Source organism: Streptomyces sp. NPDC006193 (assembly GCF_040613915.1).
GTDB lineage: Bacteria > Actinomycetota > Actinomycetes > Streptomycetales > Streptomycetaceae > Streptomyces.
In genome coordinates, this window is the sequence record NZ_JBEXTB010000001.1 from 73,404 (window position 1) to 187,244 (window position 113,841).

General features: G+C 74.4%; 97 protein-coding genes, 1 pseudogene and 2 CRISPR repeat arrays (2 of these 100 running past the window's edge). Of the genes and pseudogenes, 40 read left to right on the forward strand and 58 right to left on the reverse strand.

Annotation, left to right across the window (positions count from 1 at the left end; translation table 11 throughout):
* The 3 genes from ABZ261_RS00305 to ABZ261_RS00315 all read right to left on the reverse strand — a co-directional run.
* On the reverse strand, positions 1-313 hold the 5' end (the start) of the coding sequence (locus ABZ261_RS00305; RefSeq protein WP_356854310.1) for a nitrilase-related carbon-nitrogen hydrolase. The gene continues 530 nt to the left of window position 1, outside the view; only the first 313 of its 843 coding nucleotides appear in the window; the start codon lies at positions 311-313; its stop codon lies off the left edge, out of view.
* 300 nt (positions 314-613) lie between these two features.
* On the reverse strand, positions 614-865 hold the full coding sequence (locus ABZ261_RS00310) for a helix-turn-helix transcriptional regulator (protein WP_356854311.1): 252 nt from the start codon (positions 863-865) through the stop codon (positions 614-616).
* A 116-nt stretch (positions 866-981) separates the two neighbouring features.
* Entirely contained in the window at positions 982-1,464 is a 483-nt protein-coding gene (locus ABZ261_RS00315; RefSeq protein ID WP_356854312.1) for a MarR family transcriptional regulator, read from the reverse strand.
* A gap of 310 nt (positions 1,465-1,774) precedes the next feature.
* Between ABZ261_RS00315 and ABZ261_RS00320 the strand changes: the two genes are divergently transcribed.
* The gene (locus ABZ261_RS00320; RefSeq protein ID WP_356854313.1) at positions 1,775-2,095 is read left to right on the forward strand and encodes an SMR family transporter; all 321 of its coding nucleotides are present in this window, start codon (positions 1,775-1,777) and stop codon (positions 2,093-2,095) included.
* 46 nt (positions 2,096-2,141) lie between these two features.
* Complete coding sequence (locus ABZ261_RS00325) at positions 2,142-2,573, forward strand: multidrug efflux SMR transporter (RefSeq protein WP_356854314.1); 432 nt, start codon at positions 2,142-2,144, stop codon at positions 2,571-2,573.
* 392 nt (positions 2,574-2,965) lie between these two features.
* Here ABZ261_RS00325 and ggt read toward each other — a convergent pair whose 3' ends face one another.
* A complete protein-coding gene (gene ggt, locus ABZ261_RS00330) occupies positions 2,966-4,774 on the reverse strand; it encodes a gamma-glutamyltransferase (protein ID WP_356854315.1) in 1,809 nt (602 codons plus the stop codon).
* A 144-nt stretch (positions 4,775-4,918) separates the two neighbouring features.
* On the opposite strand from ggt, the gene ABZ261_RS00335 reads away from it, so the two are divergent.
* Positions 4,919-5,665, forward strand: a complete 747-nt coding sequence (locus ABZ261_RS00335) for a hypothetical protein (RefSeq protein ID WP_356854316.1) — start codon at positions 4,919-4,921, stop codon at positions 5,663-5,665.
* Positions 5,666-5,787: 122 nt separating this feature from the next.
* Positions 5,788-7,353, forward strand: a complete 1,566-nt coding sequence (locus ABZ261_RS00340) for an alpha/beta fold hydrolase (RefSeq protein WP_356854317.1) — start codon at positions 5,788-5,790, stop codon at positions 7,351-7,353.
* Between the two features lie 469 nt (positions 7,354-7,822).
* Here the strand turns inward: ABZ261_RS00340 and ABZ261_RS00345 are convergent, their stop codons facing one another.
* The 12 genes from ABZ261_RS00345 to cas3 form a co-directional block, all read right to left on the reverse strand.
* A complete protein-coding gene (locus ABZ261_RS00345; RefSeq protein WP_356854318.1) occupies positions 7,823-8,275 on the reverse strand; it encodes a DUF6278 family protein in 453 nt (150 codons plus the stop codon).
* A 15-nt stretch (positions 8,276-8,290) separates the two neighbouring features.
* The gene (locus tag ABZ261_RS00350; protein ID WP_356854319.1) at positions 8,291-9,070 is read right to left on the reverse strand and encodes an exodeoxyribonuclease III; all 780 of its coding nucleotides are present in this window, start codon (positions 9,068-9,070) and stop codon (positions 8,291-8,293) included.
* Between the two features lie 41 nt (positions 9,071-9,111).
* A complete protein-coding gene (locus tag ABZ261_RS00355; RefSeq protein WP_356854320.1) occupies positions 9,112-9,747 on the reverse strand; it encodes an MBL fold metallo-hydrolase in 636 nt (211 codons plus the stop codon).
* Positions 9,748-9,782: 35 nt separating this feature from the next.
* Positions 9,783-11,072, reverse strand: coding sequence for an alpha/beta fold hydrolase (locus ABZ261_RS00360; RefSeq protein WP_356854321.1), 1,290 nt, complete (start codon positions 11,070-11,072; stop codon positions 9,783-9,785).
* 470 nt (positions 11,073-11,542) lie between these two features.
* Positions 11,543-13,401: direct repeats of the CRISPR family, unit length 29 nt; unit sequence GGGACCATCCCCGCGGGTGCGGGGAGCAG.
* 92 nt (positions 13,402-13,493) lie between these two features.
* Positions 13,494-13,856 (reverse strand): type I-E CRISPR-associated endoribonuclease Cas2e, encoded by a 363-nt coding sequence (gene cas2e, locus ABZ261_RS00365; protein ID WP_356854322.1) that lies wholly within the window; start codon positions 13,854-13,856, stop codon positions 13,494-13,496.
* Positions 13,853-14,818 (reverse strand): type I-E CRISPR-associated endonuclease Cas1e, encoded by a 966-nt coding sequence (gene cas1e, locus ABZ261_RS00370; RefSeq protein WP_356854323.1) that lies wholly within the window; start codon positions 14,816-14,818, stop codon positions 13,853-13,855. The genes cas2e and cas1e overlap by 4 nt, the downstream gene beginning before the upstream one ends.
* Positions 14,815-15,603 (reverse strand): type I-E CRISPR-associated protein Cas6/Cse3/CasE, encoded by a 789-nt coding sequence (gene cas6e, locus ABZ261_RS00375; RefSeq protein WP_356854324.1) that lies wholly within the window; start codon positions 15,601-15,603, stop codon positions 14,815-14,817. Before cas6e ends, cas1e begins: the two co-directional genes overlap by 4 nt.
* Complete coding sequence (cas5e, locus tag ABZ261_RS00380; protein ID WP_356854325.1) at positions 15,603-16,346, reverse strand: type I-E CRISPR-associated protein Cas5/CasD; 744 nt, start codon at positions 16,344-16,346, stop codon at positions 15,603-15,605. The genes cas6e and cas5e overlap by 1 nt, the downstream gene beginning before the upstream one ends.
* Complete coding sequence (gene cas7e / locus ABZ261_RS00385) at positions 16,343-17,539, reverse strand: type I-E CRISPR-associated protein Cas7/Cse4/CasC (RefSeq protein ID WP_356854326.1); 1,197 nt, start codon at positions 17,537-17,539, stop codon at positions 16,343-16,345. Before cas7e ends, cas5e begins: the two co-directional genes overlap by 4 nt.
* Complete coding sequence (casB, locus tag ABZ261_RS00390) at positions 17,536-18,225, reverse strand: type I-E CRISPR-associated protein Cse2/CasB (RefSeq protein WP_356854327.1); 690 nt, start codon at positions 18,223-18,225, stop codon at positions 17,536-17,538. Before casB ends, cas7e begins: the two co-directional genes overlap by 4 nt.
* A 35-nt stretch (positions 18,226-18,260) precedes the next feature.
* On the reverse strand, positions 18,261-19,982 hold the full coding sequence (gene casA, locus ABZ261_RS00395) for a type I-E CRISPR-associated protein Cse1/CasA (RefSeq protein ID WP_356854328.1): 1,722 nt from the start codon (positions 19,980-19,982) through the stop codon (positions 18,261-18,263).
* Positions 19,969-22,884: a CRISPR-associated helicase Cas3' gene (gene cas3 / locus ABZ261_RS00400; RefSeq protein ID WP_356854329.1), complete on the reverse strand. Its 2,916-nt coding sequence runs from the start codon at positions 22,882-22,884 to the stop codon at positions 19,969-19,971. Before cas3 ends, casA begins: the two co-directional genes overlap by 14 nt.
* 219 nt (positions 22,885-23,103) lie before the next feature.
* A CRISPR array of direct repeats spans positions 23,104-23,499; the repeat unit is 29 nt; unit sequence CTGCTCCCCGCACCCGCGGGGATGGTCCC.
* 389 nt (positions 23,500-23,888) lie between these two features.
* Between cas3 and ABZ261_RS00405 the strand changes: the two genes are divergently transcribed.
* The 3 genes from ABZ261_RS00405 (at position 23,889) to ABZ261_RS00415 (ending at position 25,857) form a co-directional block, all read left to right on the forward strand.
* Complete coding sequence (locus tag ABZ261_RS00405; protein WP_356854330.1) at positions 23,889-25,103, forward strand: helix-turn-helix transcriptional regulator; 1,215 nt, start codon at positions 23,889-23,891, stop codon at positions 25,101-25,103.
* Between the two features lie 125 nt (positions 25,104-25,228).
* The gene (locus ABZ261_RS00410; RefSeq protein WP_356854331.1) at positions 25,229-25,651 is read left to right on the forward strand and encodes an ATP-binding protein; all 423 of its coding nucleotides are present in this window, start codon (positions 25,229-25,231) and stop codon (positions 25,649-25,651) included.
* Positions 25,648-25,857, forward strand: coding sequence for a hypothetical protein (locus ABZ261_RS00415; protein WP_356854332.1), 210 nt, complete (start codon positions 25,648-25,650; stop codon positions 25,855-25,857). Before ABZ261_RS00410 ends, ABZ261_RS00415 begins: the two co-directional genes overlap by 4 nt.
* A gap of 408 nt (positions 25,858-26,265) precedes the next feature.
* Here the strand turns inward: ABZ261_RS00415 and ABZ261_RS00420 are convergent, their stop codons facing one another.
* Positions 26,266-27,243, reverse strand: a complete 978-nt coding sequence (locus ABZ261_RS00420) for a chloride channel protein (RefSeq protein ID WP_356854578.1) — start codon at positions 27,241-27,243, stop codon at positions 26,266-26,268.
* A 754-nt stretch (positions 27,244-27,997) separates the two neighbouring features.
* Between ABZ261_RS00420 and ABZ261_RS00425 the strand changes: the two are divergent.
* Positions 27,998-28,647, forward strand: a pseudogene (locus tag ABZ261_RS00425) (MFS transporter); the annotation flags it as partial.
* A gap of 288 nt (positions 28,648-28,935) precedes the next feature.
* On the opposite strand, the gene ABZ261_RS00430 reads toward ABZ261_RS00425, so the two are convergent.
* A complete protein-coding gene (locus ABZ261_RS00430) occupies positions 28,936-29,427 on the reverse strand; it encodes a GNAT family N-acetyltransferase (protein WP_356854333.1) in 492 nt (163 codons plus the stop codon).
* A 142-nt stretch (positions 29,428-29,569) separates the two neighbouring features.
* Positions 29,570-30,436 (reverse strand): helix-turn-helix transcriptional regulator, encoded by an 867-nt coding sequence (locus ABZ261_RS00435; protein ID WP_356854334.1) that lies wholly within the window; start codon positions 30,434-30,436, stop codon positions 29,570-29,572.
* A gap of 114 nt (positions 30,437-30,550) precedes the next feature.
* Between ABZ261_RS00435 and ABZ261_RS00440 the strand changes: the two genes are divergently transcribed.
* Positions 30,551-31,249, forward strand: coding sequence for an SDR family NAD(P)-dependent oxidoreductase (locus tag ABZ261_RS00440; protein ID WP_356854335.1), 699 nt, complete (start codon positions 30,551-30,553; stop codon positions 31,247-31,249).
* A 513-nt stretch (positions 31,250-31,762) separates the two neighbouring features.
* On the opposite strand, the gene ABZ261_RS00445 is transcribed toward ABZ261_RS00440, so the two are convergent.
* Complete coding sequence (locus ABZ261_RS00445; protein WP_356854336.1) at positions 31,763-32,077, reverse strand: hypothetical protein; 315 nt, start codon at positions 32,075-32,077, stop codon at positions 31,763-31,765.
* Between the two features lie 220 nt (positions 32,078-32,297).
* Here ABZ261_RS00445 and ABZ261_RS00450 point away from each other — a divergent pair, with 220 nt between their 5' ends.
* Both ABZ261_RS00450 and ABZ261_RS00455 read left to right on the forward strand, forming a co-directional pair.
* The gene (locus ABZ261_RS00450) at positions 32,298-32,792 is read left to right on the forward strand and encodes a hemerythrin domain-containing protein (protein WP_356854337.1); all 495 of its coding nucleotides are present in this window, start codon (positions 32,298-32,300) and stop codon (positions 32,790-32,792) included.
* A 452-nt stretch (positions 32,793-33,244) separates the two neighbouring features.
* Positions 33,245-34,513: an MFS transporter gene (locus tag ABZ261_RS00455; protein ID WP_356854338.1), complete on the forward strand. Its 1,269-nt coding sequence runs from the start codon at positions 33,245-33,247 to the stop codon at positions 34,511-34,513.
* Positions 34,514-34,779: 266 nt separating this feature from the next.
* Here the strand turns inward: ABZ261_RS00455 and ABZ261_RS00460 are convergent, their stop codons facing one another.
* The 8 genes from ABZ261_RS00460 to ABZ261_RS00495 all read right to left on the reverse strand — a co-directional run bounded on the left by ABZ261_RS00460 (position 34,780) and on the right by ABZ261_RS00495 (position 45,902).
* The gene (locus tag ABZ261_RS00460) at positions 34,780-36,678 is read right to left on the reverse strand and encodes an SWIM zinc finger family protein (protein ID WP_356854579.1); all 1,899 of its coding nucleotides are present in this window, start codon (positions 36,676-36,678) and stop codon (positions 34,780-34,782) included.
* A gap of 608 nt (positions 36,679-37,286) precedes the next feature.
* Entirely contained in the window at positions 37,287-40,160 is a 2,874-nt protein-coding gene (locus ABZ261_RS00465) for a DEAD/DEAH box helicase (protein ID WP_356854339.1), read from the reverse strand.
* Between the two features lie 166 nt (positions 40,161-40,326).
* On the reverse strand, positions 40,327-40,908 hold the full coding sequence (locus tag ABZ261_RS00470) for a sugar kinase (protein ID WP_356854340.1): 582 nt from the start codon (positions 40,906-40,908) through the stop codon (positions 40,327-40,329).
* A complete protein-coding gene (locus ABZ261_RS00475) occupies positions 40,905-42,044 on the reverse strand; it encodes an ROK family glucokinase (protein ID WP_356854341.1) in 1,140 nt (379 codons plus the stop codon). Before ABZ261_RS00475 ends, ABZ261_RS00470 begins: the two co-directional genes overlap by 4 nt.
* Entirely contained in the window at positions 42,041-42,901 is an 861-nt protein-coding gene (locus ABZ261_RS00480) for an ATP-binding cassette domain-containing protein (RefSeq protein ID WP_356854342.1), read from the reverse strand. The genes ABZ261_RS00475 and ABZ261_RS00480 overlap by 4 nt, the downstream gene beginning before the upstream one ends.
* Positions 42,898-43,956, reverse strand: a complete 1,059-nt coding sequence (locus ABZ261_RS00485) for an ABC transporter permease (protein WP_356854343.1) — start codon at positions 43,954-43,956, stop codon at positions 42,898-42,900. The genes ABZ261_RS00480 and ABZ261_RS00485 overlap by 4 nt, the downstream gene beginning before the upstream one ends.
* Entirely contained in the window at positions 43,953-44,957 is a 1,005-nt protein-coding gene (locus tag ABZ261_RS00490) for a sugar ABC transporter substrate-binding protein (RefSeq protein ID WP_356854344.1), read from the reverse strand. Before ABZ261_RS00490 ends, ABZ261_RS00485 begins: the two co-directional genes overlap by 4 nt.
* 207 nt (positions 44,958-45,164) lie before the next feature.
* Positions 45,165-45,902 (reverse strand): GntR family transcriptional regulator, encoded by a 738-nt coding sequence (locus ABZ261_RS00495; RefSeq protein WP_356854580.1) that lies wholly within the window; start codon positions 45,900-45,902, stop codon positions 45,165-45,167.
* Positions 45,903-46,032: 130 nt separating this feature from the next.
* On the opposite strand from ABZ261_RS00495, the gene ABZ261_RS00500 reads away from it, so the two are divergent.
* Positions 46,033-47,055 (forward strand): Gfo/Idh/MocA family oxidoreductase, encoded by a 1,023-nt coding sequence (locus ABZ261_RS00500; RefSeq protein WP_356854345.1) that lies wholly within the window; start codon positions 46,033-46,035, stop codon positions 47,053-47,055.
* Positions 47,056-47,213: 158 nt separating this feature from the next.
* Here ABZ261_RS00500 and ABZ261_RS00505 read toward each other — a convergent pair whose 3' ends face one another.
* Together ABZ261_RS00505 and ABZ261_RS00510 are read right to left on the reverse strand one after the other, a co-directional pair.
* A complete protein-coding gene (locus tag ABZ261_RS00505) occupies positions 47,214-47,840 on the reverse strand; it encodes a dihydrofolate reductase family protein (protein WP_356854346.1) in 627 nt (208 codons plus the stop codon).
* A gap of 66 nt (positions 47,841-47,906) precedes the next feature.
* A complete protein-coding gene (locus ABZ261_RS00510; protein WP_356854347.1) occupies positions 47,907-48,281 on the reverse strand; it encodes a DUF5955 family protein in 375 nt (124 codons plus the stop codon).
* Positions 48,282-48,424: 143 nt separating this feature from the next.
* Between ABZ261_RS00510 and ABZ261_RS00515 the strand changes: the two genes are divergently transcribed.
* A complete protein-coding gene (locus tag ABZ261_RS00515) occupies positions 48,425-49,033 on the forward strand; it encodes a nucleotidyltransferase family protein (protein WP_356854348.1) in 609 nt (202 codons plus the stop codon).
* Positions 49,034-49,415: 382 nt separating this feature from the next.
* On the opposite strand, the gene ABZ261_RS00520 is transcribed toward ABZ261_RS00515, so the two are convergent.
* The 3 genes from ABZ261_RS00520 to ABZ261_RS00530 all read right to left on the reverse strand — a co-directional run bounded on the left by ABZ261_RS00520 (position 49,416) and on the right by ABZ261_RS00530 (position 52,042).
* Entirely contained in the window at positions 49,416-50,339 is a 924-nt protein-coding gene (locus ABZ261_RS00520; protein ID WP_356854349.1) for a HipA family kinase, read from the reverse strand.
* Positions 50,340-50,520: 181 nt separating this feature from the next.
* Positions 50,521-51,090, reverse strand: coding sequence for a DoxX family membrane protein (locus ABZ261_RS00525; protein WP_356854350.1), 570 nt, complete (start codon positions 51,088-51,090; stop codon positions 50,521-50,523).
* Positions 51,091-51,280: 190 nt separating this feature from the next.
* The gene (locus ABZ261_RS00530) at positions 51,281-52,042 is read right to left on the reverse strand and encodes a transcriptional regulator (RefSeq protein WP_356854351.1); all 762 of its coding nucleotides are present in this window, start codon (positions 52,040-52,042) and stop codon (positions 51,281-51,283) included.
* 122 nt (positions 52,043-52,164) lie between these two features.
* Here ABZ261_RS00530 and ABZ261_RS00535 point away from each other — a divergent pair, with 122 nt between their 5' ends.
* The 7 genes from ABZ261_RS00535 to ABZ261_RS00565 all read left to right on the forward strand — a co-directional run bounded on the left by ABZ261_RS00535 (position 52,165) and on the right by ABZ261_RS00565 (position 58,517).
* Positions 52,165-52,713: a DUF2231 domain-containing protein gene (locus ABZ261_RS00535; RefSeq protein ID WP_356854352.1), complete on the forward strand. Its 549-nt coding sequence runs from the start codon at positions 52,165-52,167 to the stop codon at positions 52,711-52,713.
* A 115-nt stretch (positions 52,714-52,828) separates the two neighbouring features.
* The gene (locus tag ABZ261_RS00540; RefSeq protein WP_356854353.1) at positions 52,829-53,275 is read left to right on the forward strand and encodes a hypothetical protein; all 447 of its coding nucleotides are present in this window, start codon (positions 52,829-52,831) and stop codon (positions 53,273-53,275) included.
* 764 nt (positions 53,276-54,039) lie between these two features.
* Positions 54,040-55,758 carry an ATP-binding protein gene (locus ABZ261_RS00545; protein WP_356854354.1) on the forward strand — a complete coding sequence of 573 codons (1,719 nt, stop codon included), beginning with the start codon at positions 54,040-54,042 and terminating at the stop codon, positions 55,756-55,758.
* A 126-nt stretch (positions 55,759-55,884) separates the two neighbouring features.
* On the forward strand, positions 55,885-56,304 hold the full coding sequence (locus tag ABZ261_RS00550) for a roadblock/LC7 domain-containing protein (RefSeq protein ID WP_356854355.1): 420 nt from the start codon (positions 55,885-55,887) through the stop codon (positions 56,302-56,304).
* Positions 56,301-56,657, forward strand: coding sequence for a DUF742 domain-containing protein (locus ABZ261_RS00555; RefSeq protein ID WP_356854356.1), 357 nt, complete (start codon positions 56,301-56,303; stop codon positions 56,655-56,657). The genes ABZ261_RS00550 and ABZ261_RS00555 overlap by 4 nt, the downstream gene beginning before the upstream one ends.
* Entirely contained in the window at positions 56,638-57,255 is a 618-nt protein-coding gene (locus tag ABZ261_RS00560; protein ID WP_356854357.1) for an ATP/GTP-binding protein, read from the forward strand. The genes ABZ261_RS00555 and ABZ261_RS00560 overlap by 20 nt, the downstream gene beginning before the upstream one ends.
* Complete coding sequence (locus ABZ261_RS00565) at positions 57,252-58,517, forward strand: cytochrome P450 (protein WP_356854358.1); 1,266 nt, start codon at positions 57,252-57,254, stop codon at positions 58,515-58,517. Before ABZ261_RS00560 ends, ABZ261_RS00565 begins: the two co-directional genes overlap by 4 nt.
* Before the next feature lie 131 nt (positions 58,518-58,648).
* Here ABZ261_RS00565 and ABZ261_RS00570 read toward each other — a convergent pair whose 3' ends face one another.
* Together ABZ261_RS00570 and ABZ261_RS00575 are read right to left on the reverse strand one after the other, a co-directional pair.
* Complete coding sequence (locus ABZ261_RS00570) at positions 58,649-59,875, reverse strand: cytochrome P450 (RefSeq protein ID WP_356854359.1); 1,227 nt, start codon at positions 59,873-59,875, stop codon at positions 58,649-58,651.
* A gap of 281 nt (positions 59,876-60,156) precedes the next feature.
* Positions 60,157-60,522 carry a peptidase inhibitor family I36 protein gene (locus tag ABZ261_RS00575; RefSeq protein WP_356854360.1) on the reverse strand — a complete coding sequence of 122 codons (366 nt, stop codon included), beginning with the start codon at positions 60,520-60,522 and terminating at the stop codon, positions 60,157-60,159.
* 575 nt (positions 60,523-61,097) lie between these two features.
* Here ABZ261_RS00575 and ABZ261_RS00580 point away from each other — a divergent pair.
* Positions 61,098-62,327, forward strand: a complete 1,230-nt coding sequence (locus ABZ261_RS00580) for a glycosyltransferase (protein ID WP_356854361.1) — start codon at positions 61,098-61,100, stop codon at positions 62,325-62,327.
* A gap of 293 nt (positions 62,328-62,620) precedes the next feature.
* Positions 62,621-63,817 (forward strand): YbdK family carboxylate-amine ligase, encoded by a 1,197-nt coding sequence (locus ABZ261_RS00585; RefSeq protein WP_356854362.1) that lies wholly within the window; start codon positions 62,621-62,623, stop codon positions 63,815-63,817.
* A 232-nt stretch (positions 63,818-64,049) separates the two neighbouring features.
* On the opposite strand, the gene ABZ261_RS00590 is transcribed toward ABZ261_RS00585, so the two are convergent.
* The gene (locus ABZ261_RS00590; protein ID WP_356854363.1) at positions 64,050-65,612 is read right to left on the reverse strand and encodes an IucA/IucC family protein; all 1,563 of its coding nucleotides are present in this window, start codon (positions 65,610-65,612) and stop codon (positions 64,050-64,052) included.
* A 123-nt stretch (positions 65,613-65,735) separates the two neighbouring features.
* Here ABZ261_RS00590 and ABZ261_RS00595 point away from each other — a divergent pair, with 123 nt between their 5' ends.
* From ABZ261_RS00595 to ABZ261_RS00605, 3 genes are read left to right on the forward strand one after another with little or no spacing between them, the layout of a single operon-like run.
* The gene (locus tag ABZ261_RS00595) at positions 65,736-67,280 is read left to right on the forward strand and encodes an IucA/IucC family siderophore biosynthesis protein (RefSeq protein WP_356854581.1); all 1,545 of its coding nucleotides are present in this window, start codon (positions 65,736-65,738) and stop codon (positions 67,278-67,280) included.
* 9 nt (positions 67,281-67,289) lie between these two features.
* Positions 67,290-68,552, forward strand: a complete 1,263-nt coding sequence (locus tag ABZ261_RS00600; RefSeq protein ID WP_356854364.1) for a VWA domain-containing protein — start codon at positions 67,290-67,292, stop codon at positions 68,550-68,552.
* Complete coding sequence (locus ABZ261_RS00605; protein ID WP_356854365.1) at positions 68,552-69,352, forward strand: hypothetical protein; 801 nt, start codon at positions 68,552-68,554, stop codon at positions 69,350-69,352. Before ABZ261_RS00600 ends, ABZ261_RS00605 begins: the two co-directional genes overlap by 1 nt.
* 413 nt (positions 69,353-69,765) lie before the next feature.
* Here ABZ261_RS00605 and ABZ261_RS00610 read toward each other — a convergent pair whose 3' ends face one another.
* Positions 69,766-70,392, reverse strand: a complete 627-nt coding sequence (locus ABZ261_RS00610) for a helix-turn-helix domain-containing protein (protein ID WP_356854366.1) — start codon at positions 70,390-70,392, stop codon at positions 69,766-69,768.
* Positions 70,393-70,473: 81 nt separating this feature from the next.
* Between ABZ261_RS00610 and ABZ261_RS00615 the strand changes: the two genes are divergently transcribed.
* The 5 genes from ABZ261_RS00615 (at position 70,474) to ABZ261_RS00635 (ending at position 74,199) form a co-directional block, all read left to right on the forward strand.
* Positions 70,474-71,682, forward strand: coding sequence for a pyridoxal phosphate-dependent aminotransferase (locus ABZ261_RS00615; protein ID WP_356854367.1), 1,209 nt, complete (start codon positions 70,474-70,476; stop codon positions 71,680-71,682).
* A 108-nt stretch (positions 71,683-71,790) separates the two neighbouring features.
* On the forward strand, positions 71,791-72,390 hold the full coding sequence (locus tag ABZ261_RS00620) for a histidine phosphatase family protein (protein ID WP_356854368.1): 600 nt from the start codon (positions 71,791-71,793) through the stop codon (positions 72,388-72,390).
* Positions 72,391-72,563: 173 nt separating this feature from the next.
* A complete protein-coding gene (locus tag ABZ261_RS00625) occupies positions 72,564-73,184 on the forward strand; it encodes a hypothetical protein (protein ID WP_356854369.1) in 621 nt (206 codons plus the stop codon).
* Between the two features lie 52 nt (positions 73,185-73,236).
* Positions 73,237-73,659, forward strand: a complete 423-nt coding sequence (locus ABZ261_RS00630) for an acyl-CoA thioesterase (protein ID WP_356854370.1) — start codon at positions 73,237-73,239, stop codon at positions 73,657-73,659.
* 306 nt (positions 73,660-73,965) lie between these two features.
* Positions 73,966-74,199: a hypothetical protein gene (locus ABZ261_RS00635; RefSeq protein ID WP_356854371.1), complete on the forward strand. Its 234-nt coding sequence runs from the start codon at positions 73,966-73,968 to the stop codon at positions 74,197-74,199.
* An 87-nt stretch (positions 74,200-74,286) separates the two neighbouring features.
* Here the strand turns inward: ABZ261_RS00635 and ABZ261_RS00640 are convergent, their stop codons facing one another.
* Together ABZ261_RS00640 and ABZ261_RS00645 are read right to left on the reverse strand one after the other, a co-directional pair.
* A complete protein-coding gene (locus tag ABZ261_RS00640; protein WP_356854372.1) occupies positions 74,287-75,879 on the reverse strand; it encodes an AMP-binding protein in 1,593 nt (530 codons plus the stop codon).
* Positions 75,876-77,549 (reverse strand): AMP-binding protein, encoded by a 1,674-nt coding sequence (locus ABZ261_RS00645; RefSeq protein ID WP_356854373.1) that lies wholly within the window; start codon positions 77,547-77,549, stop codon positions 75,876-75,878. Before ABZ261_RS00645 ends, ABZ261_RS00640 begins: the two co-directional genes overlap by 4 nt.
* Positions 77,550-77,661: 112 nt before the next feature.
* Between ABZ261_RS00645 and ABZ261_RS00650 the strand changes: the two genes are divergently transcribed.
* The 3 genes from ABZ261_RS00650 (at position 77,662) to ABZ261_RS00660 (ending at position 82,504) form a co-directional block, all read left to right on the forward strand.
* Complete coding sequence (locus ABZ261_RS00650) at positions 77,662-78,501, forward strand: helix-turn-helix transcriptional regulator (RefSeq protein WP_356854374.1); 840 nt, start codon at positions 77,662-77,664, stop codon at positions 78,499-78,501.
* Between the two features lie 153 nt (positions 78,502-78,654).
* Entirely contained in the window at positions 78,655-81,474 is a 2,820-nt protein-coding gene (locus ABZ261_RS00655; RefSeq protein WP_356854375.1) for an AAA family ATPase, read from the forward strand.
* Positions 81,475-81,712: 238 nt separating this feature from the next.
* Positions 81,713-82,504, forward strand: a complete 792-nt coding sequence (locus ABZ261_RS00660) for a serine protease (protein WP_356854376.1) — start codon at positions 81,713-81,715, stop codon at positions 82,502-82,504.
* 143 nt (positions 82,505-82,647) lie between these two features.
* Here the strand turns inward: ABZ261_RS00660 and ABZ261_RS00665 are convergent, their stop codons facing one another.
* From ABZ261_RS00665 to ABZ261_RS00685, 5 genes are read right to left on the reverse strand one after another with little or no spacing between them, the layout of a single operon-like run.
* Complete coding sequence (locus ABZ261_RS00665; protein ID WP_356854377.1) at positions 82,648-83,970, reverse strand: ABC transporter substrate-binding protein; 1,323 nt, start codon at positions 83,968-83,970, stop codon at positions 82,648-82,650.
* On the reverse strand, positions 83,967-85,034 hold the full coding sequence (locus tag ABZ261_RS00670) for a hypothetical protein (protein ID WP_356854378.1): 1,068 nt from the start codon (positions 85,032-85,034) through the stop codon (positions 83,967-83,969). Before ABZ261_RS00670 ends, ABZ261_RS00665 begins: the two co-directional genes overlap by 4 nt.
* Positions 85,031-86,695: a VWA domain-containing protein gene (locus ABZ261_RS00675; protein WP_356854379.1), complete on the reverse strand. Its 1,665-nt coding sequence runs from the start codon at positions 86,693-86,695 to the stop codon at positions 85,031-85,033. The genes ABZ261_RS00670 and ABZ261_RS00675 overlap by 4 nt, the downstream gene beginning before the upstream one ends.
* Before the next feature lie 27 nt (positions 86,696-86,722).
* The gene (locus ABZ261_RS00680) at positions 86,723-88,972 is read right to left on the reverse strand and encodes a tetratricopeptide repeat protein (protein ID WP_356854380.1); all 2,250 of its coding nucleotides are present in this window, start codon (positions 88,970-88,972) and stop codon (positions 86,723-86,725) included.
* Positions 88,969-90,657: a serine protease gene (locus ABZ261_RS00685; RefSeq protein WP_356854381.1), complete on the reverse strand. Its 1,689-nt coding sequence runs from the start codon at positions 90,655-90,657 to the stop codon at positions 88,969-88,971. The genes ABZ261_RS00680 and ABZ261_RS00685 overlap by 4 nt, the downstream gene beginning before the upstream one ends.
* 315 nt (positions 90,658-90,972) lie before the next feature.
* On the opposite strand from ABZ261_RS00685, the gene ABZ261_RS00690 reads away from it, so the two are divergent.
* Positions 90,973-91,791 carry a polysaccharide deacetylase family protein gene (locus tag ABZ261_RS00690; protein ID WP_356854382.1) on the forward strand — a complete coding sequence of 273 codons (819 nt, stop codon included), beginning with the start codon at positions 90,973-90,975 and terminating at the stop codon, positions 91,789-91,791.
* A 12-nt stretch (positions 91,792-91,803) separates the two neighbouring features.
* Here the strand turns inward: ABZ261_RS00690 and ABZ261_RS00695 are convergent, their stop codons facing one another.
* Positions 91,804-92,067, reverse strand: a complete 264-nt coding sequence (locus tag ABZ261_RS00695; protein WP_356854383.1) for a hypothetical protein — start codon at positions 92,065-92,067, stop codon at positions 91,804-91,806.
* A 241-nt stretch (positions 92,068-92,308) separates the two neighbouring features.
* Entirely contained in the window at positions 92,309-92,629 is a 321-nt protein-coding gene (locus ABZ261_RS00700; RefSeq protein ID WP_356854384.1) for a hypothetical protein, read from the reverse strand.
* A gap of 227 nt (positions 92,630-92,856) precedes the next feature.
* Here ABZ261_RS00700 and ABZ261_RS00705 point away from each other — a divergent pair, with 227 nt between their 5' ends.
* Positions 92,857-93,297 (forward strand): SRPBCC family protein, encoded by a 441-nt coding sequence (locus ABZ261_RS00705; protein ID WP_356854385.1) that lies wholly within the window; start codon positions 92,857-92,859, stop codon positions 93,295-93,297.
* Between the two features lie 10 nt (positions 93,298-93,307).
* Here ABZ261_RS00705 and ABZ261_RS00710 read toward each other — a convergent pair whose 3' ends face one another.
* From ABZ261_RS00710 to ABZ261_RS00730, 5 genes are all read right to left on the reverse strand, one after another.
* Positions 93,308-93,949 carry a LysE family translocator gene (locus ABZ261_RS00710; RefSeq protein ID WP_356854386.1) on the reverse strand — a complete coding sequence of 214 codons (642 nt, stop codon included), beginning with the start codon at positions 93,947-93,949 and terminating at the stop codon, positions 93,308-93,310.
* Positions 93,950-94,023: 74 nt separating this feature from the next.
* Positions 94,024-95,175: an XdhC/CoxI family protein gene (locus tag ABZ261_RS00715; protein ID WP_356854387.1), complete on the reverse strand. Its 1,152-nt coding sequence runs from the start codon at positions 95,173-95,175 to the stop codon at positions 94,024-94,026.
* Positions 95,176-95,365: 190 nt separating this feature from the next.
* Positions 95,366-97,789: a molybdopterin cofactor-binding domain-containing protein gene (locus ABZ261_RS00720; protein WP_356854388.1), complete on the reverse strand. Its 2,424-nt coding sequence runs from the start codon at positions 97,787-97,789 to the stop codon at positions 95,366-95,368.
* A complete protein-coding gene (locus ABZ261_RS00725; protein WP_356854389.1) occupies positions 97,786-98,367 on the reverse strand; it encodes a (2Fe-2S)-binding protein in 582 nt (193 codons plus the stop codon). Before ABZ261_RS00725 ends, ABZ261_RS00720 begins: the two co-directional genes overlap by 4 nt.
* The gene (locus ABZ261_RS00730) at positions 98,367-99,260 is read right to left on the reverse strand and encodes an FAD binding domain-containing protein (RefSeq protein ID WP_356854390.1); all 894 of its coding nucleotides are present in this window, start codon (positions 99,258-99,260) and stop codon (positions 98,367-98,369) included. Before ABZ261_RS00730 ends, ABZ261_RS00725 begins: the two co-directional genes overlap by 1 nt.
* A 343-nt stretch (positions 99,261-99,603) precedes the next feature.
* On the opposite strand from ABZ261_RS00730, the gene ABZ261_RS00735 reads away from it, so the two are divergent.
* Together ABZ261_RS00735 and ABZ261_RS00740 are read left to right on the forward strand one after the other, a co-directional pair.
* Positions 99,604-101,277: a PucR family transcriptional regulator ligand-binding domain-containing protein gene (locus ABZ261_RS00735; RefSeq protein WP_356854391.1), complete on the forward strand. Its 1,674-nt coding sequence runs from the start codon at positions 99,604-99,606 to the stop codon at positions 101,275-101,277.
* A gap of 168 nt (positions 101,278-101,445) precedes the next feature.
* The gene (locus ABZ261_RS00740; RefSeq protein WP_356854392.1) at positions 101,446-102,210 is read left to right on the forward strand and encodes a hypothetical protein; all 765 of its coding nucleotides are present in this window, start codon (positions 101,446-101,448) and stop codon (positions 102,208-102,210) included.
* An 82-nt stretch (positions 102,211-102,292) separates the two neighbouring features.
* Here ABZ261_RS00740 and ABZ261_RS00745 read toward each other — a convergent pair whose 3' ends face one another.
* Positions 102,293-103,075 (reverse strand): GntR family transcriptional regulator, encoded by a 783-nt coding sequence (locus ABZ261_RS00745; RefSeq protein WP_356854393.1) that lies wholly within the window; start codon positions 103,073-103,075, stop codon positions 102,293-102,295.
* Positions 103,076-103,248: 173 nt separating this feature from the next.
* Between ABZ261_RS00745 and ABZ261_RS00750 the strand changes: the two genes are divergently transcribed.
* Together ABZ261_RS00750 and ABZ261_RS00755 are read left to right on the forward strand one after the other, a co-directional pair.
* A complete protein-coding gene (locus tag ABZ261_RS00750) occupies positions 103,249-104,106 on the forward strand; it encodes a (2Fe-2S)-binding protein (RefSeq protein WP_356854394.1) in 858 nt (285 codons plus the stop codon).
* 315 nt (positions 104,107-104,421) lie between these two features.
* Complete coding sequence (locus tag ABZ261_RS00755; protein ID WP_356854395.1) at positions 104,422-105,462, forward strand: DUF2637 domain-containing protein; 1,041 nt, start codon at positions 104,422-104,424, stop codon at positions 105,460-105,462.
* 134 nt (positions 105,463-105,596) lie between these two features.
* Here ABZ261_RS00755 and ABZ261_RS00760 read toward each other — a convergent pair whose 3' ends face one another.
* Positions 105,597-106,052: an ATP-binding protein gene (locus ABZ261_RS00760; protein ID WP_356854396.1), complete on the reverse strand. Its 456-nt coding sequence runs from the start codon at positions 106,050-106,052 to the stop codon at positions 105,597-105,599.
* 568 nt (positions 106,053-106,620) lie between these two features.
* Here ABZ261_RS00760 and ABZ261_RS00765 point away from each other — a divergent pair.
* Positions 106,621-108,117 carry a helix-turn-helix transcriptional regulator gene (locus ABZ261_RS00765; protein WP_356854397.1) on the forward strand — a complete coding sequence of 499 codons (1,497 nt, stop codon included), beginning with the start codon at positions 106,621-106,623 and terminating at the stop codon, positions 108,115-108,117.
* Positions 108,118-108,142: 25 nt separating this feature from the next.
* Here the strand turns inward: ABZ261_RS00765 and ABZ261_RS00770 are convergent, their stop codons facing one another.
* The 5 genes from ABZ261_RS00770 to ABZ261_RS00790 all read right to left on the reverse strand — a co-directional run.
* On the reverse strand, positions 108,143-109,885 hold the full coding sequence (locus tag ABZ261_RS00770; RefSeq protein WP_356854398.1) for a pyruvate dehydrogenase: 1,743 nt from the start codon (positions 109,883-109,885) through the stop codon (positions 108,143-108,145).
* A gap of 69 nt (positions 109,886-109,954) precedes the next feature.
* Positions 109,955-111,424 (reverse strand): protein phosphatase 2C domain-containing protein, encoded by a 1,470-nt coding sequence (locus tag ABZ261_RS00775; RefSeq protein WP_356854399.1) that lies wholly within the window; start codon positions 111,422-111,424, stop codon positions 109,955-109,957.
* 149 nt (positions 111,425-111,573) lie between these two features.
* Positions 111,574-112,755 (reverse strand): GDSL-type esterase/lipase family protein, encoded by a 1,182-nt coding sequence (locus ABZ261_RS00780; protein WP_356854400.1) that lies wholly within the window; start codon positions 112,753-112,755, stop codon positions 111,574-111,576.
* A gap of 346 nt (positions 112,756-113,101) precedes the next feature.
* Positions 113,102-113,593 carry a methylated-DNA--[protein]-cysteine S-methyltransferase gene (locus tag ABZ261_RS00785; protein WP_356854401.1) on the reverse strand — a complete coding sequence of 164 codons (492 nt, stop codon included), beginning with the start codon at positions 113,591-113,593 and terminating at the stop codon, positions 113,102-113,104.
* A protein-coding gene (locus ABZ261_RS00790) for an AlkA N-terminal domain-containing protein (protein WP_356854582.1) crosses the window boundary here: on the reverse strand, positions 113,590-113,841 show its 3' portion. Its footprint extends 1,143 nt past the window's final position; only the last 252 of its 1,395 coding nucleotides appear in the window; its start codon lies beyond the right edge, outside the window; it ends in the stop codon at positions 113,590-113,592. Before ABZ261_RS00790 ends, ABZ261_RS00785 begins: the two co-directional genes overlap by 4 nt.

The window sequence follows — 113,841 nt, forward strand, 5'->3', positions numbered from 1 at the left end:
CGGCGGCGGTGTTGTAGTAGAAACCGGACTGCTCGACCTCGAAGACCGGGACGACGATCACCATGCCGGTCTCGCGCGCGAGGTCCCGCATCCGGCGGACGGTCGGCCCGTCGGGCACCGGTTCGGCCCAGCGGTAGTGCTCCGGCTCCTGGACCTGGCAGAAGTAGGGAGCGTTGAAGACTTCCTGGAATCCGATGATCTTCGCGCCCCGGCGGGCCGCCTCGCGGGCGTGCTCCTCGTGCTTCGCCACCATGGACTCGGTGTCGCCGGTCCAGGTGGCCTGGACCAGAGCGGCGCGGACGACGTTGGCCATGAGCTGCTCCTTCGACGCGACGTCAGAGCCTCTACGCCCGTAGAGCAGGCCGTAGAGGGACGAACGTAGGCCTCCGTGGGGCCGTTGCCAAGACCATCGTCCGCAACCCGCGGAGTCGAGCGCGTTTCACACTCCGGTGGGTGAGCCGGCCCTCCGGCGCCGTCAGGCGGACCGGAGCGCACCGGGACGTCGCCGCCCGGCCGCGGTCGCGCGGTGCCCCCGGCGCCGCGCCGCGCGTGCGCGACGGGCCCGTGCCGCCCCGCCCGGCCGGGGTCCGGCCGGGCGGCTTCCACGAGCGGCTCAGACGCCCACCGGTGCGCACAGCTCGGCCAGTTCGTCCATCGACAGGCCGAGCGCCCCGGCCAGCGCGGCGACGGTGAAGAACGCGGGTGTCGGCGCCCGCCCCGTCTCGATCTTGCGGAGCGTCTCGGCCGACACACCCGCTTCGGCGGCGACCTCCGTCATGCTCCGGTCACCGCGCGCGGCACGCAGCAGCCGGCCCAGCCGCTCGCCGCGTTCACGCTCTTCGGGGGTGAGGGGGGTGCGCACCATGCGCCGATTCTAATACCGCGCCTTGTTTCCGCCAGAGCGTCACGTGTTCCCACGCCGGCACGACGATCGGCGGCCGGGGGTTCCGATGTCCAGGCCGGTCGATGCCTGGTCATGCATCAACCCTGCGAAGCCCGGTGCGGCACACCACTGGCGCAGGAGGCGCTGCGCAGCGCCTGGACGGTCCCGGCCAGCTCAGGGGTGGCCCCCGCGGCGTTGAGCGCGGCGCTGAGCACATCGGCGTACGTGGCGCGCGCATCGGCGTAGCGCTTGCGGCCGTCGTCGGTGATGACGGCGTAGACACCGCGCTTGTCGTCGGGGCACACGTCCCGGAAGGCGTAGCCGGCCGAGAAGAGCCGGCCGACCAGCCGGGTCACCGAGCTCTGCCCGAGGCCGATCCGGTCGGCGAGCTCCTGCATGCGCAGCTCGCCGACCTCGGCCCGGACGAGGGACTCCAGGGCGCGGAACTCGGAGAGCCCGATGCCGTGCTTGCGCTGCAGGGCCTGGGTGAGCCGGCGCTCCACGTGCGCGTGCAGAGTGAGGACCCTCCCCCACATGGCCTGGTCGGACGACGCGGCCGACGCGTCGGTGGTCGTGGTCATGAGGCAGCTCCCTCTCGGGGCGGTGCGTTGACAGCTAGATACATGCTCATGCAAGCTTATCCCCGCGTTGAGCTTTTCCGACGCATCCTTGCGCCCTCAGAGAATTTGCACGTACAAGCAAGTGTTGAGAAAGGCATCCATGCCTGCGGCACCGACGGGTGCTGGCACGGCCCGGGGCGTCCCCCAGCCGGCCCCGTCCGCATCCGGCGGGCGTCAGCCGGCACGCCGGTTCCGCAGCGAGCCGGCCCGGCGCCGGCCTCGTACCCGGGCTTCGGGTCCGGGTTCCAGCGAACGAACGAAAGGACCGTTCATGCAGTGGCTCCACCTCGCCATCGCGACCGTCTTCGAGATCACCGTCGCCATCGCGGCGGGCAAGGCCGAAGGCTTCAAGAACCGCAAGTGGACCCTCGCGACCCTGGTCAGCGGTGCGATCGCGACCTTCTTCCTCAGCAAGGCGCTGCTGACCTTCGACGTAGGCGTCGGCTATGCCATCTGGACGTCCGCCGCCGGTGTCGGCATCACCCTGCTCGGTGTGCTGCTCTTCGGCCAGCGCCTGGACTGGCGCAAGGCACTGGGCATCGCCGTCATCATCACCGGGGTCGTCGGCCTGCAGCTGAGCGGTGCCGCCTAGAGATCCCCGCCCCGCCCGACCCGTTCCCGCGAAAGGACGCACGCACATGACCGACAACCGCCGCTCGACAGCCGACTCCTGGCTCACGCTCCTCCTCGCCGGAGGGTTCGAGATCGGCTACGCCCTCTCCGTCGGTGGAAGCCACGGCTTCACTCGCCTGCAGTGGTCGCTGGTCGCCGTCGTGTTCTTCCTTCTGACGCTCTGGGCGCTGAGCGTCGCCCTGCGCACCATCGACGTCGGCATCGGCTACGCCGTCTGGGCCGGGATCGGCGCGGCCGGTGCGGCGCTGCTGGGCCCCGTCTTCTTCGACGAGACTCTCACCCCGGCCAAGACCCTGTGGCTGGGCGTCGTCATCGCCGGAGTGGTCTGGCTCAAGCTCGCCGACAGGCCGGAGAGGACCGAGGAGCCCGCGACCGGGCCGCGGCGCTCCCAGGACTTCGCCGCCAGGCCGCAGGAACCCCGGGCTGCGGAGCGCTGACCCGCGCGCCGCTCGCCGGAGGAGCGGGAACGCCACGGACCTGCGCGCGATCCCCGGCGCGCTCGGCGACGAGACGGCTGAGGACGGGGGGTTCCTGGAACGCGCGGCCGTCCCGGACGCCCTGCTTGGAGCCGGCGGGCGGCAGGGCGCGACGACGGGCGCAGTCGAACCGGAAGGGGCCCGGCGCGGCTGTCCGGCGGAGCGCCGCGCCCGGACGGCGCGAGCGCCGCGGGCGGCCGGGTGACGGTGGCCGCGGGGGACGGGCGGCCGGACTTCCCCGCGCGGGGAGGTCCGGCCGCCCGCGCCGGGGTCGTGACGGCGGTTCAACCGGTCCGTGGTGCGACCCGTGGCAGTGCGCCCCCGTCGCCTGGGCGGCGGGGGCGCCGGCGCGGCTACCGCGCCGGGTCCACCACCATCGCCGAACCGCCGCCGCGGCGCGCCTTCTCGGCGGCGGCCAGCCACTTCCCGTCCGGCAGCCGCTGCACGCCGGTCACGGCGCCGATCTCCGGATTCGGTTTGAAGTCGTGCCCGATGGCCTCCAGCCGTGCCCGCACACCGCCGTCGTCGAGGCCGGGTTCGGCTTCGGTCCGGGCGTTGTTGCGCTGGCTGGCGCGGGGTGCGGCGATGGCGTCGACCAGCGGCATGTGCCGGTCCAGGAAGCCGGTGAGCGTCTGCAGCACGGTCGTGATGATGGTCGCCCCGCCGGGCGAGCCGAGCGCCACGATCGGCTTGCCGTGCCGGTCCAGGACGATCGTCGGCGAGATCGAGGAGCGCGGGCGCTTGCCCGGGCCGGGCAGGTTCGGGTCGTGCACGGCCGGATCCGCCGGCGCGAAGGAGAAGTCGGTGAGCTCGTTGTTGAGCAGGAAGCCGCGGCCCGGGACGGTGATGCCGCTGCCGCCGGTCTGTTCGATGGTCAGCGTGTAGGCGACGACGTTGCCCCACTTGTCGGCCGTGGTGAGGTGGGTGGTGTTCTCCCCCTCGTAGGTCGTCGGGGCGCCCTTGCCGCCCGTGCCGCAGGCCGCGGGGTGGCGCGGGTCGCCGGGTGCGAGCGGGCTGGTGAGGACGGCGTCGTCCTTGATCAGGCAGGCGCGCGAGTCGGCGTACCGCTGCGACAGCAGCTGCCGGGTGGGGACGTTCTCGAACGCGGGGTCGCCCACCCAGCGCCCGCGGTCGGCGAAGGCGATGCGGCTCGCCTCGATGAAGCGGTGCAGGTACTGCACCCGGCTCGCCCTGGAGAGGTCGGTACGCTCCAGGATGTTGAGCGCCTCGCCGACGGTGGTGCCGCCGGAGGAGGAGGGCGCGATGGAGTACACGTCCAGGCCGCGGTACGACGTCCTCGTGGGTGCCTGGAGTTGGGCGCGGTAGACGGCGAGGTCCTTCTCGGCCAGCTTCCCGGGGCGGGCGTTCCAGCCGGAGGCTCGGTCCACGGGCGGGTGTTCGACCGTCTTGACGATGTCGTCGCCGATGTCCCCGCGGTAGATCGCGTCGATGCCCCGGCGTCCCAGTTCCTCGTAGGTGCGGGCGAGGTCGGGGTTCTTGAGGGTGGAGCCGACCGCGGGCAGCCGTCCGTGCGGCAGGAACAGCTCGGCGGTGTCCGGGAAGTAGCGGAACCGGGCCTCGTTGGACGCGGTCTGCGAGCGGAAGGTCTCGTCCACCGTGAAGCCGTCGCGGGCGATGCGCTCGGCCGGCTTCAGCAGTGCGCGGAGCTTCTTGCTGCCCCACTCGTCCAGCGCCTTCTGCCAGGTGGCGGGCGTGCCCGGCGTGCCGACGCCCAGACCGCTGCTGACGGCGTCGTCGAAGGCGATCGGTTTGCCGTTCTCGGTGAACAGGTCGGAGCCGGCGGCGAGCGGTGCGGTCTCGCGGCCGTCGATGGTGTGCACGGTACGGGACTTGGCGTCGTAGTAGACGAAGTAGCCGCCTCCGCCGATGCCGGCCGAGTAGGGCTCGGTGACGCCCAGGGCCGCGGCGGTGGCGACGGCCGCGTCGACCGCGTTGCCGCCGTGCCGCAGCACCTCGATGCCGGCGGCGGAGGCGTCCGGGTCCACGCTGGCCACGGCGCCGCCGTAGCCCACGGCCACCGGGACCTTCGTCCTCTTCCCGTCCGTCGCGGCGGCGGGTGGCGGCGCCGCCGCCCCCACCGACACCACGGCGGCCGAGACCGCCAGAACCGCCAGTTTCCGCGTGCCAGGACGACGACCCATCCGTACCTCCCGCCGGGACAGTCCGCGCAGCCTAACCAGATCGCCGCTCTTTTCGACAGTACGCCTCGCGCTCCCGTCCCACGAACGCCGCGGGTCGAACACGGGTACGCCTGCGGGCGCCGTGGGCCGCTACCATGCGCGGCCATGAACGACGACGTGCGCAACATCGTTCTGGGTGTGGTCGCCGCGGGGGTGTCCGCCGCGCTCGGCTGGCTGTCCCGGACGTATCTGTGGAGGCGCCGGCTGCGGCGCAAGCAGGCCTTCTTCGGGCTGCCGGACCACTCGGAGTCGCTGCTGGTCGTCAACCGCAACGCGGGCGGGCCGGAGCTGTCGGTGATGCGGCACGACGTGTTCGCCCTGCTGGAGCTGTCCGCCCTCATCAAGGACTGCAACGCGCACGCCCGGGTCGTGGCGCACGACGCCGCGCAGCAGGGGTTCGGCGAGCGCACGGAGTTCTGCCTCGGCGGCCCGGCGTCGAACCGGCGGACGGCGGCGCATCTCTCCTCCCTGCTGCCGGGCGTGCACGTGAACGTCGAGGCGGAGGCCGGGGCGGACCTCGGCGCCTTCCGGATCGACGGGCAGGACTACCGCATGGAGGGCGGCCGGTGCGAGTACGTGCTGCTCGCCCGCCTCACCGCGGGCGAGCGCCACGGCGCCCGCCCGGTGTTCCTCTTCTGCGGCCAGCGTGCCATCACCAACCAGGCCGCGACCCGCTATCTCGCCCGCCACCACGAGCGGCTGGCCCGCAGGTACGGCAGCGGCTCCTTCGTGCTGCTGCTGAAGGTGGTCAACTCCGAGGCGTACGGCCCCGATGTGGTGGAGCTGGTGGCGGACGTGACGCGGGCGGCGCGGACGCCCGTGCCGGACGCGGCGGCCGCCGACGCGGCCTGACCTCTCCCTTCCGGCCGTCACCAATCTTTACCCGCACGTAACTTACCGGCGGGTTACCTGCGGTAAGCGTGCGAGGTTACCGTCGGGTCACTTTGCACTGCCACGAAGTGAGGGAGTGACCCGTGGGATCACGTAGCGCCACCCTGCGCACCTGTGCCGCCGGAGCCGTCTCGGCGGCGCTGATCGCCGGTACCGTCGCCGGCCTGGCCCCGGCCGCCGCGGCGGCCCCGGGCGTCCGCTTCGTCGACATCGCCGGTGAGGGCGGCACCGTGCTGAAGGCCAACGTGCTCACGCCCGCGGGCGCGGACGGCTCGCGCCGCCACCCGCTCGTCGTGCTGCCCACGAGCTGGGGCCTGCCCCAGGTGGAGTACCTGGCCCAGGCGCAGAAGCTGGCCGACTCCGGCTATGTGGTGCTCACCTACAACGTCCGCGGCTTCTGGCAGTCCGGCGGCCGGATAGAAGTGGCGGGGCCGCCCGACACGGCGGACGCCTCGAAAGTCATCGACTGGGCCCTGGCGCACACTCCGGCCGATCCGCGGCACATCGGCATGGCGGGGGTGTCGTACGGCGCCGGGATCAGCCTGCTCGCCGCCGCGCACGACAAGCGCATCAAGGCGGTGGCCGCGCTCAGCGGCTGGGCGGACCTCATCGACTCGATCTACTCGGGCCGCACCCAGCACCTCCAGGCCGCTGCCGTCCTGGACGGCGCGGCCGCCCTCACCGGCCGCGAAGGCGCCGAACTGCGCGCAATCTTCGACAACCTGTACTCCTCGGACCTGTCGAAGGAGCAGGAGATGATCGACTGGGGGCGGAAACGCTCGGCCGCCACCTATGTCGATCAGCTGAACGAGAACGGCGCGGCGGTGATGCTCGCCAACGCCTGGGGCGACACGGTGTTCCCGGCCAACCAGTACGCCTCGTTCTACGAGAGGCTGACCGTCCCCAAACGGCTGGAACTGCGCCCCGGGGACCACGCCACCCCCGAACTGACCGGCCTGTTCGGCCTGCCCAACGACGTGTGGACGGACACCGGGCGCTGGTTCGACCACTACCTCAAGGGTGTGGACAACGGCATCGAGCGCGAGCAGCCGGTCCGCCTGAAGCCCCGTGGCGCGGGGGACTACGAGGGCTACCCGGACTGGAAGTCGGTCGCCGCCACCCGGAGGAAGATCGCGCTGGCCGGATCCGCCACGATCCACGCGAACGTGGACTCCGGCGGGGACGGCGGGCTCGTCCTCCTCTCCGGCATCCTCGACCAGGTCGCCCGGTTGCCGCCCGTCGCGTCGATGCCCCTGCTGCCGCGCCGCTGGGCGGCCGTGTGGCAGTCCGAGCGCTACGGCAGCCCCCAGCGGGTGCGCGGCACGGCCGCGCTGCACACCACGCTCACCCCCACCGAGGAGAGCGGCACCCTCGTCGCCCACCTGTACGACGTGGGCCCGCTGGGCTTCGGCAGACTGGTCACCCACGCGCCCTTCACCTGGCACGGGCGGACGCCCGGCGAACCCTTCGCCGTCGACCTGGAGTTGTTCTCCACGGCCTACGACGTGCCCGCCGGGCACCGCCTCGCGCTGGTGGTCGACACCGTCGACCCGCTGTACAGCGAGCACAACCCGTCCGGCGCGCAGCTGACCTTCTCCTCGCCCGCGGACGACCCGTCGTACGTGTCCGTCCCCGTGCGCGAGCAGTGATCTCCGGCTGCCGCCGGACGAGCCTGGCCCGTGTGAACTGCCGCCCCCCTTACGGTCTCGGAGCCGTGGGGAGCTCCCCACCGGCAGCAGCGCCCCGGGGCCTCGGCCTCGGGGCTGTGCTGCTCACGGCGGGACACCCGGCCGGCGAACCACGAGAGCAGCAGGCACATCCCGTGCGGCTCGGCGGGAACGCCATCACCACGGGGATGAACGCCACATCGTAGTCGAGCCCCGCCGCATCGGGTCTGCCCGGTGGGGGAGGAACTGCGCACGGGCGATGAGGGAGTCGAGCGGACGCCCAGCGCGGCGGCCGTCAACCCGGCGACGGCAGCGGGCCGTTGCCGGGCACCGCCGTGCGGGCCGGGACGTGCGCCCGCCCCGGCCCCGGCCGGCGGACCCGCCCGGACGCCGGGCGGGGTTCCGCGGGGGCCTGCAGGGGCCTGCGCATCCGGTGCCAGGGGTGGGAGGGTCAGGCCTCGGCGATCTCCGCGTAGAGCTGGGACAGCTCGGGGACCCCGCTGGCGGCCCACTCCTGGCCGGCCGGCACCACCTCGACCGCCCGGCCGGAGGCGAGCCGTACGACGGGCTCGCCGTCGCGCCGGATGCCCCAGACGGCGCCGGGCACGGTGCGCACCACGACCGTGCCCAGGTACAGCCCGGCGTCATGGCCGAGCCGGGGCAGCATCTCGGCGTCCTCCCGCCAGCGCGGGACCACCTGGTCCAGGGCCTCCAGGGAGGCCGGGGTGCCGTCGAGGCGGACGCCCGCGAGGGCCGCCTGCGAGCGGAGCAGCTCGCACTCCGACAGCAGCGCGGCGATCACCTCGGAGTCGGCCGGGGGCTCCCCCACGCCCGGCCGCGCCGGCGCGGTGGCGCCCCCGCCGCCGTTCCTCTTGTGCCGGGGGCCCAGGAAGGGAAGGTGCATGGACCCAGCGTGGCATCACACGTCGAGGTCGACCACCACAGGCGCATGGTCGGACGCGCCCTTGCCCTTGCGCTCCTCCCGGTCGACGTAGGCGTCCTTGACCGCCCTGGCGAAGGACTCGTTGCCGTACACCAGGTCGATGCGCATGCCGCGGTTCTTCGGGAAGCAGAGCTGGCGGTAGTCCCAGTACGTGAACGGGTGCTCGTACTTCAGCGGGCGCGGCACGACGTCGCTCAGCCCCGCCTCGCGCAGCGCGGCCAGGGCGGCGCGCTCCGCCGGGGTGACGTGGGTGGAGCCCTGGAAGGCGGCCGGGTCGTACACGTCGTCGTCCGTCGGCGCCACGTTGTAGTCGCCCAGCACCGCGAACGGGCGGCCGCCCTGCGCGTCGCCCTGCACGGCCGCCCTGAGGGCCTCGAACCACTGGAGCTTGTACGCGTAGTGCGGGTGGCCGACCTCGCGGCCGTTCGGCACGTACACCGACCAGACGCGGACCGGGCCGCAGGTCGCCGAGACGGCGCGCGGCTCGGTCACGCCGTCGAAGCCCGGGTCGCCCGGCAGGCCCTTGACGACGTCCTCGATGCCGACGCGGGAGAGCACCGCCACGCCGTTCCACCGGCCGGTCGCGTGGACCGCCGCCTCGTAGCCCAGCTCGCGCAGCTGTTCGAACGGGAACTGCTCCTCGGCGATCTTGGCCTCCTGCAGGCAGAGCACGTCGGTGCCGCTGCTCTCGAGCCAGGCCAGCAGCCGCGGAAGGCGGGCGGTGATCGAGTTCACGTTCCAGGTAGCGATGCGCATGCCTCTCAACCTACCCGGAGGGGGTGACAACCCGTCCCGGCTCAGACGTCGGCGGACTCCCCCGGCGTCAGCCGCAGGTGGTCCGTGCCGCCCAGGGCGCCGATCTGGCGGTCGTAGATCGGGCGGGCGAGGTCGGTGAGCAGGGCGTCGTGGACGTCGTAGGCGCGCCGCGGCCCCACCTCGCGGACGTAGTCGATGACCTCGGAGATCTTGCTCCAGGGCGCCATCACCGGGAGCATCAGCGTCTCCACCGGCTGGTCGGGGACCGTGAGGGCGTCGCCGGGGTGGAAGATACGGCCGCCGTCGATCAGGTAGCCGACGTTGGTGATCCGCGGGATGTCCGGGTGGATCACCGCGTGCAGCTCGCCGTGGACCTGCACCTCGAAACCCGCGGCGGTGAACGCGTCACCGTGGCCGACGGTGTGCACCCGGCCCGGGAAGGCCGGCGCGATGCGGTCGGCGACGGACTTCAGCGTCCAGATCTCGGCGGCCGGGTTCGCCTCCAGGGCGGCCCGCAGCCGCCCCTCGTCGAAGTGGTCGGGGTGCTCGTGCGTGACCAGGATCGCGTCCGCGCCGGCCGCCGCGTCCGCCTCGGAGAACCCGCCCGGGTCGATGACGAGCGTCCGCCCCTCCTTGTCGAGACGGACGCAGGCGTGGGACTTCTTCGTCAGCTTCATGGCTCCTCATCCTGCCGAACGCACGGGCGTCCGGCTCATTCGGCCGGCGTGGTCTCCTCCCGGATGACCTGCTGAGCCACCCGGAACGCACTGTTCGCGGCCGGCACCCCGCAGTAGACGGCCGCCTGCAGCAGCACTTCCCCGATCTCCACCGGGGTCAGTCCGTTGCGCAGGGCCGCCCGGGTGTGGTCCGCGAGTTCCTCCAGATGGCCGCCCGCGACCAGCGCGGTCAGCGTCATGCAGCTGCGGGTGCGGCGGTCCAGGACCGGCCGGTCCCAGATCTCACCCCAGGCGTAGCGGGTGACGAACTCCTGGAAGTCCCCGGAGAACTCGTCGGCCTGCGCCAGCGCCCGGTCCACGTGCGCGTCGCCGAGCACCTCCCGCCGGATCTTCAGCCCGGTCCCGTACCGGTCCGGCTGCCCGGCCGGCTGCGGCTGCGCGGCCGCCGGGGCGATCTCGGCGACCGGCGCGACCTGCGGCGCCACGGCCGGCACCGGGGTGGCCGGCGTGTTCGGCAGGGCGGTCTGGCCGGTGTCGAACGGCTGCTGCCAGGCGGTGGAGAAGTGGTGGACCAGCAGATCGGTGACGGCGGCGGGCTGCTCGACCGGCACCAGGTGGGACGCTCCGGGGACCACCGCGAGCCGGGCGTCCGGGATGCCGGCGACCAGGGTGCGGGCCTCGGCGGGGCCGGTGACCTGGTCGTCGGAGCCGACCAGCACCAGCGTCGGCACGCCGACCCGGCCCAGCTCGTGCCGCACGTCGAACGCGGCGAGCGCCTCGCAGGCGGCGATGTAGCAGCCCGGGTCGGTGGTGCGGACCATCTGCACCGCCCACTCGGTGATCGCGGGCTGCGCGGCGGCGTACCCGCCGGTGAACCAGCGGTCCGGCGCGGTCCGGGCGATCGGCTCCAGCCCGTTCGTACGGACGATCACCCCGCGCTGCCGGAACTCGTCGGCGGTGCCGAACCGGGGCGAGGCCGCGACCAGCGCGAGCGAGGCGAGCCGCTCGGGGTGGCGCAGCGCCAGCTCGATGCCGATCGCGCCGCCCAGCGCGCACCCCGTGTACCCGAACCGCTGCACGCCGAGCGCGTCCAGCGTGGCCAGCAGCCGGACGGCCAGCTCGGCGACCGACGCCGCCGGGTGGGCGGGGGCGCCGCCGTGACCGGGCAGATCGAAGCGGAAGACCCGCCACTGCCTGGTCAGCTCCGGGACCTGACGGTCCCACATGTGCCATGTGGTGCCCAGTGAGGGACCCAGGATCAGGACCGGGGCGTTCTCCGGCCCGTCGAAGCGGTATTGCAGGGTGTTCGGTGGCGTCTCACTCACGCCCCAGACCTTCTCACGTCTGACGATATCTCACACGGCCAGGGGAACCCGGCGGCGCGTGCCCCTCGCGGCACGGCTCGTCGGGCACTGCCGGAACCCTGGGGGATCCGGGTACGAACTCTCCGGCGTCTACGCGTGGCCGTTGGGACAGTGCGTCCTCCTAGCGCCGCACAGCTTCCTTCTTCAGCACGGCTCCCGGATGATCTGGTCTCTACAGCAAAGCGTGTAGTGCCGTCCCGGAGGATCGGCATGACGCACCTGAAAGCCTTCCGGGATCCCACCGACCGGCAACCGGACCACGACACGGTGGACACGGCGTGTCTTTGCCTCCGCAGGAGACTTGGCCGTGACCAGAGCGTGCCTCCCCGTTGCAACTACCGGTCCACATCCTGCTTCACCACCGCGTACGCCCCCGTGCATCAACGCCTAGTGCATCTACTCTTCCACTGGCGCATGGAATTCACCGTCCGGGAACCATCCCTGCAGGCGCGGGGAGCAGTCCACGGCCCCGGTGACGTCCAGGGCGAACCCGGGACCATCCCCGCGGGTGCGGGGAGCAGTCGTGGTACTTCGGGTTCCGCCAGAAGGTCGGGGGACCATCCCCGCGGGTGCGGGGAGCAGTGACCGCCGTCATGGCGACCGCCGGGGCGGCGGGGACCATCCCCGCGGGTGCGGTAAGCAGCACAAGCTGATCGCGCCCAACCTGCTCACCCAGGGACCATCCCCGCGGGTGCGGGGAGCAGCGCGGGGCGCCGGCCACCGTCCGCGACTCGGCGGGACCATCCCCGCTGGTGCGGGAAGCAGCCTTGGGTGCCTCGTACTCCCATGCCCCGTCGGGGACCATCCCCGCGGGTGCGGGGAGCAGGAGCCGAACCAGCGCGCGGAGGACAGGGCCGCGAGACCATCCCCGCGGGTGCGGGGAGCAGCAGTTCCTCGATGGAGGATGCTGGTTCCAGCTGGGACCATCCCCGCGGGTGCGGGGAGCAGTCACCGAGGACGATGCGAACAGCCTCGAAATCGGGACCATCCCCGCGGGTGCGGGGAGCAGGACCGGCTGACGGTCGGGCACGTGCAGGAGATGGGACCATCCCCGCGGGTGCGGGGAGCAGTGGACGCCGACGGAGTACACGCCGCCGGCGTGGGGACCATCCCCGCGGGTGCGGGGAGCAGTCGCCGGCACGCTCAGCTTCGGCGCGTGGGTCGGGACCATCCCCGCGGGTGCGGGGAGCAGGCCCTACGTCTTCATCACGATCCGGCCGGGTGGGGACCATCCCCGCGGGTGCGGGGAGCAGACGAGGTCGCCGCGCCCCCACCCGGCGCTGAAGGGACCATCCCCGCGGGTGCGGGGAGCAGACGTACGACCCGGACGTGGACGACTCGCGGCAGGGACCATCCCCGCGGGTGCGGGGAGCAGCGCTCGGCCAGCCAGTCCACCAGGGTCCGGTGCGGACCATCCCCGCGGGTGCGGGGAGCAGTCCGCCGGCACCTACGACGTGGACCTGGAGTGGGGACCATCCCCGCGGGTGCGGGGAGCAGAAGATGGTCTCCTGCACGTACTCCAGGGCGGGGGGACCATCCCCGCGGGTGCGGGGAGCAGTTCAGGTCGCCGCGGGCGAGTTCGAGCGCGGGGGGACCATCCCCGCGGGTGCGGGGAGCAGAAGGCGACCGAGGGCACCGGGTACGTGAACCCGGGACCATCCCCGCGGGTGCGGGGAGCAGGCTGGTCCAGGGAGCGGGGGCCGGCCGTGGCCGGGACCATCCCCGCGGGTGCGGGGAGCAGCTCGGAACGAGCGCCCACGGATGTGGCCGGCTGGGACCATCCCCGCGGGTGCGGGGAGCAGAGCGCGATGTTCGCCGCCGCCGAGCTGGCCCTGGGACCATCCCCGCGGGTGCGGGGAGCAGAGCCCGATCTCACGCTCGAGGTACTTGGTGGCGGGACCATCCCCGCGGGTGCGGGGAGCAGCTCATCACCTGCAACAACCAGTTCCACCACATGGGACCATCCCCGCGGGTGCGGGGAGCAGTCCTGACCGTCGCGGAAGCGGACCACGCCCGGGGGACCATCCCCGCGGGTGCGGGGAGCAGCCCATCATCATCTGGCCCGAGCCGCCGCCGCCGGGACCATCCCCGCGGGTGCGGGGAGCAGTGGGCGGGTGCCGAGGACGCCCCGGGCGCGAAGGGACCATCCCCGCGGGTGCGGGGAGCAGATCATCCCGGCAACCGGCGCCGTAACCGTCGCGGGACCATCCCCGCGGGTGCGGGGAGCAGTCGTGCTCGTCCTCGCCACGCAGACACCCAAGGGGACCATCCCCGCGGGTGCGGGGAGCAGGCTGGGTGACGTGCGGTTTTACTGGTGCTGGGGGCGATTTTTGGGCACTTTCTTGGATTTCGGCATATGGGATATAAGGGATTCCGCGGGGATCAGTTCCTTCCGAAGCGTCGGCGTTTGGCGGCTCTGCTCCAGCCGGACGGTGGCCCCTGCCGGGAAGCTGGTCCGGCGGCGGGGGCGTTCGGGTCAGGGCGGCGGATGAGGGTGATGCCCTCGTGGTCGGCGGGATGCCAGGCGTGGTCGTGGGTGCGGAAGGTGAAGCCCTGCTCGTTGTTCGTGGTGTGGGCCAGCAGGGCTCGGCCTTGCCCCGCGTATTGCTGGATCTCTTCCCAGAGCACGTCGCGGATCCGGGCCGAGGGGTTGCCCACGAAGACGCCGGCGGAAATTTCCAGCATCCAGCGCGTGAGGAAGCCGCGTAGTCCGGCCGGGCAGTTGGTGAGGACGATGACGGTCACCAGAGCTGATCCCCGTAGTCGGGCCCGTCGTGATTGACGCCGGAGGCGACCTGGTGGTCGTGGTCGCTCTGAAGCGTGACGACGTCCCGGTCGTCGCCGGGGTCAGAGGGTTCGGCCGTCTCGGGCAGCAGAAGGCGTTTGATGTCGTCGACGCACCGGTTCAGCAGAGAGGTTTCGGTGATGCGGTCCCGCAGTGCACGGCGGGTGCGGGAGCCGATGTCGTCCTCTTCCTGTGCGGCCACGTCGAAGGCGAGCGGGATGCCGATGTCCGTCTTGTAGAGGTCGGCGATGTCCAGGACGAAGGACAGTTCGTGGCCGGAGTGGATGAAACCGAGGGCCGGGCTGCATCCCAGGGAGGTGACGACGGCATGGGCGATGCCGTACATGCACTGGGCGGCGGCGGTGATGGCCTGGTTGACGGCGTCTCCGCTGGTGAAGTCGCCGGGAATGTAGCGGCGGCCCCGCCAGGGGACGCCGGTGCGGGCGGCCTGGGCTCGGTAGCAGTCCTTGACCCGTCGTCCCTCGCGGCCGAGAAGCTCCCGCCGTGTGAGGCCCGCCGGGTCCTCGTCCGGGAAGCGCAGCCGGTACATCTTCCGCGCCACCTCGAGGCGGCTGCGCGGGTTGGCCCACTGCCGGGCCTGGGCCTCCATGAGGGCGGAGGAGCGGCTGAGGGCGCGGCCGGAGGCGTAGTAGCGCACGCCGTGTTCACCGACCCAGCAGACTGCCGCGCCCGTCTCGCCCAGCACGCTCATGGCCTGGTGGGTGACGCGTGTTCCGGGGCCGAGGAGGAGGGTGCCGATGGTCGCCGAGGGGATGTGGGTGGTGCCTTCGGCGTCCTGGGCGGTGATGGCGTTGGCGTCGCGGTGGACCGTGCAGCGTTCCAGGTAGACGAAGGAGAGGCGTTCGTCGGTGCGGGTGAGCCGGCGGGGAGTGAGTGCCGGGCGCTGGGAGACGGTGCTCATGGCGTTTTCGGGGTGGGCTGGGTGAGGGGGGCCAGGGTGAGGAGGCCGCAGCCGTAGGCGCGGGCCCGGCCGACGCCCTGGGTGAGCGTGCGGCGCAGGGCGTCGGGGTCGGTGACCTCCATCCGTCCTTCGAAGGTGACGGTGAGGACGGTGACCGGCTTGTCCCGACGGCCGCCTGAGGTCCGGGACTTGTCGAAGGAGAGGGACCGGGTGTCCCGTACGGCGAGTTCGTACCGGTCACCGGGATGGGGCCGCTTGTGGTGGGTGGTGCCCTCGGGCAGGAGCCGCCGGTCGGCCGGTTTCTCACAGACGCGAAAGCCGAGGCGTTCCTGTCGCTTCTCGTCGAGCAGCCAGCCCATCTGGTGGACGGGTGTGAGATGGGCGGTGACCTTGCGCGCTTCGCCCTCTTTGCGGCGGATGGTGTGCACGGGGTTCGCGGTCAGGCGGAACGCCCAGCGGTCGCCGGCGGTCAGCCGGTCGAGGAGCGGAGCGTAGGGCCGGGTCTGCCAGCCGGGGTTGTCTGGGGCGGCGACGGCGGGCCATCCGGCCTGCTCGACCAGGTGCGTCAGGTCGGGACGGTCGGGGCTGACGATGTACAGCAGTACCTCGGCGCGGGCCCGCTGGTCCAGACGCCACAGCACTCGCGGTGCGTCGGACTCCGGGGTGTCGGAGGGCAAGATGTGAGGGAAGGACGACATGACGGCCGCGTGCATGGCCTGAGGCGAGGACAGCAGGCGGCGGGCACCGGGCCGCGCGGTGTTGACACGGAAGCGGGAGATGAACATCAGGTGCTGTCCTCCTCCAGGACATCGAGGGCGGCGAACGGATCGTGCGCCTCCTGCGGGCTGCCGCCGCCCGCCGGGACCGGAGTGGGCACGGTGGCGGTGACGACGGTGCGCAGCGTGTGCCGCCGGTGCGCGGCGTCGAAGCTGACCGGCTGGTCGCGCAGGACGTCAGCCGCTGTGACGGGCTCGCCGGGGGCTGTCTCGCGCAGCACCGTCAGGGTGCGCGGGGCCGGGTGGCGCCTGCGGTACCAGGCGGATGCCTGCCAGGGCACGCCCGCCAGTACGTCTTCCAGGCGGGCGTCCTCGTACAAGCCGAGGTCGACCGGTTCGGAGGGCGGGCACGAACGCCGGCCGAGGTAGGGCGGATGGACCGGGGCGCGCAGGGCGTCGCGCAGACCGGTGAGCACGGCGTGGTCGCCCTCGACGGTGGCGACGAAGACGGCGTCGGCGAGGTAGAACCGCTCGGACAGCGGCATGGAGACGCCGGTGACGCCGTGGTGGGCGGTATGGAAGTCCCGTATGCGGGTGCCGGGCTGGTCGACGCGGACCCCGAAGCGGAGCGCCGCCAGGGTGGCGAGGCGCGCGTCGTCGCCGCGTTCGACGCCGGCCGCCGCGGCGAGCAGGCCGATGACGCCGCTCTTGGTCGGGGCCGATTCTGTGGTGCGGCGGGTGAAACGGGAGGAGGCCCCCCAGGACTGCAGGGGGCCTGCCAGGCGGAGGGCGAGCACGCCGGTGCGGCTCATGCGGGCTTCTCCAGGCGCTCCGCGACGGCCTGGCCGACGGCGGCGGCGAGCTGGCGCAGCGTGCCGGTCTCGGTGCCGAGATCGGCGAGCTTCTGCGTGGCGGGGCCGACGCGCAGGACCCAGGTGAGGGTGGTCTCAGGGTCGCCGTAGGCACGCTCGACGTCGCAGGCGTAGGCGGCGAGCCGGTCGGCGGCCTCGCGCAGGTGCCCGCTTCCGTCGCTGCGGACCGGGTCCTCGAAGGCGGCGACACAGCTGATCGGCCGGGTGGTGCGGAGGTTGACGACGACGGCGTCGGGCTCGGTGTGGTGCCCGAAGGTGTTGATCTTCCCGGTGGGCAGGGAGGAGACGAAGGCCTGCACGAACGCCTCGACGGCGCGGCGTACCGGCTCGGTGCGCGGTTCGCCGTCGCGCAGGCCCTGGCCGAGGTTGGCGGCGAGCTGGTGCACGCCGAGTGCGGCGTAGCGGTAGAGGGTCGCGGAGTTGAAGTCGACGGTGCCGATCATTCCGGCGCCGGTCTCCTCGTCGGTGTTCTCGTCGTCGACGGCGGTGTAGTAGTCGGACTCGTTGTCCACCCGGTGGACGCTGAGGGCATGCGCGACCTGCACGGCAGCGTCGACGTTGATGTCGGCGACGTCGGCGACCATGCGGCCGAAGAGGGCGATGTCCACGGAGTGACGGGTGTCGGCGAGTTCCTTGGCGCGAGCCTTGTTCTCCTTGGTCCTCGCAAACGCCGTGATGTCGGCGGCGCCCTCGAGGGCGAGGCGGGCCAGGCCGTCGAGTTGCCGGGAGCTGAGGAAGACCAGGTACTTGCTTTCGGGGGCGGGGGTGAATGCTGCGTCCTTCTTCGCCTGGTCCGCCTTCCGCTTGGGGATCTCGGTCTTGATGCCCGCGGCCTTGATGATCTCGTCGGCGAGGGTCAGCGCCGTCTGCTGTTCGACGGCCGGGTCGAGCCCGGTGATCCGGTCGGCCAGGAGCTCCACGACCTTCTTGGTCCGCACGCCCAGCTCGGCGGGGTCGAGCAGGTGCTCGTCCTTGAAGTAGGTGCGGATGGCCCGCTTCCACGCCTGGCTGGAGACACGGGCGCGGGGGACGCCGCCGTAGACGGCCGTCTTGGGTGCGCCCGTGTCGTCCCGGTTGAGGTTGCTGGGCGGGACGGTCTGCAGGGCGTGCACGTCCAGGAAGATGCGGTTCACGAGGCGTCCTTGTCGCTGTCCGGGGTGGTGTTCTCGTCGGAGGCCGGCTGGGTGCGTCGCTGCTCATGGAAGGAGCGGCCCCACCTGCGGCGGACGGCGGCGGGCCCGTCGGGCCACTGCCAGAGGTAGAGCTGGCCGGCGAGGAGGGCGTAATCGAGCGGGATGTCGTGGCGGCGCAGCAGAGAGACGATGTCGCGCAGCCGCTGGGCGAGAGTGACGAGGTCAGGGGCGGTGCCCGCACGGACCAGACGCTTGCGGACAGGCTCGTCGATGCCGTCGGCCGGCATCAGGCGCCGGACCGCCGCACCCAAGCCGCCGGGCCGTTCACGGGTGTCCCGGCGGTGCATGGGCGTGCCGCGGGACTGCTGGTGGAACGCCCACAGGGTGCAGGCGGCGTGCAGCGCGTTCTCGGCGCGCATCAGCTCCACCTCGCTCAGCGGCGGCGTGTCGCCGGCCCGGGTGTGCAGCGGATCGGTGTCGATCAGGCTCCACAGGTCGGGCGTCTGGCCCGCCTCACCGCCTGCGCCGCGGCGCAGGCGGGCCAGGGCGGCCACGGACTGGGGCCTGTCATGGAGATATCCCTCCTGCCAGGAGCCGATGTGCGTGGCGGCGAGTTCTGCGACCCGCCGGTGAACCGGGACCGCGACGGGCGGAGCCGATGGGGATGCGGGCGATGCGGTGGTCATACGTGCACCTTCGGGTCGGTCACGGCGTGATCGGTTTACGGCAGGCCGGCGGGTCCCGGCCCGGGCGAACCGTCGTCGGCCGAGACGGCGGCGCTGTTGCCGGGGTCCGGAGAGCGGGGAGAGTCGGGATGTCCCAGGGCTTTGGCCAGTCGTTGCCGGAACCACAGGTCGGCCAGGCCCGCGTTCAGCCAGTGGGTGCCGCCCTTGGCGTCGGTGTGGATCCGCCCCTGCCAGGCCGCGTCGCCCGCAGTGGCGATGAGACGGTCCCCGAGACGGCCCACCGTCTGCCGAACCCGGCGCTGCCAGGCGTGGCGGTGCTGGAACGGATCGTCAACCTCCGCGAGGTCGGACAGCCAGCCGCGGTAGGGGTGGTCCAGGGAGTCGAAGCCCTCGGCACGGGCCGCGGCGCGCGGCCCTTCCTGCTCGGCTCCGGTCGCCCGGGCCAGGTCGGCCGCGAGGTCACCCAGGACCCGCACCGCCCGGTCGGCGTCCTCGGCGGCGGCGATGGCCTGCCGGGCGTAGGTGGGGTCCTGTCCGTGGAGCAGGACGACCGGCATCGCCAAGCGGTCGTCGACGACCTCGTCGATCACTGACTGCTGGGTCCCGTACTTGACGCCCGTCACCCGGGCGCGGACGAGGGAACGGCGGGGGAGGTGGCCTTCGGTCACCAGACGGGCGATCCAGTCGAGGATCCGCGGTCGCAGACGCGAAGGCCCTCCGGCGCCGCCGGTCTCCTCCAGCCGGTCGGCGAGGAGAGCGGCGATGCCCCGCCAGGCCGAGCGGGCCGGATCGTGTTCCAGGGGCAGGTACACGGGTGACTGCCCCAGCTTCTTCTCCTGCGCGGGGCTGCGCCGCCACGGGGTCATCGGCTCACGGCGGTGCATGTTCCGCCAGGCGAGCGGGTCGCCGTAGCCGAGGACGACACCGTGGACGCCGTCCGCGTCATGGTGCAGGCGCACCCGGCGGGACTGCCAGGTGTACAGGTCGCGGAGGCCGCTCGCAGAACGTCCGTCGGATCCCGGCCCGCACGGCTCACGGCGCCACGCCGGCCGGTCGTTCGGGGGGAACTCGAGTTCTACCGTGTCCGCCGCCACCAGGTTGAGCAGCAGAGTCTCGCGCAGCGTCGCGCCCTCCACGAAGACGCCGCCGAGCCCGCCCGCCCAGCCGGTGCCGAGCGGATACACCTTGCCGCCCTTGACCCGGTCGTCACCGACCATGCCGGTCTTGATGCCGGAGGTGTCGTAGGCGTGGACGTGGACCACCCAGCGGGCGGCCTCGGCGAAGGTCAGCCGCTCCACGTCCGGCATCCGCGCGGTGAAGAACGGTTCCCCGGCGGGCACGTCGGCCACGATCCGGTTGAGGGAGAAGACCTCGTCCTTCGCGCTGCGCAGCCCGGCGGTCTGCAGGAACGGCGTGACCGGGTGAAGAAGGTCGAACCGCTCGCGGTGCTCCTCCAGGTACGCCTGGACGGGGGCGAAGCACTCGGGATCCTCCCACAGCTCCGCCCACTCCTCGGTGCTGCCCGGACCGTCCAGGGCGTCATGTGCGATGGCCAGCAGGAGGCGGATGAGGGCCAATTCCTGCGTGGCCAGGTCGCCTACCACGCGTCGCAGATCATCGGCCTGGGCGAAGACCTGACACAGCGATAACTCGTGTGGGGATCCGTCGCTGTGCAGTACCGGGACCCACGGCCGGCGGGTCAGGTCGAAGGACTGCGGCTTGCCCGCACCGGCACCCGGGGGTTCAGTCGTCTTCACGGGTCACCTCGAGACCGTCTTCAGGGCTGTACCGGAGGGCGAATCCTGCCAGCCGGGTCTGACAGTCCTCGTCAAGAGCAAGAATCAGCTGGTCGGAGAGCCAAGGGCTGTCCTTGCCCTGCCACTTGGGCATGTACAGCTCCTCCAGTTCCTGGATGGCCCGGTCCATGGTCGGGCCGGAGAACTGCATGGGGAGCCGCAGTGCGCAGCTCGCGGCCGTACGGGCCGCGAACCGCGTCGGCGTGGCGTCCCGCGGCAGTGCGAGGCCGGCTCGTTGCCGTTTCTTGTTGTCCGGCTCGAGCCACGGCAGGGTGGCGAGACTTCCGTCGCCGCGGCGCTGGACGACGACGACCTCCAGGCTGTCCCGGCTGTCGCGGACCTGGGCACGCCCGGTGGGGGTGTCGTCCGTGTCCCCCACCCCGGCGGCGACCCAGCCGAACAGCGCACGCCCCGGCTTTCCCACGTCCCCGAGACGGAACACGGCGGCACGCTGAGCCTGATCGTCGCGGTGTCGCTCGAACTGTTCGCGGGCCCTCTTCATCCCGTCCTGCCAGTGGTCCGGCCCGATCGGCGCCTCCCCGTACGCACTCTGCACGAGAGGACTGATGTCCGCAGGGAGCCGCACCGGTCGCCGGGGTCCGCCGTCGAGGTGGGGAAGGAGCACCGCGGCCGATCGCAGCAGGGCGTACTGCCCGTACACGGCGACCGACCCTCGCGCCGGGGCGGGCACGTCCGCCGTCCAGTCCGCTCCCGTCACCAGGCAACGCGCCCTCCGCAGGCGTCCGGGCCGCGCGCCTTGCCCCTGTCCACGCTCGTGGCGGTGCAGGCGCCCCATGCGCTGCAGAAGCAGGTCGACGGGGCACAGGTCGCTGACCAGCAGGTCGAAGTCGACGTCCAGGGACTGCTCGGCGACCTGGCTGGCCACCACGATGTGCCGGCCTGCGGGCCTGTCGTTCGTCTTCTGCGGAGGTCCGAAGAGGCGGAGCAGCGTGCTGTCCTTGTCCGCCCGGTCAAGGTCGACGAAGCACGAGTGGGCCACGGTCACGTTCTCGGCCCCGAACCTGTCGCGCAGCACGCGAGCCGTCTCTAGCACCCGCCTGACCGTGTTGCGGATCACCAGGGCGCATCCGCCGTCGGCCAGCTCGCTCTCCAGCCGGTCGGACAGGACATCCAAGCCGTCGTCGAGGCGCTCCAGGCACACCGCCGTCGACCGGGCCGACGCCTGCGGGCGGCGGCTGCTTGGGGCGCCACCGGGAGCGACGGCGGTCAGCAAGGGGTACGCGTCCGGCGCGGCGGTGTCCGCGTCGGCATCCGCCCGGCCGGAGTACGCCGCGAGGAGTTCACGTCTGCGCGAGGCCGGCAGAGTCGCGGACAGCACCACCACCGGGACCCGGTACGCACCCAGCCAGGACAGCACCCGGTCCAGATACACGCCCATGTACGTGTCGTAGGCGTGCGCCTCGTCGATGACGACGACCTTCCCCGCCACGGCGAGGTGTCGCAGCGCCAGGTGCCTGCTCTTCAACCCGGCGAACAGCAACTGGTCGATGGTGCCCGCGACGAACGAGGCCAGCATGGCCTTCTTGCGGCCGCGCAGCCAGGCATGCGCCACGAGTTCGGCAGCCGCCCGGTGCTGCTCGTCGTGCCGCTGCCGAGGTGCGGGCGCCGCTTCGTCCACGCCGACGGCCACGACCCGTCCTGCACGGGCCATCAAGCCGGCGAAGTCCTCGTTGAGAGCTGCTTTGGAATGGGCCAGATGCACCGAGCGACGTGAACCGGCCACCCCCGGCAACCGGTCCAGCCAGTCGAGCAGGCGGGGGAACATGGCGTTGCCGGTGGCCATGGTGGGCAGGGCGAAGAACACCCCTCCCGCACCCGAGCGGGCCGCGAAGATCTCGGCCACGGCGAGCGCCGCCTCCGTCTTCCCCTCCCCCATCGGTGCCTCGACGATCATCAGACCGGGCGTCTTCATCTCCCGGGCGAGTTCCACGGCCGCCTCCTGGACCGGGCGTACCTCCGCTCCCGCCGGTAGTTCGAACCGGGAGGCGAACAGCTCCTGAGCGCTTCCGTCCGCTTCCTCGGCCCGCCAGGGTTCCGGCAGGTCCAGCCCCTTCCACGCCGCGGCGAGACGCTCCTGATCATCGCGGGACGCGCCATCAGGGAAGTACGGGAAGAGGTCCGGGTTGCTGGCGATCCAGTCGGAGACGATGACCAGTGCGGTGAGCAGCACCTGCACCGGCTGCGGCAGCTTCACCGTCCGCCATTCCTCCAGCCGCCGGGTCACACCGAAACGTTCGGCGCAGGCGTCGAGCAGCTCGGTCTGCACCTGCCGCCAGACACGGCCGCTCGGCCCAGGAGTGCGCAGCAACTCCTCATGCTCGTACAAGGCCTTGATCTGGCCGTGCTCCGGCGGCACCCCATGATGTCCGCCCACGGCCACCGTGAACTGCCCCGTCCGAGCCGACGCCCACCCGTGCCGTTCCTCCAGCCACTCCCCCAACAGCACCTGCCCGGCCAGACCGTGCGGCGCGATCCGACGGTCCGGCCCCATCGCCCTCGCCGAGCGCATCTCCAGCCCCTGGCCACGCATCGTGTCGGCGAGCTGGTCAACCTGGCAGGCGAACGCCGGGGTGGCCTTGCCGATGTCGTGCACACCGGCAAGCCATACGGCGAGAGCGCGTGCGTCTGAGTCGCCCAGCGGCAACGACCCGGCCACCAGCCTCCGCACCCCTACGGGCAACCACCGGTCCCACAACAGGCCGGCCACCGCGGCGCTGTCCTCCATGTGCCGCCACAACGGCAACCAGCCATCGGTGTCACGGTCATGCTTGGCCCACACCGACCGGGCCGGCTCCCCGAGCCGGCGCAACAGGCCGGAACGAGCACTCCCCCGATCACTCATGAGTGATTGATACAGGGAGGGCCCACCTCCGCACACCGAAACCAGCAAACAGAAGCGTCTCCCGGCGAACAGCACCCCCACCACGTACGATGACCGATTCACCCCTGATGCAGTGAGAAGCACCTACGAGACCGAGTGACCCCCATGTCCCATTCGCCGGAATCAGTAAAAGTTGCTCAAACCGTGTCACCACAGCGATAAACGCCCAGCCCAGAAAGCCTGCTCCCCGCACCCGCGGGGATGGTCCCTTCCGTTCCAGCTGGTCCACTTCCGTCTCCAGCTGCTCCCCGCACCCGCGGGGATGGTCCCTCACACACTCTGCGCGCCCTGCGGTTGGCATACTGCTCCCCGCACCCGCGGGGATGGTCCCCGGGCCGTCCTTGGGACAGGGACACCGGCACCCTGCTCCCCGCACCCGCGGGGATGGTCCCCCGTTCATCTACAACACCTTGAAGAAGGGCCACTGCTCCCCGCACCCGCGGGGATGGTCCCTGCGCCAGCTTCGTCGGCAAAGCACTGCTGGACTGCTCCCCGCACCCGCGGGGATGGTCCCGGCATCGAGGGATGCCTGCCGGGTCGGGGCGGGCTGCTCCCCTCACCCGCGGGAGCCAGACATGATGGCCGGTCTCCTGCGGGGCATGGCCTCCCGGGGGCGGCCGGAACTGCCGCCCGCCTGAACGCCAGGCAGCCGCAGCCCGTGAGCCGCGGCTTCCTGGCGTGTAAACGGTCAGCCGGCCTGCTGCCACCGTGCCACGGCCCAACGCTGCGGGCCCTTGTACGATCCCACCCCTGGTCGGCGTCGTTCTGGGAAGTCGCGCCACGCTGCTCGGCAGAAGTTGTCCGACACCCGCACGCTCCGGCTGAACGGCTGTCACGCACGAAGAAGCGAAGATGCGTCTGGCAAGCTGTCAGCTCCGAGCGCTGTACGCGGACGGCCCTGCCCAGCGCGCAAGAGGTGGCGTCATCGGCGCCCTGTCCTGAAACGGCAGGCGTACCGTGGCAGCGTGGCGAACGAACACCTGGGGAAGACTCTGCGCCGCTTGCGTCGTCTGGCCTCCCTCACGCAAGAAGAGCTGGCCGAGCGCTCCGGCGTATCCGTTGACGTGATCCGCCAGCTCGAACAGGGACGGAAGCATTCGGCACGTCTCCCCACGCTGCACGCCCTGGCGAACGGTCTTGGCGTCGAGCTGACCACGCTTCTCGGGGACCCGCCTGCCGTGTCCTCCACCGGGGAGAGCGACGGTCCCCGCTTCGTGGCGGTGCGCCGTGCCATCATGCCCGCGCTCTGGAGCCCGGCGCCCGAGCCACTGGGGTCCGGCTTCTCCATGGACAGCCTGCGTGAGCGGATCGCGGACGGCTGGACGCAGTACCACTCTGCCGAGTTCGACACCGTGATGAAGGCGCTGCCGGACCTGATCTCGGATGCGCGCTCCGCCACCGCTTCGAGCAGTGAGGACGAGCGCAGCATCGGTTTCGCGGCTCTGGGGAAGGCGCTTCAGCTCGCCGGGCATGTGGCCGTGCGAATGGGTAAGACGGACCTCGCTCTGATCAGTCTGGAGCGCGCGACAGACGCTGCTGAGCAGTCGTCCGATCCGCTGCTGCTGCCGATGATCGTCAATTCCATGGCGTGGACGTACCAGCGGCAGGGCCGTTTGGAAGACGCGTTGGGTATCGCCCTCCGGGCCGCCGACGACATGGCGAACGCAGGTCATACGGAAACGGCGGACGGCCTGAAAGTGTGGGGTGCGCTGACCATGAGCGCTGCCACTTCGGCCGCGCGGAGCGGCGACTATGAGCGCGCAGCCGCGATGATGGAGACGGCCGAGAAGGAAGCCGCCCGGGTCTCGAAGCTGCCCGGCGGCGGGGACAACCGCATGGTCAGCGTCTTCAGCCCTTCATCGGTCCGCATCGAACGCGTCCGGCTCGCAGTGCAATACGGGCACCCGCAGGACGCCCTGGCTCTGGCAAAGGGGATGCGGCTCAGCAAGGACACGCCTCCGTCGTGGCGCACGTGGCTGCTGCTGGACGTGGCGCGCGCCCACACGGACACCGGGGATGCGGCCGGAGCGGTGAAAGCCCTGGAGTCCCTGCGCCGTGTGGCGCCGACGTGGATGCAGCACCACACCTTGGCCGTGGCGATTGTGCGCGACCTGTGGGCGCTCCCCAATCGCCCTCCGGGCCTGCGGCCGTTGGCGGAGTTCCTGGGGGTCTGCGAATAGCGTGCTGAAAGTGGGACGTTGCACCCCTGTCAGCGTTCCAGGCATGCGGCTTACATGAGCGGACAGCGCCCAGGGGGCCGTGCGACCGGCCCCGGGGTTTGGCCGATCTGAGAAAGCAAACCGACATGCCGCAACCTACAACGCGGGCTCGCAGGACCGGGCACCCCGGGTACAGCGAGACCCTGCCGCGTCAGCCCGAGAGTGCCGCGCCCGCCCGGCGCCTGGTCCGCGCCGCGTGTGCCGTATGGCGCCTGGACGACCTGGCCGAGGACGGCGCCCTGATCGTCTCCGAGCTGGTGACCAACGCCGTGCGGCACGCCCGGCGGGACTCCATCCGGGTGGTCGTCGAGAGGCTCGGCGCGGCACGCGTCCGCGTCGCCGTCGTGGACTTCTCGAAGGCGCCCCCGGTGCGCAAGGTGTCCGGCCTCGACGACGAACACGGGCGCGGCCTGGCGCTCGTGACGGAGCTGGCGGAGGACTGGGGCAGCGAGCCGCTGCCGTGGGGGAAGCGGGTGTGGGCAGAACTGCACGGGAAGGAACACGGATGACCGGCAAGCAGGAGCGGTGCGCGTGGGTGGGCGACCTGATCCACGACGAGGACGCCGACCGGCGCGGGATCGTGGCGGACGTGCGCGGCGGCGCCACGTGGGTGCTGCGGTCGGAGCACGGGCCGGACCGGTGGACCTCACGCCAGCCGGTCCGGCTGCGGGTGATCAAGACCCGTGAAGAGCGACTGCGGGACCGCGACGCCTGATGACAGAAGCCCCTGCCGGTGGTGTTCCCCGGCCGGGGCTTCCTCACGTCACGAGGTGTCACACTCGCTGCGCGACCGGGAACTATGAGCGGCGCTCACCTGCAATGTCCGGCACTCTCTGGGTTGTGTGCGCAATCCCTCGGAAGGGTTCTGCAACCTGTGCCAGGCCGACATCGCCTGGCAGCTTTCGGCCGAACGGGGGCCGGACGGTACCGGCCTACACAGCACAGCGGCGACATGGCCTCTCAGGGTGGCGCCGGTGACCGGCGTTCCGGTGCGGCCCCGGGGACGACGTGGTCGTTGACCTGTCCTGACGTGTCCTGAGAGGAGCTGTTGCGGCTGTGGCTGCCGACTGGGACGCTCGCGGATCCGTTCGGTGGGACTCCAGGCGCGCCAGGGGACGCTGCGCTATCGCGGCGTGGGGGTTCTGCGCGTGCCGGTCCGGGAGCTGTCCGGTGGAGCGGGGACGAGCATGAGGGTCGTGACGTAAGAAGCCACGACGGTGACGATCACCAGCGGCATGACGGTCAGGCCCTGCGGCCCGAGCAGCAAGGTGGCCAACAGAACCGAGGTCAGCGGCAGCCTGAGCATGGCGACCGACATGCCTGCGACGCCCATCGCGAACGCGGGGGTCAGATGCAGTCCCGGAAGATGCGAGAGAGCGATTCCGCCCGCCGCGCCCAGGAATATCGCAGGGAAGATCGGGCCTCCTCGGAAGGCGCTCAATGAGGCGCAGTACGCCAGCCCCTTGCAGACGAGAAGCAGTGTCACGGTGCCGACGGTGTAGTCGGCGCTGTTCGCGAGAAGGGGGCCCAGGGCGCTCTGGCCCGAGTAGAGAACCTCGGTCGCGGATCCGCCGGAGCCCTCGGCGTAAGCGATGGCGAGGCCTGCGACTGCCGAGCCCGTCAGCACGGTGGCGGGGAGCCGGTGCTGCTCGACTCGGGGCTGAAGCAGCAGGGCGGACCGGCAGATGCCCGTTTCCAGAAGTGCCGCGGCAAGTCCGATGGCGAGGGCCCAGCCGAACTCGGCGCCGGTGGGCGCGCCGGCGTGGGGCACGTGGGGAAGCGCGAGGGAGTATGTGCCGAGACCGGTCCAGGTGTCCAGGCCGATGAAGACGAGTGAGCCGATTCCGGCGGCGAGCAGGCCCGGGACCAGCACGACACCCAGCATGGGGCCGCCGATCCCCGAGACCTCCATGAGGAGGAAGGCCCCCGTGATCGGGGACCCGAGCAGGGTGCTGACCGCGGCGAAGCTTCCGGCCGCCCCGACCATGGACCGGACCGGCGGCGGCGCACCCGGCCGGAACAGGCGCAGCACCCAGACCGCCACGCCGCTGCCGAGCATGATGAGCGGAGCCTCGGGGCCCAGTACCGCGCCCAGTCCCAGCGCGGCAAGTGCGGCGAGGAGGACACCGGGGAGGTCACCCGGCTCCGGAGCGCCTGCCGTCTACAGCCCCTCGGCCGGCTTGTGGCCGCCCGTCCCCGGAAGGTGGCGGACGGCCGTGGCGACCAGGAGCCCCTGCCGTTGCGAGCAGCGGCAGGGGCCACCAGGGCGGAGACTCCTGGAAACCCAGCACCTCGGGCAGGCTCGTGTAGGTCCAGGTCTGGAGCTCGCCGACGAGCGCCAGGAAACCGTACGCTCCTGCGGAGATGAGAACTCCGAGCACCCCGGCGATGAGCAGAAGACTGACATAGCCGCGGTCCTGACCTAGGCGGAGGGGTCCTGCGACGCTGCCGCGGATGCTGGCGCCGGGTTCTCGGCCGACATGCGCACCACTCCTCGGCATCGGCGCCCGCCGCGGTGCCACTGGTGTCTCGATGTGTTGATGCCCCGGCAGTCCGGCCTGCCAGCGACATACGGACCACGCCGACGCGGAAGTGTGCTGATGCGGGAGGCCCCGTTGCGCGGGACGGATGCCGAGGACGGTGCCGGACGGTCGGGGCGGGCCGTTCCCCGGTCTCGCCGGCCCGGAATGCGGCGTCTGCGCCTTCCCGCGCGTCCCCCGGCGCGGGCGACGCGCGGGAAGGGTCAGTCCTCCTGCACGACGCACAGCGCCCAGATGACGAAGCCGTACAGGGCGATCAGGGTGATTGACCACAGCGTGTAGTAGGGGATCGACAGGATGTTGGCGACGATCAGCGCGCGCATCCTGCCCCTCTCACTGACGCTGCTGGCAGCCGCCATCCTGATCCCGCGGCTTCTCCCGGACGTCTCGCCGCGCCGGGTGGTGCGCTGCGGGGTCCTCGCGCTGCTCGCGGGTGCGGTGATCCTGATGGCCGCTCTTGACGCGGGCGCCGGCGGAGAGATCGTCACCGTTCCCCTGCTGCTGATCGGGCTCGGCATGGGCGCCCTGGCGTCCCAGCTCGGTTCGGTCACCGTGTCCGCGGTGCCGGAAGTGCAGAGTGCGGAGGTCGGTGGGGTCCAGAACGCCGTCACCAACCTCGGCGCCTCGATCGGTACGGCACTCGCCGGGTCGATCATGATCGCCTCGCTCACGTCGTCCTTCCTGCACAGTGTCGAGCAGGACCCGGCGGTCCCGGACCAGGTCAAGAACCGGGCGTCCGCCCAGCTGTGCGGCGGTGTGCCCTTCCTGTCGGACGCTCAGCTGAAGAAGGCGCTCGACGACGCCGGGGTGAACGAGGAGACGTCGCAGGAGGTGTTCGACGCGAACACCGAAGCAAGGCTCGACGGCCTCCGGGCACCCTCGCCGCACTCGCCCTCGCCGCGCTCCTCGCCCTGTTCTTCACCTCACGGATCCCGACGACCCAACCACGAGCGACGAGGCCGTAGCCCCGGGTCGAGAGGCCACCGGTGTGCTCCTCGCAGGACCGGGCAACAGCGGTGGCCAGCGGAGCGGCCGGCTCTACTCCGTTTGCGGTTCCGGCCTCCCCCGGGGAAGCGCAGGCACAGGACTGCAGGACGGGCCGGGCTTCGGCGCGGAGCCATGAGACGAAGCACCACCGGAGCGCTCCGGCGGTCCTCGCCGCGCCGCACGCGCGGATGAGGGGGTGGAACTCCGCCGCAGGTCGGGTCCCGCCGGGCAGGCGAAGCCACTGCCCCGCCGACTGGGACACCGCGTCATCGAGAAGCAATCCGGAACTCGAATGTGGGACGGTCCCAGGGCACGGCGGGCGGGTTCGCGCGCGCGGTTCCGGTTCGGACCGCACCGACGCGGTGGTAGAAGTCCTCGGCGGGAGGATGCGACACGACCTTGACACGGTCGAGCCCGGCGGCACGGGCCTCGGACCGCATGTGCTCGACGAGCCGCCGTCCGATGCCCCGTCCTTGGGCGTCGTCGGCGACGAACAGCAGGTCCAGTTCCGGTGGTGCGGCGAGGACGAGCGAGTAGAACCCGAGGACCGGGCCTCCCTGTTCGTCGGCGCCGACGGCCACGAAGGCACGGTGGGCTTCCAGGTAGTCGGGGCCGACCCGGTAGCCCGCCACTGCGGCCGCGTACTGGCCGTCGTAGGCGCTCGAGCCGCGCACGAGCCGCGTGAGCCGTCTGGCATCGCGCGCGACTGCCCTGCGTATCGTGATCGGCCGGCTGATCGGGGAAGTGCGCGGGCTCATCGGGCGAGTATGTCGCACCGGGCAGCGCCTTCCTGCGGCGGTCGGCTCGCGGACAGGCGTTCCCGTACCGGACGGCTGCCGAGGCGGCGGTGTTCGGGAGGGCGAGACCGATGGTGAGTGGACCGTCGGCTCCGAACCGCCTTCAGTGGCGCGCGGTGGCCGGGTGGCCGGCGAGGACGGCGAGCCGGAGCTTGGTCTCGTCCTCGCTGCCCGGAACGGCGGTCATGATGACGATCTTGAGCTCGGAGTCGCCGTCGGTCAGGACGTCGCAGTCCACGGCGACCGGACCCACCGACGGGTGGTGGATCGTCTTGTGGTCCTCGCGGTGGGCGGCCACCTCGCCGGTCGCCCACAGCTCGGCGAACCTCCGGTTGCCCGCGTTCAGTTCACGGATCAGCACGGCCAGGCGGCTGTCGTGGGGGAAGCGGCCGGTGGCGCGGCGCAGGTCGGAGACGACGGCGGCGTCGGTGGCGTCGTGGTCCGCCTCGGTCACCGGCCAGAGCGCGAGGTGGGCGGGGCCGGAGTCCACCGGGAACCGGTCGCGGGCGAAGTTGCGCCGCCGCGGCGGCAAGGCGGAGGGGTCCCCCAGCAGGGCGGACCAGCCCCGGTTCCACCACACCAGCTGCCAGTCCGCCGCGAACACGGCGACGGCCACGTCCCCGAGGCGGGCGAGCACCCGCTGCACACCGGGCGGGAGGTGGTCGGAGATCACGCCGTTCGCCGGCGGGACGAGCCGGGCCAGCCGGTACAGGTGGTCACGCTCGGCGGCGGTCAGCTGGAGGGCGCGCGACAGCGACGCCACCACCGGCGCCGAGGGGGTCGTGGCCCGCCCCTGCTCCAGGCGCACGATGTAGTCGACCGACACCCCGGCCAGGTCGGCCAGCTCCTCGCGGCGCAGCCCGGCAGCGCGGCGCCCGCGCGCCACCGGCAGCCCGGCGGCCGACGGGGGCAGCCGGTCCCGCCACGTGCGGATCATCGCGCCCAGTCCGGTTCCGGATGTCGTCGGCATGACCTCCATCCTCCCGCATTCCCGGCCGTGCGCGCGGGCGCGAGGGTGGTACCGGTGTTCCTACCGTCGGAGCGTCCCTGGTACGCCCTCGGGTCCGGGTCCAGTATCGAACCCATGACGATCACTTTCATCACCGGAGCCAACAAGGGACTCGGCCGCGAGACCGCCCGCCGCCTGGTCGAGTGCGGTCACACCGTGCTCGTCGGCGCCCGCAACCGCGAGCAGGGCGAGGAGGCGGCCGCCGCGACCGGCGCCCGCTACGTCCCCATCGACGTGACCGACGACGCGTCCGTGGCCGCCGCCGCCGCGGACGTCGCCGAACACGAGGGCAGGATCGACGTCCTGATCAACAACGCCGGCGTGAGCGGTCCCATCGGCGATCCCAGCAACCTCACCGCCGCGGACGCCCTCGCCGTCCTCGACGTCAACGTCATCGGCGTCGTCCGCACCACCACCGCGTTCCTGCCGCTGCTGCGACGTTCGGACGACCCGGTCATCGTCAACGTGAGCAGCGGCCTGGGCTCGCTCGCCCTCACACACGACCCCGACCGAGCCGAGTCGCAGGTCGTCGCACCGCTGTACACCGCCTCGAAGGCAGCGCTGACGATGCTGACCACGCAGTACGCCAAGGCACTCGAGGGCATCCGCGTCAACGCCGCCGACCCCGGCTACACGGCGACCGACCTCAACGGTCACAGCGGCCCCCAGACCGTCACCGAGGGCACGGACGCCATCGTCGCCCTCGCCACCGAGGGGCCCGGCGCCGGCACCGGACGCTTCGTCTCCCGCCACGGCGAGATCGCCTGGTCCTGAACCGGGGCGGGCGGTCTCGCGCACCCGCCGCGAACGGCGGCGGGCGCGCCCACACCCCCGGCCGGCCAGTTCGGCGAGGGCTTCGGCGGCCGGGCCGGACGAGGCCGGGTCCTGGCCCGTGATCAGCAGACCGTCCCGCGGGCCCGAGCGCAGGGTGGCCTCGGTCAACCGCACGGAGTCGGCGTCCTCGGCCGGATCCCGCAGCGCGTCCGTGGCCGCCGGGGTGGAAGACCGTGTCGAAGTCCTCGGGCGGACACCGCGTCCAGGCGCACGGTGTTCGCGAGCGCCGCGGTGGCCGCCGGGTCGGGTCCGACTCGAAGCGGCGGGTCTGCTCGGTACGGGAAGCGGGTCCGCTGCTCCCGCAGTGCCGACCCCCGTCCGCATCCCATTCGCCGCCGCCCGCGGATCAGGCCGGCCGGGACATCATGCCGGCCCCCCAAGGGCGGCCGGCCGCCGCTGGACCCGACCGGGGCGGATCGCGGGGGCGGGCGGGGCCGTCGCGGCGTCCCGGTGTCACACCTCGTGGCCCTGTGCGGCGAGCCACCGGTGGACGCTCTCCTTGTCGGCCGGCGTGATGCGCGCCGGCCCGGCGACGTCCGGCCCCTCGTCCCGGTTGAAGCCGGTGTCGTTGACCCGGGCGGTGACCCACAGGGCCAGGTCCTGCGCGGCCTGCGCCGGCAGCGACCCGCTCCGCCAGCCCTCGCGGGCCCGGCGGGCGGCGTCGGCGTCGTGCCGCTCGGTCTCCTGCAGCCAGACGGGCACCAGCCGCTCGACGGCCTGCCGGTCGTCACGGTCGCGCTGCTGCTGCCGCTGCTCGCGTGCGTTCATGCCGTTCACCTGTTCGTCGCGGTCGGTCGCGTTCGCGCCGTTCGTCCTGTCGCTGCTCGCGAGTTCCCTCGACGGGCGCCGGTACCGCACTTCGCGGGGGTGAACCCGCTGGGCCGGGGGAGGCGGCCGCGGGCGCGCGAGCAATGAAGACGAACGGGGCGGGTAAGCGGGGGGCACCCGTTTCCATCCGATCCATCCGCAAGAAAGTGGTGCCCGCCCCATGGCCCAGACACGAGACGTCGTCGAGCTCATCCTCCAGGACCACCGGCGCATGGAAGAGCTCTTCCGTCAGATGAGAAGCGTCGAAGCCGACCGAGCCGCCGCGCTGGAGGAGTTCTCGGACCTGCTGATCGCGCACGCGCTGGCCGAGGAGGCCAAGGTCTACCCCGCGCTGAAGCGCTACAAGGACATCGACGACGAAGAGGTCGAGCACGGCGAGCACGAGCACGACGAGGGCAACAAGGCGCTCCTGGAGCTGCTGGAAGTCGACGAGGTCGGCTCCGAGGAGTGGGACGAGAAGCTGGAAGAACTCGTGCAGGCCGTCACCCATCACGCCGACGAGGAGGAGCGGACCGTCCTCAACGGTGCGCGCGAGAACGTCGCCATGAAGCGGCGTGAGGAACTGGGCGAGGCGTTCCTGGAGGAGCGCGAGCGCCAGCTGAAGGCGGGCTGCGGCTCGGTGGACAACGTGCGCCGCATCGTCGGCGCCTCCTGACCGCGCGCGGCGCGGTGCCGTGACCCCGGCGACCGCACGCGGTGCGGTGCGGTGGCCTCGTGACCGCACGCGGTGCGGTGGCCTCGCGACCGCCCGGGGTGCAGGGTGCGATGCCGGCGACCACACGCGGCGCAGGGCGCGATGCCGGCGACCGCACGCGGTGCGGTGACGCGACCTCGGCGACCGCACGCGGTCTCGCACGGCTCCGCACGCGGTCTCGCACGGCTCCGGTCCGAGCGGCGCGGCCCCTGCCGCGCCGGCCGCGGCGGGCCGTGAGCGGGTCTCGCGCCGGCAGGGCCGGGTGCGCCGCCCGGCCCTGCCGCGGCGTCCGGTCCGCACCGGCGGGCGCCGCGGCCGTCGCTTAATTCGCTGGCGGGGGCGACGGCGCCCGGTTAGCCTCCCCCGGTGATCCAGCAGCCCGCGCCCTGCGCCCCCCGCTCCCGCTCCGTGTCATGAGCGCGAGCCGTTCGCTTCTCGACACCCGGCCCCTGCGCACCTCCCCCGTCTTCCGGCGGCTGCTGATCGGGCGGACCGTCTCCACGCTCGGCGGGTTCATGACCATGGTGACGGTCATGTACCAGGTGTGGGACATGACCCGCAGCACGGCGTGGACCGGCGCGGTCGGCCTGGCGCAGGCGCTGCCGCTGGTGGTGTTCGGGCTGTTCGCCGGGGCGTGGGTGGACCGGGCCGACCGGCGCCGGATCTATCTGACGGCGACCGTCGGACAGGCCGCCTGCTCCCTGCTGCTCGCCGTGCAGGGCTTCACCGGGCATGTCCCGGTGGGCGGCGTGCTGGCTCTGGTCGCCCTGCAGTCGGCCTTCGGGGCGCTGGGCGCCCCCGCCGCCGGGGTGTTCGTGCCGCGCCTGCTGCCGCCGGACCAGGTGGCGGCCGGACTCGCGCTGAACCAGGTCACCGGGCAGGCGATGATGCTGCTCGGTCCCGCCCTGGCCGGTGCGCTGCTGGGCTGGCTGGGCATCGGCGTGTGCTACCTGCTGGACGCCCTCAGCTTCGGCCTCGCCTTCTACGGCGCTTTCGGCCTGCCCGCGCTGCCCCCGGAGGGCGTCCCGTCCCGGGCCGGTGTGCAGGGGGTGCTGGACGGGCTGCGGTTCCTGGCCGGGCACCGGGTGGTGCGCGGCGCACTGATCACGGATCTCGCCGCGACCGTGCTGTCCTTCCCGGTGAGCCTGTTCCCGCTGGTCAACGCCGAGCGGTTCGGCGACGACCCGCGCACCCTCGGTCTGTTCCCGTCGGCGCTGGCGGTGGGCGGCATCGCGGCGACCGCGCTGTCCGGACGGCTGACCCGGCTCGGCCGGCCGGGCGCGGTGATGCTGTGCACGTCGGCCGCCTGGGGCGCGGCACTGGTGCTGTTCGGTCTGTCGAGCAGTCCGTGGACCGGTCTGGCCCTGCTGGCGCTGGCCGGGGCGGCCGACGCCACCTCGGTCGTCTCCCGCTCCACGATCGTGCAGACGCGCACTCCGGACTCGCTGCTCGGCCGGGTCACGGCGGCCGAGCAGATCGTCGGGCAGGCGGGCCCCAGTCTCGGCAACGTGCGCGCCGGTCTGCTGGCCGGCTGGACCTCGGGCACGACGGCGCTGGTCACGGGCGGCGCGATGTGCGTTCTGGCGGTGGCGGCGGTCGCCGCGACGACACCCGGGCTGCGGGAGGGTGCCGCCGCCGGGGACGCGGCCGGGCCTGCCGCGGAGGCGCCGGGAGAGGCGTGACGCTCTGGCCTGCCGGGCCGGACCCGGTGACACGTCTGCCGGCCGCTGGACTCCACGGGGCCGGCGGGCCCGGGCCGCCGCAGCGCGGGGCGTCGTCCGGCCGGGCCCGCCGCCGGGTCGCCCCGTCGGGGGTGCCGGGGAGGACCGCTCCCCGGCACCGGACCCGCGACCGTCGCCCCCGGCACGGGACCCGCGACCGTCTCCGCCGGCACCGGACCGCGGCCTTCCGGTGAGACCGTCGAGCGGCCGGGCCCCGTGCGTGGCGGTCACAGGCCGTCGAGGTCGGCCGGTATGCCGAGACCCGTCAGGGCGCCCACCGGGTCGAGGTCAGGGGTGCCGCGCGGCCACCAGTCGTCCCGGCCGGGTTCCGACTCGTAGGCGTACCAGAGGCCGTCGCGGCCCAGGCGCAGCTGCAGGTGGCCGCGGGGGTGGGTGAGGCGGTTGCGCCAGGGCCGGAACGCCGGGAGGTCGGCGGCGAGCAGCAGCGGGCGGGCCCGGTCGAAGCGGCCGGCCGGCGGGTCCCAGGGCTCCTCCAGCACGGCGAGCCCCTCCGGGCCGCCCTGCCGCCAGGCGGCGACGGCGCGGGCGAGGTCGGCCGGGGTGCGGCCGGCGGCCTCGGCCAGCGAGGCGTAGAGCGTCCGGGTGGCCGCCGTCAGCCCGGAACCGGGACGCGCGGCGGCGAGGCGCACGGCGTCCTGCCAGAGGGTCAGCTCGGCGACGGGGTCGCGTCCGGTGGTGAGCAGCGCGTGGGCGCGGGCGGCGGCGTCGGTGGCCAGCTGGTCCAGCGCGAGGGGGTCCGGGCCGCCCGGCGCCGACGGATACACCGGGGGCTGCCCGGGGTGCGGCGGCACCGGCGCCGGCGGGGGCAGCGGCGGGAGCCGGCGCGGGGCGAGGGCCTCGGCGGCCCGCACGCCGGGCAGCGTCTGCGGCTGCCGTTCCCGGGCGGCGTCGGCGGCACGTGCGGCGCTGCGCCGGGTCAGCGCCTCCAGGAGGTCCTTCTCGCCCCGGCCGCGCAGCAGGAGCAGCACGAACGGGTCGGCGTCGAGCAGGCGGGCCGTCTGGTAGCAGACGGCGGCGGCGTGCTTGCAGGGATGGCCGGAGTCGGGGCAGCTGCAGCGGGGGAAGAGGTCGCCGGGGCCGGGCAGCAGGGGGACGCCGCAGTCGGCGAGGGACTGGGGCAGTTCCTTGTCGAGCAGCGCCGCGATGTGGCCCGGCCGGTCGGCGGCCTCGTCCAGGAAACGCTCCCAGTCCTCGTCCCCCAGCGTCCGCACCCGCACCTGGACGCGGTACGGGCGGGGCCGGCTGCCGCGCACGTACGCCAGCACCTGTCCCGGGGTGACGGTGATCGCGTCCACGTGCCCCTGGTCCGCGTAACCGCGCCCCCGCGCGAGCCGCCGGGGATCCAGCGCGCCCCGTTCCAGCGCCTCCACCCAGGCGTTGCCCCACCAGGTCGCCGCGAACCCGGTCCCCTCGCCGGCGGCCCGGCGCGGCGCGAACGCCGCGAACGTACGGCGGAGCTCGGTGTCGCGGTGCGGGGCGGCCATGGTGGCAGGCACACGCGGTGCTGCCGGTGCGGGGTCCGAGGCGCCGGCGGCCGCCGACGCGGGGTGGGCTCCCGCGGAGGGTGCCGGGGCGGACGGGGCGGCCACGGACACCGGGGCGGGGGCCGCGGACGCTGCCGCCGGGGGTGCCGTCCCGGGGGCGGAGGACGCGGGCGCCGGGCTGGGGAACGCGGGCGGGGAAGCCGACGGCGCGCCTCCGCCGGCCGGGATCGGGGACGGGCGGGCCAGCTCCCCGGGCCCGGACGCGGAAACCCCGGACGCGGAATCCCCGGACGCGGAATCCCCGGAGGCGGAATCCCCGGACGCGGGCTCCGGCGTCACGGACCGGGACCGCGGGGCGGAGGGGGCGCGACTGGTGTGGGAAGCCGTGTCGCCGACGGGGTGCTCCGGCTCCCAGGGCTCCCCGGTCCACGGAGGCATGCGGAAGGCGTCCGCCAGGTACCGCCGCATGTCCTGGACCGCCTTGGCCCTGGCGACGCCGTCCTCCGGCGCGGGTGCGGACGGGGCGGCCGGCACGGCGGTGCCCGGCCGCGCGGCGGCGCGGCTCTCCCGCCGGGGCTTCGCCGCCTCCGCGCGCCATGCTTCCCGCCGTGCCGCGTGCAGCGCCTCCCGGGCGGCGTCGCCGGGACGCCCGCTCGCGGGGGCGGCCGGACCGGTCCGCGCCGAGGGGTGCGCGGCGGCCTCACCGGGGCCGGAGTCCGCCGCGCCCGCCGGACCCGGTTCCGGGACGGGACGTGCCGGGTCCTGGGGAGCTTCGTCCACCGCCGGGGACGGGGACCGGAACGGGGCGTGGGCCGGGTCCGAGGCGGTGGCGCCGGGCGCCGGCGCGGGACCGCCCGGCGCCGGTGTGTCGTCGGCCCGGCGTGCGACGGCATCCCTGAGCGCAGCCCGCGCCGCGTCGCCGGGCCTGGGCTCGGCGCCGCCGGAGCGGTCGGGCCGGCCGGCGCCGCGCCCGGGCGGGCCCCCGGGCGCCCCGTCCGCGCCGCAGACCGTGCCCTCCGCGGCATCCCGCACCGTGCCGGCCGCATCCTCCACCGCGCCCCGCGCCGGGCCCGCCGTGCCCTCCGCCGAGCCCCGCGCGCTGCCGGCAGGATCTTCCGCCGTGCCCCGTGCGGTGGGGGCGGCGGCCTCCCGCTCGGCCTCTGCTCGTGCTCGTGCCGCCCGCAGGGCCCGGCGGGCGGCGTCGCCGGGGCGTGGGCTGCCGGGGGCCGTCACGGCCTGCTCCGCAGGGAGACGAGGTCGGACAGTTCGCGGTCGGTCAGCTCGGTGAGCGCCGCCTCGCCGGAGCCGAGGACGGCGTCGGCGAGGGCGCGCTTGGCGGCGAGCATCTCGGCGATGCGGTCCTCCACCGTGCCCTCGGTGACCAGGCGGTGGACCTGGACGGGCTGGGTCTGGCCGATGCGGTAGGCGCGGTCGGTGGCCTGTTCCTCGACGGCCGGGTTCCACCAGCGGTCGAAGTGGATGACGTGTCCCGCGCGGGTCAGGTTCAGGCCGGTGCCGGCCGCCTTCAGGGACAGGATCAGGACCGGCGTCTCGCCGTTCTGGAAGCGGTCGACCATGCGCTCGCGCTCCGGCACCGGAGTGCCGCCGTGCAGGAGGTCGACGGGGACCGCGCGGGCGGACAGGTGGGCGGTGAGCAGGCGGGCCATGCCGACGTACTGGGTGAAGACGAGTGCGGAGCCGTCCTCGGCGAGCAGGGTGTCCAGCAGCTCGTCCAGGAGGGCCAGCTTGCCGGAGCGGGCGGACAGGCGGTCGGGGCGGGGGTCCTCCTTCAGATAGAGCGCGGGGTGGTCGCAGATCTGCTTGAGGGCGCCGAGCAGTTTCAGGACCAGGCCCCGGCGGGCCATGCCCTCGGCGGTCTCGATGGCGAGCATCGACTCGCGCACGACCGCCTCGTACAGCGCGGCCTGTTCCCGGGTGAGCGGCACCGGGTGGTCGGTCTCGGTCTTGGGCGGCAGCTCGGGGACGATGCCGGGGTCGGACTTCTTGCGGCGCAGCAGGAAGGGGCGGACCAGGCGGGACAGACGCTCCACGGCCTCGGCGTCCTCGCCGTTCTCCACCGCGCGGGCGTGCCGGGCGCGGAAGGACTTCAGCGGGCCGAGGAGGCCGGGGGTGGTCCAGTCGAGCAGGGCCCACAGTTCGGAGAGGTTGTTCTCGACGGGTGTGCCGGTGAGCGCCACGCGGGCGGGGGCGGGGATGGTGCGCAGTGCTCTGGCGGTGGCCGAGTAGGGGTTCTTCACGTGCTGGGCCTCGTCGGCGACGACCATGCCCCAGGGCTGTCCGGCGAGGCGGGCCGCGGCGGCGCGCATGGTGCCGTACGTGGTCAGGACGAAGCCGCCGTCCAGGCCGTCGAGGCTGCGGTCCGGGCCGTGGAAGCGGCGCACGGGGACGCCGGGCGCGAAGCGGGTGATCTCGCGCTGCCAGTTGCCGAGGAGGGAGGCGGGGCAGACGACGAGGGTGGGTTCGGGGCGGGCCCGTTTGAGGTGCAGGGCGATGAGGGTGACGGTCTTGCCGAGGCCCATGTCGTCGGCGAGGCAGCCGCCGAGTCCGAGGGAGGTCATCAGGTCGAGCCAGGCCAGGCCGCGCAGCTGGTAGTCGCGGAGGGTGGCGGCGAGGCCGGGGGGCGGGTCGGCGGGGTGCAGGCCCCCGGTGAGACGGTCGCGGAGGGCGGCCAGCGCGCCGGTGGGGACGGCCTCGACGCTCTCGCCGTCGACCTCGGCGGTGCCGGTCAGGGCGACGGCGAGCGCGTCCACCGGGTCGAGCAGACCGAGTTCGCGCTTGCGGGCCTTGCGGACGAGGGCGGGGTCGACGAGCACCCAGCGGTCCCGGAGCCGTACGACGGGGCGGTGGGCCTCGGCGAGGGCGTCCATCTCGGCCTCGCTGAGCGGGTCGCCGCCGAGCGCGAGCTGCCAGCGGAACCGGAGGAGGTCCTCGCCCTCGAAGAAGCCGGTGCCGTCGGTCGCCGAGCCGGGGGCCGGGCGGACCACCGCGGTGGCGGTCAGGTCGCGGGCGAGGTCCCGGGGCCAGTGCACGGCGACTCCGGCGGCGGCCAGCCGGCCCGCCGCGGCGCCGAGCAGCTCGCCGAGTTCCTCCTCGGACAGGGCGAGGACGTCGGGCACGTCCTGTTCGGCGAGCCGTTCCAGGGGCGGCCAGACCCGTGCGGCGCGCCGCACGGCCAGGGCGGCGTCGACGCGCGCGCGGGGTCCGAACGCCGCGTCGGCCTCACCGGCCCACAGGGCGGCCGCGTCGGCCACCAGGGTGGGGTCGGCGAGGCTGTGCACCTGCACGACGGCCGCTCCGGCGGCGCGGGACTCCTCGTGCGCACCGGCGTCGAAGACGTCGTACGCGGACAGGTCGAGGCGGAGCGAGACGCGCACGCCCGCGTCCATGCCGGCGGCGACCTCGGCCGCCCAGGCGTGGGCGTGCGGCAGGGCCTGGGGTTCACGGGCGGCGAACGGCCGGCCGGCCGCGCAGGGGGCGGCGGGCGTGCGGGGCAGGGTGTCGGCGACCGCGTCCAGGAAGGAGCGGACCAGGGCCTCCGGTTCGGGCAGCCGGAGTGCGCCGGGCCCCGGGAGGGGCACGGCGTGGCCCTCGGGGGGCATCGCGGCGGCGACGGCCCGCAGGTGGGCGATGTCGTCGGGCTCCAGCGGGCCGGCCCGCCAGGCGTCGTGCCCGTCCCGGGTGAGGCCGGGCAGCAGCCGGCCGCGGGCGACGAGCCGCAGGGCGTGCAGGGCGGCGGCGCCCCAGCAGGCGGTGGCCGGGTGGGCGGCCGGGTCGCGGCGGGCCCGGACCAGCAGCGGCAGGGCCTCGGCGAGCGGCAGGGTCAGCGCGGGGACCTGCCGGCGGCGCACACCGGCGCCGTGCCGCCGCACGACCGTCAGCTCCTCGGTCCCGCCCCCGGCGCCGGCGGGGAGCGGGTCGCCGTCGGGGTCGTAGAAGGCGAGGCGGCCGTCGCGCGGCAGGGGCGCGGGCAGGTACACGCACGCCAGGCGCACCGGGACCGGGTGAACGGGGTCCGTGTCCGTGTCCTGTCCCGTGCCCGGGGAACGCCCCGTGCGCTCGGCCACCGCAGCCGTGCCGCTCATACGTCCTGCCACCTCCCGCCCGTGTCCCGGTTCAGATGTCTCCGACTCTACGGGCGGGGTCCGACATCCGGCTCCGGGGGCGGTGCGGGACCGTCCGCGGGACGTGCGGGCGACCCGTGCGGACCAGCTGCTCCACGGGCCGTGCGGTGGACGGCGGGGGCGCCGCCTACGGGATCGTGCGGGAGACGACGAACACCATCGGCTGCTCGGGGTCGGCGAGGTCGACGACCACGTCCTGGGTGGGCGCCGGGTTCTTCTGCCGGTGGGTGAGGCCCCACCAGGGGCCGGGGCCGGTGAAGGCCCAGCCGCTGACCTTGCGGTCGCGCTCGCCGATGGCGATGTCGTCCTTCTTGAGCTGTTCCCGGCGCGCTCCCATGGCCTGCAGGAAACTGTCGAGGCCGGCGGGGTTGGTGCGGAACTGCACGTAGAGGCGGCTGGTCTTCCAGTTGTTCGTCTCGTAGTAGGCGAGGTCGTCGGCGGGGTGCGGGACGGTCACCTGGTAGAGGCGGCGCTGCACCTTCGACGGCCAGCCCGGCGTGAGGCCGGTCGCCGAGTACTTCGCCTCCTTGTCCTTGCCGCTGTCGCGGCTCTGGTTCGCGGAGATCACCAGGTAGCCGGCCGGCACGCCGATCAGCAGGACGATGATCAGCAGGGTGAGCGCCCTGCGTCTGGCCCTGTGGCGGGGGTCCTCCGCGGGCGGGCGCGGCTCGTCCGGCGGGGTCGCCTGGCGGGGCAGCGACGCGGTCATGCCGTGTCCCGTACCCGGCGGGCGTAGCGCTCGTAGCGCTCGTGGCGCTCCACCCGGCGCCGCTTGGCCCGGCGGAACCGGCGGGCGACCAGCCGGGCCAGGTCGGCGGCGCCGACCATGCCGGCCTCGGGGCCGAGCTGGGCGCGGGTGATGCGGGCCTCGGGGCGGTAGCCGCGGCCGGTGAGGTGCCGCTTGAAGGCGTCGCGGGCGGGGCCGATGAGCAGGTCGTCGGCGGCCGAGACGCCGCCGCCGATCACGAAGCAGGAGGGGTCGAGGGCGGCGGCGAGGTTGGCGATGCCGACGCCGAGCCACTGGCCGATGTCCTGGAGCAGTTCCACGCACATCGCGTCGCCCTCGCGGGCCAGCTCGGTGATCATGGGGCCGGTGATGTCGCCGATGTTGCCCTTGACGTGCTCGATGATGCCGTAGGCGACCGGGGAGTCGGCGGCGGCCAGCTCGCGCGCCTCGCGGACGAGCGCGTTGCCGGAGCTGTACTGCTCCCAGCAGCCGCGGTTGCCGCACGGGCAGCGGTGTCCGCCGGGGACGACCTGCATGTGGCCGAACTCCCCGGCGACGCCGTACTTGCCGCGTTTGACCTGGCCGTCCTCCAGGATGGCCCCGCCGATGCCGGTTCCGAGGGTGATCATGACCAGGTGGTCCTCGCCGCGGCCGGCGCCGAAGCGCCACTCGGCCCAGGCGGCGGTGTTGGCGTCGTTGTCCACGAGGACGGGCACGGAGAGCCGGCCGGCGAGGCGGTCGCGCAGCGGCTCGTTGCGCCAGGACAGGTGGGGCGCGAACAGGACGCGGTTGCGGTCGGCGTCGACCCAGCCGGCGGCGCCGATGCCGACCGCGTGCACGTCGTGCCGGTCGGACAGGTCCAGCACCAGCTCGACGATGGTGTCCTCGACGACCTTGGGGCTCTTGGACTTGTCCGGGGTCTCCGTGCGGAGCTTCTCCAGGATGTTGCCGTCGGCGTCCACGACGCCCGCCATGACCTTGGTGCCGCCGATGTCGATGCCGACGGTGGGGACGCGCGGGGCGGTCAGGTGTGACCGGCGTTCCCGGGTACCGACCGTTCGCAGGACGGGGGCCCGGCGGGAGCCGATGGGGGCCGTGAGGTCGCGGTAGGTGCTCATCGGCCTCGATTCTGCCTCACCGTGCCCCCTGGTGCGGTGCCCCCCGGTGCGGGGCGGGCAGGGGTGCGCCGCAGCTCGTGGACGAGGGCGTCCAGGTCGGCTCCGCCCGCCATCTGCTTGGTGAGCTCGTCCAGGGTGATCTCGTCGCGTGTGTGGTTGCCCACCATCGTGCCGCGCCTGAGCAGCACGAAACGGTCGCCCACCAGGTAGGCGTGATGCGGGTTGTGGGTGATCAGTACGACGCCCAGGCCCTCGTCGCGTGCCGCGGCCACATATTTGAGGACCACACCTGACTGCTTCACACCCAGTGCGGCCGTCGGCTCGTCCAGGACGAGCACCTTGGCGCCGAAGTGGACCGCGCGGGCGATCGCCACGCACTGGCGCTCGCCCCCGGACAGGGTGCCGATCGGCTGGTCGACGTCCCGCAGGTCGATGCCCATGCGGAGCAGGGCCTCGCGGGTGGTGCGGCGCATGAGGTCGATGTCCATGCGCCGGAAGGGGCCGACGCCCTTGCGGGGCTCGGAGCCGAGGAAGAAGTTGCGCCAGACCGGCATGAGCGGCACGACGGCCAGGTCCTGGTAGACCGTCGCGATGCCCCGGTCCAGGGCCTCGCGCGGCGAGGTGAGGCGGGTTTCCTCGCCGTCGATGCGCAGGGTGCCGGAATCGTGCTGGTGCAGACCCGCGATGATCTTGATCAGCGTCGACTTGCCCGCTCCGTTGTCGCCGAGGACGCAGGTGATCTCGCCCGCGTGGACCTCCAGGGAGACGCCCTCCAGGGCGCGAACGTTGCCGTAGTGCTTGCCGGCGTCCGACAGCTCCACCACGGGCGTGCGGGTCACGGGTTCGGTCCCGGTCATGTCGTGGCCTCCGCGCGCTTGCGGACCCAGGCGTTGAGCAGGGTCGCGAGGAGCAGCATCGCTCCGAGGAAGAACTTGAACCAGTCGGGGTTCCATTCGGCGTAGACGATGCCCTTGCTGGTCATGCCGAACAGGAGCGCGCCGACGGCAGAGCCGACCGCGCTGCCGTAGCCGCCGGTGATCAGGCAGCCGCCGATGACGGCCGCGATGATGTAGATCAGCTCGTTGCCGACGCCTTCGCCGGACTGGACGGCGTCGAAGGAGAAGAGCAGGTGCTGGCCGGAGATCCAGGCGCCGAAGGCCACCCCCGTGTAGAGGCCGATCTTGGTCCTGGCGACCGGGACGCCGACCGCGCGGGCCGCGTCCTGGTTGCCGCCGACGGCGAAGATCCAGTTGCCGGCGCGGGTGCGCAGCAGGATCCAGGAGCCGGCGGCGACCAGCGCGAGCCACCACAGGACGGTGACCTTCACGTCGACGCCGCCCACGGTGAAGGTCGAGGCGAAGACGGCACGGGCGCTCGGGAAGCCCTCCATGTCGGCGATGGTCTTGGTGGAGACCGTGCCGTCGATCAGCTTGGTGAAGCCGAGGTTCATGCCGGTCAGCATCAGGAAGGTGCCCAGCGTGACGATGAAGCTGGGCAGCCCGGTGCGGGTCAGCACATAGCCGTTGAGGGCGCCGACGGCGAGGGTGACCAGCAGGGACACGCCGACGCCGACCCAGGTGTTCGCCGTCATCTGGTAGCTGAACATCGAGGAGATCAGCGCGGACGACGTCACCAGCACGCCCGCCGACAGGTCGAACTCGCCGCCGATCATCAGCAGGGCCACGGGTACGGCCATGATCCCGATGGTCGAGGAGGCGTAGAGGACCGTGCTGAGGCTGGCGGGGCGCAGGAAGCCGTCGGCGGCGAAGGCGAAGAAGACGAAGACGGCGAGGGCGCCGACGACCGAGCCGAGTTCCGGGCGGGCGAGCAGCCCCCGCAGCGGGGAGGTGCGCAGGGTGCGCTCGTCGGCCGTCGCCGTCGCGCCGCCGGTGCGGTCCGCGGTGGCGGTCATCGGGTGCCCCGCTCGGTGTACGCCGCCAGCGCGGACGCCTGAGCCTTGGTGACGATCTGCGGTCCGGTCAGGACCGGCTTGCCGCCGCCGAGCACGTCGCCGTTGTACTTGTACAGCCACAGCAGGTCGACGGCCTGGTAGCCCTGGAGGTACGGCTGCTGGTCCACGGCGAAGCCGAGGGTGCCGTCCCTGAGCGAGGCGGCGACCTTGGCGTTGAGGTCGAAGGTGTCGATCTCGGCCTTGCTGCCCGCGTCCTTGCGCGCCTTCACGGCGGCGTCGGCGTAGGGGGCGCCGAGGGTGACGACGGAGTCGACGGACCGGTCGGCCTGGAGCTTGGCCTCGACGGCGGACTGCACGTCCGGCATGTTCGTGCCGTTGACGTACACCTTGCGCAGCGTGCCGCGGAAGGTCTTGGCGACGCCGTCGCAGCGCTGTTCGTGGCCGACGTTGCCCTGCTCGTGCAGCACGCACAGGGCCTTCTTCTTCCCGCGCTCGTTCAGTTCCTCGCCGACGGCCTCGCCGGCGACGGTCTCGTCCTGGCCGATGTGGGTGAGGGCCCCGAAGGCCTTGGACCGCTCGGAGCCGGAGTTCACCGTGATCACCGGGATGCCCGCCTTCTCGGCGCGGGCCACGGCGGCCTTCAGGGCGTCCGGCTTGGCGAGGGTGACGATGATGCCGTCGACCTTCTTGTCGACGGCCGCGTCGACCAGTTGCGCCTGCTGCTGCGCCTCGTCGTCGTGCGAGTACAGGAAGGTGATGTTGTCCTTGCGGGCGGCCTGCTCGGCGCCGCTCTGCACGATGTCCCAGAACGTGTCGCCGTCCCCCGAGTGGGTGATCATCGCGAAGGTCCAGCGCGGGGTGTTCACCGCCGCCCTGCCCTGGGCGGCGGCGGCCTTGCGTGCGTCCTCCGCCCGCTTGCCTCCGGTGCTGCTGCACGCCGCCAGCGACACACAGAGTGCCGCTGCCAGCGCTGTGCCTACCCAGGTCCGAAACCGTGCCACGAGGCCGTGCCCTTCTTGCCGTGCTCTTGGTGTGCTTGCCGCTGCTCCGACGTGCGTGAGGGGCGGGCGATCACGCTGCGGCGTTTCGCCGCGGCGGTCTCACCGGCCCCAAACGCCTCAGTATCGAACACGGGGAACACCCATGACACGACCGGGGACCGCTCGCCGGTCACCATGTCCGGACATTGCGACGAACGTCGCCCGCCGTCAGGGCCGTACGAGCAGCTGGAACTCGAAGGAGTACCGGCTGGGGCGGTAGGCGTGGTCGCCGAACTCGACCGGGCGGCCGGTGTCGTCGAACGTGGTGCGCTGCATGGTGAGCAGCGGGGCGCCCTCCGCCTCGGCGAGCCGCTCGCCCTCGGTGGCCGTGGCACCGCGGGCGCCGATGGACTGGCGGGCGCTGTGCAGGGTGATCCCGGCGGCGCGCATCAGCCGGTACAGCCCCGTCTCCTCCAGCCGGCCGGTGTCCAGGTCGAGCAGGCCCGGCGGCAGGTGGTTGATCAGGTACGCCATCGGTTCGCCGTGCGCGAGCCGGAGCCGCTCGATGCGCTGGACGTCGCCGCCCTCGGGCACGCCGAGCGCGGCCGCGACCGCGGCGGAGGCCGGCACGACCGTGTTGACCAGCACCTTCGTCGCGGGCCGCTGGCCGGCCGCCTCCAGATCGTCGTAGAGACTGCTCAGTTCGAGCGGGCGCTTGACCTGACTGTGCACGACCTGCGTGCCCACGCCCCGGCGGCGGACGAGAAGCCCCTTGTCGACGAGGGACTGGATGGCCTGGCGGACGGTCGGCCGGGACAGGCCGAGCCGGGCGGCCAGTTCGATCTCGTTGCCCAGCAGGCTGCCCGGCGTCAGGCTGCCCTGCTCGATGGCGGCTTCCAGCTGCTGGGAGAGCTGGAAGTACAGCGGCACCGGGGAGCTGCGGTCCACACGGAGGTCGAGCGACACGGTCGGGTCCACGTCTTGTTTCGGCACGGGCCAGAGCGTAGCCCCGTGGCCGGTTGACGGGAAGTTGTGTAGTCCGGTTGTCCTGACATGCGCATTGACAGGGTACGGGGTCGGCCCTCACTTTGTTTCCATGCGCATCGGGATCATCGGTACGGGCCGGATCGGCACCCTCCACGCGAGGACGCTCAGCCGTCACCGTGAGGTCGGCTCCCTGATCCTGACGGACACGGATCCGGCGCGGGCGCAGGAACTGGCGTACCGGCTGGGCGAGACGGCGGCGCCGGGCGTGGACGAGATCTTCACCTGGGGTGTGGACGCGGTGGTGATCACCACGGCGACGGCGGCGCACGCCGAGCTGATCGGCCGGGCCGCCCGCTCGGGCCTGCCGGTGTTCTGCGAGAAGCCGATCGCCCTGGACCTGCCGGGCACGCTGCAGGCGCTGGCCGAGGTGGAGTCGGCGGGAACGGTCCTGCAGATGGGTTTCCAGCGGCGCTTCGACGCGGGCTACGCCGGCGCCCGGGAGGCCGTGCGCTCGGGCCGGCTCGGCCGCCTGCACACCGTACGGGCGCTGAGCTGCGACCAGGCCCCTCCCCCGGCGCAGTGGCTGGCGCTGTCCGGCGGGCTGTTCCGGGACGCCCTGATCCACGATTTCGACGCGCTGCGCTGGGTCACCGGCCGCGAGGTGGCCGACGTGTACGCCACCGGCTCCGACGGCGGTCCCGGGGTGTTCCGGGAGACCGGTGACGTCGGCACGGGGGCGGCACTGCTCACCCTGGACGACGGCACCCTGGCCACGGCGACCGCCACCCGGCTGAACGGCGCCGGGTACGACGTCCGGATGGAGCTGGCCGGGGAACGGGACACGGTGGTGGTCGGCCTGGACGACCGTACGCCCCTCGCGTCGACGGAGCCGACCGGGCCGCCGCCCGCGGACAAGCCGTGGACCGGTTTCCTGGAACGGTTCGGGCCCGCGTACGAGGCCGAGCTCAACGCCTTCGTGGAGGTCGTGCGCGGTGAGCGGCCGAACCCCTGCGACGGCCGGGAGGCCCTGCAGGCACTGCGCGTCGCGGAGGCGTGCGAACGCTCCCGACGGGAGCGCCGGCCGGTGGCGCTGGCGGAGATCCCGGACCGTGGCGCGACCGCGGCGGGCTGAGCACCGGGGCGGGACCCGTACCTACGGGCAGCGGCCGGCGGGTGGGCCCGGTGCAGCGCCCCGGCTTCCCCGACGGCCACGGGGTCAGCGCGGGCGTCGGACGGGCCGCCGCACGGCCGGGGGCCAGGGGCACCCGGCCGTGCGGCGCGGCGCGGGGTTCAGGCCTGGTCGGGCAGCTCGAACGAGCCGTATTCGGGGCTGCCCGCGACGTCGTACGTCTGGATGGAGACGCCGGAGCCGGTGACGCGGCCGCCGCGGTGCCGGAAACGGGTGGGGACCGTGCCCTCGGTGAACAGTCGGCGGCCCGCGCCGAGGACGACCGGGAAGGTCAGCAGGTGCAGGGTGTCGACGAGCCGCAGGTCCAGCAGGGTGCGGACGAGGACGCCGCTGCCGTGCGTCTGGAGGTCGCCGTCCGTGCGCTCCTTGAGGGCCGCGATCTCCTCGGCGAGGTCGCCGCCGACGACGGTGGTGCCGGACCACTCGGGCGCCTGGAGGGTGGAGGAGACGACGTACTTCGGCAGGGTGTTCAGCTTCGAGGCGACCGGGTCGGCAGGGTCGGTGACCTTCGGCCAGAAGGAGGCGAAGATGTCGTACGTCCGGCGCCCGAGCAGGAACGCGCCGGCGCCGGCGAAGACCTCGTCGACGAAGCCGCCGAAGTCGTCGTCGCCGTACGGGAAGCTCCAGCCGCCCTGGGCGAAGCCGTCGCGGGTGTCCTCCTGCGGGCCGCCGGGCGCCTGGTGGACGCCGTCGAGGGTGACGAAGACGGTGGAGACGAGCTTGCCCATGGCGGGTGCCTTCTTCCGGGTGCGGGATCTGCTGTCATCACCTCAGACCCCGCGCGGGCCCGCAACTCATCGGTCGGCCGGCGTGTGCGCCGGGGCCGGCGGCTGCGCGGTGAAGGGAGCCGTTCCGTCCGGCCGGGTCGGCCCGCCGAACAGGTCCACCGCCTCGCGGACGTCCCTCAGGCCCCGCGCCAGGGCGCTGACCGAGCCGATCGCCGCGGCGACCAGCAACAGGGAGCGGCGCAGGCGCGGGATCTCGGGCGAGCCTCCCGCGGCCATCGCCGCCAGCGCCGCCAGTTCGTCCTCGGCTATCGCCCGGTCGGGGAACTCCGCCGGAAGGGCGGCCAGTTCGCGGCGCAGCCGGGACACCGCGGTCCTCAGCTCCACTGCTCTCGGGTCCTCGCCGCCGCCGGTCACCGGCCTCTGCCCCAAGCTCCGCAACACAGCCTCCCCCCTGTCACGCCGTCGTGCGCGGGTCAGTAAACGCCTCCCCGCGCGGCGGCGCCACAGCGCGGACCGGAATTCAGCCCAACGGATCCGGCGTGGGGGAAGCGGCCGGTTCCGCCGTCGGCGGGTATGCAGGATCCATGACCGACAACCACGTTGTGCGCGCGGAGGCCGCTGGGCTGCTGCTCGCCGCCGGCGGGGGCACCCGGCTCGGCGGGCGGCCCAAGGCGCTGCTGACGCACCGGGGGCGGCCGCTGGTCGAACACGCGGCCGGCGTGCTGCGCGCCGCCGGGTGCGGGCGGGTCCATGTGGTGCTGGGGGCCCGGGCCGACGAGGTGGGGCGGCGGGCCGAGCTGAGCGGCTGCGTCGTCGTCGGCAACCCGGACTGGGCCGAGGGCATGGGGTCGTCCCTGCGCGCGGGACTGGCCTCGCTCGCCGGCACGGGCGCACGCGCGGCCCTGGTGACGCTGGTCGACCAGCCCGGTGTCGGACCGGCCGCGGTGGCCCGGGTGCTCGCCGCGTACGAGGACGAGGAATCGCTGGTGTCGGCCGCCTACGACGGGGTGCGCGGGCATCCCGTGCTGTTCGGCGCGGCCCACTGGGCGGGCGTCGCGCGGACCGCCACCGGGGATCGCGGGGCGCGGGCCTACCTGGCCGCGCACGAGGCCGGGATCCGGCTCGTGGAGTGCGCGGACGTGGCCGACCCCTACGACATCGACACCGAGGCCGACCTTCGCCGCCTGGAGTGAGCGGAGCCGCACCGTCCGCGCCGCCTGCACTCCGGCGCCACCGCGGAAGGACGTGACCGCTCATGTCGCACCGGCGCCGTCCCCGGAGACCGTCGTCGACGCGCAGCCCCTGCCCCGGCGGAAGGAGGTCCGCACGGACACGGCGCTCGGGTCCGGCCGACGCCGTGCAGGGCGGCATCCGCTGCATCGGTGGAACCTCGGTGGATCGACGCGGGCGTCGAGTTCCAGACCGGCGACGAGGCCACGCCCGAGCCGGTCCGCAGGGATCGCCGCCGAGGCGGCCCGGCTTCCCGGGGGTCACGCGGTGGTGTGCGCGCCGCTGCACCGCCGCCGGCTCCGGGAGCAGCCCCGCCTACGGCGCCCCCCGGGGTGACCGTTCACCCTATGTGCCGCGTTCCAGGTGCACCGACCAGTCCCGTTCCGCCGCGGGCCTGCCGTGCAGGTCGGGGACCCGCTTCAGCCAGTCCGGGCGGGCCGCCTGCGTCCGCTGCGCGCGGGCGCTCTCCTCGGCCGCGAGTTCCTCGGGGCTCGGGAAGTCGGTGGGCAGCCACTCGGACGAGCGGCGCACACGGGCCAGGAGGTAGTCGACGTAGGCGTCCCGGACGTCGTCGGGCGCGGCCGGACCGGCGTCCGCGGCGAGCCACGCGTCCGGCACCTCGGCGACGATCGAGCGCAGCAGCTCCTCGGTGACGCGGGGAGCCAGTTCGGCGTCGGCGGCGCGCACGTCGGGGCCGTAGTGGCCGAGGGCGTGGTGCCGGAAGTCGTACTTCTTGCCGGGGGTCGTGGTGTCCCAGCGGTGGTGGAAGACGAGGGCGGCGCCGTGGTCGATGAGCCACAGCCGCGGGGGCGCGGTGCCCAGCGTGGGCCAGACCATCAGGTTGGAGCTGTGGACCGTGCGGTCGACGTTGACGGTCAGCGCGTCCAGCCACACGATCCGTCCGGCCTCCAGCGGGTCCACCGGGAAGACCCGCGCGATCTCGGGGGTGAGGTCCCGGGCGCCGGGCAGGTAGTCCATGCCGAGGTTGACGCCGGCGCTGGCCCGGTGCAGGTCGCGCACCTCCTGGTGCGGCTCGGCGTCGGCGACGGCGGGGTCGAAGCGGACGAGGACCAGTTCGGGGAAGCGCAGACCGAGCGCGCGGGCGAGCTCCCCGACGATGATCTCGGCGACCAGCGCCTTGTGCCCCTGCGCCGAGCCGGTGAATTTCACGACGTACGTGCCGAGGTCGTCGGCCTCCACGACACCGGGGACGGAGCCGCCGGAGCGCAGGGGCGCGACGTAGCGGGTCGCGACGACCTCTCTCAGCATCCCGTGAGGTCCCGTCGCCGGCGCACCTTGACTGGCACGGTCGCCTCCTCTCCTCCCAGCAGCCCGTCGACGGCGGCGGGGCACTTGCTTCCGGCCTCCGGCACGAAGTGAGCATAGTAATCAAGCCCGAAGCCGGCACCGGCTCCCGTGGAGCGGGAGCCGGCGGGCGCGCTCCGCGTGGTCACAGGCCGAGCGTGAGCGCGGCGGCGACACCGCCCAGGCCGAGGGCGAAAGCCGCCTGCTTCCAGCCGCCGCCGCCCCAGCGGAAGAAGCGGTCGGCTGCCAGCCGGCCGGGGCCGATGGCGGCGACGGCCAGCGCGACGACAGCGATGCACACGCTGTATTCCACGCCGCCGTCCGCCTCCCACAGGCCGTGGGCGCCGGTGACGGTGGCCATCGCGTTGATCATGACGCCGATCAGCGCGGCGGCCGCCAGCGGCGTCAGCAGTCCGAGGGCCAGACCGAGGCCGCCGAGCAGCTCGGACAGTCCCCCGATCGCGGCGAAGAGCCTGCCCGGGTGGTAGCCCAGGGCCGCGAACCCCTTGCCGGTCGCCGCCAGGCCGTGCCCCCCGAACAGGCCGAAGACCTTCTGGGCGCCATGGCCGGCCATCAGCAGGCCGAAGGTCAGCCGGATCAGCAGCAGGCCGGCGTCGGCGGCGGTCGCGACGGGAGCAGCGGGGGCGGGGGCGGTGGGCCGCGCCGGCGGTTCCGTGTACAGAGCTGGACGGTTCAGGATGCGCTTGGTCGACATGGCGGTACTCTCCGGTCGGTGTACCGGGACGGGTGTTCTCCCCCAGCTCGGTCCGGGTGTCTGCCGAGCAACCGGTCATGGGTGGAGTGGAGCCCACGCGGCGTCGCGGCGTCGCCCCCCATCCGCGATCCGTCCGCGGGGCGGCCTCGTGCGCCGGGGCGGTCCGCGAGGGCAGGCGCTCGGCGTCGCGTCAGCGGTCTTCAGCCGTCCGGTCATCACGATCGGGCTCGCTCGGGTCGCTCGGGCCCAGCCGCACACAGCACTCCCCGGGTTCGGGAGCCAGGACGGCCCGCACCCCGTTGACCCCGAGGCCGTCCAGGTAGCCGGAGAGGAAGGCCAGGTTCATGCCGCACACGAGGTCGGGGGCCTTGGCCGCCAGCGGGTGGAAGGGGCAGTTGCGCAGCCGGAGCCGGGTGGGGGCTTCCCGGACGGGTTCGTAGCCGTACTCGTCCAGCAGGCGCTCGCACGCGGTCAGCCCGCGCTCGGGGCCCAGGCGGCCCGGGCGGATCTCGTCCCGCGTCCGCTCGCCCATCTGCCGGCCGCGCTGCTCGGCGGTCCGCATCGCCGCCTGCGCGGCGTTCTCGTCGGCGCCCTCGGTCAGGACGGCGTCCAGGAGGAGGTCGGCCAGGAACTCGTGGCGCCGGTCGGGGATGTTGACGGTGATCTGCGCGTCCGTGGGCTCGTAGACCTTGGGGCGCCTGCCGACCTTGCGGATCCCGCCGGGGGATTCGTAGCGGGCGTGCAGGAGGCCGGCGTCGACGAGCTTGTCGAGGTGGAACGCGGCGAGCTTGCTGGATATCCCGACGCTCGCAGCGGCCTCGTCGCGGGTGACGGCGCGGCCGGCACGGCGGATGAAGAGGAACATCCGCCGCCGTGAGTCCTCGCTCAGGACGCTGACGGAGTCGATGGCGCGGTCCGCCGCGTCGGCCCGCGAGGAGGAATCAGAAGCCACACGACCACGATAACTCGTACGAGTGTGGGCACAAGTGTCCTCGCGAACCGATCACCTGCGGGCTCTTGACGCCCTCCCCGAATAGAACCAAGACTTGTTGGTGAAACTACTGGGAGGTTGTCATGGCTGTGCAGTCACAGATGCAGGCCAAGCGTCCGGTCAGCGCCGCTCTCGCCGGCCCGTACGGCCACCCGTTCCACCCGATCCTGGTGACCGTGCCGATCGGCGCCTGGGTGACCAGCCTGGTGTTCGACATCGCCTCTCATGCGGTGCGCCGGCCGGGGTTCCTCGCCCAGTCCTCGCAGTGGCTGATCGCGGTCGGTGTGATCGGCGCCCTGCTCGCGGCCACGATCGGATTCCTCGACCTGTTCGCGATCCCCGCGGCCACCCCGGCCTTCCGCACCGCCCTGGTCCACATGACGCTGAACCTGCTGGTGACCGCCGCCTACGCCGCCAACTTCCTGTGGCGGCACGCCGACCCCACCGGCGGCGCGGGCGTGGGCGCCGGCAAGCTCGTGCTGTCCGCGATCAGCGTGGCGGTACTGGGTGTCTCGGGGTTCCTGGGCGGCAAGCTCGCCTACCGCTACGGCGTCCGTGTCGCCGACGAGAGGACCCAGGCCGAGGGTTACACGACCGGCGACAGCCCGAGGCGCGCCGGCTCCGCCGCGTGAGCCGGTCCTCGGCACCCCTCCAGGACGGCAGCCCGGCCCTTCCGTCCGCCGCCGCCCCACCGCCCGACCGTCCCCATCGCCCCCACCGTCCCCACCGTCCCCCAGGGAGTTCCCCATGGCCGTCGCCGCACTGATCACCTGGGTGCTCACCGCCCTCGGCGGCTTCTTCCTGCTCGCCACCTGGATCCGGCGCGGCGGGCTCCGCCGGCAGCAGTCCGGCACCAGCCGCCTGCCCGCCCCCGCTGTCTTCGGCCACTTCGCGCCGGCCGCCGTCGGACTCGTGGTGTGGATCGTCTACATCGTGGCCGACAGGAGCGTCCTGGCCTGGACCGCGTTCGGTCTGCTGCTGCCGGTCGCCCTGCTGGGATTCGTCATGCTGGCCCGCTGGATCCCCGTCCACCGCGACCGCACCACGGCCGGGGCGGCCGCCGCCGCGGCCCCGGAAGCCGAAGCCGCCGTCCCCGCCGAGCGGCACTTCCCCGTGGCGGTGGTCGTGGCGCACGGGGTGCTCGCGGTGGCCACCCTGGCCCTGGTCCTGCTGACCGCCCTGGGGGGCGGTTGACATGACCGGACGTTCCCACCGCGCCCCGCCCGGACAGCGGCGCCCGACGCCGAGGACATACCAGCACGGCCCGCTCCGCGGGTCGTCCATGAGCCGGAGGCGATCGATACGGCCGCGGCTGAGACCGCGGCCGGGCAGTTCCTGACCGCCCCCGGCGTCTCCACCGCCTCCGGGAGCCTGCGCGGCACGCCGGGCCGGACGGCCCGCGCCTGTGCCGAACTGTTCAGCCCACGCCCCTTCGACCTGACCACCTTCCCCGACGACGAGGGCTACGACGAACTCGTCCTGCCCGCCGCATCCCCGTCCGGTCCGTCTGCGAGCCCCCTCCGCTGCCGTTCGTCGGCACCGCCCACGTCGGTTCGTCGGCACCGCCCTCGTCGGCCACCCGCCCGGCGCCCGCATCCTCGGCCTGTCCGGGCCGGCACGCGTCGTCGAGCACTTCGCCTGCCGTCCCACGCTCCCGCAGCGAGTTCCCCGACCTCACCGGCGTCACCTCCTGACCCGGGAGAGAACTGCCGTGCGGCTCATCCCTACGGCAATTGACGGAGTATCGTGTGATCACCACACAGCGTCTCTGCCCGGGCTTTCTCGACGAAGTGAGACTTCGCGCCCAACTCCGGTGCTTGCGGGGACAGTCCAGGCTGGCGCGGTGGCTAGCATGAGCCACGTGTTCGAACTGGAAGCTGGTCATCCCTCTTCCGGGTTCTTGGCGATGCTTCAGTCGTCCATGTACCTCCTGCTCTCACGGACCGAGGGAACGCGGAATGCCAGTGCCTGCCCGACCCCGTCAGCGCCGATCCTCCAACGGGGCACGCTCCTCGCCGGCATTCTTCCCCGTGTTCCTGGTCGTGACGGCCCTCGGCGCCGCAGCGGCGGCCGTCCTCGCTCCCGCGAGTGCCCGCTCATGGGTTCTGGGCACGGCGGCCGTGGCCTGGGTCTGCCTCGCCGCCGTCACCGTCGGCGCCTCGACGCTGATACGCCGTGCGCGCCGGCAGGCGGCGGCACGCGGCGAGGAACTGGAGACGGTCAGGAGCAACGCGGCTCAGCAGGGTGTCGAGGCGGCTCAGCTGGTCAACACCACGCTTCCCGCCGTGGTGCGGCAGGTGAAGAACGGTGCCGGCGCCGACGAGGCCCTGTCCGGCGTGCGCTCCCCCTCCGACCCGTACCTGCGTCAGGCGCTGCACGTCTTCGCCACCGAGGTGAGCGAGGCGGTGCGGCAGGCGGGCGCGGCGCAGAGCGAACTCGACGCCACGCGCAGTGATCTGAAGGCAGGGACCGAGGAGCTGGAGCGGCTGACCAGCCGTACGCTGCCCGCGGCGGTGGCCATGCTGCGGGAGGGCAGCTCCGCCGACACGGTCCTCGCCGCCTTCGACTGGCCGCGCAACCAGCTGCTGCGCGCCCCGGCCGAGTACTTCGTGCGCGAACTCGCCTACAGCGAGCGCCGTTCCTCCGCGGCCCAGGCCGCCTCCGCGAAGGCGCTCAGCCGGGTCCAGGCCAAGACCGTCAGCATGCTCGCCGAGCTGCGGGAGATGCAGGAACGTCACGGCCAGGAGGTCTTCGGTGACCTGTTGCGGCTGGACCACAGCACCTCCCAGCTGGGTCTGCTGACCGACCGGCTGGCGCTGCTGATGGGCGGCCGCTCCAGCCGGGTCTGGAACAAGCCGATCGTGATGGAGAGCATCCTGCGCGGTGCCGTCGGCCGGATCGCCGCCTACCGGCGGGTGCGGCTGCACAACTCCAGCCGGGCCGCCATCGCGGGGTTCGCGGCCGAGGGTGTGATGCACCTGCTGGCCGAGCTCATGGACAACGCGGCGAACTTCTCCCCGCCGATCGACGAGGTCCACGTGTACGTCGAGGAGGGCAGCGCCGGTCTCGTCGTCACCATCGAGGACAGCGGCCTGAAGATGTCCGACGCCGCCATGCGCCGGGCGAAGGACTCCGTGTCGGGCAGGTACGCCGACCTCGCCTCGCTGCAGGGCACCCGGCTCGGTCTGGCCGTGGTGGGGCGACTCGCCGACAAGTACGGCATCAGCGTCAACTACCGGCCCTCCTCGCGCGGCGGCACCGGCGTCGTCGTGCTCCTCCCGCCCCAGCTCGTCGCCCAGCAGCGCGACGCGCTCGCCGGCGACAAGCCCCGCCGTGCCGCGGAGGTCCCGGCCGCGCACGCCCCCGCGGTCGAGGAGCGCGCCGTTCCCGTGCGCCCCCAGGCGGCCCCGGCCGCCGACGCGGCGCCCGCCGCGCAGGCTCCCCGCAGGCGCGATGCCGCCACCCCCAACGGACTGCCCGTCCGCGCCCCCGGCCGCACCATGGCCGAGGCCGAGCGGAGCCGGCCGAAGCAGGCGGCCGAGCCGCCTCGGACGGCCCGGCAGGAGCCGGGTCCGGCACGTGACGCCGGCAGCCGGTTCGGCGCCTTCCACCGCGGCCGGCAGGCCGGTGGTGCCACCGGTGCCGCGCCCGAGACCGGGACCGGAAGCGAAGACTAGGTCCCCCACCCCCTCACCCCTCACGGCCGCACCGCGGCCACACCCCGCACCCGATTCGCCGTACCTCGTTGGATTGGAGGAACGGGCCGGGTGACCTGCCGAAGGTCACAGCCCGGCCCACCCACCATGGAGACCACTGACAACAGCCTCACCTGGCTCTTGACGAACCTTCTGGAGCGCACGCCGGGCACGCGGCACGCCCTCGTCCTGTCCAGGGACGGCCTGAAACTGTGCTGGACCGAGCACATGACGCTCGACCAGGCCGACCAGCTCGCGGCCATCTGCTCGGGCATCCAGGCGCTCGCACAGGGCGCGTCCGTGGAGTTCGGCGACGGGTCGGGCGGTGTCCGGCACTCCATGACCGAGTTCCACGGCGGCCTGCTGTTCATCGTGGAAGCCGGCCAGGGCGCCCATCTGGCGGTCGTCGCCGAGGAGAGCGCCGACCCGGGTGTCGTGGGCCACCAGATGACGGAGATGGTCGAGCAGATCGGCGAGCACCTGCGGGCCGAGCCGCGCAGTGCCGCCACCCGAGGTGCCACCGCGTGATCCACAAACCCGTGGACGTCGGTGATCCCGACCGGCTGTACACCGTCACGGGTGGGCGCAGCGAAGCCGACGACACGTTCGATCTGGTGACGCTGATCGTCAGCGAGTGCGAGCCCACCGCGGGAATGCAGTCGGAGCACGTGCGGATCCTCGAGATGTGCCGGCACCCGACGGCGCTGGTCGAGATCGCCGCCGAGCTGAAGCTGCCCATCACCGTCGTCCGGATCCTCCTCAGCGACCTCCATGCCATGGGCAAGGTGAGTGCTCGTCACCCCCGCGCGGCCGCGTCCGTCGCGGACCTCCCCGAAACCGCCCTGCTCCAGGAGGTGCTATATGGGCTCCGCAACCTCTGAGCTGCCTTTCCAGCGCACGCCGCTGGCCGATGCCGCCGAGACCGGCCTGAAGATCGTCGTCGTGGGCGGATTCGGGGTCGGCAAGACCACCCTGGTGCGCTCGGTCAGCGAGATCCGGCCGCTGAACACCGAAGAGCTGATGACGCAGGCGGGTCAGGGCGTCGACGAGACGACCGGGGTGGAACGCAAGGCCACCACCACCGTCGCGTTCGACTTCGGACGCATCAGCCTGAACCAGCACATGGTGCTGTACCTGTTCGGCGCCCCGGGCCAGGAACGCTTCTGGTTCCTGTGGGACCGGCTGTTCTCCGGCACGCTGGGCGCGGTCGTCCTCGTCGACACCCGCCGCATGGAGGACTCCTGGTACGCGATCGACCGGCTCGAGCATCACAAGACGCCGTTCGTGGTGGCCGTCAACCGGTTCGACGACGACGACAACCGGTTCTCCCTGGAGGAGATCCGCCAGGCCCTCGCCCTCGGTGAACACGTACCCATGATCGACTGCGACGCGCGGATCAGGTCGTCCGCCAAGGAGGTCCTCATCGCTCTCGTGCAACACCTCTACGCGTTGGCACTGATCCAGGAGAGGACACCGTGAGCGACACCACCGGCTCCCCGTCCGCCGGCCTGCCTGCGTCCGGCTGCCCCGCGCACCCCGGCGCCGTACGGCTGGGCGGACTGGAGTACCAGCAGACGCCTTCGCAGCTGTACCGGACGCTGCGCCGGGAACACGGGTCCGTCGCGCCGGTGCTGCTCGACGGCGACATCCCCGCCTGGCTCGTGCTCGGGTATCCCGAGGTCTGCTACGTGACCAACCACGACGAGCTGTTCGCGCGGGACTCCCGGCGCTGGAACCAGTGGCCGAACATCCCGCCGGACTGGCCGCTGCTGCCGTTCGTCGGCCACCAGCCGTCGGTGCTCTTCACCGAGGGGGCGGAGCACCAGCGCCGCGCCGGTGTGATCACGCAGGCGCTGGAGGGAGTCGACCAGTTCGAGCTCACCCGTGAGTGCCAGCTCATCGCCGAACAGCTGATCGCCTCGTTCTCCGGCAGCGGCGAGGCCGAACTGATGAGCATGTACGCGCACGCCCTGCCGGCCCGTGCCGTGCTGTGGATGTGCGGCATGCCGCAGGGCAGCGAGGACACCGAGCAGCTCGTCGACGACCTGCGCATCTCCCTGGACGCCGGCGAGGGCGACGACCCGGTGGCGGCGTACATGCGCGTCGGGGAGCGCATCATGCGGCTGGTGAAGGAGAAGCGGGAGCGTCCCGGCCCGGACGTCACCTCCCGCATGCTGCTCGATCCGGCCGGCCTCAGCGACGAGGAGCTGGTGCAGGATCTGATCTCGGTGATCGCGGCGGCGCAACAGCCGACCGCCAACTGGATCTGCAACACCCTGCGGCTGCTGCTGACCGACGAGCGCTTCGCGGTGAACGTCTCCGGCGGCCGGGTCAGTGTCGGGGAGGCCCTGAACGAGGTCCTCTGGCTGGACACGCCGACGCAGAACTTCATCGGCCGCTGGGCGGTGCGGGACACGCAGCTCGGCGGGCGGCTCATCCGGGAGGGCGACTGCCTGATCCTGGGCCTGGCCGCGGCCAACACCGATCCGCAGATCTGGCCCGAGTCGCATGTCGGCGCCGAGAACTCCGCGCACCTGTCCTTCAGCAACGGGGAGCACCGCTGCCCCTACCCCGCGCCGCTCCTGGCGGACGTCATGGCGCGTACGGCGGTGGAGACGCTCATGGAGCACCTGCCCGACCTGGTGCTGGGCGTGGAGCCGGAGGAGCTGACCTGGCGGCCGTCCATCTGGATGCGCGGTCTGACCTCCCTGCCGGTGCGGTTCACCCCCACGGTTCACTAGGGGGCGCCCGTCCGGGACGCGCTCCCGGCTGCGGCGGCGTTGCAACGGCGTTCCCCCGCCGTGTCCCGTGTGGGCGCGGCGGGGGGCACGCTCCCCAGGCCGGGCGGAGACCCGGGGCGGCGGGAGGGTGTTCAGCCGGCGGCCGGGGTGAAGCGCACGGGCAGCGACTGCGGGCCGCGGGTGAACACGCCCTGCTCGACCGGGTCGAAGCCGTCGGCCAGCCGGAGGTCCGGCAGGGCGTCGAGCAACTGGTTCATCCCGATCTCCACCTCCGCCTTGGCCAGCAGCGCGCCGACGCAGAAGTGCCGGCCGAGGGCGAAGGCGAGGTGGCCGGCGGCGGCGGAGAACGCCGACGTGGTGTTCAGGTCGTCACGGAAGATGTCGAAGGTGTCGGGGTCGCGGAATCGGCGCTCGTCCCGGTTGGCGGCGCCGATGAGGCAGGTCACCGTGGCTCCCGCCGGGATGGTGCCGCCGCTGACCTCCACGTCGGTGGCCGACTGCCGCATGATCATGTGCACCGGTGGGGTGTAGCGCAGCGTCTCGGCGAACGCGGCGGGGATCAGGCTCCGGTCCGCGCGGACCGCCGCCAGCTGGTCCGGGTGCAGCAGCAGGTTGGCGAGGATGCTCGCCAGCGCCTTGTCGGTGGTCTCCCCGCCGGCGGCGAGCAGCAGGCTGCAGAACGCCTTGATGTCCTCGTCGCTCATCCGCACCCCGTCGACCTCGGCGGCGCAGAGCGTCGACAGCAGGTCGTCGCCCGGGTTGTCGCGCCGCTCGCGGATGATCGGGATCATGTACTCGGCGAACTCCACCCGGGTGCGCTCCCCGGCGGCGGCCACCTCGGGGTCGCCCGCGAGGTTGCCGAGGAAGGCGATGACGGCCGTGTACCAGCCGTGGAACCGGGCGTGGTCGTCCTTGTTCAGACCCAGCATGTCCGCGATGACGTTGACCGGGAAGCGGGTCGTGTAGTCCCGGACGATGTCGGCGGAGCCGGAGTGCCGGAAGGCGTCTATCAGCTCGCGCGAGTTGCGCTCGATGACCGGCAGGAACTTCTCCTGCAGGTCCCTGCCCCGGAAGGCGGGCGCCACCAGGGCGCGGCGCACCGCGTGCTCGCGTCCGCTGAGCTGGAGGATCGTTCTGCCGTGCACCGGCTCCAGCTGCCAGGTGTAGTTGTCGGTCGTGAACTCCGCGTCTCTGTCCTTGAAGACGCGTTCGACGTCGTCGTAGCGGGAGATGATGTAACTCTTGGTGGCTTCGTGCCAGATCAGGGGTTCTTTTTCCCGCATCACCGCGTAGGCGGGGTAGGGGTCGGCGGCGAACTCGGGCGAGAGGATGTCGGGCACCTGCTGGGCGGTGGACACGGAACTCCCTTGGGTCGACGGGGTGTCTGCATGCCCAGACTATTGATCTTTCGGTGGCTCAAACAGTGCGATCCTGGCCGAAGATGTGCGGGCGGGCACGAAGGAACCGGCCAGAGGCCACCCAGCCGTCGCGGGCGCGGGCCGCGCGGCCGGGGGTTCGGGGGGAGCCGGTTGCGCGGCGGTCGGGGCCGGCCCGCCCCGCCTGTGCGCCGCGCCAGGGCTGCCCGGTGCGGGGCCGGAGGCCGGGCAGCGGCTTGGCGGCCGGCTCGCCCGACCGGAACTCAGCACGTGCTGTCGACGCCGTCGATCGATTTCCCGAAACCGCGGTCGTAGCGGGTGGCATAGTCGCCCTTGTGGACCGTGCGGCACACTTTCTGGCCGCCGCTCCAGTCGATGAACGCGCCGGACCGGTTTGCGATGAACGAATACGAGTGATCGCGCCAGGCCGCGGGGAGGTCCTTGTATCCCCCCGCCCAGTCGTACTGCACGCCGGTGTAGCCCACACCCGTCCACAGACAGATCGCACGGGAGGGGCAGGTGGAATTCGTGGTGCTCGGGATCGCCTGTGCGCTTCGGACGGTGCCCAGTGCGGCCACCGCCACAACGCCGGCGACCACGACCGAGCGCAGGGATTTGCTTGCCTTCACGTCAGGACTCCTCAGGGGCGGACCATTGACGGCCGGTGATTTCCGGCGCGTTTCCCGGGCCGGAGGCAGTTGATCGCCGAGCCGTGGGCGCCCGGGCCTCCTCCTGCCCTTCAGCAACTTTACCGAGGGGCCGTCATCTGTGGTTCTTGCGGCGGAATCCGTCCTGAAACAGCGCTATAGAACCCTGTAACTCTCACCCCTTCGGGCGAAATTGAATTCGTCGTTGACGCTGCCGTGAGCAGGGCTGTCGCCGCTCTCCCGCTACGCGCCATTTCTCGGGGCACCACCCGATCGACAGCCGTTTTCCAGCAGCGCGGCGGTGCATTCCCGAACACAGCCGGAGCGCACCCGCTGCCACAGTGCGCCGGAGCCGCCCCGCCGTACGCGGCGGGGCGGCTCGCTTCACGAAGGGGGGCGCCGGCCCGCAGCGGAGGCCGGAAAAAACCGAAGGCAAGGAGAATGCCACTCCTTGCCACTCTCAACTTATATCGCACCGGGGGGCTTGCGGCAAGACCCCGTCCGTACCGCAGAATCGGCGGCCACAAGCCAGGACCTGCGGAAACGGGAGTTGCCATATGCGTGTGCTGATGACGACATGGGGATCGCGCGGAGATGTCGAACCGCTGGCGGGACTGGCGTCGGCGCTGCGGGAACTCGGCGCGCAGGCGCGGCTGTGCGCGCCTCCGGACGAGGAGTTCGCGGTGCTGTCGGAGCGGGTCGGCGTGCCGCTGGTGCCGCTCGGCCCGTCGGTGCGCTCGGTGGTCGCCGGAACGAGGCCTCCGACGACCGAGGACGCGTTCCGCCTTGCCCCCGAGCTGGTCGCGGCGCGGTTCGAGACGCTCACCGCGGCGGCCGAGGGATGCGACGTGCTGCTGGCGACCGGCCTGATGCCGGCCGGCGCACGGGACGTGGCCGAGAAACTGGGCATCCCCTACGTGCTCGCGTGCTTCCACACCCTGGGCCTGCCGTCGCGGCGCTTCCCGCCGGGGAGGCGGCCGGGCACGCCGTCCCCGGAGGGCGAGACCGACATCCGGGTGCTGTGGGAGCAGGACGCCCAGCGGGTGAATGCGCTGTACGGCGAGGCGCTCAACAAGCACCGGGCGGCGATCGGCCTGCCGCCGGTGGACAACGTCCGCGACCACGTGCTCACCGACCGGCCGTGGCTGGCGGCGGACCCGACGCTGTGCCCGTCGCAGGGCATGACGGACCTCGACCTCGTGCAGACCGGGGCCTGGATCCTGCCCGACGACCGGCCGCTGCCGAAGGAGCTGGAGGCGTTCCTGGACGCCGGCGAGCCGCCGGTGTACGTGGGCTTCGGCAGCATGGCCGCGTACGCCCCGCAGGACATCGCCCGGGTGGCCACGGAAGCGAGCCGCGCGCAGGGCCGCCGGGTCCTCCTCGCCCGCGGCTGGGCGAACCTGGCCCCGGTCGACGACAACGACGACTGCTTCGTCGTCGGCGAGGTCAACCAGCAGGCCCTGTTCCGCCGCGTGGCCGCCGTCGTGCACCACGGCGGCGCGGGTACGACGACCACGGCGGCCCTGGCCGGCGCGCCCCAGGTGGTGGTCCCCCGGATCGCGGACCAGCCGCACTGGGCGAGGCGGGTGACCGAACTGGGCATCGGCGCGGCGCACGAGGGCCTGACGCCGACCACCGACTCCCTGTCGGCCGCGCTCGCCACGGTCCTGACACCGCAGACCCGCGCACGGGCGGCGGCGGTGGCGGGCACGATCCGCACCGACGGGGCGAGGGTGGCCGCGGAACTGCTCCTCGACACGGCCGGCCGCGGGCCCGGAAGGCGCTGAGAGGGGGGCATCGGCGCAGGCTCACGGCGAGATCGTCACGGTCTCCCCGGTGCCGGGACACAGCCGCCGGAGCGGACGGGGCGCCCCAGCGCGTTCCCCCCGTGGAGAGCTTCGGCCGGCTGCGTCCCGATGTTCGTTCCGTAGCCGCTCATCTGAGACGCCTGGGGCACATGTTGCGACAGGTGGGCTTGTACGGGGCGACGCGGGGCATCCGACAGGCGCGGACGCCTTCGCCGCGGCCACCGGGGCCGCGGGCGCGGTGGCCGCTCGGAGAACACGCAAGGGGAGACACCGTGACGGCGCGTATCGGCGCAGAGGAAGAATTTCACGTGCTCGACGTGGAGAGCGGGCGGCTGTCGCCGAGTGCCGGCGCCGTGCTCGACCGGCTGGACAGACCCGGGTTCACCACCGAGCTGCAGCAGTCGGTGGTGGAGAGCAACAGCCAGGTGCACGACACCCTCGACGGCCTGTACTCCGACCTCGCGGGAGCCCGGCGCCGGCTGGACGCGGCAGCCTCCTCGCTCGGTCTGGCGGTGGTGGCGGCCGGCACCGTCCCGCTGGCCCGGGTCGGCTCCCGGGACGTCACCGCCGACGCCCGCTACCGGCACATGGTGGACGAGTACCGCAGGGTCGCCGACGAGCAGCTCATCTGCAGCGCCCAGGTGCACGTCGACGTGCCCGACCGGGACACCGCCGTCCGCGCCATGTGCCTGGTGTCGCCGTGGCTGCCGCCGCTGCTGGCCCTGTCCGCCAGTTCGCCGTTCTGGCTGGGTGAGGACACCGGCTACGCCAGCTGGCGCACCATGCTCTGGCAGCGCTGGCCCACCGCAGGGCCGGTCGGCTGCTACGCGAGCGCCGACGAGTACGACCGCGCCGTCGACGCGCTCATCGCATCCGGCACCATCAGCGACGCCGGGATGATGTATCACGACATACGCCCCTCCGCTCACCAGGGCACCCTCGAACTGCGCATCTGCGACGCCTGCCCGCGCGTGGAGACCGTGGTGCTGGTCGCCGGCCTGTTCCGCGCGCTGGTGCACGACGCGTGCGAGCGTCTGGAGCGCCAGGGCGGCCTCGAGTGCGACGGCCACCACGACTGGCTGCGGGCCGCCGCCTGGCGCGCCGCCCGCTCCGGCCTGGAGGGCCCGCTGGTGGATCCGGAGACCCGCAGGCCCGAGCCGGCCCCCGTGGTGCTGCGCCGGATGCGGGACCGGCTGCGCCCGGCGCTGGAGGCGTCGGGGGACTGGGCGACGGTGCACACGCTGCTGGAGGAGGCCCTGGCCGCCGGCAGCGCCGCCCATCGGCTGCGGCGGGCGGCCGCGGCGGAGGACCTGCTCGCCAGCATCGACCTCATGGTCGCCGAGACCCGCGGCACGCCGCTGCGGCGCGCCGCCTCGGCCGCCCGCCGGCCGGCCGCCTCCCCCGGAGCCGGTGGCGGCGCGTCCCGCTCGTTCCTGCACAGCACCGCGGCCGGCGGGCCGCTCGGCTGACCGGAACGCCGGACGCGAGTTCGTGGGCGCGGGCCGACACCCAGCGGGCCGCCGCCCAGTGCGCCGACACCCAGCGGGCCGACGCCCCGCACACCCGGCCCGACCGCTCCGGGCGGACCGGCAGCATCCCTCACCGCACCCGCGCCGGAGCCCCGTGTGCCACGGCGTGCCCGCCGGACCGGGCCGCGCAGGCAGGCTGCCGGTGGGCCCGCGTCACGCTGGTGGGCCCGCGTCACGCCGGTCCGGACGGGTGCGGGTACGGGGCCGCCGGACCGGGGTGGAGCCGACCGCCCGTGCCTGCCCCGGCCAGCGGGTTCGGCAGGGGCAGGTAGCGGGCGTCCGCGCCGTCCGCCCCCGTCCAGCGCAGCAGCAGGTTGGTCTTGCCGGGCAGGGTGGGCGCGGAGAGCAGGGCGGGGATCTCGGGCAGGTCGTGCCGGGCGAGTTCCCGGCGGGCGGCCGGCCACGGGTCGAGGCCGGGATGGTGGTCGGCGAGGGCCGCGGCGATCTCGGTGAGGTGGTTGACGACCAGGCAGTACACCAGGCGCTCCCAGCCGGCGGCGCGGGGGACGTCGGTGAGCAGCTTGGCGCCCTCGGCGTCCCGGAACAGGGCCTGCACGGGCGTGCCGGACGCGTCCACGGCGACGAGGGTGTTCTGCAGGTGGGCCTCCAGGACGACCCCGTGCGCGTGGAACGCGGTCAGGGCGGGCGGGACGACGTGCCGCAGGTACGCCTCCCACCAGCCGGCCGGGTCGGCCGCGGCGGCCAGCGGGCTGCCGTCGAAGCCCTCCGCCAGGCCCGCGGCGAGCAGCGGGGTGGCGCCCGGCAGGAGGTGGCCGCGCAGGCCGTCGCGGACGAGTACGGCCAGTTCCTCGAAGGCGAAGGCGGCCGTGCGGTAGCCGCGGTCGCTCAGCCAGGCCGCGGGCGGTCCCATCGCCGCGAAGGCGTGCCCGGCGGCGGTGTCGGTGCGGCGCAGTCCGCGCAGGTCGTGACGCCACAGCCGGCGGATGTCGTTGGTGATGCGCACGTCCAGGCTGAACTTCAGGAACAGGTCGCGCCGCGGCTCGTACACCGTGCGGACCGCTGCCGTGGGCCAGGCGTCGAACGCGGTCGTGCCGAGCCGCAGCAGGCGGCCGTCGGCGAAGGCGGGCGCGAGGTCGCGGGCGGCCAGGTCGAGCTGCCAGGGGTGGGCGGGCAGCAGCCGGTAGCCGGGGGGTGCCGTGCCGAGGGCGTCCAGGGCGCCGGTGTCGCCCTCCTCGGCCACCTGGTCCTCGCGGACGCCGAGCAGCACGAGCGGGAACCGGGCGTGCGCCTCGGGCGCGTACGGCAGCCAGGACGCGACGGGGCCGCCGCCGCGCGCCTTGGGGGCCGGGTGGTAGGGGTGGCCGGTGAGCAGGGACTGCTCGGAGCGCAGGTACGGGTCGGCGGGGGCGGTGGCCCGCTCGCGGGCGGTGAGCAGGGCGGCGATCGCGTCCCGGCTGTCGATCATCTCGGCGGGCAGGTCGCCCCCGGGCAGTCCGGTGTGCCGGCGCAGCTCCTCGGAGACCAGTTTGACCAGTTCCGTGTGGCCGACGCGGCGCCAGGCACCGTCCGTGTACAGCTCCGGGTCCGCGGGGCGGCGTCCGGCGCGCACCCGCAGCAGCCGTCCGCCCGGCAGCCGGTGCACCCGCCGGTCCCCGGCGTCCCGGAGCGGCTCGGCCACCTCCCGCAGCAGGCAGTTGAGCAGGGGCGCCGCCGCGTACGCGTCGGCACGGCGGCCGGCCTCGCCGGTGGGGGGTGTGTGGTCCACGCGTTCCATTCGTCCGTCGTGCAGGGCCCGGCCGCCCCGCGCGCCGGGCGCGCCGTCGGGGGTGCCGGTGACGATCAGTATGGCGTCGTCCCCGACAATCGTGCCGTGCCCCGCCCACCCGAGGAACCGACCGTGCGCCGTCCCCTCACCGCCGAGACGGAGGTCGCCGCGGAGCTGGCCGCCGTACGGCCCGGTCTGCTGCCCCGGTACGCGGCGGAGCTGCCGGGCGCCCGCGCCGCCGTGCTGACCCGCCTGTGGCGGGCGCTGGCGCACGAACCGCTGCCGTGGCTGTCCGGCCGGGTGCACGGCGCGGACGGCCTGGCCCTGCGCCTGGCCGACGGCCGCACCCTGTACGGGCCGCACGCGGACCCGTACGCCACGGACGCGTACGTCACCGCCGTCCGCCTCGGCGGGGAGCGGTACGGGGATCCGGCGCGTCTGACGGCGGCGCTCGGGGTGCCGCACGGGTCCGCCTTCGCGGCGGAACTGGCGGACAGCGTCGCCTCGTTGGCGTTGTCCCGGGCCGGCGCCCGGCACCCGCGGGAGTGGCCGGCGGGCCTCCCGGCGGCCGAGGGCCGGGAGGAGGACTGGCAGTGGGAGCAGAGGGTGGTCGACGGGCACCCGTTCCACCCCAGCTGCCGTTCCCGGCCCGGTTTCTCGGTGGCGGACCAGCTGGCGTACGCACCGGAGCACGGGCCGGTGGTGGAGCTGGGGACGGTGCCGGTGCCGGCGGGCGAGTGCCTGGTCACCGGCGACTGGCCGGCGGAACTGCGGTCCGCCGGCCGGCTGTCCGTGCCGGTGCACCCCTGGCAGGCCGCGCACGTGCTCGGGCGGCCGTACGACGTCTGGCGTCCGGCCCGTCCGCTGATGTCCCTGCGCACCCTGGCCCTGCCCGACGGCGGACCGCATGTGAAGACCGCCCTCAGCGCCCGGCTGACGTCGTCGGTGCGGGACATCTCCCCGTACTCGGTGGAGGCGGCCGGGGCGCTGTCGGCGCTCGGCGAGGTGCTCGCGGCGCGCACGGACGGCCTGCTGCACGTCACCCGCACCCTGGGCGCGGTCACGGCCGGCCGCCCGGAACTCGCCGCGCTGCTGCGGGAGTCGCCCATGGTGTACGCGGGCCCGGACGAGCGGGTGGTGCCGGTGGCGGCGCTCGCCACGACCCCCCTGCCCGACTCCCCCGCCTGGTCGGCCGCGTTCACCCGCCTGGCGCTCACGGTGGGCCTGCGCCTGCTCGACCTCGGGGTGGCCCTGGAGGCGCACGGGCAGAACCTGCTGGTGGTGCTGGCCGCCGACGGCAGCCCACGGCGCCTGGTCTACCGGGATCTGGCCGACATCCGGATCAGCCCCGCCCGCCTGGCCCGGCACGGCATCGCCCCGCCCGCCCTCACCGGCCGGCTGATCAGCGACGATCCGCAGGTGCTGCGCCGCAAGCTGTTCGGCTCCCTGGTGGCGGGCGCGCTGGCCGGCACGGCGGGTTCCGGGCCGGCGCTCGGGGCGGCGCTGGCCGCCGCCCTGCCGGACCTGCCGGACACCCCCGACCTGGCGGCCCTGCGCCGCGGTCCGGTGCCCGCGAAGGCGCTGACGCTGATGCGCCTGTCCCCCGGCGTCCCGGGCGACCAGTGGACCGCGCTGCCGAACCCGCTCGTTTTGGAGCCCGGCCGGTCCGGTCAATAGGATCCGGCGATGATCAGAAGACAACGGTCGGCGGCGGGGGTCTGTGCTCTGCTCGCCGCTCTGGCGGCCGGGCTCGCGTTCCCCGCCGCAGCGGCCGCCGACGAGACGGACCAGACCGCTCCGAAGGTCGAACTGGTGCTGGACGTCAGCGGTTCCATGCGCGCCCGCGACATCGACGGCGGCACCCGGATGGCCGCGGCGAAGCAGGCGTTCAACGAGGTGCTCGACGCCACCCCCGAGGAGGTCCGGCTCGGCATCCGCACGCTCGGCGCCAACTACCGCGGCGACGACCGCAGGACGGGCTGCAAGGACACCGAGCAGCTCTACCCGGTCGGCCCGCTGGACCGGACCGAGGCCAAGGCGGCCGTGGCCACACTGGCGCCGACCGGCTGGACACCGATCGGGCCCGCGCTGCTGAAGGCGGCGCACGACCTGGACGGCGGTTCCGGCACCCGCCGCATCGTCCTGATCAGCGACGGCGAGGACACCTGCCAGCCGCTGGACCCGTGCGAGGTGGCCCGCGAGATAGCCGCCAAGGGCATCGGGCTGACCATCGACACCCTCGGCCTGGTGCCGGACGCCAAGACCCGCGACCAGCTCAGCTGCATCGCCGACGCGACCGGCGGCACCTACACCGACGTGCGGCACAAGGAGGAACTCTCCGACCGGGTCGGCGAACTGGTCGACCGGGCGGCCGATCCGGTGGTGACGCCGGTGGCGGCCGAGGGCGCCCAGCGGTGTGCCGAGGCGCCGACGCTCAAGTCCGGTCTCTACACCGACCGCGAGGAGTTCGGGCAGCAGCGCTGGTACAAGGTGGCCGTCGAGCCGGGCCAGGAGCTGCGCGCCTCGGTGAGCGTGGCGGCCGACCGGGCCGTCCACCCCGACTACGGCGTGCTGCTGCGGGCGGTGACCGTGCACGGGCGGGAGATCGTGCGCGGCGAGGCCGCCGGCACCGGCCGCACGGACGTCGTCTCCACCGGGCTGCGCTACCCGAAGCGGGAGAGCGAGGACGAGACCGCCGCGGCGGAGACGGTGTGCCTGCAGGTCACCAACTCCTTCTCGGCAGCCGCGGGCGTGAAGACCACGCCGGGCCTGCCGCTGGAGCTGACCGTCGACGTCGTGGACGGGCCGTCGGGCCACCACGACGTGGCCTCCTTCGGGCTCGGACGCGGCTGGTGGCTGCTGGGCGCACTGGTGCTGGCCGGCTTCCTCGCCGGTCTGCTGTGGGGCTGGCTGTCACGCTGGCGGGTCGCGGTCTGGAGGACGAACTGATGCGCATCACTTCAGCGTTGGGCGCCGCACTGCTGGCGCTGGGGCTGGCCGCGGGGCCGGCCGCCGCCGATTCCTCCCCGTCCCCGGGCGCCTCCGGCGACGGCGACGCGCCCACCCGGGCGGGCACCTCCTTCCGTACGGCGACGGAGATCGAACAGGGGCAGCGGGCCACCGCGTCCGGCTCCACCGGCGACTACCTGTACTGGTCGTTCCCGGCGGACACCGGGCAGCGCCCCACCGTCAGGGCGACGGTCAAGCTCCCCGGCAGGCACGGCTCCCAGACCTGGCAGCTCGACGTGTACGACGGACTGCGGCGCCGGCAGGCCTGCCAGTACGGCGCCCAGACCCGCACCGTCTCGCAGGGCGCCGCGTCGGTCGAGCTGGCCTGTGTGCTGCGCACGGTGCGCGGCTGGGCCGAGCCGTGGGCCAATGACCCGCTGCCGGGCACGTACTACGTCCGGCTGACCGTGGTGGGCCTCGGCGCCTCCGACCTCGGCCAGCCGGTCGGCGCGGACGTGCGGGTCGACGCCGAGGACGTCGGCGGAGCGGCGGCGGCCGACGGCTCGCTGGGCAAGCCGCTCGTCCCCGGGATCGCCGTGGCGCCCGAGGGCGACGAGGACGACGCGAGGACGGCGGTGCTGTCCAGCTTCGGCCGGGACGACGGCTGGTCCTCCGGCTGGTGGTCCGACCGCTGGGTGTGGACGGGGATCGGCGGAGTGCTCGCCGCGCTGGCCGGCATCGGCGGCTACGCCCTGACACGCGGGTCGGGACGCCCGCCCCGGGTGCCGCCGAACGCCTGAACCTGCCGAAGGGGCAGGCCCGCCGGTGGGCGGGCCTGCCCCTTCGCCCTCCCCCCTCGCCCTCCTCCACGTGGCCGAGGCGAGGATGCGGCCGCACCGCCACCAACGGGCGACGACAGGGCCGCACCCGGCTGCCCCGCTGGGCCCTCCCCACGCCCCACCGGGCGGCAAGCCGCGATACGGCCGTCCGGCGAACCGATCGCGCACACCGCACGCCGCGTCGGGACTGCCGCCGATGCGCCGCCCGCGGCCCCCTGCCTTCCCCGCCTGGGCGACCGCGCCCTCACCGCCTGCGGGTCCCGGCGCGGGGTCGGCGGCGGCGCGGGGCTGTCGGCGCCGGACCCGCCCCCGGACACCTCCGCCGGCAGCCGCGTCCTGAGTCCCGCGTGCCGGAGCCGGGCGCCCGGCGGAATTCAGGCTTCCCGCAGGGCCTTGGCCGGTGTGCCGTCCCCGGTGACCGTCACCCGCCCGGCCCGTACCGCTTCCCGCAGGGCCAGTTCCCCGCGGGCGACGGCCTCGCAGGTGGCCGCGTCCATCACCAGCCGCGCGCCGGCCTCGCCGGGTGCGGGCCCGTCGCCGTACGCCGCTCCCTCCTCGGAGCCGACGCGGAGGTGGAACTCGCCCTCCTCCAGGCCCACCTCGACGAGCCCCTCGCCCTCCAGCGCGCGCAGCAGCGGCAGGGCGAACCAGTGCGCGCGGACCGCGTCGGTGGGCCGCCGCTCCCCCAGCTCGCCTTCGCCCCACTTCCCGAGCGCCTGCAGCACGGGCAGCAACTCTCTTCCGCGGGCGGTCAGTTCGTACACGTACGCCGCGCCGGGCGGGGGCAGCCGCCGCCGGGTGGTGAGACCGTCCCGCTCCATGTCCTTCAGCCGGGAGGCGAGGACGTCCGTGCTCACGCCGGGCAGGTCCGCGTGCAGGTCCGTGTAGCGGCGGGGGCCGGCGAGCAGCTCCCGGACGATCAGCAGGGTCCAGCGGTCGCCGACGAGGTCGAGCGCGCGGGCTGCGGAGCAGTACTGGTCGTAGCTTCGGCGTGGTGGCATGGCACGCAGTCTAGACACGTTGTTGGACTTTCCAAGCTCCTACTTGGTAAAACCAAGCATCACGAGTTCCCGGAGGGGTGCATGGAGTTCCGGCAGTCGAACAAGCTCAGCGAGGTGTGCTACGAGATCCGCGGCCCGGTGATCGAGCACGCCAACGCGCTGGAGGAGGCGGGGCACAGCGTGCTGCGCCTGAACACCGGCAACCCCGCGGCCTTCGGCTTCGAGGCGCCCGAGGAGATCCTCCAGGACATGATCCGGATGCTGCCGCAGGCGCACGGCTACACGGACTCCCGCGGCGTCCTCTCCGCCCGCCGGGCGGTGGCCCAGCGCTACCAGGCCCTCGGCCTCGACGTCGGCGTGGACGACGTCTACCTCGGCAACGGCGTCTCGGAGCTGGTCTCCATGGCGGTGCAGGCCCTGGTCGAGGACGGTGACGAGATCCTCGTCCCCGCCCCGGACTTCCCCCTCTGGACGGCGGTCACCACCCTGGCCGGCGGCAAGGCCGTGCACTACCTCTGCGACGAACAGGCCGACTGGAACCCGGACCTGGCCGACCTGGCGTCGAAGATCACGGACCGCACCAAGGCCGTGGTCCTCATCAACCCCAACAACCCGACCGGCGCGGTGTACCCGAAGGAGGTCGTCGAGGGCATCCTCGACCTCGCCCGCCGGCACGGCCTGATGGTGTTCGCCGACGAGATCTACGACCAGATCCTGTACGACGACGCCGTCCACCACTCGGCCGCCGCGCTCGCCCCCGACCTGGTCGTCCTCACCTTCTGCGGCCTGTCCAAGACCTACCGGGTGGCGGGCTTCCGCTCCGGCTGGCTGGTGGTCACCGGACCGAAGCAGCACGCGAAGGACTACCTGGAGGGCCTGACCATGCTGGCCTCCATGCGGCTGTGCGCCAACGCGCCCGCCCAGTACGCCATCCAGGCCGCCCTCGGCGGACGCCAGTCCATCCGCGACCTCACCGTGCCCGGCGGCCGGCTGCACGAGCAGCGGACCGTGGCCTGGGAGAGGCTGAACGAGATCCCCGGCGTGTCCTGCGTCAAACCCAAGGGCGCGCTGTACGCCTTCCCGCGCCTCGACCCCAAGGTGCACCGCATCCACGACGACGAGCGGTTCGTCCTGGACCTGCTGCTGCGCGAGAAGATCCAGGTCGTCCAGGGCACCGGCTTCAACTGGCCCCGCCCCGACCACTTCCGCATCCTCACGCTGCCGCACGCCGACGACCTGGAGGCCGCGATCGGCCGGATCGGGCGCTTCCTCGGCGGGTACCGCCAGTAGCCCGCGCCCGTCTCCTCCCCGACGGCGCCCCCGGGCACAGCGGCGCGACCGGTCCGCCCGGCGGGGGCGGTGCTGCGCGCGGCCGCGGCTTCGTGACACGGTACGGTCATGGGTGATCTCCTTCTCGTCCGGCACGGTGAGACCGAATGGTCGCGGTCCGGGCGGCACACCGGCTCGACCGACATACCCCTCACCGAGCGCGGGCGGGACGAAGCGCGCCGGCTGGTCCCGTTGATCCGCTCGCACCGGATCGGGGCGGCGTTCGTCAGCCCCCTGCAGCGGGCCCGGGAGACGGCCCGGCTCATCGGCGTCCCGGACGCGCGGGTCGACGCCGACCTGCGCGAGTGGGACTACGGCGGGTACGAGGGCGTGACCACCGCCGAGATCCAGCGCGAGCGGCCCGGCTGGTTCCTGTTCACGGACGGGGTCGCGCCCGGCCCGCCGGACCACCCGGGCGAGACCGCGGAGCAGGTCGGTGAGCGCGCCGACCGGGTGCTGGCCAAGGCCGAAGCCGCTGTCGCCGACACCGGGGGGGCCGTCGTCCTGATCGCCCACGGCCACTTCCTCCGCGTCCTCACCGCCCGCCGTCTGGGCCTCCCGCCGCAGCAGGGCGCGCTCTTCCAGCTCGCGACGGGCACGCTGTGCCGCCTGGGCACGGAGCACGGGCGGCCGGTGGTGGCCGGATGGAACATCCGCCCACAGGGGTGACGGCAAGCGGCGACGGGGGACGGCTCGGTCACCGCCCGCCGCCGGCGGCCCGCGTGCGGCGCCGGCCCGTCGGCTCGCGGCGCCGGGCGTTGTCGGACCCGGTGCGTACCCTGCGAAGGGAGCCGCCTTCCGTCGCGGCCCGTACGCCCGGCCGGCGCCGGAAGGAGCAGCCCGTGACCCGACCGCCGACCGCCGCACAGCGGCGGGTGATCGAGGCCGCCGATCCGGTCACCGGCCGGCTGCGCGGCACGGAGGCGCAGCTGGCCGCGCTGGTGAAGCGGGGGCTGGCCTTCCGGCATCCTCGGCCGCCGCACGACCACTTCCTCACCCCGGCCGGCCACCGCGTGCGGGAGACGGCCCCCGAGGCGCCGGCCGGGCCCGCGGCGGACACCGGGGTGTTCGCGGCGCGCGTCGGCGGCGAGGAGGCGCCGCCCGCGTCCGGCCCGGACCGGCGGCGCGAGGTGCACAGCGCCTGGCAGGGGCTGCTGGAGCTGCGCCGGATGACGAATCCGGACGGGGCCGTAAACCGGCCGTGCGGCTGGGAGCGCACGCATCTGGTGCGGGCCGCCGCGCTCGCCCTGGAGGCGGCCGGGCACCGACCGGCGGGAGGGGACGCGGACGGCTACCGGGTGCGGGCGACCCCGCAGCCGGAGGCGGTCGCGGTGTACGCGCCGGACGCGGAGACGCTGGCGGACTGCGCGGGCACGCTGGAGCGGGCCGGCTGGCAGACGGGCGAGCACACCGAGCCGCGGACGCGGGTGCGCTATCTGCTGGCCTCGCCGCGGCGGGTGTGACCGGCGTGCCAGGATCGGTGCGTCGGAGTGGGAGTCGCGAGGAGGGCCGGCAGTGACCGAACCGTTTTCCGTGCGGGTGACCGTCCGGGGCTACGAGACCGATGTGCAGGGGCATCTCAACCAGGCCGTGTACCTCAACTACGCGGAGCACGCCCGCTGGTCGCTGTTGCAGGCGGCCGGGGTGAGCCAGGCGCGGCTGGTCGGCGCGGGCGTGGGCCCGGTGGCGCTGGAGACCACGATCCGCTACCTGCGGGAGCTGCTCGCCGGCGACGAGGCCGACGTCACCTGTGCGTTCGAGTGGGGCACCGGCAAGACGTTCCGGATCCGGCAGGAGATCCGCAAGGCCGACGGCACCCTGGCGGCGGAGATCACCGCGGTGGGCGGGATGCTGGACCTGAAGGAGCGCAAGCTGCTCGCCGATCCGCGGGAGGTGTTCAAGGAGCTGGCGGCGGACCTCGGCCCGCTCGGCCTGTAGTCCCGCCGGCCCTGCGCGTGCCGCCCTGCGGGGCAGGCCGTCGCCGCGGCCACGCCGTTCGGCTCGTCGCGCTCAGCCCCCGGCGGTGTTCCCGAAGGGGCCGGCGCCGGCGGCGTCCGGTCCGGCCGACCGCACGACCTCCCGCGCCGCCGGGGCGTGCCCGGGCGCCTCGTCCAGGTCGCAGGGCTCGGTCGTGAACCGAACCGGCCATCGAAACGCGCCCGACGCTGCGCGGGGCACCGGTCCCGCGGCCGGCCGCCGGCGGCCCGGGGTGCGCGCACCCAGGATCCGCAGCACGCTGAAGGCATGGGCGATCCGACGCCGCACCCGCACATCGTGGTCCACCCGCCCGCCCTGGACGGCTCCCGGCGCGTCACCGAGGGCGAGGCCGTGCTGGGGCTCGCCTCGCACCTGGACGACGTCGTGGAGATCCTGCGGCTGGCCGATCACGACCGGGTCGAGGTCGAGGAGAGCGACCTGGTCGAGTGGCAGGGCGGCGGCCCGGACGACTGGCCGGGCCTGTCCCGGCACGGGCTGTAGCCCCGGCCCGCCCCGCGCACCCCGCCACGGCTCGGCGGACGGCGCCCGGACGCCGGGCCGAGCCGCCGGCACGGCGCCGAGGGGCGGTCACCGCCCGTACCGCTCCCGCAGTTCCACCTTCCGCACCTTCCCCGACACCGTCATCGGGAAGGCGTCGAGGATCTGCAGGCGGCTCGGGATCTTGTAGTGCGCGAGCCGGTCGGCGCAGAAGGAGCGCAGCTCCTCCAGCGTGAGCGGGTCGGCGGGGTCGGCCGGGATGACGCAGGCGAGCACCTCCTCGCCGTACCGCTCGTGCGGCACGCCGACGACCTGGACGTCCCGGATCCTGGGGTGGGAGTAGAGGAACTCCTCGATCTCCCGCGGGTAGATGTTCTCGCCACCCCGGATGATCATGTCCTTGATCCGGCCGACGATCTCCACGTACCCGTCCTCGCGCATCACCGCGAGGTCCCCGGTGTGCATCCAGCGAGCCGCGTCGATCGCCTCGGCGGTCTTCTCCGGTTCGTTCCAGTAGCCGAGCATCACGCTGTAGCCGCGGGTGCACAGCTCGCCCGCCTCGCCGCGGGGCCGGGTCGCCCCGGTGGCCGGGTCGACGATCTTGACCTCCAGGTGGGGCAGGACGCGGCCGACGGTGCCGGTGCGGTGCTCCAGGTCGTCCTCGATCCGCGTCTGCAGCGACACGGGGGACGTCTCCGTCATGCCGTAGCAGATGGACACCTGCTCCATGTGCATCTCGGCGACGACCCGTTTCATCACCTCCACCGGGCAGGGGGAGCCGGCCATGATGCCGGTGCGCAGCGAGGACAGGTCGTAGGAGGCGAAGCCGGGGAGGTTCAGCTCGGCGATGAACATGGTCGGGACGCCGTACAGGGACGTGCAGCGCTCCTGCTGCACGGCCGCAAGGGTGGCCTCCGGGTCGAAGGACGGAGCCGGGATGACCATGCAGGCGCCGTGCGAGGTGGCCGCCAGGTTGCCCATGACCATGCCGAAGCAGTGGTAGAAGGGGACGGGGATGCAGATGCGGTCCTGTTCCGTGTAGGCGATCGCCTCCCCCACGAAGTAGCCGTTGTTGAGGATGTTGTGGTGGGAGAGGGTGGCTCCCTTCGGGAAGCCGGTGGTGCCCGAGGTGTACTGGATGTTGACGGGGTCGTCGCAGGACAGCTCCGTGCGGGGCAGGTCGGGGACCGCCCGCCCGAGCAGCGCCTGCCAGCTGGGGTCGCCGATGTACACGACCTCGCGCAGCTCGGGGCACCTGTCCCGGACCTGCTCGACCATCGCCCGGTAGTCGCTCGTCCTGTGGCGGAGGGACGAGAAGAGCAGGCGCACGCCCGCCTGGCGCAGGACGTACTCGACCTCGTGGGTGCGGTAGGCCGGGTTGATGTTGACCATGATCGCGCCGATCCGGGCGGTGGCGTACTGGACCAGCACCCACTCGGGGCAGTTGACCGCCCAGATGCCCACCCGGTCCCCCTGGGCGACGCCGGCGGCCACCAGGGCCCGGGCCAGTTCGTCGACGGCCGCGCCGAATTCGGCGTACGTCCAGCGCCGCCCCGACGGCACGTCGACCAGCGCCTCGCGGTCGGGCCACTTCGCCACGGTCCGGTCCAGGTCGGCGCCGATGGTGTCGCCCAGCAGGGCGGTCGGACTCGTCCCGTGCGCGTACGACAGGTGCGGTGTCACCGGAAGTCCTCCTCGCGGTACTCGTTCTGCGATCCCCGGGCGGTGGCCTCGCGCAGCTCGATCCGGCGGATCTTGCCGGACACGGTCTTGGGCAGCGCGCCGAACTCCAGCCGCCGGATGCGCTTGTAGGGTGCGAGCACCGCACGGGAGTGCTCGAAGATCGCCTTCGCCGCCTCGGGTCCGGGCTTCCAGCCCTCGGCGAGCACGACGTACGCCTTCGGCACGGCGAGCCGCAGTTCGTCCGGGGCGGGCACGACCGCCGCCTCGGCCACCGCCTCGTGCTCCAGCAGCGCGCTCTCCAGCTCGAACGGGCTGACCTTGTAGTCGGAGGCCTTGAAGACGTCGTCGCTCCGCCCGACGTAGGTGAGGTACCCCTCCTCGTCCCTGGAGGCGATGTCCCCGGTGCGGTAGTAGCCGCCCGCCATGACCTGGGCCGTCCGGTCGGGGTCGCCGTGGTAGCCGGCCATGAGGCCGACCGGCCGCTCGGACAGGTCGAGGGCGATCTCGCCCTCGGCGGCGCCGGGCGCGCCGGAGACCGGGTCGAGGAGCTCCACCCGGAAACCGGGGCTGGGGCGGCCCATCGCTCCGGTCTTCAGCCGCTGGCCGGGGCTGTTGGAGACCTGCACGGCGGTCTCGGTCTGCCCGAAGCCGTCCCGGACGGTGACGCCCCAGGCCCGCCGGACCCGCTCGATGACCTCCGGGTTGAGCGGTTCCCCGGCGGCGACCGCCTCGCGGGGCGGGGTGCGGAGCTGGCCGAGGTCGGCCTGGATGAGCATGCGCCACACGGTCGGCGGGGCGCAGAAGGTGGTGACGCCGGCCCGGTCCATCTCGGTCATCAGCCGCGCCGCGTCGAAGCGGGTGTAGTTGAAGACGAAAACGGTCGCCTCCGCGTTCCACGGGGCGAACAGATTGGACCAGGCGTGCTTGGCCCAGCCGGGCGAGGAGATGTTCAGGTGGACGTCGCCGGGGAGGAGCCCGATCCAGTACATGGTGGCCAGGTGCCCGATCGGGTACGAGGTGTGGGTGTGCTCGACCAGCTTGGGGCGGGCGGTCGTCCCCGAGGTGAAGTACAGCATCAGCGGGTCGTCGGCCAGGGTGGGGCCGTCAGGGAGGAACTCGGCGGGGGCCGTGTACGCGTCCTCGTACGGCTCCCAGCCCTCCTCCGGCAGGCCGCCGACCGAGATCCGGGTGTAGGCGCCGGGCACCTCGGCGAACTTGGCGGTGTCCTCCGCCCGGACGATCACGTGCCGCACCCGGCCCCGGTCGACGCGGTCGCGCAGGTCGGCGGGGCCGAGCAGCGGGGTGGCCGGGATGACGACCGCGCGCAGCTTCATCGCGGCCAGGGCCGTCTCCCACAGTTCGGCCTGGTTGCCGAGCATCACGAGGATGCGGTCCTCGGCCGCGACCCCGCGCTCGCGCAGCCGGCGGGCCACCCGGTTGGACCGTTCGGCCAGCTCGGCGAAGGACAGCCGGGTCCGGGTGCCGTCCTCCTCGACGATGTGCAGGGCCGTGCGGTCGTTGCCCGCGGCGATCACGTCGAACCAGTCCAGCGCCCAGTTGAAACGCGCGGGCCGGGGCCAGCGGAAGCCCTCGTAGGCGGTGGCGTAGTCCTCGCGGTGTTCCAGCAGGAAGTCCCGCGCACTCCTGAAGGCGTCGGTCGCCGTCGTCATCTGTCCTCCTCGGTACCGGACCATTGCCGGGCGGCTCTCTGGCATCGTCTAATCCGTGATGCGGGTCTCACTACCCCCGAACGGGGGTGTGGGCGGCCGAAAGGGCGGACAGGTGACGGCGGACGCGGTGGGCGCAGTGGAGATCGGCGGCGCGCTGGCCCGGCTGCGGCGTGCGACCGGGCTTCCGGTCGCCTTCGGCGGGCTGGTCGATCCCGGGCGCCCGCAGATCCGGATCAGCGAGCTGAGCGGCACGGCCACGGCCGCGCTGCGTTCGCTCGCGGTGACCTCCGGCAGCGGACTCGGCGGGAAGGCGGTGGCGCTGGCCCGGCCGTGCGCGGTGACGGACTACTCCAGCTCCCGCCAGATCAGCCACGAGTACGACGCCCCGGTGGCGGCCGAGGGCATCCGCGCGGTGCTCGCGGTCCCGGTGGTGGTGCGGCGCCGGGTGCGCGGGGTGCTGTACGGGGCGCTGCGCTCGGCCCAGCCGCTCGGCGACCGCACGCTGGGCGCGGCCGTGGCCGCGGCGCGGGACGTGGAGCAGGCACTGGTGGTGCGGGACGAGGCGCGGGGGCTGCTGGCGGCGGCCCGGCCGGAGCCGGGCGGCGCCGCCCGGGACACCGGCGGCGCCGCGTGGGAGCAGGTGCGCGAGGCGCACGCGGCGCTGCGGGCGCTGGCCCCCCGGATCGCCGACCCGGAACTGCGGGCGGAGCTGCTGGCCGCGTGCGGGCTGCTGACCGCGCCGGCGCGGGCCGGGGACGCGACCCTGGCGCCGCGTGAGCTGGACGTGCTGTCCTGGGTGGCGGCCGGGGCCACCAACGCGGCGGTGGCCGAGCGGCTCGGCCTGAGCCCGGAGACGGTCAAGGGCTATCTGCGCTCCGCGATGCGGAAGCTGGGCGCGCACACGCGAGGAGAGGCGGTGACCGCGGCCCGCAGGGCAGGGCTGCTGCCGTAGCGCGAAGGCGGGTGCGGAAACCCGCCATTCACACGGCGGCGCTTTGTCGTTCCCGCCGCCCGGCCGTCTGTCGTATTCCTCACCACGGCTTCCGTCCGCATTTCAGGGATCCGTGCCTAGTATTTGGCCCGGACACGACACACGAGGGGAGCGGTGACCGTGCGACGGGACTTCCAGGAGCCTGCCAGGTGCCGCCCCGACCTGGTCATCGGCCGCGAGGAGCTGTTCGCCGGCGCCCGTGAGCAACTCGCCATGGGGGCCAGTGTGCTGCTCCACGGTCCCGCCGGAATAGGGAAATCGACGGTCCTGCGGGCATTGGCCGAGGAATACGGCGCCACCGGGCGCAGGGTGTTGCGCTGTTCGGCGACGGAGTCCGAATCCCATCTGCCCTTCCTGGCCCTCGCCGACCTGTTCGGCCTGGTCCTCGACGACGTCGCCCCGCGGCTGCCCTCCGCCCAGCGCACCGCCCTGGAGTCGGCGCTCACCGGCCGCGGCGAGTCCAGCCTCCGGCGCGACGGCCTCGCCCTGCGCCTGGCGGTGCTCTCCACGCTGCGCACCCTGGCCGACCGCGGGCCCGTCCTGGTGGTCGCCGACGACCTGCAGTGGCTCGACCCGGCCAGCGCCGAACTGCTGGGGTTCGCCGCCCGGCGCCTGGAGGGCACCGCCGTGCACCTGCTGTGCGCGGTGCGCACGGAAGGACAGCACAGCCAGGAGTACGACCGGCACCTGCGCTCCTGCCCGCCGGACACCCTCGCGGTCCGGCTCGGCCCGCTCTCCCGCCCCCAGGTCGCCCGGCTGCTGGAGCACCGCGGCCACGGCGGCCTGCCCCGCTCCACGGTCCGCGACATCCACCGCACCAGCGGCGGCAACCCGCTGTTCGCCCTGGAACTGGGCCGCGCCCTCGCCGAGAGCCCCACCCCGCCCCGGCCCGGCGAGCCGCTGCCGGTGCCGACCTCGCTGCGCGCCCTGGTGCTCAGCCGCCTGGACATGCTGTCGGTGGAGGCCCGCCGCACCCTGCTGGTGGCCAGCGCCGGCGCCCGGCCCACCCCGGCGCTGCTGCACGTGGCCGGCCGGGTGAACGCCGAGGCGGAGTGCGCCCAGGCCGCCGAACTCGGGCTGCTGGCCACCGAGCCCGACGCCCCGGCCGTACGGTTCGCGCACCCGCTGATCTCCGCCGCGCTGTACGCGGAGGCCCCCGCCCACGAGCGGCGGGCCGTGCACGCGGCGCTGTCCACCGCCGCCTCCGACCCGATCGAACGGGCCCGGCACCTGGCCCTGGCCACCACCGGCGCCGACCCCGAGGTCGCCGCCCGGCTCGCCGAGGCCGCGGCCCTGGCCCGGGACCGGGGAGCGCCCTCCGTGGCCGCCCAGCTCGGGCTGCTCGCCGCCCGGCACACCCCGGCCGACGGCGTCCCGAGCCCGCAGGAGCGCCGGCTGACGGCCGCGGAGGACGCGATCACCGCAGGCGAGGTCGACCTGGCCCGGGACATCGCCCGTGAGGTGCTGACCCGGGCGACCGTGCCCGCCGACCGGGTGCGGGCCTGGATCGTCGTCATCGACACCGCCGGCCACACCATGGCCGAGGTGGACGCCGTCTTCCCGCAGGCCCTCGCCGACGCCGGCGACGACCCGCGGCTGCTGGCCCTCGTCCACTACCAGCTGGCCTGGCGCGCGCTGATCGTGGAGGGCGACTTCACCGAGGCCCGGGAGGCCGCCGCGCACGCCGCCGAGCTGGCCGCGCGCGGCGGCGACCGGCGCACCGAACTGCTCTCCCTCGCCTTCCAGGCGCAGACCGAGACCCTGATGGGCCATCCGGAGGCGCCCCGCACCATCAAGCGGGCCCTGACGGAACCCCAGGACCCGCGGGTGGCCTGCCACCACAACGGCGCGGGCAGCGCCCGGTTCCGCTGGCTGGTCATGGGCGACCGGCTGGCCGAGGCCCGGACCACGGTGACCGCGCTGCTGCGCGAGGTGCGCCGGCGCGGCTCGGTGGAGAGCGAGGTGCACTTCCTGCGCGGTCTCGCCGAGACCGAACTGCGCGCCGGGCACTGCGGGCGCGCTCTCGACCTGGCCCGCGAGGGCCTGCGGCTCGCACGGGACTCCGGCATCGGGGAGACCGCCTCGGCGATGCTCACCTCGCTCGCGGAGGCCTCCGGCGGCGATGTGGACCGGGCGCTGGCCCTCGCCCGGGAGGCGGTGGAGCACGCCGAGGAGGACGGCGACCAGATGTACCTCTCCCGGGCCCTGGGCGCTCTCGGCCACGCGCAGCTGGTGGCCGGGGACCCGGCGGGCACCGTGCGCTCGCTGCGCCGGGTGCGCCGGCTGGAGCTGGGCCTCGGCATCACCGACCCGGCCCGCGGCCGCTGGCAGGGCGATCTGGCCGAGGCGCTGGTCCGGATCGGTGAACCGCTCGAGGCGCAGGACGTCATCGACGTCAGCCGGGCGCACGCGCTGCGGCTCGGCCGCCAGAGCGTCCTCGCCGTCCTGGACCGGTCCGAGGCCCTGGTGCGCGCCGCCCGGGGCGACCGGGAGGCGGCGCTGGCCCAGCTGACGTCCGCTCAGGACCGGCTGGGCCAGTTGGGCTACGGACTGGAGGAGGCGCGGGCCGCGTTCGCGCGGGCCCGGCTGCTCGGCAGGCGGCCGGGAGCGGCGGCCTTCGAGGAGGCCGCCCGGATGTTCCGGCGCTGCCGGGCGCTGCCCTGGCTGCGCCAGGTGGACGAAGCCCTGGCCGCCCCGGAGCCGCCGCCGGCGCCGGCGGCGCCGTCCCGGCCGGACGCCCTGGACGTGCTCGCGGCGACGGAGCGTCAGGTCGCCGCGCTGGTCATGGAGGGGGCGACCAACCGGGAGATCGCCGCCCGGCTGTTCATCAGCGTGAAGACGGTGGAGGCGACCCTCACACGCGTCTATCGCAAGCTGGGGATCCGATCGCGTGTGGACATCGTCCGATTGGCGGCGGCTCACCGCGCACCCTGAGCGCCGCTCTTGTTAACTGAACCGGACCGAGGGTTTTCCCTCACCCGACCCCCTAGGGGGTTCCCTCATTGGGAGCCGAGGGTTCCGGGTCCTAGCGTGAAGGGCGTGCCGCTCGCCCGGGCACACGGGGGTCGGTCCCTCCCCCGGGCACCCGACCGTGCCCGGACAGGAGGGACCTCCGCCCCGCCCCCGACACCCGCGCGACCCCCCACCGGTGCAACCCCCACCGAGGAGACTCATGTCCGGGCTCACACGTGCCAGAAAGACCGCCGCGACCCTGGTGGCCACCGCCGCCGCGGCGGCGACCGCGCTGCTCGTCTCCCCCGCGGCGAGCGCCGCCCCCCAGCCCATCGTCGGCGGGACGACCACCACCACCACGGCGTACCCCTTCATGATGCAGATCACCGACGCGTCCGGTGACCAGTTCTGCGGCGGCACCCTCGTGGCGGCGAAGAAGGTCGTGACGGCCGCGCACTGCATGGTCGGCGAGACCACCGGCAGCGTCCGCGTGGTCGGCGGCCGGACCTACCTGAACGGCACCGACGGCACGGTGAGCAAGGTCAGCAAGATCTGGATCGACCCGGACTACACGGACGCCACCGACGGCGACGACGTGGCCGTGCTGACCCTGTCGACGGCGATGCCGTACACCGCGGCGCCGTACGTCTCCTCCTCCCAGACGGGGGTGTACGCGGCCGGCACCTCGGCCCGGATCCTCGGCTGGGGCACCACCCGGGAGAACGGCAGCTCCTCCAACCAGCTGCGGACCGCGACCGTCCCGATCGTGTCCGACTCCAGCTGCCGTTCCTCCTACGGTTCGGACTTCGTCCAGTCCGACATGGTCTGCGCCGGATACACGTCCGGCGGCGTGGACACCTGCCAGGGCGACAGCGGCGGTCCCCTGCTCATCGGGGGCGTCCTGGCAGGGATCACTTCCTGGGGCGAGGGGTGCGCGGAGGCCGGGTACCCGGGTGTCTACACCCGGCTGACCACCTTCTCGAACCTGGTGGCCGCGCAGGTCGGCTCGTGACCGGGAGGACTTCCCGAGCACTGCTCGGGTGATTGCCGGGGGGCGTTGCGAGCCACCACGAGCGGCCCGCAACGCCCCCTCTCCACCGCCCGCCCCCTCTCCACCGCTTCGCCCGCGTCTCCCCCGCGCGGCACGCGGCCGGTTCACGGTGTGCCGTCGCACACCGACGGCACCCAGGTCAGTCCCGGGGTGTCGCTGAGGGTGTCCAGGGAGCGCAGCAGGGTCTTCACGTGGGCGGGGTGGGCGAGGAACTCGATGGTCGCCTCGGCGAACGCGTCGCGCACCGAGGGCGGCATCGCGTCGGAGGCGTCGAAGCAGTGCACCGCCTCCTCGTCCAGGAGCGTGGCGGCGAGGGACCGGTGCCAGGCGGAGCCGGCGGCGCCGGGGGCGGGCTGGGCGTCGGCGTGCACGGAGAAGCCGGACTCGCTGGCGTTCCAGGCGCGTTGGGCCCCTGCGGAGGCGAGGTGACGGATCAGCCGCTTCGCCTGCGGGGTGCTGTGCAGCAGGGCGACCAGGTCCCCGGAGACCTCCCACGCCCCGGTGGCGGTGGCCCCGGGGATCAGCCGGCCGGAGGGCTCGTAGTCGCCGTGGACGCGTCTCCAGGACTCCTGGGTGCGGATGAACGACGCCTGGTGCTCCAGCGTGCAGCCCCGCGGGCTGTCGGTGACCGGTTCCGACGCCTCCAGGTACGGGGTCGTCAGGGCCCGCCGGACGAGGTCCCGGTCGCCTCCGCCGCCGACCAGGCCGCGCCAGGTGTCGAACGCCCGCTCCACCTGCTTGGACTGCCAGGGCAGATCGCCGCGCGCCCATCGCGCGTACACCCGCGGGCCGGACTGCTGCAGCAGGATGTCCTCGATCCAGTCGGTGCCGGGCCAGCCGCTGGTGGCGCCGGAGTTCATGCCCACACACCACTCGGCCGGCCGGTGCGCCGCCTTCCTGCGCTGCTGCGGACCGACACCGTCCGGGTACCAGACGATGCTCTTCACGTCGGCCTTGAGCGGGAACCAGTACACGTGCCCGTCCGCGAGCGGAGTGGCCCAGGACGGGCCGAAGTCGTCGCGCGTGATGAGGTCCTCCAGGGGGGCGAGCTGCTCCTGCCGTGCGTACTGGGCGAGTTCGCCGGGACCGGTCAGCACCACCACGTCGGGCGGCGTCCCGGCCTCCACGTCGGCGCCCAGGACCTGGCTCTCCGCGGAGCTGCCCTGGTAGTCGACCCGGATGTGGTACTTGCGTTCGAACGGTTCGATCACCGCCTTCCGGAAGTTCTGTTCGTCGTGGCCGGTCCAGTTGGCCAGCAGGGTGACGGCCGGCTCCTGCCCGAGGACGCGTACGCCCACCACGACGGCCGCCGCCAGGACGGCCAGGCAGCTCGCCACCACGGTCACGGTGCGGACCAGGCGGCGGGTGGGGCGGGGCGGCGGCCCGGGGGCGGCGGCGGGCGCGGGAGCGCTCCGGTGCGCGCTCACCGGGGCCTGAACCGGTAGTCGTCGAGGTGCCGCCGCAGTCCCGTCTCGGCGAGGGCCATGAGCAGGATGCCTCCGATCAGGATCCACACCGCCGCCGCCGCGCGGAAGCCGGTGTGCCGCAGGTACGAGGCGGTCTGCCGCCCCGCGTCGGGGATGTGCCGACCGGTGAGCCGGCGGTCGAGCAGGGTGCGGGTGTCCGCCATTCCGTGCTGCGTCCACAGCGTGAACAGCACGGCGGTGGCCACCAGGGCCAGCGAGAGGGCTCCGGCCGCCAGCAGGTGACGGTTGTAGCGGCGCCGGAAGCGGCGGCGGAGGAAGAGCTGCGTCTCCACCAGCGCGGCGCCGAGGGCCAGGGTCAGCAGCAGGGTGGCGGTCCAGGAGAGCCACAGCAGCGGGCCGAAGGAGGTCTGCCGGTGCACGGCGGCACGCTGCTGCCGTTGCAGGGCCGTCAGGCGGACCTGTATCCCGGCCGCCTTGTCGTTCAGGACGCTGGTGGCGTAGCTGAGGTAGGCCTCGCGCAGCACGCTGCCGTGGGGCTGCAGTTGCGCCTGCTGGACCTTCACGGCGTAGACGGTGATCAGCCCGGTGATCGTCCGCAGGGTCTGCCGGCCGGCCGGGCCGCCGACGCCGTCCGCGGCGGCGACCGACAGGTTCTGCGCGGCGGCCGAGATCTGCTTCTGGAAGTCGCTGGTCGGCGCCGGCGCCCGGGCGTCCTCCTGGGCCCGGCCGAGGGCGTACACGGCGGTGTCCAGGGAGAGTACCGCCGGGGCGCTGGAGGTGCGCAGCGGGTTCGCGTCGCCGTGCACGCCCTGGTACGACAGGAACAGCGACACGGTGAGCAGCACCGCCAGCGCGAGCAGCAGGCGGTGGCGCACCGTGAGGTCGTGCGCGGTGGTGCTGGTCCCCTCCGGCGGGCGCCGCCCGGCGCCGAGGAGCCGGGCGAGCAGGTCGCCGGCCGCCCGGGCCGGCGCGCGGCGGTCGGTCTCCCCCGCCTGCCGGGACACGGGGAAGGGCGTGCCGGTGTCCGGGCCGGGGCCGCCCGTGGTCGCCTCGCCGGTGCTCACGCGGACGCCTCCCTCAGCTGCCGCCCGCAGTCGCCGCCGCAGTACACGGAGTCGGCCGGTCCGAGCCACTTGCAGTGGGGGCACTCGACGAGCCCGTCGGGGCGGGTGGGCGGGGCGGGAGCGGCCGGCCGGGACGGCGGGGCGGAGACCCCCTCCCCCGGTGGGGCGGGGGTGCCCTTCCCCGGTGGACCGGGCGTCCCGGGCCCCGCCGGCTCCGCCTCCGCGCCGGCGCGCCGGGCCTCCTCCCCCGCTGCGGCCGGCTCCGCCCCCGTGCCCGCCCCCGTGCCCGTTGCCGTGCCTGCCGCCGGGCGCGGCGGGGTCGTCAGGGCGCTGGAGAGGATCAGGTGCTGCCAGTCGACGTCCTTCAGGCCGGGCCGCACCCGTCCGGTGCCGGGTGCGGCCTCGATGTGGCGGAGCGCGGCGAGGAGCTGGGCGTCGCCCAGCTCACCGGCCAGGGCGAGGGCGTGCGTGAGGGCGCGGTCGGCCGCGGCGCCGTCGTCGGTGCCGCGCAGCCAGGCCTGGTAGGCGCGGGCGACGGCGGCGCTCACCTGCTGGTACAGCTCGTGCCGGCGGACGCCGGGGTGCTGCCGGGAGGCGTCGAGCGGGTTGTCGGTCCAGCGCACCAGGATGGGCCGCGGCGCGGGCAGCCGCACCGGCCGGCCGAACTCGGGCACGACGATCTCCACGGCGGCGAGCTGCAGGTCCTCGCCCCTCTCGCGGCCGGTCGGGTCGGCGGTCAGCACGACCTGGAAGTGCCGTACCTCGTCGCCCCAGGCACGGGTGACGTACTCGACGCCGCGCCCGCCGGACCCGGCCGTGACGGGCAGCAGCTCCTGCTCGCTCGGCACGACCTGGGTGACCTGGCGGATCACCGTGCCGGGGGTGGGGGTGAGCCGGATGCGCAGCTCGGGCACCGCCGTGCCGAGCAGTCCGGCCACCAGTTCCTCGTAGGCCGCGGTCAGTTCGGACGCGGCGCGGACGGCCCCGGCCCGGCCGTGCAGCCGCCGGGTGATGCGCAGCAGCAGTTCCGCGTCCCAGTCGTCGCCGATGCCCCAGGCGTCGCAGACGAAGCGTCCCTCGCAGGCGGCGAGCGCGGTGTCCAGGGACACGGCGGCCCGGTGGTCGTGCTCGTTGCGCCCGTCGGTGAGCAGCAGGACGTGCTTGACGGGGGCGGGATGGTCCTTGAGCAGCCACCGGGCGAGATCGAGCCAGGCTCCGATGGCGGTTCCGCCGTCCGCGTCCAGGATCCGGATGGCGCGTTCGGCGGCCTCGCGTTCGGCGGGCCCGGCGACGGCGAGCACCGGGCGGCCTGGCCCGGGGTGGACCAGGGTGGCGTCGAACCGCCCGGCGAGCACGGCGAAGGCGGTGCCGTCGGGCAGCATCCGGACCGCCGCGGCGGTGGCGTCCTTCGCGGCGTGCAGTTTGGCGGCCGGGTGGAGCATCGAGCGGGAGGTGTCGACGATCAGCACCTCGGCGAGCGCGGGCCCGGTGCCGGGCACCGGCTCACCGGCGCGCCCCGCTCCGCCCCGGCTGCGCACCCCGATCTCCAGGATGGCGTGCATCTCCCGGCCGGGGGGCCGCCCGGCCGTGTCCGGCACGGCGGGCAGCTCCTTTCGCTGACCGACCGCGAGCGTCACCTCGGTCTCCTCGGCCACGGCCATTGCTGCCTCTTCCCGGAACCTCGTCGATCAGAAGGTGGTCATCGGCCGGACCGCGTGGGCCAGGTCGAGCAGCCGCCCGTGTTCCCGGGCGGTGCGGGCCTGCCCGGCCAGGTGCCGGAAGGACTGCTCCAGCAGGGTGCGCAGGCCGTCCTCGTCGCCGGGGCCGAGGAGTTCCCCGGTGGGGAAGTCCGGCCCCCAGCCCTGGCGGGGCCGGCTGTGCAGGGCGTTCTCGCGGATCTCGGCGACCAGCCGGGCGCGGGACTCGCCGGCCGCGGCGCCGCCGTCGAGGCGCAGGTCCGGCAGCCGCCGGGCGGCGTCGCGCAGGCCGGCCGGGGTGGGCGGGCTGCCGTGCACGACGCCCGCGCGGATGCGGACGGCGGCGATGCGGGCGGCGTCGTGGTGCCGGGAGGTGGCGGGGACCTCGTCGAGGACGCGGACGGCGGCGTCCCGGTCGCCGCGGGCCAGGTGGCCGCGGGCCAGGCCGAAGGCGGCGGCGGTGTGCGCGGAGTCCCGTCTCCACACGGCCTCGTAGAACCGCATGGCGCGGGCCGTGTGCCGGCCGCCGGTGTGCTCGGCGCAGTGGCCGAGGGCCAGTTTGGGCACGTACTCGCCGGGCAGGGCCCGGTAGACGGCGTCGAAGCATGCGCCGGCCCGGTCCACGTCGCCCCTGCTGAGGTGAAGGACGCCGCGGTGCCAGGCGATGCGCCAGTCGTGGGCGGCGGCGCGTTCGCCGAGCTGGGTCTCGGCCTCGGCGAGCCAGGTCTCCGCGGCGTGCCGCTCGCCCTTCCTGAGGTAGGCGCGGCACAGCCACAGCGCGGTCTCCGCCGTGGCCAGGCGGGACTCGTGGGGCCACTGCCGGGCGACCCGGTCGGGGGCGTCGGACGGGAAGGCGCCGAGGAGGAGCGCGGCGCCGTCGTCGGGATCGGGGACCGGCTCGGGGAGGGCCCCGGCGGCCTCCGCCGCGGAGGGCGGGGAGACGTCCAGACCGGCGGGCCGCTCGCCGGCCCGGGCGGTCCAGTGGGCGAGGGACGGGATGACGCCGAGTCCCGCGTCGAGGCTGGCGCCGGTGGCGTGGAACCGGGTGGAGCTCTCCGGCAGCTGCTCGCCGAACTGCAGGGACCGGTACTCGCGCAGGACCTCCCAGAGCTGGCGGGACATCTCGGCCGCCGTGCGGAACCGGGCGCGGGGTTCGGCGTGGGTGGCGCGCTCGACGATCCGGCGGAAGGAGTCGGGGGCGAGGCCGCGGGCGGGTTCGGCGCCGCGGGCCAGGGCCTGGAGGGTCATGCCGACGGTGTAGAGGTCGCTGTCGACGTGCCAGCCGCGGTGGTCGATCTCCTCCTTGGGCGGGGCGAAGCCGGGGGTGTAGACGTAGGCGGAGGTGCGGTCGCCGATGGCTCGGACGGCGCCGAGGTCGATGACCTTGACGGCCCGGCCGAAGTGGATGACGTTGGCGGGCTTCATGTCGCAGTACAGCAGGCCGCGTTCGTGCATGTACTGCAGGGCGCCGAGGATCTTGCAGCCGTAGGTGAGGACGTGGTCGAGGCGGGGGCGGCCGTGGAAGATCCGCTCGACGTCGGGCGCGTCGAAGAGCTGCTGCAGGGAGCGTCCGCCGATGTAGTCCATGACGAGGTAGCCGGTCGGCGGGCGGCCGGGGGCCCGGTGCTCGGCGTAGGTGACGATGCGGACGATGTCGGGGTGGTGCAGGTCGGTGAGGGACCGGCGCTCCTCGACGGCGGTGCGGCGGGCGAGGGCGTCGTGCACGTTGATCTGGCTCTTGAGCACGACCCGGTGGCCTTCGGCGCGGGTGTCCTCGGCCAGGTGGATCCAGCCGAGGCCGCCGTGGGCGAGGCAGCCGAGGACCCGGTAGTGGTCGGCGACGACGTCGCCCTCGGCGAGCGGGGGCAGGAAGGAGTAGGGCGTGCCGCAGCGGGGGCAGCGGCCCGTGGCGCGGGCGGGCTGGCCGCCGTAGCCGACCCCGATGGTCATGGTGCAGCCGCCGGCGCCGCAGCGGCGGCCTCCGGTGGGCGGGCGGGGGTCCGCCACGAGCACGTCGTCGGGGACGGGCACCTCGGGCAGGACGACGAGTCCGTGCTGGTCGAGTTCGCCGACCCCGGCGACGGCGTGCACGGTCGCCGGTGCGGGCGGCTCCTGCGCCTCGGCGACCGGGGGCGGGTCCGGCGGTGCGGTGCGCTGCTCGGCGTGCCGGTGGCCGCAGGTGTCGCAGTAGCCGGTGGCCATGATGCGGCCCGCGCAGCCGGGCCGGGCGCACGGGGTCACGACGCGCCCTCCTGTCCGGGCGCGGCGGAGCAGAATCCGACGAACCGCTCGACGGCCGCCTCGGCCCGCTCGATGTCGCAGGGGGTCTGCCGCAGCAGCGACAGGGCGTGCTCGTAGAGCCGGTACGCCTCCATGATCCGGTCGCCGTGGGCGGCGGCCCGCTGCCGGCACAGCGGCCACTCGGCGCCGATGCGGCCGAGGAGTTCCTCGCGGCGGCGCAGCCGGGCGTCGAGCAGTTCGAGGGCCTGCTCCAGGCGCCGCCGGCGGCGGCCGACGGCGGCCTCGAACGTGAACAGCAGGTCGGCGCGCCCCGGTTCGCGCTCCTCGTCCGGGGTGTGGTCGACCCAGGCGCGCAGCATGCGGGTGCGCCGTACGCCGGCTTCGGCCCGGTCCAGCAGCTGCCGGGTGCCGGGCGCGGGCAGCACCCGGTCCCGCCGGAGGTCGAGGGCGGGGCCCAGTTCGCCGATGATGCGGTCGAGTTCGCCGTGCAGGCGTCTCCAGCGGGCGCGGAGCGGGCCGTGCACGAGGCTCTCGGCGGCCTGGCCGGCGTGCTCGCCGGGTCGCCGGAACACCAGCAGCAGCCGGGCCTCCTGCCGGGCGAGCCGGTCCAGCAGGCCGAGCAGCGCCTCGGGTTCGGCCGCCCGGTCCACGGCGACGAGGACGGCGGCGAGCGGGACGCGCAGCGCGCCGAGCCGTTCGGGACGGGGGTCGTCGCGGATACCGAGACGTTCGGCGATCCGGTCCATGACCTCGGCCGCCGTCATCCCCTCGACGTCCAGGGCGAGATCGTGGCCGCCGGCCGGCGGCACGGTCTCGGGCGGGTCGTGGCTGACGGCGCTGGTGTTGCGGTGGGTGCGCAGTTCCCGGTCGGCGAGGGTGACGGCCCGCTGCAGGGTCCAGGCGCGGTCCCCGCGGGCCGGGACGACGGTGACGAGCACCGGCCAGCCCTCGCCGCGGAACCAGGCGGCGAGTTCGGTGGCGAAGGGGACGTCGAGCCGGCCGGCGGGGGCGCCGGCGCCGCTGCGCAGCCGCCGGTCGACGGCCTCGGCGCCGTCGGTCCAGGCGGCGACCTGCGGCAGGTGGCTGAGGATGGTCTCGGTGGGGCTCATGTAGCTGAAGGCCCAGCCCGGTCCCTCGTCGACGCTGAGGACGATGCCGATGACCTGGTCGGTGGCGTGGTCGACGACGCCGCCGCCGCTGAAGCCGGGGGCGGCGAGCTCGCCGGGGCTGAGCGGGCGCAGCTGCACCTGGCTGTCGCGGCCGCGGGCGGCGACCAGGGTGGCGCCGTGCCAGCGGCCGCCGTCGTCGCCGTCGGGGAAGCCGTACATGCTGACGGGGCCGTGCGGGGCGGCGAGCCGGTAGAGCCGGGTGGCGTGCCCGGCGGGCAGCGGCGGGGACAGGCGCAGCAGGGCGAGGTCGCCGCTGCGGTCCCCGAAGGCGTCCTGCTGCTGGGGCACGTACTCGTCGGCGCGGACGGCGGCGGCGACGGCGGCGAGGCCGGGCACGCCGACGAGGCGGACCCGGTAGTCGCCGCCCGGGCCGACCACGTGGGCCGCGGTGAGGACCCGGTCCGGGGCGAGCAGCACGCCCGCGCCGAGGACCCGCCCGTCCGGCGCCTCGATGCGGGCGATCCAGGACGGCGTCCGTAACAGCGAAGTGACGACTCGCTCCCCCGTGCGCGTCATGGTCCCGAGGTTACTGCGCGTACGCACCCGGTACCACTGGTGTGCACGAGGTCGTTGCGGAGCCGCGGCCGCCGGGCGCCCGGGCGCTCGTCGGCGGCCGCGCTCGCCGCCGTACCGCGCCCCCTCCTGCCGCCCGGCGCCGCGCGCGCCCCGGCGTGGTGAGCTGCCCGGAGTCCGCGCGGCGGGCGGCGGCGGAAGGGCCGGCCGGCGGGGTGGACGGCGGCGCGGGTCCGTTGGAGCGCGGTGGACCAACTCGGTAACGTATGGCCGAAATTCGCACAGTCGTTCGCTATACACCGTGCGTATAGTCCGGTCATGTCTCCGTCGACCGAAACGGTCCCGCCGCCGATCCACGCGCCCGGGAAGACGCGCGCGAGGCGCCGGGGGTTCCGTCCGCCCGCCCTCGCCCTTGCCGCGGCCTGCCTCGCGCTCACCTTGTCCGGCTGCGCCCGGTCCGGCACCACCGCCCCGAGCGCCGCACGCGCCGAAGCGGCGCACGGGGCCCCGGCCGCCTTCGGCGCCGTCGACTGCCGCCGGGCCAGGTGCATCGCGCTCACCTTCGACGCGGGGCCGAGCGAGAACTCGGCGCGGCTGCTCGACATCCTGAAGGAGAAGAAGGTGCCGGCCACCTTCTTCCTGCTCGGCGCGCGGCACATCGAGAGGTACCCGGAGCTGGTCCGGCGGATGGCGGCCGAGGGGCACGAGGTCGCGAGCCACACCTGGGACCACAAGATCCTCACCCGCTTGCCGGACGCGCGGATACGCGAGGAACTCACGCGGCCCAACGACGCGATCGAACGGCTCACCGGGCGCAGGCCGACGCTCATGCGGCCCCCGCAGGGCCGCACGGACGCGAAGGTGCACGCCATCTGCAAGGAACTGGGCCTGGCGGAGGTGCTGTGGAGCGTGACCGCCAAGGACTACACCACCGACGACCCGGCGCTGATCACCGAACGCGTCCTCGCGCAGGCGTCCCGCGACGGGATCATCCTGCTGCACGACATCTACCGGGGCACCGTCCCGGCCGTGCCGGGCATCGTCGACGCGCTGAAGGCGCGCGGCTACGTCTTCGTGACGGTCCCTCAGCTCCTGGCGCCCGGCAGGGCGGAGGCGGGCGAGGTGTACCGGCCCTGAGCCCGCCGGCGGTCACAGTCCGCCGCCGAGCCCGGGCGGGTCGTCCATGACGTACTCCGGCCCGGGCGCAGGGGCCAGTGCGTGCCCCGGCGGCAGCGCCTCCCTGCCGTGCAGGGCCACCGGCCCGAGGACAGCGGGGTCACCCGTGCCGGGGCCGGGGTGGGGGTCGGGCGCCCACCTGCCCTTCTTCGCCAGCGCGACGGCCCAGCGGGGACGGCCCTGGGCGGTGACGGCTGTGCCGCCACCACAGCAGGTGCGCGCCGCAAGCAGGGGCACGTGGCAGAGCACGATCCCGTAGGAGCCGGCGACGCGGGCGGCGACGGCGGCCGCCGCGGTGGGCGCCCACGCGAGCCCGAGCGCCGCCAGGAAGGCCTCACAGGCCTTGCGGACGGCTCCCGCCCGTGCGGGTTCGTTCCCCAGGCCGTCGCGGACCAGCCGTGCGGTGATGCGGTCGACCCGCTCGTCGTCCCGCGCCGCCCTCGGCAGGCCGAAGGACGCGTACGGCCGGCCGCGCAGTTCACGCGGCCGCGTCGACGAACGCGGCCTCGACGTCGTCCTGCGCCCGGCAGCCGGCCGGACACACGCGTATCCCGTCGTGCCTCCCGGACATCCCGAGCCGGCCGGTGTCCCGCATGCGCACCGCCGCCACCTCGAAGAGCCGCGCGGCGCCGCCCCGCAGGCGAGCGACCTCGTACAGGTGGGCCAGGGGCTCCGGCGCCCGCGGCGAGACGACGGCGGCGCGCACCCCGCGCACCGCGCGGCCGCTGCGGAGGGCGGCCCCGACGAGCACGGCGGCCGTGACGGCCGGCACGACGACGCTGATCGCTTCCACCGGCATGGCGCTCCCCCGCTCGGTCCGGCCCGTCCAGAAGGCGGCATACCCGGACGCACGGACGGAACGCCGGCTTCCGCGCGGTCGGCCGCACCCGACGGCGTGCCGGAGGCGCCGCACCGCGGCCGGCAGCGGCGTCGCGGCACCGGGGCGCGGCCGCGATCCGTTGGGCCGGACAGGTGAGCCGTGGGCGAACCCGCAGGTGGGCGGCGGCGGTTCCCTACGATCGTGCCGTGCCCCTCTTCTCTTTCGAACGCACCGTGCCGCTCCCGCCCGCGGAGGTGTGGCGCCGGCTCACCGAGTGGCCCCGCCACGCCGACGCGGTGCCACTGACCCGGATCAGGCTGCTCACGCCCGCGCCGACCCGCGAGGGCACCCGTTTCGTGGCCCGCTCGGGCGTCGGGCCGCTGTGCCTCGACGACGAGATGGAGGTGACGGTGTGGCGCCCGCCCGCCGACGGCGAGGGCGGGCTGTGCCGGCTGGAGAAGCGCGGCCGGGTGATCCTCGGCTGGGCGGAGATCGAGGTCCGGCCGGGGCCGGGGGGCCGCAGCCGGGTGGTGTGGCGGGAAGACCTGCGGGTGCGTTTCCTGCCGCGCGCCTTCGACGGCGTCCTGGGGGCGGCGTCCCGCCGGGTGTTCGGCCGGGCGGCGAACCGGCTGCTGCGGCGGCCCTGAACCCGCCGTTTCAGTCCGTGCGGCCGGTCACCGCGACCGTCACGCCCACGCCGATCATGGTGAGCCCGCCGGCTCCGCCGACCGCGGCGAGGCGCCGGGGCGAGCGCGCGAACCAGTCCCGGGCGGCCGAGGCGGCCAGTCCCCAGGCGCTGTCGCAGACCACCGCGATGGCGTTGAACACCAGTCCCAGCAGCAGCATCTGCACCGGTACGCGTCCCTGGCCCCGGTCCACGAACTGGGGCAGGACGGCGGCGAAGAACACCATCGTCTTGGGGTTGGCCACGCCGACCGCGAACCCCTGCCAGAAGGTGCGCAGGCCGCCGTGCGCGGGCCGCCCGGGCTCCGCGATCGCGGTCCGCAGCGCACCGCGCCCCCGCCACGCCCTGACACCGAGGTGCACCAGGTAGGCGGCGCCCGCGAGCTTGAGCGCGGTGAAGAGGAGGACCGAGCGCTCGACGACCGGTCCGATGCCGAACGCGACGGCCGCGACCAGGACGTACGCGCCGAGCGTGTTGCCGACGACGGTGGTCAGCGCGGCACGGCGGCCGTGGGCCAGGGCCCGTCCGATCACGAACAGGACGCTGGGACCCGGCACCAGGATCAGCAGGAGCGACAGTGCGGCGAAGGCCGCGAGCCGGTCGGGGGACGCCATGCCGCCATGGAACACAGGGGCGGCGACGGCCCGCAACCCCTTTCCGCCCGCCGGCCCCTGTCCGGGCGGTGGGCTCAGGCCACCGATCCGATCGGCCCGGCCGGCCGCCCGGCCGTGTCGTGGTGGATGGGCGTGTGCGCACCCGTCAGCGGCGCCCCGCTGCCGCCGCGCCGGCCGGCGACGATCTCCGCCGCGATGGACAGGGCCGTCTCCTCCGGGGTCCGCGCGCCCAGGTCGAGGCCGATCGGGGAGCGCAGCCGGGCCAGTTCCGGTTCGGTGACGCCGACCTCGCGGAGCCGTCCGAGGCGGTCCAGGTGGGTGCGGCGGGAGCCCATCGCGCCGACGTAGGCGACCGGCAGCCGCAGCGCCAGCCGCAGCAGCGGCACGTCGAACTTGGCGTCGTGGGTGAGGACGCACAGCACGGTGCGGCCGTCCACCCCGGTGCGCTCGAGGTACCGGTGGGGCCACTCCACGACGACCTCGTCGGCCTCCGGGAAGCGGGCCCGCGTCGCGAACACCGGGCGGGCGTCGCACACCGTCACGTGGTAGCCCAGGAACTTGCCGACGCGCACGAGCGCCGACGCGAAGTCGACCGCCCCGAACACGATCATGCGGGGGGCGGGGACCGAGGACTCCACCAGGACCGTCAGCGGGGAGCCGCAGCGCGAGCCCCGCTCCCCGATCCGCACGGTCCCGGTGCGGCCCGCGTCCAGGAAGGCGCCGGCCTCGGCGGCGACCGTGCGGTCCAGCTCGGGACGGACGCCGAAGGAGCCGTCGGACGACCCGTCCGGGCGGACCAGCAGGGCCCGGCCCCGCAGCGGCGCCGGTCCCTTCGCGATCCGGGCCACCGCCGCCGGCTCCCCCCGGGCGGCGGCGGCCAGCGCGGCCGCGACCACCGGCCGGGCGGGATCGTCCGCGCGGACCGGCGCGACGAGGACGTCGATGACGCCGCCGCAGGTCAGGCCGACGGCGAAGGCGTCCTCGTCGCTGTGGCCGAAGCGCTCCAGGACGGTCTGCCCGTCCTGGAGCGCCTGCCGGCACAGGTCGTACACGGCGCCCTCCACGCATCCGCCGGAGACCGAGCCGACGGCCGTGCCGCCCGTGTCCACCGCGAGGGCGGCGCCGGGCCGGCGCGGGGCGCTGCCCCCGACGGCGACGACGGTGGCGACGGCGAAGTCACGCCCCTGCTCGACCCACCGGTTCAGCTCCTCGGCGATGTCCAGCATCTCTCGCTCTCCTCGACGGGTTCGGGTGTGCGGGCGGCGGCGGGACCGGTTCCTGCGCGCCCGGCCGGCCCCCGCGGGGACGAAGGCGAAGTAGACCGGGAAGCCGCGGGCCAAACCCGCCGGGAGGGTGCGGCGCCCCGTGCGGCGCCCCGTGCGCCGCCCCGTGCGCCGCCGGGGGGGCCGTGGGGTCTCACGCGGTGCCCGTCAGATGCTCGGGCCGCACCGGGGTGCGGGCGAGCTCCAGTCCGGTCGCGTCGCGGATCGCCGCGAGGACGGCCGGGGTGGACGACAGGGTGGGGGCCTCGCCGGCGCCGCGCAGCCCGTACGGGGCGTGGTCGTCGGCGAGTTCGAGCACCTCCACCGGGATGGCCGGCGTGTCGAGGATGGTGGGGATCAGGTAGTCCGTGAAGGAGGGGTTGACGACCTTCGCCGTGCGGGGGTCGACGACGATCTCCTCCATCAGGGCCATGCCCAGGCCCTGGACCGTGCCGCCCTGGATCTGGCCGACGACGGCGAGCGGGTTGAGCGCCTTGCCGACGTCCTGGGCGCAGGCCAGTTCGACCACCTTCACCAGGCCCAGTCCGGTGTCGACCTCGACCACCGCGCGGTGGGCGGCGAACGAGTACTGGACGTGCCCGTTGCCCTGGCCGGTGCGGGGGTCGAACGGCTCGGTCGGCCGGTGCCGCCACTCCTGCTCCACCTCCACGGCCTCGTCGCCGAGGACGTCGGCCAGGTCGGCCAGCACCTCGCCGGCGCCGGTGACGACCTTGCCGCCCTCCAGGCGCAGCCCGGCGGACGCCCACGCCGGGTGGCGGGAGCCGAACCTGCGGCGGCCGAGCTCGACGACCTGCTCCCGGACGCGCTCGCAGGCGTGTCTGACGGCGCCTCCGGTGACGTACGTCTGCCGCGAGGCCGAGGTGGAACCGGCGCTGCCCACCCGGGTGTCGGCGGGGTGGATCGTCACCTGGGCGACGCCCAGCTCGGTGCGGGCGATCTGCGCCTGGACGGTGACGCCGCCCTGGCCGACCTCCGCCATCGCGGTGTGCACGGTGGCCACCGGCTCGCCGCCCACGACCTCCATGCGCACCCGGGCGGTGGAGTAGTCGTCGAAGCCCTCGGAGTAGCCGACGTTCTTGATGCCGACCGCGTAGCCCACGCCCCGGACGACTCCTTCGCCGTGCGTGGTGTTGGACAGCCCGCCGGGCAGCTGCCGCACGTCGACGCCCTCGCTGGACTCCCACTGGCGCTCGGGCGGCATCGGCAGCGCCTTGACGCGGCGCAGCAGTTCGGCGACCGGAGCGGGCGAGTCGACCGGCTGCCCGGTCGGCATGAGCGTGCCCTGTTCCATCGCGTTGAGCTGCCGGAACTCCACCGGATCCAGGCCCAGCGCCTTGGCCAGCCTGTCCATCTGCGCCTCGTAGGCGAAGCACGCCTGGACCGCGCCGAAGCCGCGCATGGCGCCGCAGGGCGGGTTGTTGGTGTAGAGGGCGAGGGCCTCGATGTCGACGGCGTCCACGGCGTACGGCCCGACGCCCAGCGAGGAGGCGTTGCCGACGACCGCCGGGGAGGTGGAGGCGTAGGCGCCGCCGTCCAGGACGATCCGGCACTTCACGTGCGTGAGCCTGCCGTCCCGGGTGGCGCCGTGCTCGTAGGACAGCTTCGCCGGGTGGCGGTGGACGTGCCCGAAGAAGGACTCGAACCGGTTGTAGACCATCTTGACGGGTCTGCCGGTGCGCAGGGCGAGGAGGCAGGCGTGGATCTGCATGGACAGGTCCTCGCGCCCGCCGAACGCGCCGCCGACGCCGGCCAGCGTCATGCGCACCTTGTCCTCGGGCAGGCCGAGGACGGGAGCGATCTGGCGCAGGTCGGAGTGGAGCCACTGGGTGGCGATGTAGAGATGGACGCCGCCGTCCTCCTCGGGGACGGCGAGGCCGGACTCGGGCCCGAGGAAGGCCTGGTCCTGCATGCCGAAGGCGTACTCGCCCGTCACGATCACGTCCGCCCGCCCGCGGGCCTGCTCCACGTCGCCGCGGACGATCGGCTGGCGGTGCACGATGTTGGGGTGCGGGACGTGGCGGAGGCGGTCGTCGTCGCGGTCGCCGTGGACGAGGACCGCGTCCGGGGCGAGTGCCGACCGCTCGTCGGTGATCACGGGGAGCTCGCGGTAGCCGACCTCGATCCGGGCGGCGGCGCGGCGGGCCGTCTCCGGGTGGTCGGCGGCGACGATCGCGACCGGCTCGCCGTGGTGGCGCACCTTGCCGTGCGCGAGGACCGGGGTGTCCCTGATCTCCAGGCCGTAGTGCCTCACCCCGGCGGGCAGGTCGTCGTACGTCAGGACGGCGTGCACACCCGGCGTGGCCAGCGCCTTGGAGGTGTCGACGGACAGGATCTCGGCGTGGGCGACGGTGGAGCGCAGGATCTGGCCCCAGAGCATGTCCTCGTGCCACAGGTCGGACGCGTAGGCGAACTCGCCGGTGACCTTCAGGGTGCCGTCCGGGCGGTGCGCGGACTCGCCGACGCCGCCTCTGGTCCGGGCGCCCTGGGTGATCCTGGTCGGTGCGCCCAGGGGGGCGCCTTCCCGCCGGAGGGCGGGGGAGGGCTCGGGTGACGTCATGACCGGGCCCCCTCGTTCCGGCGGGCGGCCGCCAGCCGCACCGCGTTCATGATCGTCTCGTAGCCGGTGCAGCGGCACAGGTTCCCGGACAGCGCCTCGCGGATGTCGGCGTCCGTCGGGTTCGGGTTCCGCTCCAGCAGATCGTCGGAGGCGACGAGCAGACCCGGGGTGCAGAACCCGCACTGGACGGCGCCGGCGTCGAGGAAGGCCTGCTGGACCGGCGACAGCTCGCCGCCCTCGCCGGCGTGCGAGTCGGCGTGCCCGGCCGGCAGGTCCCCGGCCCCGTCCGGCGGGGCGCCGGCCGCACCGGAGCCGCCTCGGGAGCGCCGCCCGGCGTACTCCGCCAGACCTTCGACGGTCACGACCTCCCGGCCCTCGGCCTGGCCGGCCGCGACCAGGCAGGAGCAGACCGGGACGCCGTCCAGGCGGACCGTGCAGGAGCCGCACTCGCCCTGCTCGCAGGCGTTCTTGGACCCGGGCAGGCCGAGGCGTTCGCGCAGGACGTACAGCAGGGACTCGCCCTCCCAGACGTCGTCGGCCTCCTGCGGGCGTCCGTTGACGGTGAGGCGGACGCGCATCACGCGGCTCCCTTCGGCGCGCGGCGGGCGCCGCGGTAGGACTCCCAGGTCCAGGCGAGCGTCCGGCGGGCCATGACGCCGACCGCGTGGCGGCGGTAGGCCGCGGTGCCCCGGACGTCGTCGATCGGGTCGCAGGCGCCGGAGCACAGCTCCGCGAACCGCTGGGCGACCGACGGGGCGACCGCCTTTCCGTTGTCCCAGTGGCCGCCCTCCTCCAGGGCCGCGTTCAGGAAGTCCTCGGCGGCCTTCGCCCGCACCGGGGTGGGGGCGGCCGAGCCGATGCCGGTGCGCACGGTGCGGGTCCGCGGGTGCAGGGCCAGCCCGAAGGCGCACACGGCGATGACCATGGCGTTGCGGGTGCCCGCCTTCGCGTACTGCTGCGGGCCGTCCGCCGTCGCGACGTGCACGGCGCGGATCAGCTCGTCGGGCCGGAGCGCGTTGCGCTTGACGCCCGTGTAGAACGCGTCGACGGGGATGAGCCGGGTGCCGCGGGCCGCCGACTCCACCTCCACCTCGGCGCCGGCGGCGAGGAGGGCGGGGTGGGCGTCGCCGGCGGGCGAGGCGGTGCCGAGGTTGCCGCCGACGCCGCCGCGGTTGCGGATCTGCGGGGAGGCGACCATGCGGGAGGCGAGCGCCAGGCCCGGCAGCCGGGCGCCGAGGTCCTCCAGGATCCTGGTGTACGGGACGCAGGCTCCCAGCCGTACGGCGTCCTCGCCGGCCTCCCATTCGCGCAGGTCGCTGATGCGGGTGAGGTCCAGGAGCCGCTCGGGCCGCCGGCGGCCGAAGTTGATCTCGACCATCACGTCGGTGCCGCCCGCGATCGGCACGGCGGCGGGGTGCTCGGCCTTCGCGGCGAGCGCCTCCTCCCAGCTGGCGGGGCGAAGGAAGTCCATGGGCCGGCTCTCTTCTCGTCTGATGGGCCGAACGGATCCGGCCGGGCCGCGGGCGGCGGGCGGGACTCGTTCCCTGTCCTGTTGACGCGAAGCGGACTCCGTACACCGCCGCTGCTCCAGCGGGGTCAGTCACCGAAGGCGTGGACGGGTTGGCTGGCCACAACAGACATCTTGTAGATTCATATGAACGGAGGTCCTCGGCAGCCTCTCCGCTCTCGGAGAAACGCGAGAAACGGCGGGAGTCCCGCGGCACACGCCCCCGAGGGGCGCACCCGCGCCGGGCGCTCCCCCGTCACCTCCACGATCCATCGTAGGTTTCGAGACACAGAACGGCGGCGACGAGATGCGGCTGCGCGCACTGCTGAACACCGATGCGCTGGGCCTGCGGCTGCTCTACGGCGAGGACGAGCTGGACCGCGCGGTGCGCGGGGTCATGACCACCGACCTGCGCGACCCGAGCCGCTACCTGTCGGGCGGCGAGCTGGTGCTGACCGGCCTGGCCTGGCGCCGGGACGCCGCCGACTCCGAGCCCTTCGTCCGCATCCTGGTGCAGGCCGGGGTGGCGGCGCTCGCGGCCGGCGAGGCGGAGCTGAGCGATGTGCCCGAGGACCTGGTGCTGGCCTGTGCCCGGCACCGGCTGCCGCTGTTCGCGGTGCACGAGTCGGTGGCGTTCGCGACGATCACCGAGCACGTCGTCCGGCAGGTCTCCGGCGAGCGCGCCGGGGACCTGGCCGCGGTGGTGGACCGGCACCGCCGGATGATGACCTCGGGTCCGGCGGGCGGCGGCCCGGACGTGGTCCTGGACCTGCTCGGCTCCGACCTCGACCTGCGGGCCTGGGTGCTCTCCCCCACCGGCCGGATGATCGCCGGCCCCAGGGCGGCGGGACCGGCGCCGTCCGCCGGCGACTGCACCCGGCTCGCCGCGGAGCACCTGGCCGCCACCCGCACCGGCCGCCGCGGCCCGCACCGCGTCACGCTGGACGGCACCGTCTACTCGCTGTTCCCGGTCCGCTCCTCCGGCCGCTCCCCGCGGGCCTCCCGGGACGTGCGCGAGACGGTCCTGTCGGACTGGCTGCTGGCCGTGCAGGCGGACGCCGGCGACTGGCCGGAGGAACGGCTCGACCTGCTCCACGGCGTCACCCAGCTGATCGCCGTCGAACGGGACCGCCGCGACGCGGCCCGCACGGTCCGCCGCCGGCTCGCCCAGGAGGTGCTGGAACTCGTCCAGACCGGCGCCGCGCCCGCCGAGATCGCCGCCCGCCTGCGCGTGGCCGCGCCGGTGCTGCTGCCCGGGCTCGGGGCGGCCCCGCACTGGCAGGTCGTGGTGGCCCGAGTGGAGTGGGACGGCGGCGAGGTGGAGGGCGGCCCGGTCGCCCAGTCCCTGCTGGAGGAGATCCTGGTCGACCCCCTGGCGACCGGCCCGGAGCCCTCCGACCGCATCGCCGTCGCACACACCGGCGACGAGGCGGTCGCCCTGGTGCCGCTGCCCGCGGTCTCCGCCGAGCACGACGGCTCCGAGACCGGCCTGCTCGCCGACTCGCTCCTGCGGACGGTGCGGGAGCCGCTGTCGGCCGGCCTGGACGGCGACGGGCGGCTCACCCTCGGCGTCAGCGCGGCCGTGCACTCGGCGGAGGGCCTGCGCGGCGCCCTGGAGGAGGCCCGGCACGCCCGCCGGGTGGCGGCGGCGCGGCCCGGCCGGGTCTGCGCGGCCGGCCACCACGAGCTGGCCTCGCACGTGCTGCTGCTGCCCTTCGTCCCGGACGACGTCCGCCGCGCGTTCACCGCCCGGCTGCTGGACCCGCTGAAGGAGTACGACCGCCGGCACCGGGCGGAGCTGATCGAGACCCTGGAGGCGTTCCTCGACTGCGACGGCTCCTGGACCCGCTGCGCCACCCGGCTGCACCTCCACGTCAACACGCTGCGCTACCGGGTGGGCCGGATCGAGCAGTTGACCGGGCGGGACCTGTCCCGTCTGGAGGACAAGCTCGACTTCTTCCTCGCGCTGCGCATGGGCTGAGGCCGCGGGGGGGCGCGCGGGGGCCGGACTCGGCCCCGTGCGCGCTCCACGACTTTGTGAAATCTTTCACCCGCCCTCTTGGCCCGGCCCCGCGATCGGTGCTGGAATGCCGCCACCACTCAACAGCTCGATGGCGTGCTCGGGGAGGGCAACGTGGCGCATACCGCCATGTCTGGTAACGGAACCACCGGTGACGATCCGCTCCAGACCGCGGTATGGCGGTTGCGCAGCCGGGCCTGCTGGGCCGACGCGGCGGCACTGCTGCCGGCCGACCGCCCCGCCCCGGCGTTGCAGCGGGCCACGCTCCTGGTCGAACGGTGCCTGTACACCGAGCGGGGCTGGGAGGAGGCGGAGGACGCGCTGCGCACGGCGGAGGCGCTCGCGCAGACCGACGAGGAGCGCGGCGCGGCCGCCTGCGAACGGGGCCAACTGGCGTACGCGGCCACCCTGCACGGCGTCCGGGACCGGGTGGACGAGGCGCGGGCGGCGCTCGGGCGGGCGGCGGCGCTGATCCCTCCGGGGGCTGCCGGGAGGGCGCTGCTTGACTTCCGCCGGGGCCTGCTCGCCGAGAACCTGACCCGGTCGCCGCAGGCGGCCCGCGCCGCGTACCGCAGGGCCCACGCGGGCGCCACCGCCCACGCGGACCCGCTGCTGCTGTCCTTCACCTGGCGCCACCTGGCCGGACTCGCCCTGCGCGACGGCGAGCTGGCCGAGGCGCGGCACGGCTTCGCGGAATCGCTGCGGCTCAGGGAGGAGTTGGGCTACCTGGTCGGCACGGCGCCCGCGCTGGCCTCCCTGGCGGAGACGGAGGAGGAACCGGAGGCGTCCCGTCTGCGGGAGGAGGCCCGCCGGCTGTTCCGCCTCCTGGGCGGCGTGCCGACCTGGCTGGCCCACCAGCTCACCCCGCCGGCCCCGGGAACGGCGACGGCCTAGCCCCCAGGGGCGCGGGGAACTGCGCCACCGGCCGCGGCGCACCCCGGCCGGAGCACGGTGGGTCCCGCGGTCGCGCCGCCGTTCAGCCGGCGTCCGCGAAGTGCTCCGCGACGATCCGCCGCACCGCGTCGAGGTCTCCCGCGCCCAGCGCGTCCAGCAGGGCCATGTGCTCCGCGGCGTCCGCCGCCGGCCGGCCCCGCCCGTACCGCACCGGCGGCCACTGCGAGCGGCGGTGGAGGTCCTCGGCGATCCGGACCAGCTGCTCGTTGCCGGACAGGGCCAGCAGCGCCCGGTGGAAGGCCCGGTCGGCCTCCGCGTACGCGGCCGGGCATCCCGACGCGGCCGCCCGCACCGTCTCCTCCGCGAGGGGCCGCAGCCCGGCCCACCGCTCGGCCGGCACCGTGCGCGCCAGCCGCAGCATCACCGGCACCTCGATGAGCGCCCGCACCTCGGCCAGCTCGGCCAGCTCCCGCTCCCCGCGCCGGACGACCCGGAAGCCCCGGTTGGGGACGACCTCGACGGCGCCCTCGAGCGCGAGCTGCTGCATGGCTTCCCGTACGGGCGTCGCGGAGACCCCGAAGCGTTCGCCCAGCGCGGGCGCCGAGTAGACCTCGCCGGGCTGCAGCTCGCCGGTGACCAGCGCGCTGCGCAGCGCGTCCAGGATCTGCCCGCGCACCGAGGAGCGGTGCACCCCGGCCCGCGCCCCCGGCTCGGGGTGTTCGGCACGGGTGTGCTCGCCCCGCGCCGCGTCCGGCGCCGCGGGGTTCCGCTCCCGGGCGGGCTCGCCGCCCCCGGCGGTCCACTGCCGCACCGGCGCCCGGACGGCGCCCCGCGGGGCCGCCGCGCCCTGCATGCCCTGCTTCACGGGTCCTCCTGGCGGCTTGTCGGCACTTGGGCCGTTGACGGCGGGTTGTCACCGGCCCGTCCAGCACCTTAGGCGCACGGGGCGGCTCTTCAAACTCCGCCCGAGCGGGTAAGGTAAGCCTTACCTGTTGAACCAGTCCGGGATCAAGGACGTGTCGAAGGGTCGGTGCCCCCATGCCCGTTGCGGCCTCGCCGTTCACCGCCGCGTACGACCGCCTCGCCGCGGCCTTCCCGGCGCTGGCCGTGACCGAGCTGGGCCCGGACGACCCGGCGCCCCGGGGCGGCGGCTGGGTGGCCGCGGCCGCACTGGCGGCGGCCGGCGCGGAGCTGGACGCCTACCTGGCCTGGGACGAGGCCCAGGTGCTGCGGGACTACGGCCGCAGGGCCCGCCCGGACGTCGTCGCGAGCTTCGGCCTGCACCGCTACGCCTGGCCCGCCTGCCTGCTCGTCACCGCCCCGTGGTTCTGGCACCGCCGCGTGCCCCGGCTGCCCGTGACGCACGTCTGGTACGACCGCACCGCCGGCCGCGCGGCCGTACGCCGCCCGGACTCCTTCGCCTGCCTGCCCGGCGATCCCGCCGCCGCGCTGCCCGGGGCCGTCGTCGTGCCGGACGAGGAGGCCCTGCGGGCGCAGGTGCGCGCGGCGGTCGCCGAGCACCTGGAGCCGGTGCTCTCCGCCTTCGGGCCGCGGATGCGGCGGCGCGGGCGGGCCCTGTGGGGCATGGCCACCGACGAGGTCGTGGAGGGGCTGTGGTACGTCGCCGGGCTGCTCGGCCCGGACGAGGAGCGGCGGGCCGTACGGGAGCTGGAGCTGCTGCTGCCGGGCGCGACCCTGCCGTACGCCGGTTCGGCCGGGTTCCGGTCCCCGGACGGCGCCGACGGCTCCGACGGCTCCGACGGCGCCCCGGCGCCCACCCGGGACCGGGTGAGCTGCTGCATGTTCTACACCGTGCGCCCCGAGGACACCTGCGCCACCTGCCCCCGCGCCTGCGACAGCGGGCGGATCGCCGCTGCCGCCGCCGCTGCCGCCTGAGGGTCCCTCAGGCGCGGAACGCGGCCGCGGGTCGCCTGGGATCGTCCGCAGAGGACCACCCGCCCGCGGGCCGGTTCCCGGGCGGGGAGTTCACCGCTCCCCCACCTGGCGCAGGAAGTTTCCGGGGAACCACCCGTACGGGTAGTCTTATTCGAACTCAACTCCCGTCCCTCACGCGGCAGTTCGAGCAGAACGCCGTCCTGGGCATCCCCTTGCGCCTCCTTGGCGGCCTCTTGCCCCGAAACCCCCTGAGGGCCGTCGGGAGTGGGCCACTATGGCGGGCGTTACGCCCTATCCCCATGCAAGGGACCCGTGATGAGACTGACCGACATATCGCTGAACTGGCTGCTTCCGGGCGCCGTGCTGCTCCTGGGCATGCTGGCGGCGGTGGCGGTGCTCGCGCGCGGCAAGCGCTCCTCCGGACAGAACGCGGGCGCGGACGACTCGTGGGAGCGCAGCGAGGAGCGCCGGCGGCGCAAGGAGGCCGTCTACGGCACGGCTTCCTACCTGCTCCTGTTCTGCTGCGCGGCGGTCGCTGCCGCCCTGTCCTTCCACGGCCTCGTCGGATTCGGCGAACAGAACCTGGGACTGACCGGCGGCTGGCAGTACCTGGTGCCGTTCGGCCTGGACGGCGCGGCGATGTTCTGCTCCGTCCTCGCCGTGCGCGAGGCCAGCCACGGCGACGCCGCCCTCGGCTCCCGGCTGCTGGTGTGGATGTTCGCGGCGGCGGCGGCCTGGTTCAACTGGGTGCACGCACCCCGGGGCGCGGGGCACGACGGCGCTCCGCAGTTCTTCTCCGGCATGTCGCTGTCGGCGGCCGTGCTGTTCGACCGGGCGCTGAAGCAGACCCGCCGGGCCGCGCTGCGCGAGCAGGGCCTGGTGCCGCGTCCGCTGCCGCAGATCCGCATCGTCCGCTGGCTGCGCGCGCCCCGCGAGACGTACCGCGCCTGGTCGCTGATGCTCCTGGAGGGCGTGCGCAGCCTCGACGAGGCGGTCGAGGAGGTCCGCGAGGACAGGCGGCAGAAGGAGGAGGCCCGGCAGCGGCGGCGCGACCAGCAGCGCCTGGACCGGGCCCAGCTGAAGGCGATCAGCCGGGGCCACCGCGGCTTCGTCGGCCGGGGCGGCCGGCAGGTCGAGGTGCAGGCGGTGGAGCGCGGGGCCGCGCCGGCGACCGCGGAGCCTGCCATATCGACCGCGGAGCAGCTGCCCGTCCGCTCCCGGCCCTCCCTGCAGCCGGTCCGCAAAGAGGCTGAGCCGGTGACGGTCGACCTCACCGCGGAGGACGACACCATGGCGCTGCCGCGTCTGGACTCCCTGGAGCGCAAGCTCAAGGACCTGGAGCAGCAGTTCGGCTGAGCGTCCGGTGACCCGGGACACGGGAGGCCGGACACCACGGGGCGGGGGCGTGACCGCACGGGTCACGCCCCCGCCCCGTCGCCTTTCCCCCGGCTTCCCCCGACTTCCCCCGACTTTCCGTCGCCGTGGCCGGCTCAGGCCGCCTCGGCACCCAGCTCGAACCACACCGACTTCCCCACCCCGTGCGGCTGCACCCCCCAGGCGTCGGCGAGGGACTGCACCAGCACCAGGCCCCGGCCGTGGGTGTCGTCGTCCGTGTCCGGTCCGCACACCTCGGGCCTGCGGGAGACGAAGTCCCGTACCTCCACGCGCAGTCCCGCGGGCTCCACGACGGCCGTGAGGACGGCGCCGTCGTCGGTGTGGACGAGTGCGTTGGTGACGAGTTCACTGGTGAGCAGTTCGGCGATCTCCGAGCGGCCCGGTTTGCCCCAGTGCCGCAGCAGTGCGCGCAGTTCCCGGCGGGCCTCCGGCACCGCCCCCAGGTCGGCCCGGTCCAGCCGGCGCCGGAGCCACTGCGCGTGTTCCGCGATGGTGTCGGCCCCTTCCCCCGCGATGTCCCCCGTCTTCACCGAGGAGGCCCCGACGGTCACGGGACCGCCCCCTCGCGCCTGCCTCTTCATGACCCCCGCCCGCACGCTGTCGGCCCTGCCCCTCCTGGTCGAACACGTTCACGGGGGATGCTTGCCCAGCGGACCCACGGCCAGTCATGGGGGGCGCCCGATGACCGGCGGTTCGGCCACCGCCGCGGGCCGGCGTCCCCGGCCCGGGACACCGCCGGCCCCCGTACCACGGGCTCCCGGACCACCCCTGGGCCCCACTGACGCCCCGTGACGGCCGCCCCGCCGCGTCCGGCACCCGGAGTCGGCGTACCGTCACGGGCGGTGAAACTGGCCGAAACCCACTCCCGTGACGGCGACGGCGACGGGTGCGGGCGGTGCTGCGCGTGCCGGGGGTGCTGTTCGGTGCCGGGGATGCTGTTCATGCGTGCTTCCCCGTTCCGGTGGGTGCGGCCGGTGGTGCCCGGTGAGCCTCGGCGGCGCCGGGGAGCGTCCGCGGCGATCGGCGGACCTGGAACCATGCCACCCCTTTTCACGTGCACGTACAGGAGTGCCCGGGACATGTGTCCCGGGCCGGGACGAGCACGGAGGACGGGTACGGGTGTCGGCCGAGGACGAGGTGGCGGAGTTCGCGGCGCTGCTGCGGGCGTGGAAGGACCGCACGGGGCGCAGTTACGGCTCGCTGGCCCGGCGGGTGGGCATGAACACCTCGACCCTGCACCGCTACTGCGCGGGCGAGGCGGTACCGCAGGACTTCGCGCCGGTGGAGCGCCTCGCGGCGTTCTGCGGGGCGACCGCGGAGGAACGGCTGGCCCTGCACCGGCACTGGCTCCGCGCCCTGGCGGCCCGGCAGCGTCCCCGGACGCCGGAGGCACCGGACGGCGACCCGACCGGGACGCCCCCGCACCCCCGCCCTGCCCCCGACGGCGCCCCCGCCGGTCCGCCGCCCGCGGACGCGGCGTCCGGGGCCCCGGCCGCCGCGGACGGACGCACGCACGTCCCGCCCGCGGACACCGGCGCGGCCGCCCCGGCCACGGACCCGGCCGCCACCGCCGCCGGGGACGCGCGCACGAGGGCCCCCGCCGCCGACGAGGCGCACCCGGCGGGCGCCGGGCCGGGCGGGGGCGGACCGGGCCGGCGGCGCCGGTACCGGCGGGCCGCGGTCGCCGGTGCGGTGACGGCGCTGGCCGTCGCGCTGGGGGCCGTGTCGGCGGACCTGTACGTCGACTCGGCCGGCTCGGCCCACTCCGGCACCCCGTCACCGGCGGCCGCCGCAGGGGACCGCGCCGCAGGGGACCGGGCCCCGGCCGGAGCGCCGGGCGCCACCCCGGTCCGTCCGACACGCTCGCCGTCCCCCTCCTCCTCGGGCTCCTCCTCGCCCTCCTCCTCGGGGGGCGCCCGGCGTCCGGCGTCCCCCGAGCGGCCGGGCGGCCCCCCGCCCGCAGCCCGTACGACCGCCGCCGGTGCGGCCGCCGTCCCGCTCACGTGGACCGCCGACTCGCAGGTCTGGGACCTGGGCTGCGACCACGACTACGTCGTCGCCGCGAACCCGGACCGCGTGCCTCCGCCGCCCGCGCCGCAGGACGCCGGCGCCTGGGCGGCGACCCAGGGCGCGGTGCACGGGCACGAGACGCAGGTGCGCATCTCGGTGCAGGGCCGCTCCGGCACCGCCGTCGTCGTGGAGGGCGTGCGGGTACGCGTCGTCGGGCGCGCCGCTCCGGTGCACGGCAACGTCTACTCCATGGCGCAGGGCTGCGGCAGCGACATGAGCCCCCGGCACTTCGCCGTCGACCTGGACAAGGACCGCCCGGTGGCGCGCCCCGTCGCCGCCGTCTCCCAGGGCGTCCGGCAGCCCGCCGCCCCGCCGCCCTACCGCGTCTCCGCGAAGGAGCCGGAGCAACTGCTGGTCAAGGCCCGCACCGACGGCTGCGACTGCCGCTGGTACCTGGAGCTGGACTGGTCCTCGCAGGGCCGCACCGGGACCGTCCGCGTCGACGATCACGGCCGGCCCTTCCGGACCAGCGCCGTCGGGGGCCTGCCGCACTACTGGTACGGCTCCGACGGCGGCAGGCGCCGGTGGATGCCGCTGACGCGCTGAGCGCCGGCCGGGGACGGCGCCGGTATCAGGGCCGCGGCACGTTCCGCAGGTTGGAGCGGGCCATCTGGAGCATCCGGCCCACCCCGCCGTCCAGGACGATCTTGGAGGCGGACAGGGCGAACCCGGTCACCATCTCGGCGCTGATCTTCGGCGGGATGGACAGGGCGTTGGGGTCGGTGACGATGTCCACGAGGGCCGGACCCTCGTGCCGGAAGGCGTCCCTGAGCGCGCCGGCGAGCTGCTCGGGCTTCTCCACCCGCACCCCGTGGGCGCCGCACGCCCGGGCCACGGCGGCGAAGTCGGGGTTGGTGTTGGCGGTGCCGTGCGAGGGCAGTCCCGCGACCAGCATCTCCAACTCGACCATGCCCAGACTGGAGTTGTTGAACAGCACGACCTTGACCGGCAGGTCGTACTGCACGAGCGTGAGGAAGTCGCCCATCAGCATGGAGAAGCCGCCGTCACCGGACATGGAGACGACCTGCCGGCTCCGGTCGGTGAACTGGGCGCCGATCGCCATCGGCAACGCGTTCGCCATCGACCCGTGCGAGAAGGAACCGATGATCCTGCGGCGGCCGTTGGGCGAGAGGTAACGGGCCGCCCAGACGTTGCACATGCCGGTGTCGACCGTGAACACGGCGTCGTCGTCGGCGAGTTCGTCCAGGACGGCGGCCACGTACTCGGGATGGATCGGTACGTGCCTGTCCACCTTCCGGGTGTACGCCTTGACCACGCCCTCCAGCGCGTCGGCGTGTTTGCGCAGCATCCTGTCGAGGAAGCGCCGGTCCGTCTTCTCCCGCACCCGCGGGATCAGGCAGCGCAGCGTCTCCCGGACGTCCCCCCACACGGCGAGGTCGAGCCGGGAGCGGCGGCCGAGCACCTCGGGCCGCACGTCGACCTGGGCGATGCGCACGTCGTCGGGCAGGAAGGCGTTGTAGGGGAAGTCGGTGCCGAGCAGGATCAGCAGGTCGCACTCGTGGGTGGCCTCGTAGGCGGCGCCGTAGCCGAGGAGCCCGCTCATCCCGACGTCGAAAGGATTGTCGTACTGGATGTGTTCCTTTCCTCTGAGGGCGTGCCCGATGGGCGACTTGATCTTCCCGGCGAACTCCATCACCTCGGCGTGCGCGCCGGCCGTGCCGCTGCCGCAGAACAGGGTGACCCTGTCGGCCGCGTCGATCATCTCCACGAGCGCGTCGATCTCGGCGTCACCGGGCCGCACGGTGGGCCGGGAGGTGACGAGCGCGCTCTGCGGCGCCTTCTCGGGGGCCGGTTCGGCGGCGATGTCACCGGGCAGGGACACCACGCTGACGCCCCGGCGCCCGACCGCGTGCTGGATGGCGGTCTGCAGCAGCCGGGGCATCTGCTTCGGGCTGGAGATCAGCTCGTTGTAGTGGCTGCACTCCTGGAACAGCCGGTCCGGGTGGGTCTCCTGGAAGTAGCCGAGGCCGATCTCGCTCGACGGGATGTGCGAGGCGAGGGCCAGGACGGGCGCCATGGAGCGGTGGGCGTCGTACAGACCGTTGATCAGGTGCAGGTTGCCGGGACCGCAGGAGCCGGCGCAGGCGGCGAGCTTCCCGGTGATCTGCGCCTCGGCGCCGGCCGCGAAGGCGGCGGTCTCCTCGTGGCGCACGTGGACCCAGTCGATGGCGGTGTTGCGGCGGACGGCGTCCACGACCGGGTTGAGGCTGTCCCCGACGACGCCGTAGAGGCGGCGCACTCCGGCACGGACGAGGATGTCGACGAACTGCTCGGCGACGTTCTGTTTGGCCATGGCTTCCGTGTGCCCCTTCGCCGTCCCGGGATACGCGCCCGCCGATCCGGCGTCCCCGGGAGCCGCGGGTCACGCCTCCCACACGACCGCCGCCGTACGGTCGTCGGCGTGGCCCTTCACCCGCACCTGGGCGTCGGCGAGGAACGCGTCCAGCCCGGGCGGGGTGCGGCCGGACCAGCGGCGGGCCAGGTGGGCGCAGAGGGCGGGTTCGCCGCGCAGCGGGCCGGCCAGGCCCGCGGTGCACATCACCAGCGCATCACCCGGACGGGCCACCGAGGCCCGGAAGCGGAACGGCTCGCGGGGCGGTCCGGGGTCCGGGGGCGGGGCGGGCTCGAACGGGCTCGGCGGGGTCGGGATGCCGAGGTCCATCGTCAGCCGGTCGCCCTCGGGCGTCCGCTCCGGCGGTGAGCCGAAGCCGGCGACGGGCGCGCCGCCGGCGCCGCCGGGCGGCACGCGCGGCTCGATGTCCTGCCAGGCGCCGTCGCGCAGCCGGAACAGGCCGCCGTCGCCGACGCCGAAGAACACGCGGGTACGGCAGTCGGGGTCGGCGGGCAGCAGCAGACAGCGCAGGCCCGCCGCGTGGTCCTCGGGGTCGGCGCCCCGTTCGGCGGCGCTCGCGCGCAGTCTGCCGAGGCTGCGGTCGGTCAGCCGGTGCAGACCGGACTTGAGGTCGCCGCGCCGGGCCGCGCGGATGTCCTCCACGAGCCGCTGGTGGCTGCGGCCCACGGCCCGCCCGATCCACCGGCACGCCTCGGCCGCCGCCAGGTGCGCGGCCGGGGTGGCCCGCGAGCCGGTGGCCATCGCGACCAGGACCAGCGCCTGCTCGCCCGCGCCGAACCGCGCGGTGAGCAGCGCGTCCCGGCGCGGCTCGCCGCGGTGGCGGCTCATGTCCCCGCGCAGCGACACGGCCCGCAGCGTGCACGCCCCGTACCGGGCGCCGTCCAGCACGGTGTCCGGGACCAGCTCGTCGAGCGCGTCCGGGGCGGCGAGCGGAAGCGCGGTGGGCTCCGGGTCGTAGGCGGGGGGTCCGGAGCCGACGTGGTCGACGGCCGCGGGGACGGACGCCGCGGCGGAGGGCCCGCCGACCGGGGGCGGCCCGGCGGCGCCCGGCGGCGCCGCCGGGGTGTCGGGGACGGGTGGTGCGGTCTTCGGCGGGGCGGTGCGCGGTCCCGGTCCGGCGGGCGGCGGGGGCTCGGTGGGCGCGGTGCGCTGTGCCGGCACCGCCGCGCCCGCGGACGCCTGCGGCTCGGCGGCGGCCGGTGACCACGGCGGCGCCGGCGGGGGCGCCGACGTCGGTGCGGGCGCCGGCGGCCGTGGCGCCGGGCTCCCCCGGCCGGCGCCGTCGGCGCCGTCGTCCTGCCCGGACGGCGTCCGCGCCGGCGGCGCCGGGCGTCCCGCCACCGCGTTCCTCGCCGAGGCGAAGCGGTCGTCCAGGGAATCGTGCGCCGCCGCGGGACCCGTGTCCTGGGTGGAGTCGTCGTACAGCTGTCCCCACCAGTCGTCCTCCGGACGGGCGGGCCTTCCCCCCTGCTGGCTCATGCCCTTGATTGTCCACCGCACGGGCGCCGGGGAAACGGGGCATCGGGAAATTGCCGTGCACCCGTCCCCGCCGGACGGCGTGTCGCGTGAGCGGGTGAACAGCCGTACGGCACCTGGCCCTTGACCGCCGGCGCGCTGCCCGGAGGGGGTCAGCGGATCAGGGCGCGGCGGACCGTCTCGGCCACGGCGGCCATGCCCCGGTCGTTGAAGTGCAGGTGGTCTCCCGGGTCGTAGCCGGGCAGGAGCCGCACCGGATCGGCCGGGTCCCGGACGGCCGCGTCGGCGTCGGCGACCGCGTCGAACGCGCCGCCGCCGCGGATGAAGGCGTTCACCCGCTGCCGTACGGCCTCCCGGGCGGCGGTCCAGGCCGGGTGACCGCCGTACGGTGTGAGGGTCACGCCGACGACCCGGATGCCGCGGGCGTGGGCGCGGGCGACCAGGGCGCGGTAGGCCTCCGCGTAGGCGGCGGTGTCGTGCGCCTGCGGGACGCCCGTGATGTCGTTGATGCCCTCGAGGACGACCAGGGCCCGCACCCGCGCCCGGTCCAGGGCGTCGGCGTCCAGGCGGGCGAGGGCGCTGGGGCCGGTGCCGTCGCGCAGCAGGCGGTTGCCGGCGATGCCCGCGTTGAGGACGCCGAGCCGGTGGCCGCGCAGCCGCCGGGCGAGCCGGTCGGGCCAGCGGCGGTTGGTGTCAGGGGTGGAGCCGGTGCCGTCGGTGAGCGAGTCCCCGAGCGCGACGACGCTGCCGGCTGCGGCCCCCCGGACGTCGACGCCGGTGACGTAGTACCAGCGGCTCGTGGTCGCGGTGTACGCGCCGCCGTCCTCGTCGGCGGCCCGGCCCGCGCCGGCCGGGGCCACATAGCTGGTCTGCAGGGCGGTGCGGTGGTGGGTCGCGGGCCCGGAGTCGTCCGGGGTGTGGACGGTCACGAGCAGGTCCGCGCCGGCCCGGACGGGCAGCGCCACCGGGTCGGTCACCGTGTCCGCGCCGGGCGGGACGGTGATCTCCCGGTCGCCGTGGAAGGTGGCGGTGCGCAGTATGCCGGGCACGGCGTCGGGGCCGGCCGCCCGGCGCACCGCGACGGTGACCGCGCCCAGGCGCAGCGGCCGGGTGCCGAGCCGGTTGCTGAGCCGGACGCGGACGGCGACGCCGCCCAGGCTGAGGTGCACGACGTTGCGGACGGCGGCGCCGGGCAGCGCGGCGGCGGTGCCGGAGGGGGCCGCCTCCCAGCTGCCGGTCCAGGGCAGGCCGATTGGTTCGGCGACGGCCGGGGCCGCCAGGGGCGGCAGCACGGCCGTGAGGAGGACCGTCAGACCCCGTACGCCCTTGCCCATGCTGCGCCCGCCCTTCCCCGTGGCCCGTCGGAGCCGACCGTGCCACACGGCCGGCGCGCGGCGGCGCAGCGTCCGCACCGGTCCACCCGCTCGGCGTAGGCGGCGGCCCCGGCGCGGTGCCGGGCACGGTGCCGGGCGCGGGGCTGTGCGCCGGCCGGGCCGCCGGACCTGCCGCTGCGTCGTCGCCCGTGCGGTCGCGGGTGCTCGGGCGGGCGGGGACACGCCCCGACCGCCGCTGTCCGAGGGACGGGAGCGGCTCATGGGCAGGGGCGCGCCGGTCCGGCGAGCGGATGCGCGGACGCCGCCGGAGCACCGCCGACGGCGTGTCCGGCCGGCCGCGGGACGCCTACGGCCGCAGGACGCCTTCCAGGGTGAGCAGCCGGACCTTGCGGTCGACTCCGCCCGCGTACCCGGTCATCGAACCGTTCGCGCCGATGACCCGGTGACAGGGACGCAGGATCAGCAGCGGGTTGGCGCCGATCGCCCCGCCGACGGCGCGCACCGCCGCCCGGGGCGCGCCGATCCGCGCGGCGATCTCCCCGTAGGTGGCCGTGGCGCCGTACGGCACCGCGTCCAGGGCCGCCCACACCCGCTGCCGGAACGCGGTGCCGTGGGCGCGCAACGGCAGGCGGAACTCCTTCAGTTCACCGGCGAAGTAGGCGTCGAGCTGTTCCGCGGCGGCGCGGAACGGCCCCGGGTCGCGCAGCCAGTCGTCCTGGACCGTCCGGCCGCCCTTCTGGCCGGGCACGGACAGCGAGGTGAGCGCGCCGTCCGGGTCGGCGGTGAGCAGCAGCCGGCCGACGGGAGAGTCCAGCTCGGTCATGTACACGGTGGTCATCGGCCCGACTCCTTCGCCACGCACAGGTGCTGCACCCCGTAGGACCGCCACGGCCGCCAGCCGCCGGGGACGTCGGCGCCGGGCGGGGCCACGTCGGGATCCCCGAGAGCGCGGACGCGCAGCACGGCGACGGTGGCCGGGTCCATGCCCGGCAGGGCGAGCAGGGCTTCCTCGGCGTCGTCCCGGTCGGCGCCCGGGTCCAGCCGCAGGGCGCCGTCGGCGAGCGCGGCGGCGAGAGCGCCCAGCGG

Bases quoted from the DNA above. Each gene is read 5' to 3' on its own strand.
- ABZ261_RS00310 (WP_356854311.1), bottom strand. From the start codon at position 865: ATGGTGCGCACCCCCCTCACCCCCGAAGAGCGTGAACGCGGCGAGCGG.
- ABZ261_RS00315 (WP_356854312.1), bottom strand. From the start codon at position 1,464: ATGACCACGACCACCGACGCGTCGGCCGCGTCGTCCGACCAGGCCATG.
- ABZ261_RS00320 (WP_356854313.1), top strand. From the start codon at position 1,775: ATGCAGTGGCTCCACCTCGCCATCGCGACCGTCTTCGAGATCACCGTC.
- ABZ261_RS00325 (WP_356854314.1), top strand. From the start codon at position 2,142: ATGACCGACAACCGCCGCTCGACAGCCGACTCCTGGCTCACGCTCCTC.
- ggt (WP_356854315.1), bottom strand. From the start codon at position 4,774: ATGGGTCGTCGTCCTGGCACGCGGAAACTGGCGGTTCTGGCGGTCTCG.
- ABZ261_RS00335 (WP_356854316.1), top strand. From the start codon at position 4,919: ATGAACGACGACGTGCGCAACATCGTTCTGGGTGTGGTCGCCGCGGGG.
- ABZ261_RS00345 (WP_356854318.1), bottom strand. From the start codon at position 8,275: ATGCACCTTCCCTTCCTGGGCCCCCGGCACAAGAGGAACGGCGGCGGG.
- ABZ261_RS00350 (WP_356854319.1), bottom strand. From the start codon at position 9,070: ATGCGCATCGCTACCTGGAACGTGAACTCGATCACCGCCCGCCTTCCG.
- ABZ261_RS00355 (WP_356854320.1), bottom strand. From the start codon at position 9,747: ATGAAGCTGACGAAGAAGTCCCACGCCTGCGTCCGTCTCGACAAGGAG.
- cas1e (WP_356854323.1), bottom strand. From the start codon at position 14,818: ATGAGCACCGTCTCCCAGCGCCCGGCACTCACTCCCCGCCGGCTCACC.
- cas6e (WP_356854324.1), bottom strand. From the start codon at position 15,603: ATGTTCATCTCCCGCTTCCGTGTCAACACCGCGCGGCCCGGTGCCCGC.
- cas5e (WP_356854325.1), bottom strand. From the start codon at position 16,346: ATGAGCCGCACCGGCGTGCTCGCCCTCCGCCTGGCAGGCCCCCTGCAG.
- casB (WP_356854327.1), bottom strand. From the start codon at position 18,225: ATGACCACCGCATCGCCCGCATCCCCATCGGCTCCGCCCGTCGCGGTC.
- cas3 (WP_356854329.1), bottom strand. From the start codon at position 22,884: ATGAGTGATCGGGGGAGTGCTCGTTCCGGCCTGTTGCGCCGGCTCGGG.
- ABZ261_RS00410 (WP_356854331.1), top strand. From the start codon at position 25,229: ATGCCGCAACCTACAACGCGGGCTCGCAGGACCGGGCACCCCGGGTAC.
- ABZ261_RS00415 (WP_356854332.1), top strand. From the start codon at position 25,648: ATGACCGGCAAGCAGGAGCGGTGCGCGTGGGTGGGCGACCTGATCCAC.
- ABZ261_RS00430 (WP_356854333.1), bottom strand. From the start codon at position 29,427: ATGAGCCCGCGCACTTCCCCGATCAGCCGGCCGATCACGATACGCAGG.
- ABZ261_RS00435 (WP_356854334.1), bottom strand. From the start codon at position 30,436: ATGCCGACGACATCCGGAACCGGACTGGGCGCGATGATCCGCACGTGG.
- ABZ261_RS00440 (WP_356854335.1), top strand. From the start codon at position 30,551: ATGACGATCACTTTCATCACCGGAGCCAACAAGGGACTCGGCCGCGAG.
- ABZ261_RS00445 (WP_356854336.1), bottom strand. From the start codon at position 32,077: ATGAACGCACGCGAGCAGCGGCAGCAGCAGCGCGACCGTGACGACCGG.
- ABZ261_RS00450 (WP_356854337.1), top strand. From the start codon at position 32,298: ATGGCCCAGACACGAGACGTCGTCGAGCTCATCCTCCAGGACCACCGG.
- ABZ261_RS00455 (WP_356854338.1), top strand. From the start codon at position 33,245: ATGAGCGCGAGCCGTTCGCTTCTCGACACCCGGCCCCTGCGCACCTCC.
- ABZ261_RS00465 (WP_356854339.1), bottom strand. From the start codon at position 40,160: ATGAGCGGCACGGCTGCGGTGGCCGAGCGCACGGGGCGTTCCCCGGGC.
- ABZ261_RS00470 (WP_356854340.1), bottom strand. From the start codon at position 40,908: ATGACCGCGTCGCTGCCCCGCCAGGCGACCCCGCCGGACGAGCCGCGC.
- ABZ261_RS00475 (WP_356854341.1), bottom strand. From the start codon at position 42,044: ATGAGCACCTACCGCGACCTCACGGCCCCCATCGGCTCCCGCCGGGCC.
- ABZ261_RS00480 (WP_356854342.1), bottom strand. From the start codon at position 42,901: ATGACCGGGACCGAACCCGTGACCCGCACGCCCGTGGTGGAGCTGTCG.
- ABZ261_RS00485 (WP_356854343.1), bottom strand. From the start codon at position 43,956: ATGACCGCCACCGCGGACCGCACCGGCGGCGCGACGGCGACGGCCGAC.
- ABZ261_RS00500 (WP_356854345.1), top strand. From the start codon at position 46,033: ATGCGCATCGGGATCATCGGTACGGGCCGGATCGGCACCCTCCACGCG.
- ABZ261_RS00505 (WP_356854346.1), bottom strand. From the start codon at position 47,840: ATGGGCAAGCTCGTCTCCACCGTCTTCGTCACCCTCGACGGCGTCCAC.
- ABZ261_RS00515 (WP_356854348.1), top strand. From the start codon at position 48,425: ATGACCGACAACCACGTTGTGCGCGCGGAGGCCGCTGGGCTGCTGCTC.
- ABZ261_RS00520 (WP_356854349.1), bottom strand. From the start codon at position 50,339: ATGCTGAGAGAGGTCGTCGCGACCCGCTACGTCGCGCCCCTGCGCTCC.
- ABZ261_RS00525 (WP_356854350.1), bottom strand. From the start codon at position 51,090: ATGTCGACCAAGCGCATCCTGAACCGTCCAGCTCTGTACACGGAACCG.
- ABZ261_RS00535 (WP_356854352.1), top strand. From the start codon at position 52,165: ATGGCTGTGCAGTCACAGATGCAGGCCAAGCGTCCGGTCAGCGCCGCT.
- ABZ261_RS00540 (WP_356854353.1), top strand. From the start codon at position 52,829: ATGGCCGTCGCCGCACTGATCACCTGGGTGCTCACCGCCCTCGGCGGC.
- ABZ261_RS00545 (WP_356854354.1), top strand. From the start codon at position 54,040: ATGCCAGTGCCTGCCCGACCCCGTCAGCGCCGATCCTCCAACGGGGCA.
- ABZ261_RS00550 (WP_356854355.1), top strand. From the start codon at position 55,885: ATGGAGACCACTGACAACAGCCTCACCTGGCTCTTGACGAACCTTCTG.
- ABZ261_RS00560 (WP_356854357.1), top strand. From the start codon at position 56,638: ATGGGCTCCGCAACCTCTGAGCTGCCTTTCCAGCGCACGCCGCTGGCC.
- ABZ261_RS00580 (WP_356854361.1), top strand. From the start codon at position 61,098: ATGCGTGTGCTGATGACGACATGGGGATCGCGCGGAGATGTCGAACCG.
- ABZ261_RS00590 (WP_356854363.1), bottom strand. From the start codon at position 65,612: ATGGAACGCGTGGACCACACACCCCCCACCGGCGAGGCCGGCCGCCGT.
- ABZ261_RS00600 (WP_356854364.1), top strand. From the start codon at position 67,290: ATGATCAGAAGACAACGGTCGGCGGCGGGGGTCTGTGCTCTGCTCGCC.
- ABZ261_RS00605 (WP_356854365.1), top strand. From the start codon at position 68,552: ATGCGCATCACTTCAGCGTTGGGCGCCGCACTGCTGGCGCTGGGGCTG.
- ABZ261_RS00610 (WP_356854366.1), bottom strand. From the start codon at position 70,392: ATGCCACCACGCCGAAGCTACGACCAGTACTGCTCCGCAGCCCGCGCG.
- ABZ261_RS00615 (WP_356854367.1), top strand. From the start codon at position 70,474: ATGGAGTTCCGGCAGTCGAACAAGCTCAGCGAGGTGTGCTACGAGATC.
- ABZ261_RS00620 (WP_356854368.1), top strand. From the start codon at position 71,791: ATGGGTGATCTCCTTCTCGTCCGGCACGGTGAGACCGAATGGTCGCGG.
- ABZ261_RS00635 (WP_356854371.1), top strand. From the start codon at position 73,966: ATGGGCGATCCGACGCCGCACCCGCACATCGTGGTCCACCCGCCCGCC.
- ABZ261_RS00645 (WP_356854373.1), bottom strand. From the start codon at position 77,549: ATGACGACGGCGACCGACGCCTTCAGGAGTGCGCGGGACTTCCTGCTG.
- ABZ261_RS00660 (WP_356854376.1), top strand. From the start codon at position 81,713: ATGTCCGGGCTCACACGTGCCAGAAAGACCGCCGCGACCCTGGTGGCC.
- ABZ261_RS00675 (WP_356854379.1), bottom strand. From the start codon at position 86,695: ATGGCCGTGGCCGAGGAGACCGAGGTGACGCTCGCGGTCGGTCAGCGA.
- ABZ261_RS00685 (WP_356854381.1), bottom strand. From the start codon at position 90,657: ATGACGCGCACGGGGGAGCGAGTCGTCACTTCGCTGTTACGGACGCCG.
- ABZ261_RS00690 (WP_356854382.1), top strand. From the start codon at position 90,973: ATGTCTCCGTCGACCGAAACGGTCCCGCCGCCGATCCACGCGCCCGGG.
- ABZ261_RS00700 (WP_356854384.1), bottom strand. From the start codon at position 92,629: ATGCCGGTGGAAGCGATCAGCGTCGTCGTGCCGGCCGTCACGGCCGCC.
- ABZ261_RS00710 (WP_356854386.1), bottom strand. From the start codon at position 93,949: ATGGCGTCCCCCGACCGGCTCGCGGCCTTCGCCGCACTGTCGCTCCTG.
- ABZ261_RS00715 (WP_356854387.1), bottom strand. From the start codon at position 95,175: ATGCTGGACATCGCCGAGGAGCTGAACCGGTGGGTCGAGCAGGGGCGT.
- ABZ261_RS00720 (WP_356854388.1), bottom strand. From the start codon at position 97,789: ATGACGTCACCCGAGCCCTCCCCCGCCCTCCGGCGGGAAGGCGCCCCC.
- ABZ261_RS00725 (WP_356854389.1), bottom strand. From the start codon at position 98,367: ATGCGCGTCCGCCTCACCGTCAACGGACGCCCGCAGGAGGCCGACGAC.
- ABZ261_RS00730 (WP_356854390.1), bottom strand. From the start codon at position 99,260: ATGGACTTCCTTCGCCCCGCCAGCTGGGAGGAGGCGCTCGCCGCGAAG.
- ABZ261_RS00735 (WP_356854391.1), top strand. From the start codon at position 99,604: ATGCGGCTGCGCGCACTGCTGAACACCGATGCGCTGGGCCTGCGGCTG.
- ABZ261_RS00740 (WP_356854392.1), top strand. From the start codon at position 101,446: ATGTCTGGTAACGGAACCACCGGTGACGATCCGCTCCAGACCGCGGTA.
- ABZ261_RS00750 (WP_356854394.1), top strand. From the start codon at position 103,249: ATGCCCGTTGCGGCCTCGCCGTTCACCGCCGCGTACGACCGCCTCGCC.
- ABZ261_RS00755 (WP_356854395.1), top strand. From the start codon at position 104,422: ATGAGACTGACCGACATATCGCTGAACTGGCTGCTTCCGGGCGCCGTG.
- ABZ261_RS00770 (WP_356854398.1), bottom strand. From the start codon at position 109,885: ATGGCCAAACAGAACGTCGCCGAGCAGTTCGTCGACATCCTCGTCCGT.
- ABZ261_RS00775 (WP_356854399.1), bottom strand. From the start codon at position 111,424: ATGAGCCAGCAGGGGGGAAGGCCCGCCCGTCCGGAGGACGACTGGTGG.
- ABZ261_RS00780 (WP_356854400.1), bottom strand. From the start codon at position 112,755: ATGGGCAAGGGCGTACGGGGTCTGACGGTCCTCCTCACGGCCGTGCTG.
- ABZ261_RS00785 (WP_356854401.1), bottom strand. From the start codon at position 113,593: ATGACCACCGTGTACATGACCGAGCTGGACTCTCCCGTCGGCCGGCTG.